We start from the raw sequence: 115098 nt of genomic DNA, 5'->3' as shown, positions 1-115098 counted from the left end.
GTATGGCTGGCACGTCGGCTTCTCCGCCGCCGGCATCGGCATGCTGCTGGGCTTGGTGATCTACATCAGCGGGCGCCGCCACCTGCCGCCGGACCCGCCACGCAGCGAGCGGGCGACGCTGCCTTTCTCGGCGCTCTGGCAACCGGCCTACCGCCCGCTGCTGCAGCTGATGGCGATGATTGCCGGGCTCATCGTGGTGTTCCGGCTGGCCTACGAGCAGATTGGCAACACCATCGCGATCTGGCTCGACACCGGCGTGGACCGCGTGCTCACTGCGGACTTCACGATTCCGATGACCTGGTTCTTCTCGCTCAATCCGCTGCTGGTGTTTTTGATCACCCCGCTGCTGGTGCGCCGCTGGACGCGGCAGGCGCGCGGCGGTCGTGAACCTGCGGCGCTGACCAAGATGGCGATAGGCGCTGCCGTGGTCGGCCTGTCGTTCGTGCTGGTGGCGATCCTCGGCGGCGAACCGTCGGCCAAGGTCGGCTGGCTGTGGGCCGCGCTGTTCTTTGCGATCTTCACCTTCGGCGAGCTGTTCATCCTGCCGGTGGGGTTGGGTCTGTTCGCGCGTCTGGCCCCCGCAGGCTTCGGTGCGACGATCATCGCGTTCTGGTTCCTCGCGTCCTTCGGCGGCAACCTGCTGGCCGGCGCGGTCGGCATGCTGTGGTCAACGTTGTCCAGCACCGTGTTCTTCTCGCTGATGGGTGGGACCTGCATGCTCGTCGCGGTGCTTCTGATTCAACTTGAACGACGCGCTCGGCCCTTGTTGGCGGGCACTGGCGCGGCGGCGAAGGGCCAGTAAAACAGCTCGCGATTGTTGCGGCGCAATAGCTCCGAATGGAATTATGTTTTCTGATTGCGCTTGACATATACCCGATCAGGCGAAATATTCCCTACTCAGGATTTGTAGGGATATCGTAATGCCCGATCAGTTTCCGCAGTCCCCCAGCCGTCGCCGCCTGCTCGGCCACGCGGTCGCCTTGAGTGCTGGCGCCCTCGCCTTCCCCGCGATTGCACGCGGTCGCCACCAGGCGCTGCCGGACGTCCCCACCGCGTATTCGACGCGCGCGATCGACCTGGTCAGGGAGTCGCTGGTGATCGACATGCTGGGCGTGATCAAGATCGACTTCCGCCCCGAGTACTACGCCAGCCGCATAAGCGAACAGGATGCGGCCGACATGCGTGCCAGCGGCATCACCGGCTTCCACCATGCGATCGGCATCGGCGGTCCGGATGCCTACCAGGACACGCTCGCCTACCTCGCTGCCTGGAACGGTTTCGTTGGCCGCAACAGCCACGTTTTCACCTTGGTTGGCGAGGCCGAGGACCTGGATCGGGCCAAAGCGGACGGCAAGGCGGCGATCATCATGGGCGTGCAGAACGCAGAACATTTCCGCACACCGGCCGACGTCCGGATGTTCTATCTGCTGGGCATGCGCTGCGCGCAGTTGACCTACAACGCACAGAACCTCATCGGCGCCGGCGCCACCGATCGCATCGATGGTGGCGTCAGCGACTTCGGCGTGCAGATCATCCAGGCGATGCACGAGACCGGCATGCTCATCGATGTCTCGCATTGCGGCGACCGCACCACGCTGGATGCGATCGACCTCGCGCCCGGCCCGATCGCCATCACCCATTCCAACTGCCGCGCGCTCAACAACCACCCGCGGGTGAAGACCGATGAGGCCATCCGCAAGCTGGCGGCCAAGGGTGGCGTGATGGGCGTGACCGGTGTGCGGATGTTCGTGCGCGACCGCGAGCCGACCACGGTCGAACACATGGTCGACCACATCGATCACGTGGTGAAACTGGTCGGCATCGACCACATCGGGATCGGCTCGGATGCCGATCTGCAGGGCTATGACCACATGCCCGCCGAGCAGAACAAAGCGCTGCGTGCCGGCTACAAATCCAGCTACGCGTTCCGCGACAAGGTCGATACCGATGGCTTCAATCATCCCCGCAAGACGTATGACCTGACCGAAGTGCTGATACGGCGCGGCTACAGCGACGAGCACATCCGCAAGATCCTCGGCGGAAATTTCAGGCGGCTGCTCGGCCAGACCTGGAAGCCGGTCGTCCTTCCCGCCTGACCCCGTTCCTGATTCCGGAGAGTCCGCCGCATGCGCAAGACGATGACACGTTCGATCCTCGCCACCACCGTTTCCCTGTGCTGCATGGGCCTTGCCACCTCGGCCCTTGCCCAGGACGCCGATGCCGACGCCGATGGCAACCGCAGCACCCCCGATGTGGTGGAGCTCGATCGCGTGGTGGCCACCGCACAGAAGCGCAGCGAGAACGTCATGGAGGTGGCGGCCGGCGTCAGTGTGATCAGCGAAGAGCGCCTTGAAGCCTTTGGTGCGACACGGCTCAACGACTTCGCCGCGTATGTGCCCGGGTTCCAGGTGGACAGCGGCGGCGCGCCCGGACAGACCACGATGGCCCTGCGCGGCGTCGCGCCGCTGGGTGGCGGCTCGATCATCGGGACCTACATAGATGACACGCCGATCGGCCCAAGCAGCAACAAACAGCGCGCGACCACCTACGCACTGGACCTGCTGCCGTATGACATCCAGAGCGTTGAAGTGCTGCGCGGCCCGCAGGGCACGCTCTATGGCGCCAGTTCGATGGGCGGCCTGTTCAAGTACATCACCAAGGCGGCCGATCCGGATGCGTTCGAGTTCCGCGCCGGCACGGACGTGAACGCGACCAAGGACGCCGGCGATACCGGCATCGGCGTGCGCACTGCGTTCAACGTACCGCTCATCGAAGGCAAGCTGGCCATGCGCGCCAGCCTGTCGCGCCAGAGCACGCCCGGCTACGTCGACCAGCCTGACCTCACCGGGGAGGATGCCAAGGACAGCAACGGCTACTACCAGCTGGCCTCCCGCCTGGCGCTTACCTGGCGCATCAGCGACACCGCCAACCTGCGCGTGCAGGCGCTCTCGCAGATCGTGGATGCCGACAACTCCAGCGCGGTGGGGCTGACCTATCCCACGCTGGCGCCGATCCGCGGGCCGCTGGAAGGCATCCTGCAGCGCGCGACGCCGTACCGGATGGAAACGGATTACTACTCGGCGATTCTGGACTGGGATCTGGGCAATGTGGATTTCGTTTCCGCCACCAGCTTCTCCGAAACCCGCATGGATGAAGTGCAGGACTCCTCGCTTGTCTATGGCGTGGCATGGCCGTATCTGACCCCCTACCCCGCCGGCCAGGCGCAGTTCGATGTCTTCCTCGGCACGCGCAAATGGACGCAGGAGTTCCGCCTGAGTTCCAAGGAAAGCGAGCGTTTCGAGTGGCTGCTCGGTACCTTCTTCACCGGCGAGAAGAACGCCAACCGCCAGCAGGTCAGCGCCTACGATGCAAACGGCATCCCGCTGCCGTTCAATCCCGGTACCGCCAGCCTGCCGGGCACCTACGACGAGCAGGCGATCTTCGCCGATGTCACCTACAAGTTCAGCCCCCGCTTCGATGTCTCCGCCGGTGTGCGGCATGCGCGCAACCAGCAGGACTTCGAGCAGCACAGTATCGGCCTGCTGTACGGTCCGCGGCCGATCGATCTGGCCGACTCCGCCGATGACAACGTGACGACGTGGAAGCTGGCCTCGCGCTGGCACCTCAACGACACCTCGATGATCTACGCCCGCTACGCCACCGGCTACCGCCCGGGTGGACCCAACGTATCGACCTCCGGCGTGGTGCCGATGACCAAGGCCGACACGCTGGACAACCTCGAATTCGGCTTCAAATCGCACTTCTGGGACCGCCGCGCGATGATCGATCTGGCGCTGTTCCGGATCGACTGGGACGACATCCAGGTGCGCGTGTCCGAGAACGGCCTGAGCTGGATGGGCAACGCCGGCAGCGCGCGCAGCCAGGGGGCGGAGCTGAGCATGATGGTGCGCCCAGCCGAGCGCCTGACCGTTGGCCTCAACGCGGCCTACATCGATTCGAAGATCGGGGATGTGCCGACGTCGAGCGGGCTGGTCGCAGGTGGCCGCATGCCCATGACGCCGCGCCTGAGCTGGTCGAGCACCATCGATTACGACTTCGATGTGAGCGACCAGTGGCAGGGCCGGGTCGGTGCGGGTTACCGCGTCACCGGCGAGCGCGTGGCCGGCGCCTATGAGATCGACAGCTACAACGCGCTGGACCTGCATGCCGAGCTGACCAACATGACGTGGACGGTCCGCCTGTATGCCCGCAATGCCACCGATGAGCTTGCCTACGTTTCGACCGGCTCCGTGCGCGACGCGCTCAACCGCTACGTGGCGGTGACCGGTGTACCGCTGCAGCCGCGCACCATCGGCATGTCGATCGACTACCGGTACTGAGGCCAGCGCCAAGAGAACCGCGATTATCCTGATTGGGTTGCATATTCTCTGATTAGGACTTATACAGGTCCAACGAGGCCAACGACTGCCACCGTCGCTGTCGTGGGTGCTCACCCTCTGCCGCTCGCCTACTGGACTCCGTCATGACGTCGACCCCGACCGCTGAAGTGCTCGCACTTGCCGCCCTCCCCCAGCCCTACCTTCTGTTCCTGGGTGATACCACCGAAGCGGGCTTCGCCAAGACCGCGATCGGCCTGAAGGACTGGGCACCGGAGGTGTGCGTGGCCGAGTGGAGCCTGCCCGGCTGCCCGATCACCACCGGCCTGCCGACGATGACGCCGGCCCAGGCGCGTGCCGCCGGTGCCCGTGCGATGGTGATCGGCGTGGCCAACGGTGGCGGCGTGATTCCGGCGCAGTGGCTGCCGGCACTGGTCGAGGCGCTGGAGGAAGGCCTGGACCTGATCAGCGGCATGCACCACAAACTCGGTGATATCCCGGAACTGGCCGCCGCCGCCGAACGCACTGGTCGCCAGCTGATCAACGTGCGCGTGCCGCCACGCGGCATTCCGGTCGGCAATGGCCGCAAGCGTACCGGCAAGCGTGTGCTGACCGTCGGCACCGACTGCGCACTCGGCAAGAAGTACACCGCGCTGGCCCTGGTCCGCGGTCTTCGCGAACGTGGTGTGGATGCCGACTTCCGCGCCAGCGGCCAGACCGGCATCCTGATCGCCGGCAGCGGCATTCCGATGGACGCGGTGGTCGCCGATTTCTCGGCCGGCGCCGCCGAACTGCTCAGCCCGGATGCGGCCGCCGATCACTGGGATGTCATCGAAGGCCAGGGCTCGTTGTTCCACCCCGCCTATGCCGGCGTCAGCCTCGGCCTGTTGCATGGCAGCCAACCGGACGTGTTCGTGGTCTGCCACCAGCCCGGTCGCCAGCATGTGCTGGGTTACCCCGACTACCCGCTGCCCTCCATCGAAGACGTGATCGCGTTGACCGTGCAGCTCGGCCGCCGTACCAATCCGGATATCCGCTGTGTCGGCGTCAGTCTCAACACCCACGGCATGACCGACGCAGCGGCCTCCGCCGCCTGTGCCGAGGTCAGCGCGCGGCTTGGTCTGCCTGCGGCCGACCCGATGCGGCAAGATGGGGAATTCAACCGTTTGCTCGAGGCCTGCATCGCATGAAGATGACCACCCGTACCCTGAGTCTGTGCGTTGCGGCACTGCTGGGTCTGAGCCCGCTCGCCGCCTTCAGCGCCAGCAAGGCCAGTCCAGTTGAAACGGAAGTCGCACGGCTTTCCACCCTGATCGACGGCAAGGTCGGTGTCTCCGCGTGGCGCCTGGATGGCAAGGGCGCGCAGGTCCATCTGAATCCGGACGAAGGGTTCCCGATGGCCAGCACGTTCAAGGTCGCCGTTGCGGCGGTGATCCTGAGCAAGGTGGATGCCGGCGAGCTGGCACTGACCACGATGGTGCCGGTACCGAAGGCCTTCTACGTCGATTCGGAAGTGATCGCGGACCGATTCATCCACGACGGTGTGAGCCTGTCGGTGCACAACCTGCTGGAAGTGATGCTGACCCAGAGCGACAACACCGCCACCGATGTGCTGGTGGCGCAGGCTGGCGGGCCGGCCGCAGTTACCGCCTGGCTGCGTGCGCAGGGCATTGAAGGCCAGCGCCTGGATCGCAACACGCGCCAGCTGCTGAGCGACATCTTCGGCCTGGGCGATGAACCGCTGACCAAGGAGCGCGTCGCCGAGCTGACCCTCGATCCGGAGGTGGTCAAGCGCACGAAATCCGGCAACGAGGCCTTCGACAAGGATCCACGCGACACCTCCACGCCGCGCGCAATGTCGACCCTGCTGACCAAGCTGTTCACCGGCAAGGCGCTGAGCCCGGCCAGCACCGAGGTACTGGTGCAGATCATGGAACGCTGCCGCACCTGCAGCGCACGCCTGCGCGGCAGCCTGCCGCCGGGCACCAAGGTGGCCGACAAGAGCGGCACCGTGGCCGGCACCGTCAACGATGTGGGCGTGGTCACCCTGCCCGACGGCAGCCAGTTCGCCATCTCGGTGTTCGTCAAAGCCAGCAACGCCCCGCGCAGCGAACGTGAGCGCGTGATCGCCGAGATCGCCCGCACCGTGCGTGACTTCTACCTGCTGCAGCCTGCGGCCGCCCGCAAGTGACCGCCGCCGCCAGCCGGTTCCAGCGGTATCTGTTGCCCGGTCTGGCGTTCAAGTCGGCCGTGATCGGCGGCGGCTACGCGACCGGCCGTGAGCTGGCGGAGTTTTTCCTGCCATCGGGCCCCTGGGGCGGCCTGGCGGCCATGGTGTTGTCGATGCTGATCTGGAGTGTGATCTGCATCCTGACGTTCCTGTTGGCACGGGCGATCCGTGCCAACGACTACCGCACCTTCTTCCGGCATCTGCTCGGCCGCGGCTGGTGGACGTTCGAAGTGGCCTACCTGGCGCTGATCGTGGTGGTGCTGGCCGTGTTCGGCGCGGCCGCCGGTGAACTGGCCGCGACCATGTTCGGCTGGCCGCGGATCGTCGGCACCCTGCTGCTGGTGGCGATCATCACCGGCGTGGTGCAGGCTGGCACCAATGCCGTCGAGCGCATGTTCAAGCTGATGTCGGCCTTCATGTACCTGGTCTACGCGATTGCCGCGTGCCTGATCCTGTACCGCTTCGGCGGCGGCGCCATGGCACAGCTCTCCAACACCCATGAACTCGGCCCGGACTGGGTCCTCAACGGCGTGACCTACGCCGGCTACAACATGTTCGCGGCGGTCTCGATTTTGCTGGTCGTGCGGCACCTGCTGTGCCGTCGCGATGCGGTCATCGCCGGCGCCCTGGCCGGCCCGCTGGCGATCCTGCCGGCGATCGTGTTCTACGTCTGCATGATCGCGTTCCTGCCGGACATCGCCGATGCCCCGCTGCCGTCCGACCTAATGCTCGGCCAGCTCGGCCTGCCGTGGTTCCAGTGGCTGTTCCGGCTGATGATCATGGTGGCGCTGGTGGAAACCGGGGTCACGCTGATGGCCTCGGTGGATGGCCGCATCAGCGTCAACTGGACAGAACGCACCGGTGCCGCACCGAAGCGCGGGGTACGCGTGGCGATCATCGTGGCGATCCTGCTGATGGCCGTGTTCATGGCCGATGGCATCGGCCTGGTGGCGCTGATCGCGAAGGGCTACCGGCTGCTGGCCTATGCCATCCTGGCCACCTACGTGGTGCCGTTGCTGGCCTATTCGGCGTGGCAGTTCTGGTCACGCCGCGGGCAGGCATTCGAGGTCATCGCCACTCAGCCGCCACAGGCGAAGACCAGGAACTGATGCAGTGCGCGTGCCGGCGCGGACAGGTCTTCGTCCGGGCGCCAGACCAGGCCGACTTCCATCGGCGGCACCGCATCGGTGAGGGTGCGTACGTCGATCCGGCGCCCCTCCAGCGACCACGGTCGATAGACCATGTCCGACAGGATGCTGACCCCGAATCCGTAAGCGACCATGCCGCGCAGCGCCTCCAGCGACGAGGTCCGGAACACGACGTTGGGTTCGCGCCCGACCGAGCGCCAGTAACGCATCGCCGACTCCTGCCCTTCGTCAACCATCAGCATGATGTACGGGTACGGCTCCACGTCGGCCGGGCTGATCACCGGCAGCTGCAGCAGCGGATGCGACTCGGCCAGCCACAGCTGGCGGCGCGAGCGGATCAGCACTTGGCGCCGCAGCACATAAGGCTCGGCCATGTTGGAGATGATGCACAGCCCGAAATCGAGCTCACCGCTGCTGACGCCCTGCTCGATCGCGGCGCGGTCCATGTCGACCAGATCCACTTCCACCTGCGGGTAGGAGCGCTTGAAGCGCGCCAGCAGGCTCGGCAGGAAGTAGCCCAGCACGGTGTAGGAGGCGCCGATCCTCACCCGGCCCGGCAGCGTGTTGGCCAGGAACATCGGCTCGCTGAGCGCGTCCTGCAACGTATCCAGGATGTGCCGTACATGCTGGTGGAAGCGGTGCCCCTCGGCGGTGAGCCCGACCCCGTGCGGCATGCGGTCGAACAGCTTCAGCCCCAACGAGGCTTCCAGCTGGGCGACCGCAGTGGTGATGACCGATTGGGAGACGTGCAGCTTGCGCGCGGCCTGCGAGAACTGCCCCAATTCGGCCGCTTCGGCAAAGTAACGCAGCTGGCGCAGGGTCATGTTGGCGGGGATTTGCATGCACGGGCTCCCACGGAACGAAGATATCTGAATAAACAATACCTCATACGCAATTAAACAAATTTACGATAAGCCGCTGTGCCTCTAGACTTCACATCGGGTGCAATGCGCCATGGCCCCAGCCGCCTTGCAAGCGCTGGTCCTTACCCGCTTCGCGACGAGATCCAGCCCGGATATCGGCGCGTCAACATCGCCATTACCGTTGCCCCCCGCCGGCGGTATGCCTGTAGCTTCATGACCCAAGCCCAGCGAGGCCCCTGACATGTCATCACCCCAGATTCCCGCCACGAGTGAACCGTTGCGTTTGCACGTGCCCGAGCCCAGCGCCCGTCCCGGCCAGGCCACCGACTTTTCCTATCTGAAGCTGAGCCCCGCCGGCGCGGTCGACAAGCCGCCCGTGGACGTGAGCGCCAGCCAGACCGCGCCGATGACCGGCCAGCTGATCCGCGTGCTGGATGACAACGGCGACGCCGTGGGCCCCTGGGCTGCCGACATCGACGACGCGGTGCTGCTGCGTGCGATGCACGCCATGCTCAAGACGCGCGCCTACGACGCCCGCCTGCTGATCGCCCAGCGCCAGAAGAAGACCTCGTTCTACATCCAGTGCCTGGGTGAAGAAGCCATCGCCGTCGGCCAGACCTTGGCGCTGCGCGATGACGACATGCAGTTCCCGACCTACCGCCAGCAGGGCATCCTGATCACCAAGCAGGTCTCGCTGGTCGATATGATCTGCCAGGTACTGTCCAACGCGGCCGACCCGCTGAAGGGCCGCCAGCTGCCGATCATGTATTCGTACAAGGACTACGGCTTCTTCTCGATTTCCGGCAACCTGACCACCCAGTACATCCAGGCCGTGGGCTGGGCGATGGCTTCGGCGATCAAGGGCGACACCCGCATCGCCACCGCATGGGTGGGTGATGGCGCGACCGCCGAAGGCGACTTCCACGCCGCGCTGACCTTCGCGCACGTGTACCGCGCACCGGTCGTGCTCAACGTGGTCAACAACCAGTGGGCGATTTCCACCTTCCAGGCCATCGCCGGCGGTGAGAACACCACCTTTGCCGCCCGCGGCGTGGGCTACGGCATTCCGTCGCTGCGTGTGGACGGCAACGATCTTCTGGCCGTGTACGCCGCCTCGCGCTGGGCTGCCGAACGCGCCCGCAGCAACCTGGGCCCGACCCTGATCGAGTGGGTGACCTACCGCGCCGGGCCGCATTCGACCTCGGATGATCCGTCCAAGTACCGCCCCGCCGATGATGCCCAGCAGTTCCCGCTCGGCGATCCGATCGACCGCCTGAAGCAGCACCTGATCAAGCGCGGCCTGTGGAGCGAGCAGCAGCACGACGAACTGCGCACCGAACTGGATGCCGAGATCCTGCGTGCCCTCAAGGAAGCCGAGACCCACGGGTTGCTCGGCAGCGACAACCGTCCCGGCGCGGCCCTCATGTTCGAAGACGTCTACAAGGACATGCCCGAACACCTCCGTCGCCAGCGTCAGCAGTTGGGAGTCTGAACACATGAGCGGGATTGAACAGAACAACACCGGCGGCACGCCGATGACCATGATCCAGGCGCTGCGCTCGGCGATGGACGTGATGCTGGAACGCGACGACAACGTGGTGGTCTTCGGCCAGGACGTGGGCTACTTCGGCGGCGTGTTCCGCTGCACCGACGGCCTGCAGACCAAGTACGGCAAGCAGCGCGTGTTCGATGCGCCGATTTCCGAGAACGGCATCGCCGGTGCGGCGATCGGCATGGCCGCCTACGGCCTGCGCCCGGTCGCTGAAATCCAGTTCGCCGATTACATCTACCCGGCCTACGACCAGATCGTGTCCGAAGCGGCGCGCATGCGCTATCGCTCCGGCGGCAGCTTCACCTCCTCGCTGGTGTTCCGCACCCCGTGCGGCGGTGGCATCTACGGTGGCCAGACCCACAGCCAGAGCCCGGAGGCGATCTTCGCCCACGCCACCGGCCTGCGCACGGTCATGCCGTCCAACCCGTACGACGCCAAGGGCCTGCTGATCGCCTCGATCGAGAACGACGATCCGGTGATCTTCCTGGAGCCCAAGCGCCTGTACAACGGCCCGTTCGACGGTCACCACGACCGCCCGGTCACCGCGTGGTCCAAGTACCCGGACAACCTGGTGCCGGAGGGCTACTACAACGTGCCGCTGGACAAGGCCGCCATCGCCCGCGAAGGCAAGGCACTGACGATCATCACCTACGGCACCACCGTGTGGGTGGCCAAGGCCGCCGCTGAAGATGCCGGGATCGATGCCGAAGTGATCGACCTGCGCAGCCTGTGGCCGCTGGACCTGGAGGCCATCGTCAATTCGGTCAAGAAGACCGGCCGCTGCATCGTGCTGCACGAAGCCACCCGCACCTGCGGCTTCGGCGCCGAACTGGTCGCACTGGTGCAGGAGCACTGCTTCTACCACCTGCAGGCCCCGGTGGAACGCGTTACCGGCTGGGACACCCCGTATCCGCACGCGCAGGAATGGGATTACTTCCCGGGTCCGTCCCGGGTCATCGATGCAATGCAGCGCGTGCTGGAGGACTGAACCATGGGACATCACGTCATCAAGATGCCGGACATCGGTGAAGGTATCGCCGAAGTCGAACTGATCACCTGGAAGGTCGAGGTCGGTGGCCCGGTCGCCGAAGACCAGGTCGTGGCCGAGGTCATGACCGACAAGGCCATGGTCGAGATCCCCTCGCCCGTGTCAGGCACCGTGGTCTCGCTGGGCGGCACGCCCGGCCAGATGATGGCCGTCGGCAGCGAGCTGATCCGCCTGGAAGTGGACGGCGCGGGCAATGCCAGTGCCGCCAGTGCACCTGCGGCTGCGGCGCCGGCCGAACCGGTTGCTGCATCCAAGGCTGCTGCGCCTGCTGCTGTACCTGCGGCCGCCGCCGAGGCTGCACCGGCTGCGACGCCGGCCAAGGCCGCCGCGGCATCCGCACCCGCCCCTGCCGCCAAGCAGGACGCGCGTGGCGCGGTGACCAACGGCGTGCTCAACGCCGGTGAAGCCCCCCTGGCCTCGCCGGCCGTGCGCCGCCGCGCCTGGGATCTGGGTGTCGAGCTGCGCTACGTGCCGGCCACCGGCCCGGGCGGTCGCATCCTGCAGGCCGATCTGGATGCCTACGCCGCCGCCGGTGGCAAGGCGCAGCCGGTCGGTGGCAGTGCCGGCGGCAGCAGCTACGCGCGCCGTACCGGCGAGCAGCAGGTGCCGATCATGGGCCTGCGTCGCAAGATCGCGCAGAAGATGCAGCAGTCCTGGACGACCATTCCGCACATCACCTATGTGGAAGAAATCGACGTCACGGAAGTGGAGGCCCTGCGCGCCAAGCTCAACGAGCGCTGGGCGAAGGAGCGCGGCAAGCTGACCCTGCTGCCGCTGCTGGCACGCGCCGTGGTGCTGGCCGCACGCGACTTCCCGCAGATGAACGCCCGGTTCGATGACCAGGCCAACATCGTGACCCGCTACGAGGGTGTGCAGCTGGGCATCGCGACCCAGAGCGAGGTCGGCCTGTCGGTGCCGGTGGTCGCCCATGCCGAGTCGCTGGACCTGTGGCAGACCGCCACCGAGATCGCGCGCCTGGCCAATGCCGTGCGCGTGGGCAAAGCAACGCGTGAGGAGCTGTCCGGCTCGACCATCACCATCAGCAGCCTCGGTGCGGTGGGCGGTGTGGTGTCGACCCCGATCATCAACCATCCGGAAGTGGCGATCGTCGGTGTGAACCGCATCATCGAACGCCCGATGTTCCGCGAGGGGCAGGTGGTGGCGCGCAAGCTGATGAATCTGTCGTCTTCGTTCGACCATCGCATCGTCGATGGCATGGATGCGGCCGAGTTCGTGCAGGCGATCCGTACGCGCCTGGAAACCCCGGCCCTGCTGTTCGTGGAGTAAGCGATGTCCAATACCCTTCAAACCCAGTTGCTGATCATCGGCGGCGGTCCCGGCGGTTACATCGCCGGCATCCGCGCCGGCCAGCTCGGCGTCAAGACCATCGTGGTCGAGGGCGTCAATCCGGGTGGTACCTGCCTCAACATCGGCTGCATTCCCTCCAAGGCGCTGATCCATGCCGCCGAGGAGTTCGCCAAGGTCACCGCCTATGCCGCAGGCACCTCGCCGCTGGGCATCAGCGTGCAGGCGCCGTCGCTGGACCTGGCCAAGACCGTCGCGTGGAAGGCCGGCATCGTCAAGAAGCTGACCGGTGGCGTCAGCGCGCTGCTGAAGAAGAACGGTGCGCAGCTGATCAAGGGCTGGGCCACGATCGTCGACGGCAAGACCGTCGAGATCGCCGGTGCCGCCGAAGATGGCGGCACGCTGCGCATCACCTGCGAGCACCTGCTGCTGGCCACCGGCTCGGTGCCGGTGGAACTGCCGTTCCTGCCGTTCGGCGGCAAGGTCATCTCCTCCACCGAAGCCCTCTCGCCGACCTCGCTGCCCAAGCAGCTGATCGTCGTCGGTGGCGGCTACATCGGCCTGGAGCTGGGCACGGTGTACCGCAAGCTGGGCTGCGACGTCACCGTGGTCGAGGCCCAGGAGCGCATCCTGCCGGCCTACGACGCCGAGCTGACCAAGCCGGTGGCCACGCACCTGGAGAAATCCGGCGTGAAGCTGCTGACCGGCCACAGCGTGCTCGGCCTGGCCGAGAACGGTCAGCTGCGCGTGCGCGACAAGGACGGTAACGAAATCGCGCTGGACGCCGACCAGATCCTGGTCGCGGTCGGCCGTCGCCCGAAGACCGACGGCTTCAATCTCGAATCGCTGCAGCTGGATCTGACCGGCAAGGCGATCAAGATCGACGACCAGTGCAAAACCTCGATGCGCAACGTGTGGGCGATCGGCGATGTCGCCGGTGAGCCGATGCTCGCGCACCGGGCGATGGCGCAGGGCGAACTGGTGGCCGAGATCGTCAGCGGCAGGAAGCGCCACTTCGTGCCGGCCGCGATTCCAGCGGTGTGTTTCACCGATCCGGAAATCGTGGTGGTCGGGCTGTCACCGGACGAAGCCAAGGCACAGGGCATCGAGACCAAGGTCGCGCTGTTCCCGTTCGCGGCCAACGGCCGTGCGATGTCGCTGGAATCGACCGATGGCTTCGTGCGCGTTGTCGCACGCAGCAGCGATCACCGGATTCTCGGCTGGCAGGCCGTGGGCGTGCAGGTGTCGGAGCTGTCGATTGCTTTCGTGCAGTCGATTGAGATGGGCGCCACGCTGGAGGACATCGCCGGGACGATCCACCCGCATCCGACCCTGGGTGAGGCGGTGCAGGAAGCGGCGCTGCGTGCGTTGGGGCATGCGCTGCATATCTGAGGCAGGTCTGTAGGTCCGAGCCATGCTCGGACGCTTTGCAGGCACCAAAGCAAACGGCCCACTGCGGGCCGTTTGTTTGTTGGCGGCAAGCGCTGCGGCACGCGCGGTACCGGCCTTTGCCACATGGCGTGAGGACCGCCCGCCAGGTCCCTACTTCTGGTCTCTGCTGGAATCCAGCGCCAAGCTCTCTTCGCTCTTCAACCGCTCAATCAATCGCTGCACCACCGCCAGCGCCGAAGCCGGGTTCTGACCGGTAATCAGCTCGCGGTCCACCACCACATGCCCCGTCCACGGCGTAGCGTTGCTGCTGAACTTCGCACCCGCCCGCTGCAACGCAGTCTGCGGGTAGAACTTCATCTCGCCGCCGCCCAACAGCGGCTTGGCCTGCTCTTCTTCCTGGTTGCTGATCACCGTCATCTGGTAGCCGCTGTAGATCCACCTCGGCGTAGCCGGCATCGCACCGGCTTCCAGCTTCGCCACGAAACCACCCGCATCCGGCAGCGTCGACAGCAGCGCGATCGCCCCATGGCAGACCAGCGCGGTGGTCTTGTTGCGCTGGTGGAAGTCGGCCAGCAGCCGGCCCAGCGCGGGGCTCTTCAGCAGGTCCTGCATCGGCGCGTGGCCACCGGGAATGTAGACCGCATCAAACCGCGCGTAGCCCTGCTGCTCGACGCGCGCAAGGCTGACCACCGGCGAGGCCGTCGGCGAGGTCAGCGCAAGCTTCTCCAGCAGCTCCTTGTGCAGTTTCAGCTGCGCGGCATCGTTGCCGAAGTGCGCCGGCGTCACCGAGGACGCATCCACCGTCGGCGCCCGCCCCTGCGGCGTGGCCAAGGTCACCTCGTGGCCCGCGTCCAGCAGCAGCTTGACCGGCTGCATCAGCTCGTTGAGATAGAAGCCGGTGGACAGCACCTTGCCGTCCTTCAGGTCCAGGTGGTTTTCGTCGGACAGCACCACCAGCACGTTGGCGGCATGCGCGCCGGTCGCGGCCAGGGTCGAGGCCAGCGCTGCGGCCAGCCGGGTCATCAGGTTCATGGGGAGCTCCTATCGGGGAATGGCCGCCACTTTATTCATCCCCCCAGCGGCGATAAATTGGCCCCATCGCAAAACATCTGTTCCCCGGAGAGCCAAATGAGCCGCAAGTTCGACTACCTGGGCGACGTGGAGGTGTTCCCGACGGTGGTGGAGCACGGCTCGTTCACGGCCGGCGCGGTGGCGCTGTCCACCACGCCCTCGGTGCTGAGCCGCGCGGTCACCCGATTGGAAGCGCGGCTGGGCCGGCAGCTGCTGCAGCGGACCACCCGCCGCGTGGGCCTGACCGACGCCGGGCGGCTCTATCTGGAACAGGTGCGCACCGCCTTCGGCCTGCTGGACGACGCCGAGCGCGACGTACTGGCCCAGGACGGTGCGCTGGCCGGCCGCGTGCGCCTGAGCGTGCCCACCACCTATGGCCACTACCGGCTGCCGCCCGTGCTGGCGCGCTTTGCGCAGCAGTACCCGCAGGTGCAGGTGGAACTGAATATCACCAACCGCAACGTGGACCTGGTGGCCGAAGGCTTCGACCTGGCCATCCGCCTGGGCCAGCTGCCGGACAGCGGGCTGGTGGCGCGTAAGCTGGAGGACGCGCCGCTGCTGCTGGTCGCTGCGCCGGACTACCTGCAACGCCGCGGCACGCCGCAGACGCTGGACGACCTGCAGCAGCACCTGTGCCTGCCCTTCGTGATGCCGCGCACCGGGCGGCTGGCGCCCTGGATCTTCCGCGGCGACGGGCGCGACGTGGACTGGCTGCCGCGTTCGTCCATCGAGACCTCCGACGATGTGCTGGGTGTGGTGTCGCTGGCCGAACAGGGCATCGGCATCTGCCAGAGCTATGAGTTCATCGTGCGCGAGCGATTGCAGCGCGGACAGCTGGTGGAAGTGCTGCCGCAGCTGCGGGGGAGATCGCGGCCGTTCTCGGTGATCTATGCGCCACATCGGCGGCAGTCGGCGGCAGCGCGGGCGATGATTGAGTTGCTGGTGGGGAATGCTGCTGAGCCTGGCGTCGGTTGAAGCTGCGAGCTTGCTAACGGTGTCGGCTTTGAACCGGTTTTCGGGGTATGCAGCTGATCGCGCGCCGTTGCTTGGCGAGGCGGACTAAGAACTGTTGCAAAGAAGGCCGTCGCGCTATTCGCCTGTGGCATGGGCGATTACGGCATTTTGATTCGCAATCGACAGAGCAGCTGCACGAATGCGTCTGCTGGCGTCGCGTGCTGCACGAATGGTGCGTGCAACAATAGTTCTTCGCTCTCGGATTGGGCGATTCCTTCGCGAATTTCTATTGGCATTCGAAGCGGCTGCGTAAACACCATGGCGCGCCACTGAAAGCGAGTGGCCGGGCGTGCAAACCCGAGACGCAGAGTGATTACGCTTGCCAGTCGGCACCGTCCTGAGGCGGTGCCGACTGGCAATCCGTCGGCCTATATGGCGGACGGTGCGTAGGGGCCTTCGGGCCCGCCGGTCACTTCTCTGCGTCCCGGTTTGCAACCCGCACCGTCCGCCACCCGCTCACGCGGTGGCGCTGTTAAGCACAGCCACGGAAGCCGACGCCATGAACGAATCCGACACCTTCTCTTCGTGCACCGTTGTTGAGCCCATCAACGACGCCCCCCCTGCCCGACCTGAACTACCTCCTCGGCATCCTCAAGCGCATGCGCGGCTGCGAGGGCGCAGATGGACTGCCCTGGCCGGAGAACGACGTCTCTCCCGGGCGCCGCGTGAGCCTGGCGAGGACTGAGCGGGCATTGGTGGGACTACTGACCGTGCTGGAGGTGCTGCATTCGGCGGACCGCTGCCGGGTGGCAGCGGAGCCGGAGCGGCATCTGGATGAGGGGGTCGTGGATGGGTTGTTTTTGGCTTGCAGAGGGTTGGCTGAGTGGGCGTGCCACGAGGTGAGACCGGAGTGATCTGCTTTACGGAGCATACTCACGGCAGATTTTGTCTAGCGTCACATCGAACAACATCCGATTCCGGCCAAGACCGGTCGTTGCCATGCCTACGAAAGACCGGTCGGTCCACCTGAAAACCCCGAGCACTAGTCTGCTCAAGCAGTGTGGTCTCAGATTGGTCAATCCTCCCTGCGCGTCAGGGCGCGAAATGGATTAGTTCTGAACGCGCTCCAACAACTTCTGCGCAGTGCACCGCTTGTCGGGAGCACGGTATCGAGGCAAGGCCCTTGGCCGACCACCACCCCATGTTGACGACGTACCTGCTGCGGCTCAATACCGAACCCTCGCCGGCGGTAACGTGGTTCATTTACCGGGTCGCCGAGCTACGAGAAATGTCCCTGGCCCCGGCCCAAAGACGACCGAAGTAGCAAGTGCCCGGTCTGATTCGGTGGCGCGCGTAATCCCGGGGGGCAAGTCTCCTGCTGTGCCACGATCAGTCCCAATGCCAGACACCCGTTCAAACGCTCTGTCAGGTAGTGTCTTGGGAGTGACGGGATCACCGGTCGGCGGTATTGTTTCTACACCTCTCGCGGAGGTCGGCATGAACAGAGCATCCGCGAAATCAGCCTTCCCCCTGGCATTCCCGAAAGGACCTATCATGGATGAATCGCAAGGACCACCGCAGATCGGATTGCTCCACTTGGATGTGATCGATCCAAGCAACTTTGCCGAGTTCGAGCGGGATCTCGAGACCGCTGGCCTGGATCTCCGGATACAGGCCAAGCCACAGCCTGGTCCCTATGCGGCTCTGGAGTGGATGATCCCTACCGCAGTCATTGTCTACATCGGAAAGGCCTACTTTGATTCCTTCCTCAAGGAAGCCGGCAAAGACCACTACGCGATTTTGAAGGCGGCCATCGGCAAACTTTCGGCGAAGTTCACCGGGAAGGGGGTTCCAACGGGAAGACTCTATTTCACCGAGGGAAAAGCAGAATCGGAAATCCCGAGATACTCGATCCTCTATTCGATCATGGCCGATCTGGAGAACGGCTACCGCGTGAAGCTCCTGATGCGCAATGACTTCGACGCGACGACATGCAATGCGGCGCAGGACACCTTTCTGCAGTTCCTGGCCGATCTGCACGCTGGAACGCTTGAACCGTCGAAAATAGAGGGGCTAACGGAAGCGAAACCGATCGGAAATATGCTGTTGATGGCGTATGACCCGGCCGACCAGCGCCTTCACGTCGTCGATCCATTGGCCGATAAGAGGGGCCGAGGGTGATACGCACACCCACTGCAAGGTACTGCAAGGTTGAGCTGCCGGGCGGCTTAATCCAAGTGTTCAATGTGCTCGCCGGCAATGACGGCCCAGCCGTGTCGTCGTTCTTAAAACAGGGAGATGGACGGCGCAGGGAGGTCGGCATCAGCGAACGCGCCGACCGCCACCGCGACGAAGCCCTGGAATCTCGTACTGGCGTAGAAGACGGTGGAGCCGCAGTTGGGGCAGAAGTGGAAGGTCGTCGTTGCTCCGCTCTCGCCCCTGGACGAGTACTCGCTGAATTGCCCCGCTGGCTGCGCGTGGGTTTGCGCAAAGCGAGCCTGGCCGGCAAACGCGCTGCCACTGCGCTTCTGGCACTCGAAGCAATGACATACCGATACCCGAACCGGATCATCCTGACAGACGATCCTAAGTTGACCACACCGGCAAGTGGCGACGCGCTCGATCATGGGATCTTGCTCGACCATCGACTAAGTCCAGACCAAGCCCGCGAACCGCGCCGCCACAATCGCTGTACTCGCTAGGCCCCTGGCGGCCCAACCCCTTGAGGGTCGAACACGTACGCTGATTCAGCCAATCCCGATTCCCCGTCGACGCCCCACCTCCCAGGTAACGCCGGCTCCCCGGACCGTCGCAGCCAGCACCTGGCCGATCCGCGACTCTATCACCGGACGCCAGGGAACGAGGCGGAATCCCAAGCCGTCCTCAAGCAGCGCGAAGCGTCCGCTGGCCAGTTGCACGCTACGGCGGTAAACCCCCTTCAGGACAGGCCTTCGGGGACCGGTTGATGCACCAAGCCGGTCTCATGGGCGATGCGCTTCCCGGCGTCGGCGAGGTCTCGATCCCGCAAGGTCGCCAGCAGGTTGCGCGCGAGCACCAGCCGCTGCCCCTTCTTCTGGGCCAAGCCCTGCTCGACCAGGAAATCGGCGCGTTGCCGCAGCGCGTCGTGGACCTCGGCGCCGAAGCCTCGATTGCCAAGGACCGCGCGTCCGCCGATCAACTGCTGATCGAGCCACGTGGCACCGAGCACACGGGTCTGCCGCTCGATCGGCAAGTGCGATCTCAGTTCCACGGCCGCGTCCCCCAGGCGCCGGGTATCGTACTGGCGGCCGCACTCGGGCAGGTCGTCCGGCACCTTCCAGAGCCCTTCGGAGACGCGCTCGACGATGCCCGCACGGCGCAGCGCTTCCAGGCGGCGCACGTGAGCGGCAACGACCTCCTGTGGCTCACGGCCAGCCGGGGCGTTGGCGCGGACGACGGAGAGGTGATGCTCGGTGCTGTAGAGGCCGTTGCTCGCCAGGGCGGCGATGGAGCGGTCAGCCGCGCGCGCACCCGCGGTTCCCTTCACCTCGACGACCGCTCCTGGCGGGTAGTTCGCCAGCTCGTCGCTTGCGCCCAGCACCACGTAGTGTGCCTTCCCATCGGTGCCATCGACGACGAGGTAGCCTCGGTCGCGCAGCTCGTCGGTCAGACCCTTGCCGGCCACCCGGCCGATGACAGGCGCGCCGCCCTCCCCCTCCTGCGTCGGCGAAAGAATGGACAGTTCACGCCCTTGCCCTTGAAACCCAATGAAGGAACGCTTTCGCCTACCGGCTGACGCCGATCGGACTGGTCGATTACTCTGCGATTACGACGTTCACTGCTGAGTGTCGCCAGACTCCTGACGGCGATTGACGGCCTCCTCGATCGAAGGGATCTCGCCACCGTAGTACTCGCGCCGTAGCGCCTCCCTGGACATGGGAATGGCGATGAACTTCGCATCCGGCAACGCATCCGGCGGCAGAAACAGCAACTCCGCTGCGCCGTCCGCGCGCTTTTCGAAGACTTCTAAGGTCAGCAGAAACGCCCGCAGGGCAAATCGAGGCAGCCCACGCGCCCCCCAACGGGTCGGGTCCAGTTCGAGCATGCCGAGCAATCGCTCCGCGTGGTACTTGGACAACAGCAGCGGAATGCGGGGCTTCCCCTCGGCATTCAACGGCGCGAAGTGCGAGCCGGTCGCCTTGCCGTTGCGCAGTTCCATGAGCACCCAGAACGGCTCGCCGAGGTAGCTCTCATCCGGCAAGGCGACCGCAGTCAAGCGCTGCGCCAGGATGGTGCCGAAGCTCGGCAGCTCGTCAAAGCGCAGCGTGAGAATGTCGTGGTGCCGAGCGAAGGCATCCGCGCCGCTCTGATAGCCGTGCCGGGAGACCATCACGCCGGTGATGCTGCCGATGTCGCGAAGCTTCGACTCGAATTCCTGGACCTGTCCCTTGGAGACAGCCGACTTCCAATCCTTGCACTCGATGGCGACGCGATGGCGGATGCCGGCCCTGGCGAATTCGTAGTAGACGTCGATCTCGTGTGCTAGTCCGCTCTTTCCGACCATGCGCACCGAGTTGCCGACAATGACGCCTTCGTCCTTCATGTTGAGCAAGTAGCTGTAGACCCACTGCACGTCCTTTTCCAATGACGATCCCGGCTTCACCACTTGCTCTCCGCTGCGCCTTCAAGACGTGCATTCCGTCGACGGACTCCACTATCACATGACGGCGCCTGGACGTGTCCGACCGTTGGTCGGATTTCACGCCGATTTTCTGATGAAGTGGGCGAACTGGCGTGCTGGAAGGATCGTGCCGTGCGAGCGACACGAGCGTGGTCCGACGCGAATTCGACGGGAGGACGGCACGTAAGCACACAATCTGCCGCAGCGCGCCGTGGCGTAGCGCTCCGTCACCCCGCCCGCGCGGCGGTGCGCGAACGGTGTGACCCAGGGGCAGAGACAGCTCCTCCTGATGGAATGGCATCCTGCGCCGGCTATCGAATCGGCTCTTTCTTCATCCCGTGAGATGCCAGGAAGCCGGCTTCAACGTCGTGTTCTCCGACCTGGGACGGGACTTTGACGGACAGTCTCCGCTTCACCAGATAGAGGTCCGTGATCGGCTCCGGCGGCTGCCCGGGTGCCAGCACAAGCGGAATCAAGAGATACGAACCCTCACTTTCAAAGGAACTCAGGAACCGATCCAGATTGACATCGGTCGGGGGCTGCATGATGAGCGACCGCGCCATCATCACGGCAACGGGCGAATCGGTGGGATCCACTGGAACATTCGACGTTATCACCATCCCGTAGTGCGTCGGATACTCGGCGGAGAACCGGCGAAGAATGCCGATGTAGATTTCCTCATTTTCATCCACGGCCCCAAACCGGTCCCGCCACCGCTGGAAGATCGCGATTGCGGCGTCGCGGTCCTCGAAGATCAGCCCCAGGAATGGCGGGTCCGTTGGGTGAAGCCGCTCGTAGGCCGCACCCAACCACTTCGCACGATCCCACAGGCGCACGTCGATGACCGAGCGGACCTTCACTTGACGATGGTCGCTGAGCCGTGGCCCTTTCGTGTCTTCCAAGCCGCGCTCGCTGCCCAGCTCCGCAGCCTCCCTGGACGGAGACACGGGATGCACCGTTGGGCGATCCGGCTTCGCTTCGTATCGCTTTAGAGAGTGTCTGTCCCAGACAGACAGACGCGCCACGCCGCCGAAGATGCGCTGACGGCTGACGCTCAAGGAACCGATCATCGCAACGCGATCCATCGCAGCATCCGAAGCGACGAGCCGAGACACGTCTTGGACGTTCTTCACATGACAGGTCGCCGAGAATATGGTGGCCGCCACGTCCAGGAGCATCCGGATGAACTCATTCGATGCAGAACGCGACCCTGGGAACAGCCAGGCAGGCCATTGAACGGAGAGCATCATTCTGTCCGCATCCGCCGAAACCGTGAACCCATCGACATCCGCCTCAACAACCGTCACATCGAAACGTTCCGCATGGGCAAAGGCGTTGATCTCGAACGCGGTCGCGAGGAAGGCCTCCACCGTTCCCGCGATCGCTTCGGCCACCGTGATGGACACCTCCGTGGGCTCGTGCTTCACATGGATCCGAACGCCAAGCACAGAGCCCACGAGCACCTGCGCCTGAGCGTCATTGAAGATCGCCGGTCGCCAACGCGCATCGCCCGCAGGCTGTCCAGCTAGCTGATTGAAGAAGCTCTCCACCGCCTGCGTCGACTCTTCCGCCGGAATCCAACCTTCTTCTCGCAAGGTCGCCTCGTAACCCAGCCGATACAGAAGAACGGCTCGGCTGGTGTGCAGATCGAGACCAGCCAGGACGTCGGGAATCCTCTCCAGCCGAGGCATCGCCTCCCAGGCAAGGTTGACGATCTGGCAGCCCAGAATCATGTCGAAATCTTTCAACCGGTCAGCGGCTTTCTGCTTGGACTCCTCGTCGAAGGGCAAGCTGCTCAAGCAGCCCCGCACCACCTGGATCGCATCCAGCACTTCAGGAAAGTGCTTCAGTTCGACGGCCACCCATGCGAAGGTCATCATCATCGGCAAGATGCTTGGCGGAAGGTCGCCTCTCTCGTCGGCCTCGATGAAGATCGCCGCTACGGCCGAGGTGCAGGCGGCTCGCGCGGCCCACAGCAACCCAGCACTTCGATAGGCCATGGCGAGAAGCGCGAGCGCCTTGATCCGGTCGTCCGCATACTCCTTCTTCGCCAACATCGGAGCGGCCTTCCCCAGAAGCCGGATCATCTCCATGTTCTCGTCGAAATCCAGCTGCTGCGCACGCTTAAGCAGAATCAGCGCGCCTTGACCCTGCCCTGTGCGCCGGCCGACGAAAGCGGAGAGTTGGTCGACCAGATCTCCGTAGCCGCGATCCTTCCCAGCGACCTGGCCGAACACCTCGATGAGCCGGGTGAGGCGGCCGGCATCGTATTCCCCCAAGCCCTCGGCCTGCGCGACGACGTCGGCAAACTGCGGCCAGAGCGAACTCAACTGATCCGGCTGCTCGGCCAACATGGCCTCATTCACGCGGATGGTCAGGAGTGAAGTCTTTGCCTCCAAGGCATTGTTGGGCCGCTCAAGATCGTTCGCCAACTCGGCAAGCCGGGTCTTTAGACGCGCAATTCGCGTGTCGAGCCCCGCCTGCTCCGCCGTCAGATGTTCATGAGTAACGGCGTTGAACAGCAGCTGCGCCAAGTTGCAAAGCATCTCCAGGTTCTTCGCAAAGGTGTCGGCCAGAACCCGTGCTTCGAAGTCGTCGTACCCCGCCACGACGGTCTTGATGTCGTCGAACCACCAGAACGCGGTCCAGAGCGCCTCGTAGCGCGCAGTGAGCTGTTGGCGATGGGTTCCTCCGTCATCCGCCAGGCGAATGGCCCGGATAAAGCGGCCGTCCACCTCCACGCGCGTCAGTTCCAGTTCCCGAGCCAGCTTGGCCGCGACGAGCGCCTCCGTCGCACGCTGCATTTCCATTCCGTCAAAAACGGAAGGGTCGGCCAGTTCCCTCTCCACGTCCTCCAACTGCCGCTTGCGCGAATAGTCCGAGGGCCCGAGATCGAGATCGCTCGTTTCATCGCCCACGCCGAGATAGTTGTAGGCAAGATCCAGGCGATTCTTTTCGATGACTTCAGTCAGGATCCATGCTCGGTCATGGACGGTGACGCGAACACCGTACTTCTGGGTAAGCTCATCCTCCACGCGAGCCCGATCCTTCGCACGCGCGGCCCTGGACGTCACGAAGATGATCTGCGTGTAACCGCGCCCGGTGGAGACGATTCCCTCCACGTCGGATCGCGCTTTCTCGGCCCACGTCTTCTTGGCGCTGAAAGCGAACGCCCAGCGTTCGCTTCCACCATTCGCCAAGCCAACGTACGTCAGCTTGCCGATCTCCTCCGCGACGGGCGACGTCTCGGTGTCGGCCTTGCTATCGCCGCCGCCCTCGGGCCCCGTTGCCGGTCTCAGATTGGGGCAGATGGCCCGCTCGCAGAGCTTCCGGCAGAACAGCTCAAAGTCGTGGGTCTGGTTTCGCTCGGTGAGGGTGTCCAGATGATGGGAAAGCACTTCTGGCTTCAGCCGATGCGTTGTCCGGGCAGTGGAGTCTGAATACTGCTCGGGCCGAATCTGACGCATGAACTGCGAAGGTGATACTCCTCTCTCGAGAGTCCGCTTCTCCATCTTCTTCTATGTCCTTTGTGTGCCAAAACGTCCAGGGAGGCAACCCGACTGATTGCACGCTTCGCGCTCCCGCAGCGCCAAGGGAACCAGGCCTACGCCCTAGTGCGCGGCGCCGCGTGCGAACGGCCTCGCCGATGACATGATGGGTGCATTCTTTCCACAAGACGAGTCGATTCGGACAAACGGCAGCCCGTCCACTTCTCCCGGTCAGCGGCGACGGTTCTCTAGCCCGCCGCAAGGCACACCGCTAAGACCTGCACACGATGAGGTGTTGGGAACTGCGGGCCAACATCAGCCCGCCCTGTTGCGCTCTCCGGCCGGGCAAGCTTGCCCGCTGGGTTCGACCAAGGCGGCCAAGTGCTCCAACGCCGTCACCGCAGCGGCCGTCCCGACCATGGGTAGAGCTTTCTACAATTAGGCCGATCTACTGAAGGGCGAGGCCATTGCCATCGCGGTCATCGGACTGCTGAAAGACGAGGGCCACCATCTTCGCCCATCGGCAAGGTGCGATCGCCGCCACGGAGCGATGATCAAAAGGGGGCTACTCGCGAGCCCGCAGACGCGCTTCTATGAAGCTAGAATTGTCTTGAATCCAGACGGGAAGGATGAATGGAAATTCGGGGAAAACTGATCGGCGGGCTTGAGGCCATGCGCGTGCGCGACGCGTTCATCGCTTTTTTGGAAATCGAGACCGTCAAATTTGTAAATGGCGAGGTGCGCTACGAGCGCAAGACCATCACGGACGATTTTTTGGCGCAGCAACTGAATTTGGACAGAGAGCAAGGGGCAGGCCTGCTCGCCGTACTGATCGCTGACGGTTACGTCGACCAGGCGAAGAGGACACCAACCCCTCAGGGGATGGCGCTGGCCCACGCACAGGATCGTGAACGTCTGGCCCTAGGCGACGCGCGGAAGATCCTTGGAAATTTCTTGGAAGCCGTCAGAAAAGTCAATGCAAGGCCGGAATTGCGTATGACGATCGATCGCGTTCATGTGTTCGGCAGCTATCTCGCCGGCGCCGAGACAGTGGGCGACATCGACTTGATCCTCGATGTGCCATCCCCTGAGTCCGAGGAAGATTTTGAACAACTGGACGCCGTGATCGCAGAGGTCCATATCTCGGAGTACCTTAGTTTTCATGAAGAACTCGACACCACTGCTGCGGACGCCGAGAAGGAGGTTATCTACCAGCGCGAAGTTCCTGCGCTCCTTCGAAGTCCTGAAATGAAGAGATTGACGCACACTTCTGCTCGTGAGCGCTCATAGAGCGGGTTAGTTCTATTTCCTGATAAGGCGCTCCTTCATGACTCAGCCCATTGTCATCCAGCTTCAAGAATTGGCATCCGATAGCAATCACGACATCAATGATTTGCTCCGCAAGGCGTTGATGGTTGCCACCAAGCTGAACTTGGCCGAATTCCGCGGGTGGATACTCTCGGAACTCAACGGCTATTCCGGGACTGGCTTGGAAAGTCTCCCTGCGTACAGGATCATCCAAGGCGATCTGCGAGTTCACAATCCATATCACGGATTGCAGCCCTTCATTCTTCCGAAGGATCTACACGATTCGGTTGCGAGAATTCATGTGACCGAATCCGTGGCGTCCTTGGGCGAGCTAGTTTCCGGGACCCGGCGCGGTGAGATCACGTATCAGTTTCAGCCAGAAGCCGAGCGACTCCTGATGTCGCTGCAGGGGGAGTTTGCTCAGCTTCGGCCGCTCCGCGTGGTCGGCCCCAACAAGCTGATCGCCATTCTCAATACGGTGCGCACGCGCATCATGGAATGGGCGCTTTCGCTGGAGGCTGAAGGCGTACTGGGTGATGGAATTTCATTTTCGGCGAGCGAGAAGAAGACGGCCATGAGTAGCCACAATATTCGTATCGAGAATTTCCAGGGCATCCTAGGCAATGTGGAGGGCGGCTCTGTATCACAGACCAATACGCAAAACATCGCTGCGTCGGACTTCTCGTCACTGGCACGTTATCTGGCCGAAAAGGGAGTTCGGGAAGCCGACATCAAGGAACTTGAGCATGCCGTGCGAGACGATCCCGAGCCACGCACGGCAGGAGGCTTTGGACCCAAAGTCAGCGCGTGGATTGGCAAGATGGTCACCCTGGCAGCCTCCGGCGGCTGGGAGGTCAGCGTGGCAACCGCCGGCGGCGTGCTAGCCACGGCGTTGAGCAAGTTCTACGGAGTGGGCTGACCAACCTCTTAGGATCGGGGAGTCCTACGCTTTTAGAGCCTCGGTCACAGGAGCACAGCCGTCGCCTCGTGGGGTCGACAGCCTTGCGTTGGCCAGCCAGGTATCCATCGCCGCGCTGAAGGTCTTGATGGCGACCACCCGACGCTTGTCGCGTTGTTTCTCCAGCGCGGGCGAGATGCCATTCCGAACGCTCTTGCGGGCATCGAGCAGCAGTTCGCACGCCATCGCCAGCGAAATACCGTCAGAGCCGTAGCGGCCGAGGGTCAACGTTTCGCGGCGGCCATTGAATCGGTAGTCGTAGCGGAAGGTGATGGTACCGCTGGGCGATATCGTCACGTATATTCCGTCTCGGTCTGAAGCCTTATAAATCTTGGGCTTAGGCTTCAGATTGCGCAGTGCAGTGTCGGTCAACATCGAGGTTTCCTCCGGCTTTGACGGATTTACCGTCAGGATTTACCGTCAGGGACATGGAGACCTGCTGATGCCTGGGAAGCCCCATAATACAAGCTTTCCCGAGAAGACTTTTACCGTCAAAGACGGTAAAAGTCTGAGTAGTGAATGAGAATGTCTTAATCTGGCCGCGATTTCTACCGTCAGCTCTACCGCCAATCTTTTCTGCTGGTCAGCGATAGTCACCGATAAGTGCCGCAACGAATTCACTTCAAATTCAACGCGTTACGACATATTTTCGATAGCTAGCGATAGTCCTCGAAAGACCTAAATTCATTCCCACTCAATGGTAGCCGGCGGCTTCCCCGAGATGTCATAGACAACCCTTGAAACCCCCCGCAACTCATTGATGATCCGGTTGCTCACCGTGCCCAGGAACTCATACGGCAGGTGCGCCCAATGCGCCGTCATGAAATCGATGGTCTCCACGGCCCTTAGCGCAATCACCCACTCATAAGCCCGCGCATCGCCCACCACGCCCACCGACTTCACCGGCAGGAACACCGCAAACGCCTGGCTGGTCTTGTCGTACAGGTCGGCCTTGCGCAGTTCATCAATGAAGATGGCATCGGCCTTGGCCAGCAGTTCGGCGTACTCACGCTTCACTTCGCCCAGGATACGCACGCCCAGGCCCGGGCCCGGGAACGGGTGGCGGTAGACCATGCTGCGCGGCAGGCCGAGTTCGACGCCGAGGCGACGCACTTCGTCCTTGAACAGCTCGCGCAGCGGCTCGACCAGGCCCAGCTTCATGTGCTCGGGCAGGCCGCCGACGTTGTGGTGGCTCTTGATCACGTGGGCCTTGCCGGTCTTGCTGCCGGCCGACTCGATCACGTCGGGGTAGATGGTGCCCTGTGCCAGCCACTTGGCGTTCTTCAGCTTGGTGGATTCTTCATCGAAGATGTCCACGAACAGGTTGCCGATGATCTTGCGCTTGGCTTCCGGATCGCTGACGCCTTCGAGCTTGCTGAAATAGCGGTCCGCGGCATTCACGCGGATCACCTTGACGCCCATGTGTTCGGCGAACATCGCCATCACCTGGTCGCCTTCCTGCCAGCGCAGCAGGCCGGTATCGACGAACACGCAGGTCAGCTTGTCGCCGATCGCCTTGTGCAGCAGCGCGGCCACGACGGACGAATCGACGCCGCCGGACAGGCCCAGGATCACTTCGTCATCGCCCACCAGCTCGCGCACACGGGCGATCTGGTCGTCGATGATGTTGGCGGCGGTCCACAGGGTTTCGCAGCCGCACACGTCCACCACGAAGCGGCGCAGCAGCGCCTGGCCCTGCAGGGTGTGGGTCACTTCCGGGTGGAACTGCACGCCGTACCAGCGCTTCTCTTCGTTGGCCATCGCGGCCACCGGGATGCGATCGGTCACGGCGGTGACGGTGAAGCCCGGGGGCGCGACGGAGACGTGGTCGCCGTGGCTCATCCAGACGTTCAACTTCGGCTCGCCGCCGTGGTCGCTCAGGCCCTTGAACAGCGCATCCGGGTGCACAACATTGACTTCGGCATGGCCGAACTCACGCTGGTCGGCCGCTTCGGTGGCGCCACCGAGCTGGGCGGCCAGGGTCTGCATGCCGTAGCAGATGCCGAAGATCGGCAGGCCGCTGTCGAACACTTCCTGCGGTGCGGCGGGCGCGCCCGGCAGCGTGGTCGATTCCGGGCCGCCGGACAGGATGATGCCCTTGGCGCCGAACGCGGCGATGTCGGCCGGGTTGTGGTCCCATGCCCAGATCTCGCAGTACACGCCGAGCTCGCGGATGCGGCGCGCGATCAGCTGGGTGTACTGGGCGCCGAAATCGAGGATGAGGATCTTGTCGTTATGGATGTTGGTCATGGTGCCCGGGCAATGCAGGAGTAAATACGGGAAACACAGCGTCGTTACCGGCGGCGGATAGAGAAAGAGGAACGGGAATCAGCTTCCTCGTTCCTCTTTGCTCATGCCGCATCAGGCGCGGTAGTTCGGCGGCTCTTTGGTGATCTGCACGTCGTGGACGTGGCTCTCACGTTGGCCGGCGCCGCTGATCTTGACGAACTTCGGCTTGCTGCGCATGTCTTCGACGGTGCCGCAGCCCACGTAGCCCATGGTGGCGCGCAGGCCGCCCATCAGCTGGTGGATGATGCCGCCGACCGGGCCGCGATACGGCACGCGGCCTTCGATGCCTTCGGGCACCAGCTTGTCGGCGCTGGAGGCGTCCTGGAAGTAGCGGTCCTTGGACCCCTTCTCCATCGCGGCCAGCGAGCCCATGCCGCGATAGCTCTTGTAGGAGCGGCCCTGGAACAGCTCGGTCTCGCCGGGCGATTCCTCGGTACCGGCCAGCAGGCCACCGATCATGATGGTGGAGGCACCGGCGGCCAGCGCCTTGCCGATGTCGCCCGAGTAGCGGATGCCACCGTCGGCGATCAGCGGGATGCGGTCCTGCAGCGCCTCGGCGACCAGGTCGATCGCGGTGATCTGCGGCACGCCGACACCGGCGACGACGCGCGTGGTGCAGATCGAGCCCGGGCCGATGCCGACCTTGACCGCGTCCGCGCCGCTGTCCAGCAGCGCCAGGGCGGCTTCACCGGTGCAGATGTTGCCACCGACGACCTGCACCTGCGGGAAGTGCTTCTTGACCCAGCTGACGCGGTCCAGCACGCCCTGCGAGTGGCCGTGCGCGGTGTCCACCACCAGCACGTCCACCCCGGCGGCAACCAGCGCCTCGACCCGGCGGTCGGTGTCACCACCAACGCCGACGGCCGCGCCGACCAGCAGGCGGGTGGCGGTGTCCTTGGCGGCGTTCGGGTAGTCGGTGTTCTTCTGGATGTCCTTGACGGTGATCAGGCCGCGCAGGGCGAACTCATCGTTGACCACCAGGATCTTCTCGATGCGGTTGCGGTGCAGCAGCTGCAGCACTTCATCCGAGGCCGCGCCTTCCTTGACCGTGATCAGGCGATCCTTCTTGGTCATGATGTGGCGGACCGGATCGTCCAGCTCGGTCTCGAAGCGCATGTCACGGTGGGTGACGATGCCGACCAGCTGGCCGCCGCCGTCCACCACCGGCACGCCGGAGATGTTGCGCGCCTGGGTCAGGGCCAGCACGTCGCGGATGGTGGTTTCCGGGCCGACGGTGATCGGGTCGCGGATGACGCCGGCCTCGAACTTCTTGACCTTGGCCACTTCGGCAGCCTGCTGCTCGACGCTCAGATTCTTGTGGATGATGCCCATGCCGCCGAGCTGGGCCATGGCGATGGCCAGGCGGGCTTCGGTGACGGTATCCATGGCAGCCGAGAGGATCGGAAGCTTCAGCCGCAGGTCGCGCGTCAGGCGCGTTTCCAGACTGACATCCTTGGGCAGGATGATGGAATGAGCGGGGACGAGGGAGACGTCGTCGTAGGTGAGAGCTTCAGCCTGGATGCGCAGCATCGGCATACCCGAGATGTGGGGAAGCGCGACATTTTACCCTGATTCGGGCGTCTTTGGCAGGGGTCGGATGCGACGCTGTGTCGCGTGGGCAAAGACCGGTTCAGGACGGTGGCAGGCAGCCGAGAATGCCGCCAAAGCCCACCCGCGGTAGTGCCGGCCGCTGGCCGGCTCCCATGTAGCCCCGCCGTACGCCATGAGGTTGCCGGCCAGCGGCCGGCACTACAGGGCAGCTTTACGGGCTGCCGATCAGCGATCGACACTACCCGGGTCAAAACGCCTCGGCTGCCTCGATCGTGTTCTGCATCAGGGTGGCCACGGTCATCGGCCCTACCCCGCCCGGGACCGGGGTGATCCAGCTGGCGCGCTGGGCGGCGGCCTCGAAGCCGACATCGCCGACCAGGCGGCCGTCATCCAGGCGGTTGATGCCCACGTCGATCACCACGGCGCCCGGCTTGACCCATTCACCGGGGACGATGCCCGGGCGCCCGACGGCGACCACCAGGATGTCGGCGTTGCGCACCGACTGCTCCAGCACGTCCTTGGGGGTGAACTTGTGGCAGCTGGTCACGGTGCAGCCGGCGATCAGCAGCTCCAACCCCATCGGGCGGCCGACGTGGTTGCTGACGCCGACGATGGTGGCGTTGCGACCGCGCACCGGCTGGTCGGTGTGACCCAGCAGGGTCACGATGCCGCGCGGTGTGCACGGGCGCAGACCGAACTCACGCAGGGCCAGATGGCCGACGTTTTCCGGGTGGAAGCCGTCCACGTCCTTGCGCGGGTCGATGCGGTGGATCAGGCGATTGGCATCCGGAATGCCCGGGAGCGGCAACTGGACCAGGATGCCGTGAATCTTCGGATCGGCGTTGAGCTGATCGATCAGGGTCAGCAGCTCGGCCTCGGTGGTGCCGGCCGGGAGATCGTAATCAAAGGCTTCGATACCCACTTTCTCGGCCGCGCGGCGCTTGTTACGCACGTACACGGTCGAGGCCGGGTCGCCACCGACCAGCACCACGGCCAGGCCCGGACGGCTGCCACCGGCAGCCAGGCGGGCATCGACCCGGACCTTGAGGCTGTCCAGCAGGTCTTCGGCGATGCGGCGGCCGTCGAGAATGCGGGCGGAAGAAGCGGTGTCGGAAGTCGGTGAGCTCATCGAGGGCAGCAGGCGTGGGGGCGACGGTTGTCTATTGTCCCCGATTCAGCCGGCGGCGGACACCGGTAGTGCCGGCCGCTGGCCGGCACGTGGGATGGACCCACCTGGGTGCCGGCCAGCGGCCGGCACTACCAGCCTCATTCTTCTTCCGGCACCTCATCCGCGTTGAGCGTGCGCGCTTTGCGCTTGGGCGCAGTGAACGGGGTCGGCGTGGGCACGCCCGGCAGCGCGCTGCCGAACACCATGTGCGCACCGGCGCGCAGGTCTCCGCCTGCCATCTCCAGCTCGAAGCGTTCGGCGTCGCGTTCGCGGATCTGCTCGGCGATCTCCCGCGCATCATCCGGATCGGCACCCAGCTCCATCAGCGCCGCCTGGCCGAACTGCAGTGCGGATTCGAAGGTTTCTCGAATCTGGAAATCGACGCCGGCATGGATCAGGCGCAACGAATGCTCGCGGTCGAACGACCGCACCAGCAGCTTGGCCTGCGGGAACTGGTGGGTGACCAGCTCCACGATGCGATCGGCATCCTGGTCGCTGTTGACGCACACCGCGATCGCACGGGCGGTCGCTGCGCCGGAGGCATGCAGTACATCCAGCCGGGTACCGTCGCCGTAGTAGATCTTGAACCCGAAGCGCTCGGCGTTGTGGATCATGTCCACGTCGTTGTCGATGATGGTCACATCCACATCGCGCGCCAGCAGCGACTGACTCGCCACCTGGCCGAAGCGACCAAAGCCGATCAGCAGCACGCTGCCGGACAAACCGTCGGCTTCTTCGACGCCATCGAGCGAGACTTCGCGGTCCGGCATCAGCTTGTCGTGCAGCAGCACGAACAGCGGCGTCAGCGCCATCGAAAGCACCACGATCGCGGTGAGGTTGGCGTTGACCTGCACATCGATCACGCCGGCCACCGCCGCAGCGGAGAACAGCACGAAGGCGAACTCGCCGCCCTGCGCCATCACCACACCGCGGTCCAGCGCCTGGCGATGATCACTGCCGAGGAGGCGCGCGACCACGTAGATGCAGACCGCCTTGGCCAGCATCAGCGCGAACACGCCGGAGACGATCAGCGGCCAGTTGTTGGCGACGACGGTGAGGTCCAGCGCCATGCCGACGCTGAGGAAGAACAGGCCGAGCAGGATGCCGCGGAACGGCTCGATGTCCGCTTCGATCTGGTGGCGGAAGGTGGATTCGCTGAGCAGCACGCCCGCCAGGAACGCGCCCATCGCCATCGACAATCCGCCCAGCTGCATCAGCAGCGCGGCGCCGAGCACGACCAGCAGCGCGGCGGCCGTCATCACTTCGCGCGCCTTGGCGGCGGCGAGGACGCGGAACAGCGGATTGAGCAGGAAGCGGCCGACCAGCACCAGCCCGACGATCGCACCGGCGGCGATGCCGACGGTGACCCAGCGCGACGTCTCGCCGGCATCGCTGTGCACCGGCGCCATGAACGCCACCACCGCCAGCAGCGGCACGATCAGCAGATCTTCGAACAGCAGGATCGAGACGATCTTCTGGCCGGTCGGCAGCGCGATGTCGCCGCGCTCGGCGAGCAGTTGCATCACCACAGCGGTGGAGGTCAGCACGAACCCGGCGGCGCCGATGAAGGCTACCGGCAGCGGGAAGCCGAGCAGCATGCACACGCCGGTCAGCACCGTGCCGCAGACCACGATCTGCAGCGTGCCCAGACCGAAGATCTCGTTGCGCAGGCTCCACAGATGCGAGGGCCGCATCTCCAGGCCGATCACGAACAGGAACATCACCACGCCAAGCTCGGCGGTATGCAGGATGGCCTGTGGATCGGAGAACCAGCCGAACCCGAACGGGCCGATGGCCAGGCCCGCGGCGAAATAGCCCAGCACCGAGCCCAACCCGAGCCGGCGGAACAGCGGCACCATGACCACTGCCGCACCCAGCAGGGCGACCACTTTCACCAGTTCACTGGCACCTGCTTCCACCGCCATGCGGTTGTTTCCCCGGACTACAAAAGATGCGTCAACGATAGGGCAAAGCGTTGAAAGGCAGTAGCGCGGATGATGCGTTTTATCGTGCTGAATTCAGAACGATATTGAGCCCGGATGCCAGATCGTCCTGAAATAGCAGCCGATCCCGGCGGTAGAGCCACGCCATGCGTGGCTGCCCTCACCCGGCCCCCCTCGCGTACGGCATCCACGCATGGCGTGGATCTACGCCCAACCTCTCAGGCACTGCAGAACGCGGCGTAATCGATGTATCCCGGGAACTCGCGCCCGGGGGCACAGAGCGGGCAGGCCGGATCCGGACGCAGCCGCGTCTCGCGGAAGCGCATGCCCAGCGCATCGAAGGTCAGCAGGCGGCCGACCAGCGGCTCGCCGATGCCGAGCAGGAGCTTGAGCACTTCGGTGGCCTGCAGCAGGCCGACCATGCCGGGCAGCACGCCGAGCACCCCCGCCTCCGAGCAGTTGGGCGCGAACTCGGGCGGCGGCGGCTCGGGGAACAGGCAGCGGTAGCACGGCGCGGTGCCACGCTGGCGACCGGCATCGAACACGCTGACCTGGCCGGTAAAGCGCTCCACCGCGCCATATACCAGCGGAATGCCATGCTGGAGGCAGGCATCGTTGAGCAGGTAACGCAGCGGGAAGTTGTCCGAGCCATCCAGCACCACGTCGACACCCTCGAGCAGCGCATCGATGTTGTCCGAGGTGACCCGTGCCTGCACGGCCTCCACATCCAGCGAGGGATTGAGTGCGAGCAGGCGGGCGCGGGCGGAGAGCACCTTGGGCTCGCCGACGCTGGCGTCGGTGTGGATGATCTGCCGATGCAGATTGCTGCGGTCGACCACATCGTCATCGGCGATACGCAGGTGCCCTACCCCGGCCGCGGCCAGGTAGAAGCTGGCCGGTGCGCCCAGACCACCAGCGCCGAGCACCAGCACGCGTGAGGCGAGCAGCGTCTTCTGGCCTTCGACACCGACCTGCGGCAAAAGCAGGTGGCGCGAGTAACGCTCGTTGAAGTCACGCTCGGCGTCGCTCTGCATCGGCTGCACCAGCGCCAGGCCGTCAGCGCGCCACGCGGTGGTGCCGCCGCTCACGGAAGCAATATTCGTGTAGCCCAGGTCAGACAGGAACACCGCGGCCCCCATCGAACGCCTGCCGCTCTGGCAGATCAGGACGACCTCGCGGTCGGCTACCGGCAGGTGCGTGCCGGGTTCGGCCTGGAGATCGCCCCTGGCAATGCCGAGGGCGCCTTCAGCCATACCGGTGGCACGTTCGTGTGCCTCACGGACGTCGATCAGCAGCGCGCCATGGGCGAGGCGCTCGCGGGCCTGCGCCGGAGTGAGTTCGGAAATGCTCATGCGGAGGATTATCGCGCACGGGGGCGTCGGTCGTCGGTTTGAACGGGGTTGCCGGCCAGCGGCCGGCACTACGGCTGCGTGCGGCCACTGGCCGGCAGCGCCAATGAAAAGAGCCGGCTTGCGCCGGCTCTTCTTTGGATCATTTGCCCTTGACGTGCTTGATCAAGCGGCGCTTGCGCTTGAGCTGACGTTCGGTGAGCACGTTCTTCTTGCCTTCGTACGGGTTCACACCCTCGCGGAAGATGAACTGCACGGGCGTGCCGACCAGCTTGAAGCGCTTGCGGAAGAAGTTCTCCAGGTAGCGCTTGTACGACTCCGGCAGGTCTTTCAGACGGGTGCCGTGGACGATGAAGGTCGGCGGGTTGGAACCGCCCGGATGCACGTAACGCAGCTTGGACACGTGACCACGGATCGCCGGCGGCGGGTTGGTCTCGTAGGCCGTTTCCAGCGCCTTGTTGACTTCGCTGGTGCTGAACTCATGCGTTGCCGAGGCGTGCGCGGCGTGGATGCAGCGGAACAGCTCACGCAGGCCCGAGCCGTGCTTGGCCGAGATGCGCACCACTTCCGCCCACGGCACGAAGCCGAGCTTGCGCGACACCAGCGCTTCAGCCTGCTCGCGCTGGTAATCGGTCAGGCCATCCCACTTGTTGATCGCCACCACCAGTGCACGGCCGGCATCGAGCACCGCACCCAGCACGCTGGCGTCCTGATCGGTGACGCCTTCAGAGGCATCGAGCATCAGCACCGCAACCTGGCACTGCTCGATGGCCTGCAGGGTCTTGATGACGCTGAATTTCTCGACCACTTCCTCGACACGCGCCTTGCGACGCAGGCCGGCGGTGTCGATCAGGCGGTACTCACGCCCGTCGCGCTCCATGTCCACCGCGATCGAATCACGGGTGGTACCGGGCACTTCGGAGGCGATCATGCGCTCTTCGCCGAGCAGACGATTGACCAGCGTCGACTTGCCCACGTTGGGGCGGCCGACGAAGGCGATGCGAATGCGGTTCGGATCGGTGTCCAGGGTCTCGGTGGTGCCCTCTTCCGGCAACCGTTCCACGACCTCGTCCAGCAGATCATCCAGGCCCTGACGGTGCGCGGCCGAGACGGTCAGCATTTCGCTGAAGCCGTAACGGGCAAATTCCGAACGCACGGTGTCTTCGTTCATGCCGTCGATCTTGTTGATCAGCAGCAGGGTCGGACGGGCCAGCCTGCGCAGCCAGGACAGGATCTCGTCGTCCATCGGGCCCTCACGGGCATCGACCACGAACAGGATCAGATCCGCTTCTGCAGCGGCGGCGCGGGCCTGGCGAGCGGTAGCGCCGGCCAGACCTTCTTCTTCACCGGCGATACCACCGGTATCGACCACCAGGAACGGGTGATCTTCATCAAGACGACAAACACCGTAATTACGGTCCCGGGTCACGCCGGGCTGGTCATGGACCAGCGCGTCGCGCGTACGGGTAAACGCATTGAACAGCGTGGACTTGCCGACATTCGGCCGTCCAACCAGGGCGACCAAGGGCAGCATCGCGGTAACTCCTTATTGTGCCAACCGGAATGCGGTCAGCTTTCCATCAACGTTCTGCACCAGCAGAATCCCATCAGCGACCACCGGCTGTGCCAGGAGGGCGTCGCCGCCACTCTTGGCGCGCGCCGCGAACTCACCGTTATCGGTCCGCAACCAGTGCAGATACCCCTTGTAATCACCGACCACAACGTAATCGCCGTGGATGACCGGACCGGTCAGCGAACGACGGGCCAGGCCCGTCTGCGACCACATGGCCGAACCGCTGGTCTTGTCCAGGCCGAACACGCCGCCCTTGTTGTCGGTGACGAACACATTGCTCGAGGTCAGGGCCACGCCACCGGCGCCACCATGATCACGCGCCCACAGCGGACGGCCGGTCGGGCCTTCGATCGCCATGGTCTGGTTCTTGAAACTGCTGACGTACAGCGTATTGCCTTCCAGCACCGGGGCGCCGTCGATGTCGGCCATGCGCTCCAGCTCGGTGCGGCCTTCGCCGGTGCCGACCATCTGGTCCCACAGCGTGCGGCCGTCCTGCATGGCCAGCGCGGCGATCGAGCCGTCATCGTTGCCGATGAACAGCACGCCCGGGCCGGTCACGACCGGGGCATTGCCACGCACGGTCAGCGCCGGCAGCTCACGCGGGTTGAACCAGCGCTGGGTGCCGTTCTCGACATCCAGGCCGGTCACGCGACCGTCGTTGCTGCGCACGAACACCATGCCCTGGCCGACGGCCGGGGCGGAAATCACTTCACCCGGCACCTTGGCGCGCCACTTTTCAGTGCCGTCCGCCGCGTTCAGGGCGATGACCTGACCGTCCAGCGTGCCGATGACGACCAGGCCTTCACCCACGCCCGGGCCACCGGACAAGCGCAGCTTCGGCTTCTTCTTTTCCTTGGCCGGCTCGTAGGTCCAGACCTTCTTGCCGGTCTGCAGGTCGATGGCGTGCACGCCACCGTAGATGGCGGCGGCATAGACGCGGCCATCGGCGACCACCGGGCCCTGACGGACGCCGATACGCTTTTCACCCTTGCCCACATTGGCCGACCAGATCCGGTCCACCTTGGTGGTGGCATCGAACTTGACGAGTTCGGCCGGTTCCAGCGCCTTCTTGGCCGCCGCATCTTTGCCGGCGAACCAGCCCTTCATCGTGCTGCAGCCGGTCAGGGCCATGCCCAACAGGGCAACCGTGGCAACGCGCTTGATCATGACCATCTGATTCATTACACCGACTCCGCAGGATCGGTGACGGTGCCACCGGCATCCGTCAACTTGGTTTCCAGCAGGCGCCGCTGGGGCGCTGCCACGTCCAGCGTCTTGAGCGCCTTCTCATACTGTTCGCGGGCCGCATCACGCTTGCCCTGCGCCATCAGCGCATCGCCATGGATTTCCAGGCTGGTGCTGTCGGTCGCGGTGCCGAGCTGCTTGATCGCATCCTCGGTCTTGCCGGTAGCCACCAGCAGGCGTGCAACACGCTGCTCGATGACCGGCTTGAATTCGGGGTCGGCCTTGATCGCACGCAGGGTCGCCAGCGCGTCGTCATTCTTGCCGGCATCGACCTGGGCCTTGGCCAGCTGCAGCGCAGCCAGATCGGCATAGATATTGGCCTTGCCGCTTTCCAGCTCCTTCACGCCCTTGGCAGCCTGCTCCAGGTCCTTGTCTTCCAGGCTCTTGAGCACGACCTGATACTGGACGTTGGCGCCGGCCAGGCTGTTGCTGTGCCGGGTCTGCCATTCCTTCCAGCCCCAGATGCCGCCGATCGCGATCGCGACACCGGCCAGGATGCTGACACCGTTCTTCCGCAGCCAGCCGCGGACGCGTTCACTTTGTTCGTGCTCGTCGAGCAGGTCGTCGATCGCCATGCGTACTCTCGCCCCGCCCATTAGGAGGAGCTATTTGAATTGGATTGGGGAAACGCGGCTCAGTGCGAAACTGGGGCCACGGAGCCGTCAGAGGATACCGTAAAGCGTGCCACGTTGGCTCGCTGGTACGGCGAAAGGTCGACGATAGTGCCGCCCTGCTGAACCTCGACCGCCGATGCATTGCCCAGCACCATGCGGGCCACCTGCCCCGGTGCGAAGCTGCGGGTCTCGCCCGACTTCAGCAATGCCTTCTCGACCGTCGTGCCATCCGGCGCGGTGATGTCGATCCAGCTGTCGCCATTGAACTGCAGGGTGAGACCACCGCCCACGGCCGCCGGTGCGGCGGCAGGACGCGGGACCGGCGTCAGCGACGCCAGATACGGTGCGGACGGTGCCGAAGGCTTGGCGCTTTCGGCCGTCGCTGGCGCCGGTGCGGGCGGCGTGTCGCCACCGGCCACCGGTACCGCCGCCGGGATGACATCCAGCGACGCGGTATTGGGGGTGTTGGCGGTGCCATCGAAATGGCCGCGGGTGGCAAACCAGACCGGCACGGCCAGCACGGCGGTGATACCGACATACAGCACACGGCGCCCGAGACTCTCGGCGATGCGGCGCGCGCGCGGGGTGTGCGTGTGGCTGATCAGCTGCGGCGGCACGATCGGGCCGATGTGGGACTGCTCGAGGATCTCACCGATGTCCACCTTGAGCAGGCGGGCATAGCTGCGGAGCTGGCCGCGGACGAAGACCGGCGCGCCAAGGCGCTGCCACTGCTCTTCTTCCAGCGATTTGACCACCTGAACGGGCATGTGCAGCTGCTGCCCCACCGCTTCCAGGGTCAGGCCGGCCGCTTCACGGGCCTGGCGAAGACGGGCTCCGCAACCGGCCGCAGTATCAAAAGCGTTCACAGTCTGGTCATCAATCACAGTGCTTCAACCCCGGGGATTAGGTGCCGCATCCTGCGGAAATTCATCATGAATTCGCTGCAGATAGCGACCGGATGCCACGTTGTCGCCAAGCCGCGCCTCGATTTGAGAGGCAAGTTGTAACACGGAACGTGTGGCCGGTGCAGCCGCCAGACGCCGTTGCGCAAAGGCGCGGGCCTCGAAATAGCGCCCTTGGGCGTACTCGCTGCGGGCCATCGACTCCAGTGCGTAGGCATTGACGGGATCTATCTCAAGCGCCCGGCGCAGGTCCGGCGTGGCCCGTTCGGACTGGCCCGCCTCAAGGGCGCAGCCGCCGGCATTGGCCAGCGCGGAGGCCGGCGTGGTGTACCCGGGCGCCTGCAGCGCCCGGTCGAACCAGACCAGCGACTCGGCCGGCCGGCCATGAGCACATAGCCAAGCGCCATAATTATTGAGGACATCACCCCGATCCGGGGCCAGCTCGGCGGCCTTGGCATACAGCGGGCCGGCACCGGCCTCGTTGCCACGCTGCGTGGCAATGGCCGCCAGCATCATGTATGCCTCAGGACGTCGCGCGTCGATCTTCGTGGCCGCGCGGACCCGCTTCTCGGCGGCGTCCAGTGCGCCGGCGCGCATCGACTCGCCGGCCAGGACCATCTGGTCCTGGTAGTTCACACGCTTGCGGATCTCGGGGTTGTCACGGGCCTCGTAGGTCGGCGCGACCTCGAGCGGACCTGACGGTGGTTTGACACCTTGTTTGCCACAGCCGGCCAATGCCAGCGCGAAGAAAACAACGGCTGGCAATCGGCGATCAGGCAGCGGCATTCCGGTCTTTCCCGTCCTGCAGCGTTTTGTTGAACTCGGCCTGGCGGCGTGTGCGATCCATGACCTGGCCCTTGAGCTGACCACAGGCGGCATCGATATCGTCGCCGCGGGTACGCCGCACCATCGTCAGCACCTTCGCATCGAGCAGGATCTTCTGGAAGGCGCGGATCTCCGTTTCGCCGGAGCGCTCATAGCGCGTGCCGGGGAACGGGTTGAACGGAATCAGGTTGACCTTGCCCGAGTTCGAGGCCTGCACGGCGTTGTCGAACTGGCGCATCAGCCGCGCCAGCTGGCGGGCGTGCTCGGGCTGGTCGTTGATCCCCTTCATCAGGGTGTATTCGAAGGTCACCGATTCGCGGCGCTTGTTGGCGCGCAGGTAGCGTGCGCACGAGGCCATCAGCTCGACGATCGGGTACTTCTTGTTGAGCGGGACCAGGGTCTCGCGCAGTGCATCGTTGGGCGCATGCAGCGACACCGCCAACGACACGTCGCTCTCGGTGGAGAGGCGGTCGATCTGCGGCACCAGGCCGGAGGTGGACAGCGTCACGCGCTTGTTGGCCAGGCCGTAGCCCAGATCGTCGCGCATCACGCTCATGGCGCGCACGACGTTGTCGAAATTCATCAACGGCTCGCCCATGCCCATCATCACCACGTTGGTGAGACGACGCTGCTTGTGCGGGATGTTGCCCAGATGGCGCGCCGCGACCCACACCTGGCCGATGATCTCGGCGGTGGACAGGTTGCGGTTGAAGCCCTGGGTGGCGGTCGAACAGAACGTGCAGTTCAGCGCGCAGCCGACCTGCGAGGACACGCACAGCGTGCCGCGGTTCTTGTCCGGGATGTAGACCGCTTCGATGGCGTTCTTGCCATCGGTCCCCATCGCCAGCAGCCACTTGTGGGTGCCGTCGGTGGAGGGTTTGTCGAACACGATGTTCGGGACCAGCACCTCGGCATGCTGCTTGAGCTTGGCGCGCAGCGCCTTGCCGAGGTCGGTCATGTCATCGAAATCGGTGACGTAGTGATGGTGGATCCACTTCATCACCTGATGGGCACGGTAGCGCGCTTCGCCGAGTGTCTCGGCGAAGAAGCGCTCCAGACCCTCGCGATCGAGGTCGAGCAGGTTCTGCTTGGCCACAACCGGGCTCGACACGAGCACGGATGGGATGGCGGTTGGCTGTACGACCTCGTTCACGGCATCACTCTCAGCGCGAGACGACTTCAGTCGCGGCGAAGAAGTAGGCGATTTCGATCGCGGCATTCTCAACCGAGTCCGAGCCGTGGGCGGCATTGGCATCGATGGATTCAGCGAAGTCGGCGCGGATGGTGCCTGCGGCGGCTTCCTTCGGGTTGGTGGCGCCCAGCAGGTCGCGGTGGGCCAGCACGGCGTTCTCGCCTTCCAGGGCCTGGATCATCACCGGGCCGGAGATCATGAACTCGACCAGCGCGTTGAAGAACGGACGCTCGCGGTGCACGGCGTAGAAGCCTTCGGCTTCGCGACGCGACAGCTGCTTGTACTTGGCGGCGACGACCTTCAGGCCGGCCTTTTCAAAGCGGGCGTAGATTTCACCGATGACGTTCTTGGCGACGGCGTCCGGCTTGATGATGGAAAGGGTGCGCTCCAGCGCCATGGGAATACTCCGTTGGGCGGGCCACTTGATCGGCCCGAGGTTAACATGAAAAAAACCCGCGTCAAAACGCGGGCTTAGCCTGATATACGTGCGCCAATTCTAGCGTGTAACCCCGCCGTACGGTAGTGCCGGCCGCTGGCCGGCAACGCCCTGTGGGCCGCGGGTGATCGGCCTGTTCAGGCAATGGCGTGGTGGCCGGCCAGCGGCCGGCACTACCGGGACGGCGGATGAACGAACCCCCATTTCTGCTGCGCCGCACAATGCGGTGGCGCAGCCGCAGGTCTAATATCAAACAATCGTTTGATTGAACTGCCCTGCCCCATGGCCAAACCTGCCCACTTCTCCACCAAGGACCGCATCCTCGGCGCTGCCGAGGAACTGTTCGCCCTGCACGGGTTCGCGGGCACCTCGCTGCGCCAGGTCACCAGCCAGGCCGATGTGAACATCGCCGCGGTCAATTACCACTTCGGCTCCAAGGAGAACCTGGTCAACGAGGTCTTCCGCCGCCGGATGGATGAAATGACCTCGGCCCGCCTCGCCCAGCTGGAGGCCGCCCGCCGCGAGCATCCCGGTGAACTGCGCCCGGTGCTGGCCGCCTTCGTCGAACCGGCCCTGGCGATGGCCCAGGACCGCCAGACCGGCGGCGCGTTCGTGCGGGTCATTGCCCGCGCCTACGCCGAAAAGAACGACAACCTGCGCAAGTTCCTTTCCGACCATTACGGCCACGTCCTGCGCGACTTCGGCAAGGCGATCTCCGCCTGCGTGCCGGGGCTGAGCAAGGAAGAGCTGTACTGGCGCCTGGATTTCCTCGCCGGCTCGCTGACCTACGCGATGGCCGACTTCGGCCTGATCAAGCGACCCGCCGGTGTCACCGAAGCGGCGCATCGTGCCCATGCCGCCCAGGAACTGATTCATTTCGCCGAAGCCGGATTCCGCGCCAGCGCGGCCTCGAGCGCTTCGACGACCTCCCTTTCCACCCCGTAGAGCCGGGCGCTGACCGGCTTCCAGACAACAAAGGCTTATCGACATGTCCAATTCCCTGCTAGTCCGCCGTGCCGCCGTGCTGGGTGCCGGCGTCATGGGTGCCCAGATCGCTGCCCACCTGACCAACGCCGGCGTCGACACGGTGCTGTTCGACCTGCCCGCCAAGGAAGGTCCGGCCGATGGCATCGTGCTCAAAGCCATCGCCAACCTGGGCAAGCTCAGCCCTGCCCCGCTCGCCAGCAAGTCCTACGCCGAGGCGATCACGCCGGCCAACTATGAGACCGGCCTGGAGCAGTTGAAGGACTGCGACCTGATCATCGAAGCCATCGCCGAACGAATGGACTGGAAGCAGGACCTGTACAAGAAGATCGCCCCGTTCGTGGCCGATCACGCCGTGCTGGCCTCCAATACCTCGGGCCTGGGCATCAACAAGCTCGCCGACGTGCTGCCGGAGCAGCTGCGCCACCGCTTCTGCGGCGTGCACTTCTTCAATCCGCCGCGCTACATGCACCTGGCCGAGCTGATCCCGGCCACCACCACCGATGCCGCCGTGCTGGAAGGCCTGGAAGCGTTCCTGGTCACCACGCTTGGCAAGGGCGTGGTGTACGCCAAGGACACCCCGAACTTCATCGGCAACCGCATCGGCGTGTTCTCGATCCTGTCCACCATCCACCACACGCAGGCCTTCGGCCTGGGCTTCGATGAAGTCGACGGCCTGACCGGCCCGCTGGTCGGCCGCCCGAAGTCGGCGACCTACCGCACCTCCGACGTGGTCGGCCTGGACACCATGGCGCACGTGATCAAGACGATGGGCGACACCCTGCCCAACGATCCGTGGCATGAATTCTTCACCTCGCCGACGTGGCTGGACGCGCTGATTTCCAAGGGCGCGCTGGGCCAGAAGACCGGTGCCGGCATCTTCCGCAAGGTCGGCAAGGACATCATGGTGCTGGACCTGGACAAGCAGGATTACCGCCCTGCCGACCGCGCCGCCGCGCCGGAAGTGGTCGAGATCCTCAAGATCAAGAACCCGGCCGAGAAGTTCGCCAAGCTGCGCGAGAGCCAGCACCCGCAGGCGCAGTTCCTGTGGGCCACCTTCCGCGATCTGTTCCATTACAGCGCCTACCACCTGGCCGACATCGCCGAGACCGCGCGCGACGTGGATCTGGCCATCCGCTGGGGGTACGGCTGGTCGCTGGGCCCGTTCGAAACCTGGCAGGCTGCCGGCTGGAAGCAGGTCGCCCAGTGGATCGCCGATGACATCGTCGCCGGCAAGAGCATGAGCAATGCCCCGCTGCCGGACTGGGTGTTTGATGGCCGCGACGGCGTGCACGCCGCCGAAGGCAGCTACAGCCCGTCGCGCAACGCCAAGCTGCCGCGTTCGGCGCTGCCGGTGTACCAGCGCCAGCGCTTCCCGGATCCGCTGCTGGGCGAGACCTTCAGCCCGGGCGAAACGGTGTTCGAGAGCGACGGCGTGCGCATGTGGCACGACGGCGACGGCATCGCGGTGGTCAGCTTCAAGACCAAGATGAACACCGTGTCCGACCACGTGCTCAACGGCCTGCAGGAAGCGATCAAGCGCGCCGAGCAGGACTACAAGGGCCTGGTGATCTGGCAGCAGAAGGAGCCCTTCTCCGCCGGTGCCGATCTGGCCGGCGCGCTCGGCCTGCTGCAGGCCGGCAAGGTCGACCAGTTCGAAGAGATGGTGCACAACTTCCAGCGCACCAGCCAGGCGATCAAGTATTCGCTGGTGCCGGTGGTGACCGCCGTGCGCGGCCTGGCCCTGGGGGGCGGCTGTGAGTTCCAGATGCACAGCGCCAAGAGCGTGGCCGCGCTGGAAAGCTACATCGGTCTGGTCGAAGCCGGCGTCGGTCTGCTGCCGGCCGGCGGTGGCCTGAAGGAACTGGCCGTGCGCGCCTCGCAGGCCGCAGGCCCCGGCGGTGACGTGTTCGCCGAGCTCAAGAAGACCTTCGAAACCGTCGCGATGGCCAAGGTCTCCAACTCCGCGGTCAACGCCAAGGAACTGGGCCTGATGCGCGCGACCGACAAGGTCGTGTTCAACAGCTTCGAGACGCTGCACATCGCCAAGGCCGAAGTGCTGGCGCTGGCCGAAGGCGGCTACCGTCCGCCGATGCCGGCCCGCCGCATCCAGGTCGCCGGTGACGTCGGCATCGCCACGTTCAAGATGATGCTGGTCAACATGCTGGAAGGCCGCTTCATCAGCCCGTACGACTACGAGATCGCCGTGCGCATCGCCACCGTGCTGTGCGGCGGCGAAGTGGATCGCGGCACGCTGGTGGACGAAGAGTGGCTGCTGACGCTGGAGCGCAAGCACTTCGTCGAACTGGCCCAGCAGGAAAAGACCCAGGCCCGCATCGCGCACATGCTCAAGACCGGCAAGCCGCTGCGTAACTGACCCTTTTAGAGAGATCACTGCAATGACCAAGCAAATCCAGGACGCCTACATCGTCGCCGCCACCCGCACCCCGGTGGGCAAGGCGCCCAAGGGCGTGTTCCGCAATACCCGTCCCGACGACATGCTGGCCCATGTGCTCCGCTCCGTGGTCGCACAGGCGCCGGGCATCGACCTCAACCGCATCGATGACGCGATCATCGGCTGCGCGATGCCGGAAGCCGAGCAGGGCATGAACGTGGCGCGCATCGGCGTGCTGCTGGCCGGCCTGCCGGACACCATCGCCGCGCAGACCGTCAATCGCTTCTGCTCCTCCGGCCTGCAGGCCGTGGCCATGGCCGCCGACCAGATCCGTCTGGGCAATTCGGACCTGATGCTGGCCGGTGGTACCGAGTCGATGTCGATGGTGCCGATGATGGGCAACAAGATCGCGATGGCGCCGAGTGTGTTCGACAACGACCACGTCGCCATTGCCTACGGCATGGGCATCACCGCCGAGAAGGTCGCCGAAGAATGGAAGGTCTCGCGTGAGGAGCAGGACGCCTTTGCGCTGGCCTCGCACCAGAAGGCCATCGCCGCGATCCAGAACGGCGAGTTCAAGGACGAGATCAGCCCGTACGACGTGCGTACCCGCCAGCCGGACCTGGCCGACGGCCGACGCATCATCACCCGCGACAAGATCGTGGATACCGACGAAGGCCCGCGCCTGGATTCGTCCGCTGAAGGCCTGGCCAAGCTCCGCCCGGTGTTCCGCAATGGTCAGTTCGGTGGCACGGTTACTGCCGGCAATTCCTCGCAGATGAGCGATGGTGCCGGTGCGGTGCTGCTGGCCTCCGAGCAGGCGATCAAGGATTACGGCCTGACCCCGCTGGCCCGCTTCGTCAGCTTCTCGGTCGCCGGTGTGCGCCCGGAAGTGATGGGCATCGGCCCGATCGCTGCGATCCCGAAGGCACTCAAGCAGGCCGGCCTGACCCAAGACCAGCTGGACTGGATCGAGCTCAACGAGGCCTTTGCCGCGCAGTCGCTGGCCGTCATCCGCGATTGCGGCCTGGACCCGTCCAAGGTCAACCCGCTGGGCGGCGCGATCGCCTTGGGCCATCCGCTGGGCGCGACCGGCGCGATCCGCACCGCCACCCTGCTGCACGGCCTGCGCCGCCGCCAGCAGAAGTACGGCATGGTGACCATGTGCATCGGCACCGGCATGGGCGCGGCGGGTATCTTCGAATCGCTGTAAGCCACTGATCGGTGCCGGCCCTCGGGTCGGCACCGATGCAGCGGGTATCACCGGTGCAACCGGTGGCACCAATGCAACACGTAGGCACGGACCGTTGGTCGGTGCACGGCGGGAAACGAAAAGGGCAGCCTCACGGCTGCCCTTTTCTGTTCTGTCGGGAGCCGGCCAGCGGCCGGCACTCCCCTCGCTGCTTGAGGAGCCGGCCAGCGGCCGGCACTACCACCGCTGCATCGCGCGGCGGCCGCCCGGCCTCAGCCTTCGGCCAGCATCTTCCGCAGCACTTCGCGTGCCGGACCCGCCAGCTTCTCGTTGTCGAGCGCGAAGCGGATCGTGGCTTCGACCAGACCCAGATGGGTACCGCAGTCGAAACGACGTCCTTCGAAGCGGAACGCGTCCACGCGCTCGCTCTTGAGCAGCTCGGCGATCGCATCGGTCAGCTGGATCTCGCCGCCTGCACCGGTGCCGGTCGCTTCGAGCAGCTCGAAGATCTTCGGGCTGAGCACATAGCGACCAACCACCGCCAGATCGCTCGGGGCGTCTTCCGGCTTGGGCTTCTCGACGATGGCGCTGATCTTGCCCTGGCGGCCGTCGAAAGCCTCGGTGGCCACGATGCCGTAGCTGCCGGTCTTGTCATGCGGCACATCTTCGACCGCGATGATGCTGGCGCCGGTGGCTTCGTTGGCGTCGGCCATCTGCTTCAAGGCACCGTTGCCACGGTTCCAGATCAGATCGTCCGGCAGCAGCACGGCGAACGGCTCGTCACCGACAATGGCTTTGGCGCACAGCACCGCATGGCCCAGGCCCAGTGCCTCGGCCTGCGTCACGAACACCGCGCGAACGCCATTGGGCAGGACGTGGCGAACCAGCTCAAGCTGTTCCGTCTTGCCGGCGCGCTCGAGCTTCTGCTCCAGCTCGTAGGCCTTGTCGAAGTAATCGGCAACGGCATGCTTGTAGCGGTTGGTGATGAAGATCAGGGTGTCGCAGCCCGCTTCGATCGCCTCATCAACGGCGTACTGGATCAGCGGCCGATCAATGATCGGCAGCATTTCCTTCGGAACGGTCTTGGTGGCGGGAAGGAATCGCGTTCCCAACCCTGCGACAGGAAATACCGCCTTGCGAATACGCTTGCTCATCAGAACCTGTTGGCCTCACGCGCCGGAAAGGCGAGAACTTTAGCAGAGCTGACGTGATCGTCCTGTTGCAGCGGAGAGAACTCCGGCATGGTCGAGAACAGGATGCTGTTGATCGCATCGGTGTCGTAGGTGGCGATCGCCTCACGCAGTTTCGGCACATTGGCCAGCACCTGCTCGCGGGCGAAGGTACGCACGCCGGCTTCCAGAATCTTGGGATGCGCGGTCGGGCGATAGTCCTCGTCCGAATAGAACAGCGTCTCGTGCAGCTTCTCGCCCGGGCGCAGGCCCGTATAGACGATCGCGATGTCCTTGTACGGCTGCTTGCCGGCCAGGCGGATCATCTGCTCGGCCAACACGCGGATCGGCACCGGCTCGCCCATGTCCAGCGTGTAGATGGCACCGTGCGAGGCCGAGGCGGCCGCCTGCAGGATCAACTGGCAGGCCTCGGGGATCGTCATGAAGTAACGGGTCACTTCCGGGTCGGTCACGGTGACCGGGCCACCCTTGAGGATCTGCTCGCGGAACACCGGCACGACGCTGCCAGCCGAGGCCAGCACGTTGCCGAAGCGCACGGTCACGAAACGGGTGTGGCTGGTCTTCTGGTCCAGGCTCTGGCAGATCATCTCCGCGTAGCGCTTGCTGGCGCCCAGTGCATTGACCGGATCGACCGCCTTGTCGGTGGAGATGAAGACGAAGTGCTCGATCTTCGCCTCGACACAGGCGCGGGCGACAGTCTCGGTGGAGAGGATGTTGTTGCGCACCGCTTCACGCAGCTGGCGCTCCAGCACCGGCACCTGCTTGTAGGCGGCGGCATGGAAGACCGAGTCCACGCGCGACAGCGACAGCGCATGACGGATCACCGCAGGGTCGCCGCAGTCGCCGAGCACAGCTTCCACTTCCAGATCCGGGAAGCTGCGCTGCAGTTCGGCCTCGATGGTCAGCAGCAGCAGTTCGCTCATTTCGACCAGCACGATGCGCCCTGCCCCATGACGGGCACACTGGCGGCACAGTTCCGAACCGATCGAACCGCCGGCGCCAGTGACGAGCACGGTACGCCCGCCCAGCCAACCGCGGATCAGCGCCCAGTCCGGCAGGATCGGCTTGCGACCGAGCAGATCTTCGATCGCCACCTCTTTGAGTTCGCCCGGGAGCGAATGGCCGAGCAGGATGTCGTTGAGCTTGGGCACCATGCGGAACGGCACGCCGGTGCTTTCGCAGATGGCCACCACCCGCTGCATGCCGACGGCATCCAGCGACGGAATGGCAATCACCAGAAGTTTGGCGGCGGTCTCACGGACCACGGCGGGCGCATCTTCCAGCGTGCCGAGAATCGGCAGCCCCTGCAGCTTGGCGCCCTGCAGGTGCGGGGCGTCGTCAAGCAGGCCCACCGGCTCGAAGTCACCGGAGCGGCGCAGATCGCGGACCAGGGCTTCGGCCGCCTGGCCGGCACCGAGGATCAGCACGCGGCGGGCGGTCACGTCCGATTGCAGTGCCTGGTAGTCCTTCCACGCGCGGTACAGCAGGCGCGGCGCGCCCAGCAGCGCCGACAGCGCGAACGGGTAGATGACCAGCACCGACATCGGCACGCCTTCGAAGCGCTTGTACGCCAAGGCCACCACGATGGCGAGCAGGCCGATGAAACTGGCTTTGAAGATGTTGAGCAGATCGGCGACGCTGGCAAAACGCCAGAGGCCGCGATACAGGCCGACCCGCCAGAACACCACGGCCTGGATGACCAGGACCAGCGAGGTATCGATGTTCCAGAGCGGCAACGCCGGCGCATCGGCCAGCATCGAGTAGCGTCCGGCGTGCAGGAGCTGCCAGCACGCCCAGACCATGAACAGGTCGTGGGCGACGATGGCCGCTCGCGGCATCAAGCCGGTGATTCGGTCCTGCCAAGGCGTCATAAACAGCGTAATCCTTCTAGTTGCGCATTCCCTTGCGCAGGAGCAGCCAAAGGCCGGTCGCGAAGATCAACCACGCGACGGCCACGGCAGCCTCCCACCTCGGCTGCAAATTCGTGCATGCATTAAACACTGCCGCACTGAATATTCCAAAAACAAGATACACCGCGGTGACGAAAGTGTGGCTTGCGCCACCTTTCACCGCGCGCTGATAGAGATGCTGCGTGTGGGGTTCCATCCAGCGCTGTCCGGACAGGATGCGCGAAAGCAATGTGAAGCCCGCGTCCACAAGAAAGGCCGAAAGCGGCACCAGAAGCAGCAACCAGTGGACATCGGTGCGCACGCTGACCAGACACACCAGGGCCGCGATGGCATAGCCCAGCGCCCCGCTCCCCACGTCACCCATGAAGATGCGTGCCTGCGGGTAGTTGAACGGCAGGAAGCCCAGACAGGCCAGCCCCATCACCACACCGGCCAGCCCGTAGGGAGGCGGCAGCACCATGGCGAACGCAATGCCGGCCAGGATCGCCTGGGTGGTGGCAATTCCGTTGATCCCATCCATGAAGTTCCAGATGTTGATCAACGAGGTTGCGAACAGCAGTGCCAGCAGCGCCTGCCAGGCATTGCCGGTGGCATGCCAGACCAAGCCCGCCAGCAACGCGGATGCCAGGACATGGACCAGCAGACGGCGAATCGCTGGAAGCGGCCGATGGTCGTCCCACCAACCGATGCCCGCGACCAGCACCAGCCCCAGCGCGAATACCGCCAGGGTGATCCCTGCCTTGGGCCAGATGACCGCGGCCACCACGCACGTCAGCAGCAGGGTCAGCACGATCGCGATGCCGCCGCCGCGGGGCGTCGCCACCCCGTGGCTGCGTCGCTCGCCGGGCTCATCCAGCAGGTTGCGGCGCAGCGCATAGGCGCGTGCGCCCCAGGTGAGCCCTGCCGATACCGCCAGCACTGCCAGCAGCCCCGCCATCCAGGCGACCATCATGGGTCAGAGTACCGCGTAGTTGAGCAGCGGCTTGACGGTGCCCCATTCCTTGCAGCTCGGGCACTGCCAGTGATGCGTGCGCGCGCCGAAGCCACAGCGGGTGCAGCGGTAGGCCGGGTTGCGGACCAGCAACTGGTCGGTGATGTGCTTGAGGTCGTGCAGGGTCGCGGTGGAATCCGCGCCTTCGGCCAGGGTCAGGTCGATCAGCGCCGATTCGCCACGCACCGACGGGCGGTCCTTGAGCTGACGGCCGAGATAAGCGCGTGCCGGCGCGACGCCCTCCTGTTCTTCCATCAACTGGGTCAAGGCCAGTACCGGGGCAATGCCGCGATAGTGCTCGGTCATCTCCGACAGGAACGCGCGCGCGCCACCGAGGTCACCAACCTTGCGGTAGTTCTGCATCAGCGACTGCAGCACTTCGGGCAGGTACTCGGGATCGTTGCGCGCGGCGCGCTCGTAGGCACGCACGGCCGCTTCGGCATTGCCGGCGTCGTTCTCCAGGCGCCCCTCGATGATGCCGGCACGCACCGACATCGCATCTGCCTGGTAGGCACGCGCGATCGCGGCGCGCGCTTCGTCGATCTTGCCGGCACCGCGGTAACGCTCGGCCAGCTCGCATTCGAACTGCCCGATCAGCTTGCCCATCGGCTCGCCGGTGACTTCTTCGAAGCGACTGGCGTTGTCGATCGCCTTTTCCCAATCGCGCTCGGCCTGGTAGATGCCGATCAGGTGCTTGAGCGCCTGCGGGGCGCGCTGATCGATCTGCGCCAGCTCGGTGAACACGGTTTCGGCGCGATCGAGCAGGCCGGACTTCATGTAGTCCTCGCCCAGCGCCAGCAGTGCCTGGACGCGCTGCTGATCGGTGAGATCGGCGCGGTTGACCAGGCCCTGGTGCAGGCGGATCGCGCGATCGACCTCACCGCGGCGACGGAACAGATGGCCCAGCGCGACCTGGGTTTCGAAGGTTTCCTTGTCCAGCTCGGCGATGTGCAGGAACAGCTCGATCGCCTTGTCCGGCTGCTCATTGAGCAGATAGTTCAGGCCACGGAAATACGTGCTGGACAGATGACTGACCTGGTTGTCGCCATGGCGTTGACCGCCGCGACGCCCGATCACCCAACCGGACAGCGCGGCCAGGGGCAGGAACAGGAAGAACCAGAACCACTCGGAGACAAATTCCATCGGCGCTCAGCGTCCGTCGAATGTAGAAGAAGAAGGGGGTGCCACGACCACGGCAGGCGCGGCCTTCTGCGCGCGGCGCAGTTTGGCGTACAGCGGGATCACCATGCTGGCAAGCACGAGGCCGCCGCCGATGAGCGCACCGGACAACAAGGCGATGATGATCGCCACGCCGGTGGTGGAATTGATCTGGGTGAAGCCCAGGCTGATGATGATCGGTTGCGAGTTGAGGGCGCCGATGATCAGACCCACGACCAGAACCGCCAGCAGGATCAGCAGACGTACGATGTTCATGCAGCAGCTCCAGTTCCGTAGGGCTCAAGAGTAGCGGACTAACACTCCGCTCTACCAGCCGACTCCATGGAAATCACGCATCCGCCCCTTGGCGGATGGACACTCAGGCAGGATCGCTTTCCAGCGGCACCACGGCGCTGACGCGCTCACGCAGTTCCTTGCCCGGCTTGAAGTGCGGGACATGCTTGCCCGGCAATGCGACCGATTCCCCGGTCTTGGGATTGCGCCCCAGCCGTGCAGGCCGGTAGTGCAACGAAAAACTGCCGAACCCGCGGATCTCGATGCGATCCCCGCCGGCCAGCGCCCCACCCATCATTTCCAGCAACGACTTCACGGCCAGATCGACATCGTCCGACTTCAAATGCGCCTGTCGGCGCGCCAGGATTTCGATCAGCTCGGATTTGGTCATTACGGGCTCTTGGGGAGGAACTCAGACCCTGAAACGGCCCGGACTGATGTCCGGGCCGCCTAGGAAACTACGACAGCGACAGACCGATTACTCGGACTTGTTGCCGTTCAGCTGTGCACGCAGCAGCGCGCCGAGCTGGGTGGTGCCGCTCGAAGCCGAAGAGGACTGGTATTCCTCCAGCACTTCGCGCATTTCCGCATCGTCCTTGGCCTTGATCGACAGCTGCAGGGTACGACCCTTGCGATCCATGCCCACGAACTTGGCTTCAACCTTGTCGCCGACCTTCAGGAACTGGGTCGCGTCGTCCACGCGCTCGTTCGCAACGTCGCGAGCGGCCACGTAGCCTTCGATGCCGTCAGCCAGTTCGATGGTAGCGCCCTTGGCGTCCACTTCCTTGACCACGCCTTCGACCTTGGAACCCTTCGGGTTGGCAGCCATGTACTGACCGAACGGATCCTGCTCCAGCTGCTTGACGCCCAGGCTGATGCGCTCGCGCTCCGGATCGACGGCCAGGACCACTGCGTCCAGGTTGTCGCCCTTCTTGTAGTTGCGGACCACGTCTTCGCCGGTGGTGTTCCAGCTGATGTCGGACAGGTGCACCAGGCCATCGATACCGCCGTCCAGGCCGATGAAGATGCCGAAGTCGGTGATCGACTTGATCTGGCCCGACACCTTGTCGCCCTTCTTGTGGATGGCAGCGAAGGTTTCCCACGGATTGGCGGCAACCTGCTTCATGCCCAGCGAGATGCGGCGACGCTCCTCGTCGACGTCCAGGACCATGACTTCAACTTCGTCACCGACCTGCACAACCTTGGACGGGTTGACGTTCTTGTTGGTCCAATCCATTTCGGACACGTGCACCAGACCTTCGACGCCCGGCTCGATCTCGACGAATGCGCCGTAATCGGTGACGTTGGAGACCTTGCCGAAGACGCGGCTGTTGGCCGGGTAACGACGGGCGATGTTGTCCCACGGATCTTCACCCAGCTGCTTCAGACCCAGCGAAACGCGGTTGCGCTCGCGGTCGAACTTCAGCACGCGGACGTCCAGCTCGTCGCCGACGTTCACGACTTCGGACGGATGGCGCACGCGCTTCCAGGCCATGTCGGTGATGTGCAGCAGGCCGTCGATACCGCCCAGGTCCACGAATGCGCCGTAATCGGTCAGGTTCTTGACGACACCCTTCAGGATCGCGCCTTCCTGCAGCTTGTCCATCAGCTGCTCGCGCTCTTCCGAATGCTCGCTCTCGACGACTGCACGACGGGACACAACGACGTTGTTACGCTTGCGGTCCAGCTTGATGAGCTTGAATTCCAGCTCCTTGCCTTCCAGGTAGGCCGGGTCGCGCACCGGGCGCACATCCACCAGCGAACCGGGCAGGAACGCGCGGACATCCTTGATGTCCACGGTGAAACCACCCTTGACCTTGCCGCTGATGCGGCCGGTGATGGTTTCGTTCTTTTCCAACGCTTCTTCCAGCTCGTCCCACACCATCGCGCGCTTGGCTTTCTCACGCGACAGAACGGTTTCACCGAAGCCGTTCTCGATGGAATCGAGGGCAACCTTGACGACGTCGCCTTCAGCGACATCGATCTCGCCAGCGTCGTTACGGAACTGTTCGATCGGCACGATGCCTTCGGACTTCAGGCCGGCGTTGATCACCACGACATCGCCGCGGACTTCAACAACGACACCGCTGACGATCGAGCCCGGCTTCAGCTTGGCCAGATTGGCCTGACTGGCTTCGAACAGCTCTGCAAATGATTCGGTCATTAGATTTACTCTGTTGGACACATGGGCATTGGCCCCCGAAGGGAACCGCTTACTGCCCGCCTGTTGGTCGACCCCGGAAACGCAGGTCGTGTGTTAAGTAGGAAAACCGCCACGCATCATTGCGGGACGGAGCTTTTGTTGCCTTGCGATGGTGCGACACCGTCGATGGATTGACGGCCTCCTTTACAACGGATCAGGCACCCGAAACCGGAAGCAGATCCAATACCTTGGCAACGACAGCGTCGATGCCAATACCACTGGTGTCGATGACGACGGCATCGTCTGCCGGCTTCAGGGGCGCCACTGTGCGCTGTGCATCACGGGCGTCGCGGGCCATGATCTCGCGCAGGAGGTCGTCAAAGTTAACCGAAACACCCTTGTCTTTCAACTGCTTATGCCGCCGCTCGGCCCGTTCCTCGGCGCTGGCGGTCAAAAACACCTTGAATGGGGCGTCCGGGAAGATGACCGTGCCCATGTCCCGTCCGTCGGCGACCAGGCCCGGCTCCATCCTGAATGCGCGTTGGCGCTCTTTCAGCGCCGCCCGCACCTCCGGGATGGCGGCAATGGCCGAGGCCAGCGCCCCGGTGGTCTCCAGGCGCAGCTCGTCGGTGGCATCGGTTTCGTTGACCAGCACCCGCAGCCCGCCATCGGCCGATTCCACGAAGCGCACGTGGGTGTCGAAGGTGCAGCGCACCAGCGCCGAGGCGTCGGAAGTATCAATATCAGCCCAACTGGCGGCCACGCCCACCGCCCGGTACAGGGCGCCCGAATCCAGGTAATGCCAGCCCAGGCGGCGTGCGACAATGCGGCTGACAGTGCCTTTGCCGGCCCCGGAAGGACCGTCGATGGTGAGCACGGATGGAAGCTGATTCATGGGTTTCCCGGTAGATGTGACCGCCCATTCTAGCCCCTGCCCGGGGCGGCTTGAGACTTTTTTGGCCCAACCACTTGAAAGGATGGGAAAAAGCCCGGTAGAATGGCGGGCTTGAACGGGCGTCACCTGCCGATTGTCATCTGCATATCGCGGCCGCGCTCCAACCGAATCCAACGTTTACGCCGAGGTATGCAATGAAAGTCCTGTCTTCCCTGAAGTCGGCCAAGACCCGTCACCGCGACTGCAAGGTCGTCCGTCGCCGCGGCAAGATCTTCGTGATCTGCAAGTCGAACCCGCGCTTCAAGGCTCGCCAGCGCTGAGCCGGCTGGCCTCACGGCCGCCACCGGTCCCTCACCGGACCGGGTGATGAACAAAAAGCCGCCTCCGGGCGGCTTTTTGCTGCCATTTTTGGTGTAATCGCCGGGTAGCTCACGACCGTCGGTCGTCAGACCTGCAGTCGTGAGACCTTCCGCATTCTTGACCACTGGGGAGTAGATCGAGATGAAGCGTTACCTGACCACCTTGCCGTTGCTGGCCGTGCTGGCCGTTTCCAGCGCCCACGCCGACACCCTGCTGATCGACCGCAGCCGTGAAAAGCCCGCCGTTGCCCTGCCCGTCCGCGGCCAGAGCATGCAGCAGGTCCAGACCCAGTTCGGCGATCCGGGCGAGCGCCTGGATCCGCGCGGCGGGCAGAAGCGCCAGTGGCCCACGATCAACCGCTGGGTCTACCCGCAGTTCACCGTGTACTTCGAAAAGCAGAAGGTGATCGACGTGGTCGCCAACCGCGCCGACGCCAACGAGATCGGGCCGAAACCACCGATCCGCTGACCCCTTTCCCTTTGCCCGCCAGCCGGCGGGCCATCGCATCGAGATCATGAACGACACGCTCCGCTTTCCGGCCGAATGGGAATCCCAGTCCGCCATCCTGATCGCCTGGCCCCACGCCGACACCGACTGGGCCGACCGCCTGGGTGACGTCGAGGACACCTACATCGCGCTCGTCGCGGCCATCACCCGCTTCCAGCCGGTGGTGATCATCGTCGCCGACGACGACCTGGAGGCGTACGCCGATGCGCGCCTGCGTTCGAACCGGATCGACACGGACCGCGTGCGGTTCGTGACCGCCCAGTACGACGACACCTGGCTGCGCGACTCCGGCCCGATCACGCTCAAGCGTGCCGATGGCGGCTTCCGCCTGCTGGACTTCCGCTTCACCGGCTGGGGCGGCAAGTTCGACGCCAGCCTGGATGATCAGCTGGTGGGCGTGCTGCACGCGGCCGGCACCTTCGCAAACGCCGAACTGCAGAGCATTCCGTTCGCGCTGGAAGGCGGCGGCATCGAGACCGACGGCGCCGGCACCCTGCTGACCACCTGGCAGTGCCTGCACGAGCGTCATCCGGACCGCAGCCGCGAATCGCTCAGCGCCGACCTGGCCACCTGGTTGGCCCAGGACCGTGTGCTGTGGCTGGATCATGGTTATCTGGAAGGCGACGATACCGACGCCCACATCGATACCCTGGCCCGCTTCGCCTCGACCGACAGCATCGTCTACCAGGCCTGCGACGACGCCGGCGATTCGCACTACGCCGAGCTGCAGGCGATGGGTGCCGAGCTGGCGGCGCTGCGTACCACCGACGGCCAGCCGTACCGCCTGTTCCCGCTGCCGTGGGCGCAGCCGGTGATCGACGAAGGCCGCCGCCTGGCGGCTTCCTACGCGAATTACCTGATCCTCAACGGCGCGGTGCTGATGCCGGCCTACGGCGATGCGGCCGACGAGGCTGCGCGTGCGGTGTTGGCCCAGGCCTATCCGGACCGCGAGATCGTGCCGGTGCCGTGCCGTTCGCTGATCTGGCAGAACGGCAGCCTGCACTGCATCACGATGCAGCTGCCGGCGGGGTTGCTGGCCTGACAGCCAAGCACGCGGCCTGAAGGCTGCGGAGGCTGGGCTGGCGGGGGCGGAGGTGCGGGACGCGCCGTAAACCCATCCCTGGGGGCTCGTGGGCGCCATCCATGGCGCCCTGACGGTCCCGCACCTCCGCCCCCGCCATCCCTTCGACAGTGCACTGGCGGCCAACGGAAGAGCGACAGACCACGCCGATGCGCGTGACCTGACCTCTGATGTCCTGATCATCCTGCGGAGCCGGCCAGCGGCCGGCACTACCGGTGCGGGTGTTGCCCATTTAGCAGCCAGCACGCTGCGTGCACCCATCCGCGATAAACTGCGTTTTTCCCCTTGCAGGACCGTCTCCGGATGAGCTCACGCCACACCCTTTCCGTCGCCCTGATCCAGGAGCGCAACCACAGCGATGCCGAGGCCAATCTGGCCGTCATCGAAGCGCGCGTGGCTGAAGCGGCCGCGCAGGGTGCCAAGCTGATCCTGCTGCAGGAACTGCACAACGGTGCGTACTTCTGCCAGCACGAGTCAGTGGATGAATTCGATCTGGCCGAGCCGATCCCCGGCCCGAGCACGGAGCGCCTGGGCGCGCTGGCCAAGAAGCATGGCGTGGTGATCGTCGGGTCGCTGTTCGAGCGTCGCGCTGCCGGGCTGTACCACAACACCGCGGTGGTCTTCGAGAAAGACGGCACCCTGCTCGGCAAGTACCGCAAGATGCACATCCCGGATGATCCGGGCTTCTATGAGAAGTTCTACTTCACCCCGGGCGATCTGGGCTTCACCCCGATCGATACCTCGGTCGGTCGCCTTGGCGTGCTGGTGTGCTGGGACCAGTGGTACCCGGAAGCGGCGCGCCTGATGGCGCTGGCCGGTGCCGAGCTGCTGCTCTATCCCACCGCGATCGGCTGGGATCCGGACGACCAGCGCGACGAACAGGGCCGCCAGCGTGATGCGTGGGTGCTCAGTCACCGCGGCCATGCGGTGGCCAACGGCGTACCGGTGCTGAGCTGCAACCGCGTCGGCCATGAGGCCTCGCCGATGGGTGCCTCGGGCATCCAGTTCTGGGGCAACAGCCACGTGCTGGGCCCGCAGGGCGAGTTCATCGCCGAAGCCGGTGGCGAGCCGACCGTGCTGGTCTGCGATGTCGACCTTCAGCGCAGCGAACACGTCCGCCGCATCTGGCCGTTCCTGCGTGACCGCCGCATCGATGCATACGGCGATCTGCTCAAGCGCTACATCGACTGACCGACCAGGACACCCCACCGTGACCGTGCACCTGCGCGATGCCACCGATGCCGATATCGCGGCCATCACCGCGATCTATGCGGTGGAAGTGACCGACTTCGTCAACACCTACGAGTACGAGATCCCGGAGGCGGCGGAAATGCGCCGCCGCATGCAGGACATCGTCGGCCGCGGCTTTCCGTACATCGTGGCCGAGGTCGATGGCCAGGTGGCCGGCTATGCCTACGCCAATACCTACCGCGGCCGGATCGCCTACCAGTGGACCGTGGAAAATTCGGTCTATGTGGATGCGGCATTCCAGGGCCGCGGTGTCGGCACGGCGCTGATGCAGGGCCTGATCGATGCCTGCGTCGCGCGCGGTTACCGGCAGATGGTGGCCGTCATCGGCGAGCCCACCAACACCGCCTCCATCAAACTGCACGAGCGTTTCGGTTTCCAGACCGTCGGCGTTTTCCGCGGCCTCGGCCGCAAGCATGGCCGCTGGCTGGATACCGTCCAGATGCAGCGCGCGCTCGGCGATGGTGCCGACAGCGCCCCTTCGAATGAATGATGCAATGACCGATACCCTGATTGACGCCGGCGACATCTTGTTCGCCGGCCAGCCCGTCCGCATCGTCGAACGCGATGGCGTGCGCTACACCCTGCTGGGCACCGCGCACGTCTCGCAGGCCAGCGTGGAAGCGGTGGAACGTGCGATCGAAAGTGGCCGCTTCGATGCGGTCGCGGTCGAGCTGGACGCGCAGCGCCTGCAGGCACTGACCGATCCGGATGCGCTGGCCAAGCTGGACCTGGTCGAGGTGATCCGCAAGGGCCGCGTCGCCCTGTTTGCCGCCAACCTGGCCTTGGCCGCCTACCAGCGCCGCCTGGCCGAACAGCTCGAGATCGAGCCGGGTGCCGAGCTCAAGCGCGCGGTCACCCTGGCCAACGAACGCAACCTGCCGGTGCATCTGATCGACCGCGAGGTCGGCCTGACCTTCCGGCGTGCCTCGCAGCGCCTGGGCTTCTTCGGCAAGATCAAGCTGGTGATGGGCCTGGGCGCTGGCCTGTTCGCGTCCGAGGAAGTCGGCGAAGACGAGATCGAGAAGCTCAAGCAGGGCGACATGCTCGAAGCCAGCTTCGGCGAGTTCGCCAGCGAGAGCCCTGCCCTGTACGAAACCATCATCGGCGAGCGCGACCGCTACATGGCTACGCGCCTGCGCGAAGTGCATGATCCGGCCCAGCGCGAAGTGCTGGCCGTGGTCGGTGCCGGTCATCTGGCCGGTCTGGCCAGGTACCTTGAAACCGACACCGACGCGCCGGGCCCGCTGCGCGAGTCGCTGGAAGACGTGCCGAAGAAGCGCAACATTCCCTGGATCACGCTGGCGATCCTCGCCATCGTGCTGACCGGTATCGGTGTGGGCTTCTACCGCGGCGGCCTGGGTGTCGGCAGCGAACTGCTGGCGGTCTGGGCGATGTACACCGGCGGACTGGCCGGCCTGGGCTGCCTGTTGGCCGGCAGCCACCCGCTGAGCATCCTGACCGCGATCGTGGTCGCGCCGTTCAAACCGTTCCGGCTGAGCATCCCGACCGGCGCGTTCTCGGCCCTGGTGGAAGCGCGCCTGCGCAAGCCGGCCTACGAAGACTTCCTGAAGCTGCGCGACGATGCGCAGAGCGTCAAGGGCTGGTACCGCAACCGGGTGACCCGCGTGGTGCTGACCTTCATGCTCACCAACCTGGGCAGCATGCTCGGGTTGTGGCTGACCGGGTTCCAGGTGTGGGGCAAGGTCGCGGGGTGATTCCCGCGCCGGCTGTGAATCGAAAGGCCACGCAATGCGTGGCCTTTTTTGTGCACGAATGTGGGAACCGCAGGTAGTGCCGGCCGCTGGCCGGCTCCTGTGTCCAGTCGAATGCGGTTCGCAAAAAAAGGGAGGCCCGCCCAACGGGCCTCCCCGCACCCTCAAACCGATTCCGCACCCGGCTCGACCACCGGAGCATCCACGCCGCGGCCACGTGCGCGCCGGATGATCCGTGACACCGCCGTGCTCATGTCATCGAGCATGGCGTAGATGGTCGGCAGGAACAGCAGGCTGACCACCGTGGAGAACGCCAGGCCGCCGGCGATGGCGCGGGCCATCGGGTAGTACGGCGGACCATTGCCGAGCAGCTGGGTGTCGGTCAGGGAGATCGGGATCATCGCCAGGATCGCGGTGCCCATCGTCATCATGATCGGGCGCAGGCGCTCGCGTGAGCCCTCCACCAGGGCCTGGGTCCTGCCCATGCCACGGCGGCGCAGGTTGTTGATGTGCTCGATCATCACGATGCCGTTGTTCACCACCACGCCCATCAACACCAGGATGCCGATGAAGGACATGATCCCGAACGAGGTGCCGGTGATCCAGAACAGCCAGAACACGCCGAAGATCGAGAACAGCACGCCGCTCATGATCGCCGCCGGGAACAGCAGCGATTCGAACACGGCCGCCATCACCACGTAGATCATCACCAGCGCGATCACCAGATTGAACATCATCTGCGACATCGCCTGGTCGTCGTCGCCGTAGTCACCGCCGTCGAAGCTGAAGGTGTAGCCGGCCGGGAAACTCATCGGCTTGAGCATCTCCTCCATGGCCTTGCGCCCTTCCGGCACGGTGACCTTCTCGGCCAGGTTGGCCTTGATGGTCAGCGTGGTCTGCCGATTGGTGCGACCGATCTGAGTGGCCGAGGGCTTGATCGCCACGTCCACCAGGCTCAGCAGCGGCACCGAACGACCGTCACCGGTGCGCACGGTGTAACTGGCCAGATCTTCCGGGCTGCTCTGCTCGGCACCGGCGAAACGCACCCACACCGGCACCTCGCTGTCACCGCGGCGGAACTCGCGCAGTGGCGCGCCCCGCAGGGCCAGGCCGACAAAACTGGCGACCTGCTCGGCATTGAAGCCGAAGGCGGCCGCGCGCTCGCGGTCCACATGGATGGACAGCTCGCTGCCCTTCTCGCCGTTGTCGATGCGCACATCGCGCAGTTCCTTGCGCTGGGCCAGCAACGGCACGACTTCCTCGCCGATCTCCTGCAGCATCTTGGTCGAGTCACCGACCAGCTGCACCTGCACCTGGTTGTTGCCACCGCCGCTGCCGCCGCCGTCACCCGAGTTGCCCACCACGTAATCGGCACGCGCCGAGCGCGGCAGCCCCTTGCGCAGGGCTTCCTGCACGGCCGGCATGCTCTTGGCGTGCGCGGTATCGAAGGTCACGATCGTGCTGCTGCCTTCCTGCTCGCTGTACCAGGAATACACCTGGGTGATGTGCAGGGCCTGGCGGTTGTCGTCCAGGTAGCGTTCAACGCGCGCCACTTCATCGGACATCTGCCCGAAGGTGTAAGCCCCCTTCCAGTTGTAGCCGATGAACACTTCGTGGCCGCCCTCGCCACCGAACATGTCGATCTTGGTCAGCTTCATGGGCACCAGGCTGATCAGCACCACCATCACGATGCCGAACACGCTCCAGCCACGGTGCTCCAGGGTCCACTGCAGGACCTTGGCATAGCGGCGCTGCAGGCGCGCGATCACGCCCGTCTCCGAATGCACCAGCTTGGGCGTCTGCATGCGCGCGGACAGCATCGGGATCAGGCTCACCGCGACCAGCCAGGAGGCCAGCAGCGAGACCGAGATCGTGATCGCGATCTGCGACATGAAGATGCTGATGTTGTTGGTCTCGCCGAACAGGTTCGGCACGAACACGATGCAATGGCACAGGGTGCCGGCGCTCAGCGCGATGGCCACGTTGCGGGTGCCGATGATCGAGGCCAGCCGTGGCTGGTCGGGCATGCGTTCGCGTTCCTGGTAGATGCTCTCCACCACCACCACGGCGTTGTCCACCAGCATGCCGACCGCCAGCAGCAGGCCCATCATGGTCAGGATGTTGAGGGTGACACCGGCGAAGTACATGAAGCCCAGCGTGATCACGAAACAGATCGGGATCGCCAGGGTCACCATCAGCGTGGACGGCCAGTGGCGCAGGAAGAAGAACAGCACCGTGACCGACAACAGCAGGCCCACCGCGCCGGCCTCGGCCAGCTCCAGCAGCGAAGACGTGACCATCTTGCCCTGGTTGTCGATCACCTTGATCTGCACATCGCGCATCGAAGGCTGCTTGCGGATCGCCTCCACCTCAGCCAGCGCCGCACGCGAGACTTCCACCAGGTTGGCGCTGCGCTCCTTGAAGATATCCAGGCCCACGGCCGGGTTGCCGTCCAGGCGGCGGCCGTAGTTCATGCGGGTGGGCTTGAGCCGGATCTCGGCGATGTCGCCCAGCCGCAGGCCCTTCGTATCGATCACCAGATCGCGTAGTTCCTGCAGGTCGGTGATCTCGCCCACCGGCTGGATCCGCACGCGCTGGCCGTTGTCGTCGATCTGCCCGGCCGAGATCGAGAAGTTCAGCGTGCGCAGGCGGTCGCTGAGCTCGTTGATGCTCAGGTTGTGCGCGGTCAACCGGTCCGGACTGATCGCGATCTCCACCTCGTTCGGTGGTGCGCCGGAGATGTTGACCCGCGCCACGCCAGGTATGCGCTCGATCCGCCGCTTGAACTCGCGGTCGAGCATGTCGTACGCGCCGGTCAGGTCGGTGGCGCTGGCCAGGCGCACCTTCAGCACCGGGTCGTCGCTGCTGGACCACTTGAACACGTTGTAACGCTGCAGGTCGTCAGGCAGGTCGCTGCGGATCGCATCGATACGCTCACGGGCATCGGAGGCGGCGATGGCGATGTCGCGGTCCCAGTCGGTGAACTCGATGAAGATGCTGGCGCCTTCGGAGGTGGCCGAGGAGCGCATGCGCTTGATCCCGGTCATCGTCGCCAGCGCTTCTTCGGTCGGCCGGATGATGTTGCGCTCGACCTCCTCCGGGGTGGAGCCGGTATATGGCACCTGCACGAACAGGAACGGCGCGGAGATGTCCGGCAGCGCCTCCAGCGGCAGCCGGAACGAGGCGATCAGGCCCACCACCGCCAACGATACAAAGCACATGATCGTGGTGATGGGCCGGCGGATGGAGAACTCGGCAATGCTCATGCCGGCTCCTGTGCAGCGTCAGGGTCCGTCCCGGACACGCGCGTCTTGAGGTGGCGGCCGCGCTCGCGGTAGTAGGCGTCGCCACGACGGTCGAGCAGGTCGTACACCACCGGGATCACCACCAGCGTCAGCAGCGTGGAGACCAGCAGACCACCGATCACGGTGATCGCCATCGGCGCGCGCACTTCGGCGCCCTCGCCCATGGCCACCGCCAGCGGCAGGAAGCCGAACAGCGTGCACAGCGTGGTCATGATGATCGGGCGCAGGCGGGATCGTGCGCCTTCCACCAGTGCCTCGCGCTTGGGCACACCGGCCTCGCGCAGCTGGTTGACCTTGTCGATCAGGATGATCGCGTTCTTGGTCACCAACCCCACCAGCAGGATCAATCCGATGAACACCACCACCGAAATCGGCTTGCCGGTCAGCATCAGCGCCAGGATCGCGCCAACCAGGGCCAGCGGAATGGTGAACAGGATGACGAACGGGTGCAGCAGCGATTCGAACTGCGAGGCCATCACCAGGTAGACCAGGAAGATCGCCAGGCCGAAGGCGAAGATCAGCGAGCGCGCCGAATCGGCCAGCTCCTCACCCTGCCCACCGATGTGCATGCCCACACCCGCACCCAGCGGCTGCGTGGCGACCATGTCCTGCACTTCGCGCACCGCACCGCCCAGGTCGATGTCGCGCAGGTTGGCCGAGACCACCGCCACGCGGGTCTGGTCGGCGCGATGGATCTCGCTCGGGCCGTTGGTGGCCACCACCTCGGCCACCGAATCCAGCGTCACCGGCCGGTTGCTGCCCGGATTGACGATCAGGCGGCGGATGCTGTCCACGCTCGCCCGGTCACCTTCCTGGGCCCGCACCAGCACGTCGATCTTGCGGTCGCGGAAGCTGTAGCGCGTGGCCACGTCGCCGCGCACCTTCTTGACCACCACATCGGCGATCTGCCGCGTGGTCAGGCCCAAGGCACCGGCGCGCTCCTGGTCGAAGCGGATCTGGATCTCCGGGAAGCCCTCTTCCACCGTGGATTTGACGTCGGCGTAGTGCGGGTTGTTGCGCAGCATCGCGGCCAGCGCCTTGCCGGCGGTTTCCAGCGTGGCCATGTCCTGGCCGCGCAGTTCCACTTCCAGCGGGGTGGAGAAGCTGAAGAGCGCCGGGCGGGCGAAATCGACCTGCACGCCGGGGTGCTGCTGCATCGATTCGCGCAGACGCTCGGTGATCGCCGCTTCGGTGCGCGCGTTGCCGCCACCGGCCATGACCACGGTCAGCTTGCCGATGTTTTCACCGCTCTCGGTCGGGCTGGCATCCAGGCGGGTGCCGCTGCCACTGACGCCGTACAGCGAGGCGATGCTGTCGTCCTTGGCATGGGCCAGCTGCATCTCGCGCACCAGCGCATCGGTCTGCTTCAGCGGCGTGCCGGCCGGCAGCTTGGCGGTCATTTCGAAGCGGTCCTGCGCAAGCTGCGGGATCAGATCCGCACCCAGCATCGGCACCAGCGCCATCGTGCCGATGAACGCCAGCGCGGCCAGACCCAGCACTTTGCCCGGGTGATGCAGCGCGCCCGGCAGCAGCTTGAGGTAGCCACGTTCGGCACCGGCGTAGGGCTTCATCGCCACATCGCTGGCCTTGCGCATCACCGGACCCACCACGGCCACCAGGCCGCGCCAGACGCGGATCACCGACCAGGCCATCCCGAAGCAGATCCAGCGCACCAGCGTGCCCACGCCACGACGGCTGCCGGCGACCGGCTTCAGCCAGCGGCTGTCCGGCTGCCACGGCTGATGCGTGGGTTCTTCCGGGAAGGCCAGCGGCGGACGGCCTTTGAGCGAGCTCAGCATCGGGATCAGGGTCATCGAGACCAGCAGCGAGATCGCGATCGCGATCGCCACGGTAAGGGCCTGGTCGCGGAACAGCTGGCCGGCGATGCCGTCCACGAACACCAGCGGCAGGAACACCGCGATGGTGGTCAGGGTCGAGGCGACCACGGCCATGCTGACTTCGCGGGTGCCTTCAATCGCGGCCTGCAGAATGCTCAGGCCACGCTCGCGCGCCTTGGCGATGCTCTCCAGCACCACAATCGAGTCATCCACCACCAGACCGGTAGCCAGCGCCAGGCCGCCGAGCGACATCACGTTCAAGCTGAGGCCGAGCTGGCCCATGAAGAAGAACGTGGTGATGATCGAGACCGGCAGCGACAGGCTGATCACGAACGTGCTCCAGCCATCGCGCAGGAACAGGAAGATGATCAGGATGGCGAGGATGCCCCCGATCACCGCGTCTTTCTTGACGTCGCTGATGGCATGTTCGATGAAGCGCGACTGGTCTTCGATCGTGGTCAGTTCGGCATCGCCGGGCACCTGGCCCTTGATCTGCTCCAGACGCGCACGCAGCGCCTCGGCGGTCGAGACCGTGTTGGCATCGCCCTCCTTGTAGATCGCCAGCTCGACCGCTTCCTTGCCGCCCAGACGGATGATCGCTTCGCGTTCCTTGTACCCCTGGCGCACGGTGGCGACATCTTTCAGCCGTACCGGCACACCATTGGCGATGTTGGTGGAGCTGCTGCTGGACGCGCTCTGTGCCGCCGAGGCGGCCGCGATGGCGGCATCCGAGCCGGTCGACGCGGCGATGGCGAACATCTGCTGCATCGCTGCATCGGCGGCACTGCCGTTGCTGCTCTGGGTGGTCACCAGCAGGTTGCGGATGTCCTCCAGATCAGCGAACTGGTTGACGGTGCGCACCAGGTAACGCTGCGAGCCTTCCTCCAGACGACCGCCGGAGATGTTGATGTTCTCTTCCTTGAGCCGCTTGATGACGTTGTCGATCGGCAGGTTGAGCTGGGCCAGCTTCTGCTGGTCGATGTCGACCTGGATTTCATCCTCCAGACCGCCGCCAACCTTGACCGCCGCCACGCCGGTGACCGGCTCCAGTTTCTTCTTCAGATCTTCATCGGCGTAGCGGCGCAGCTCGGTGAGCTGGCGCACGGCCTCGGCATCGCTGGATGGATCGGTCTTCGCCGAGATCACCAGGCGCATGATCGGCTCGGTAGACGGATTGAAGCGCAGCAGCACCGGGGACTTCGCCTCCAGCGGCAGGTTCAGCGCTTCCATCTTGTCGCGCACCTCCAGGCTGGCCTGGTCCATGTTGGTGCCCCAGGCGAACTCGAGCACCACATCGCTCTGCCCGGTACGCGAAATGGATTTGAGCTTGCGCAGGTTCTTGACCACGCCGACGGCTTCCTCGACCGGCTCGGTGATCAGCGTTTCGATTTCCGCCGGGGCCGCACCGGTGTATTCGGTGCGCACGGTCAGGGTCGGGTAGCTCAGGTCGGGCAGCAGGTTGACCTTGAGGTTGCCCAGCGCGATGAACCCGAACAGCATCAGCGTGACGGTGAACATCGCGATGGTGACGCGCCGGCGGGTGGCGAATTCCACCAGGCCGCCTTGGGTACCCGGGCGATCGCCCTGGTGCGGATCATTGCCGTGGTCGTTGCCGGCCGCTGTCATTGACGGCTCTCCGCCTTGGCCGGTGTCGGCTTGGCGACGGCAGTGGCGGCCGGCTTGGCACCGATCACCTGCACCGCGGTGCCGTCACGCAGCGCCACCTTGCCGGCGGTCACCACCTGGTCACCGGCGGCCAGACCCTCGCGGATTTCCACCCACGGGCCTTCGGCATAGCCGAGCTTGACCGGCACGCGCGCAGCCTTGCCCTCGCGCACGCGGAACACCGCCGGCTCGCCATCGTCGAGCAATGCGATGCGCGGCACGACCAGGGCATCGGCGCGTTGGTCGTAGTCGATCCGGATGCGGCCGAACATGCCCGGCTGCAGGCCTTCAGCATCTTCGCCGAACCCGCTGACCACGCGGAACGTGCCGCTGCCGGCATCGACCACCGGCGAGATGCGATCCACCGTGCCCGGGAAGGTCTTGCCCGGCAGCGCATCGGCGATCAGCGTGACCGGCTGGCCGGGACGCAACGTGGCCAGCTCGCGCTCGGGGACATTGAGCGTGGCTTCCAGGCGCGAGTTGTCGACGATGCGGAAGATCGGTGTGTTGATCTGCACGAAGTTGCCGGTCTTGATCGAACGCGAGGCGATCACCCCCGAGATCGGCGCGATCACCGTGGTGTAGGAGAGCTCCAGCGTGGCCAGCCGGTACAGCGCGCGGGCGTTCTCCAGGTCGTACTTGATCTGGTCGACGTCCGAGGCACTGACCATCTGCTGGCCGATCAGCTTCTGGGCGCGCTGGTAGTTGTTCTCCAGCTTGCGCATCTGCGCTTCGCTCTGGGCAACCGCCAGGCGCGCACGGTCCGGATCCAGCCGCACCAGCGGCTGCCCCGCGCGCACCTGCTGGCCCTCTTCAACCAGCACCGCCAGCGCGACGCCGGAGGTCTTGGCGACCACCTGCGACTCCCCCCTGGGCTCCAGTGCGGCCGTGCCGGTGTAGCTGGCGGCGACGGCGCGATGGCTGGCGGCAACGGCTTCGACCGGTACCGCATCGACCTTCTTCTCGGCCTTGCCGTCCTTTTCAGCGGCGTTGGCTTCGGCGGGGCCGGCGCCACCGCAGCCGCTCAGCAGCAGGGTGGAGGTGATCAGCAATGCAGCGGCACAGCGTCCGGTGCGGCCGAGCAGGAAAGAATGTCGCGACATCGTCGTGTCCCTAAGGATGCGTGGTCAGGTGTGGTAGCAAAGTAATGCACCACGTCACGACTACACCATATCCCAAAGGTCATGGTGACCTGCGGCGATGGCTTCCCGGGCCCGGTTTCAGCTAGATGAAATGGCAGGCTATACTCGGCCCAGTTCCGTACCCCACGCCGGAACGACCAGACCCGTTTATCGGAAAAGGACATCATGCGCCCGCAGCCGCTCGCCGCTTGTCTCGTTCTGGCCGTCCTCCTGCCCCTCGGGGCCGCCGCACAGGCCGCAACACCTGCTCCAGCAGTGCCCGTCCCCACCGCTCCGGCTGCCACCGCGCCGGCGCCCGCCGCCGTCACCGGCCGGTTCGACAATGGCCGGGTCCTGGCCTACACGTGCCAGGGGTGCCACGGCATCACCGGGTACAAGAACGCCTACCCCAGCTACAAAGTGCCCAAGATCGGCGGGCAGACCCGTGAGTACCTCAGCCAGGCGCTGACCGAGTACCGCCACGGCAAGCGCAAGCATCCGACGATGCAGGCGCAGTCGATGAGTTTCAGCGAACAGGAGATCGCCGATCTCGCTGTTTACCTGTCCACCGTCAAATAAGCGCGCTCATGTCGAAAGCCACGCCACTCCAGCGTTACGCCATCGCCCTGTCCGTTGCCCTGCTGATGACTGCATGTTCGCAGTCACAGGTGGAGAACAGCGCAGATTCCGCCGCCGATCCGGGCCACGCCAGTGGTGAACACGGGTCCGGCTCCTCCGCCGGCCTGCCGGCCGGCCGCATCGCCGCCGGTGAGGCGCGTGCCCAGGTCAAGGGCAAAGCCACCGGCCAAAGCTGCATCGACTGCCACGGGGCGGACGGCAACAAGCCGATCGACCCGACCTATCCGAAACTGGGTGGGCAGTACGGGGATTACCTGGCGCACAGCCTGCAGGCCTACCGCGCGGGGGATCGCCAGCACGCGCTGATGACCCCGCAGGCGACCGACCTGAGTGATCAGGACATCGCCGATCTGGCCGCGTATTTCGGCTCACGGCCGACCCAGCTGCGGGATCTGCACGGGTTGAAGTGACGGCGAGAGCCGTCACGTGTAGAGCCGACCGTTGGTCGGCTGCCATCAGCCACGCATGGCGTGGCTCTACCGGTGCGTGACGGTTGTTCAGCCACGCATGGCGTGGCTCTACCGTTTGCTGCGGTGTTCGGGGGGTAGAGCCACGCCATGCGTGGCTACCCCTGCCCGATCGCTGGATCAGGCGTCCAGCTCTTCCCAGCGCGCGTACGCGGCATCCAGCTCGGCCTGCACCTTGGCGAGCTTCGCATTGTGCGCGGCCATGTCGGGCGCACTGCGCTGATAGAACGCCGGGTCGTTCATCGCGGCGGTGAGGCCTTCGACGTCCTTCTCCAGCGTTTCAATCTTCAGCGGCAGCTGTTCCAGCTCGCGCGCGTCCTTGTAGCTCAGCTTGCGCTTGGGCTCGGCCGGCGCGGCAGCGGCAGCGGCCGCAGCAACCGGCTTGGCGGACACCACGGGCGCGGACGCAGCCGCGGCGGCCACGCGTGCGGCGTGGCGCTGCCAATCGGTATAGCCGCCCACGTACTCGCCGACCACGCCATCGCCTTCCATCACCATCGTGGAGGTCACCACGTTGTCCAGGAAGTCACGGTCATGGCTGACCAGCAGCAACGTGCCGGTGTAATCGCTCAGCAGCTCTTCGAGCAGCTCGAGGGTTTCCACATCCAGATCGTTGGTCGGTTCATCCATCACCAGCAGGTTGGACGGCTGCGCGAACAGCTTGGCCAGCAGCAGGCGGTTGCGCTCACCACCGGACAACCGGGTGATCGGCGCGCGGGCGCGCTCGGGCGAGAACAGGAAGTCCTGCAGGTAGGCATGCACGTGCTTGCGCTTGCCGTTGAACTCGATGAAATCGCGGCCCTCGGCCACGTTCTCGATCGCGGTCCAGTCTTCGCGCAGCACCGCACGGTACTGGTCGAAATACGCGATCTGCAGGTTGGTACCGGCACGTACTTCGCCGCTCTGCGGCTGCAGGTCGCCCAGCAGCAGCTTGAGCAGCGTGGTCTTGCCGCTGCCGTTCGGCCCGATCAGGCCGATGCGGTCGCCGCGCAGGATCACGGTGCTGAAGTCCTTGACCATCACGCGCTCGCCGAAGGCGAACGAGATGTCCTTGACGTCGATCACCTTCTTGCCGGAGTTCTCCGCCTGCGCGGCTTCCATGCGCACGTTGCCGCCGAGTTCGCGGCGCTGCGAGCGATCGTTGCGCATTGCCTTGAGGCGGCGCACACGGCCTTCGTCGCGGGTGCGGCGGGCCTTGATGCCTTGGCGGATCCAGATTTCTTCCTGCGCGAGCAGTTTGTCGAAGCGCGCGTTTTCCTGCGCCTGTGCGTTCATGCGCTCTTCGCGGCGGCGTTCGTAGTTGGCCCAGTCGCCCGGCCAGCTGGTGACCTGGCCGCGGTCGATCTCGACGATGCGGGTAGCCAGTGCACGCAGGAAGCGACGGTCATGGGTGACGAACACCACGCTGCCGTTCCAGTTCTTGAGGAACATTTCGAGCCAGTCGATGGCTTCGATGTCCAGGTGGTTGGTCGGTTCGTCGAGCAGCAGCAGATCCGGCGAGGACACCAGCGCGCGGCCCAGCAGCACGCGGCGCTTCATGCCGCCGGACAGGCGCGCGAATTCGGCATCGCCGTCCAGGTCCAGCTTGGTCAGGGTCTCGCTGACGCGCTGATCCAGGCCCCAGCCGTTGGCGGCATCGATCTTGGCCTGCACGGCCGAGAGCGCATCGCCGTCGAAATCGTCGGCCATGCTCAGGTGGTGGAACTCGGCCAGCCACTGGCCCAGTTCGCCCAGGCCATCGGCGACCACGTCGAACACGCTGCCGGCGGCACCGTGCGGCACCTCCTGTTCCAGGCGGGTGATGCGCACCCCCTGCTGCACGCGGACTTCGCCATCATCGGGCTTGTGATCGCCGGACAGCAGTTTGAGCAGGGTCGATTTGCCGGCGCCGTTGCGCCCGATCAGGGCGATACGCTCGCCCGGCTCGATCGACAGTTCGGCTTTTTCCAGCAACAGGGGGCCGCCGACGCTGAAGTCGACGTTTTGCAGAGTAATCAGAGGCATCCGACCATTGTACGGTCTGGCGGCAACCGCGTCGCTTACTCCTGACCGAACGCGTCCGCAGGCAGCCCCAGCAGCGCCCACAGCGCCTTGGGCACCCGCTTGCCGGGATGGCGTACCACCCACAGCTGGCGCGACATCGGCGGCACCGGCGTTTCCACGACGCTCAAGCTGCCCAGCGCCAGCAGATCGGCCACCGCATGCCGCGACAGGCACGCCAGGCCCAGCCCGGCCGCAGCCGCCTGCTTGATCGCCTCGGTGCTGCCCAGCTGCATGGCGCGGGCAAAGTGATGCAGGTGCGGCAGCAGCGCCTGCTCGACCGCCTCGCGGGTGCCCGAACCCGGCTCACGCAGCAGCCAGCGGGCCTGCGCCAGCGCCGCGACATCCATGCGAGCGGGCGTCGTTCCCGGCGCGGCCACGATGACCAGATCATCGCGCTGCCACGGCAGCACCTGCAGGCCGCTTTCATGACACGGGCCTTCAATCAGGCCCAGATCGACCTCCAGGCGCTGTACGGCCGCGACCACGTCCGCGCTGTTGCCGATCCGCAGGTCCACCTGCGCCTGCGGGTTATCGGCCAGCAGCGCGGCGACGCGGGACGGCAGCAGGTAGTTGCCGATCGTGGTGCTGGCCCCGAGCCGCAGCAGCAGAGGCAAGACGCCGGCGTTGGACTGCCCTGCGCCGGCCAGCCGCTCCAGATCGACGGCGGCGACCAGCAGCGCGCGGGCCGGATCCAGCAGCGCCCGCCCCTGCGGATTGAGCACCAGCCGGCGCCCGATCCGGTCGAACAGCGGGCTGGCCAGTTGGCTTTCCAGTTCGTTGAGCGCGGCGCTGGTGGCCGACTGCGACAACGCCAGCTGCGCGCCCGCCGCAGCCGTGGTGCCGGCGTCGGCAATGGCGACGAAAACCTGCCATTGGCGGAGGGTGAGGTGCATGACGACAATTAACGCACTAAACAGGTCGAATTGACACGAACAATGCGTTTTACAGGTTTGTCGGCGACGCGCAGGCTATGGCTGTGCGTTGACTGGAGACCCTTGTGAACATCTTTGCCGCCGCCCTGCCCTCACCCACCACCGCGCAGCGCTGGCGCGGCCGCCTGCCCGGGCTGCTGCTGACCGGCGCCGTTGCGGCTGCGGCCATGGGACTGGCGCCGCTGCCATGGCTGCAGACGCACGGGATCAGCGCGCTGACCCTGGCCATCGTGCTCGGCATCGCCGTGGGCAACACCGTTTACCCGCGGCTGGCGGCCCATGCCAACGCCGGAGTCGGCTTTTCCAAGCACTGGCTGCTGCGGGCGGGCATCGTGCTGTACGGCCTGCGCCTGACCTTCCAGGACATCGGCCAGGTCGGTATCAGCGGGGTGCTGATCGATGCGCTGGTGCTGACCAGCACGTTCGCGCTGGCCTGGTGGGCCGGGACGCGATGGTTCGGCCTCGACAAGGAGAGCGCCCTGCTGATCGGCGCGGGCAGCTCTATCTGCGGGGCGGCGGCGGTGATGGCGGCCGAGCCGGTGGTGCGCGGGCGCGCCGAACAGGTGACCGTGGCCGTGTCCACCGTGGTGGTGTTCGGCACGCTCGCGATGTTCCTGTACCCGTTGCTGTACCAGCTCAATCAGGCGCACGGCTGGATCCCGATGAGCGCGCAGGCCTACGGCGTGTTCACCGGCTCGACCGTGCACGAGGTTGCGCAGGTGGTCGCGGCCGGCCGCGCCGTGAGCGCAGCTGCGGCCGACACCGCCGTGATCGCCAAGATGGTGCGGGTGATGATGCTGGCACCGTTCCTGATCGGGCTGTCGATGCTGCTGGCGCGCGGTGGTGCGCCTGGGGCGCCCGGCCAGCGCGCCAGGATCGTGGTGCCCTGGTTCGCGTTCGGCTTCGTCGCGGTGGCCGGGCTCAATTCGCTGCAGGTGCTGCCGGCGGCCGTCGTCAGCGCGGCGATCGATCTGGACACCGTGCTGCTGGCGATGGCGATGGCCGCGCTCGGTCTGACCACGCATGCCTCGGCGCTGCGCAAGGCCGGGATGACGCCGCTGCTGCTGGCGCTGCTGCTGTTCGGCTGGCTGTTGGCGGGTGGGTTGGGGATCAACCTGGGCGTGCATGCGCTGCTCGGCTGAGGCACGCCGGGCGGACTTCTGCGACACTACCGCATGTCTGAATTCTCCTCCCTGCCGCTGAAACCAGCGCTGCTGCCCGGCATCGATGCCATGGGCTATACCTCGCTCACCCCCGTACAGGCCCAGAGCCTGCCGGCCATCCTTGAGCGCCGCGATGTCATCGCACAGGCCCCGACCGGCAGCGGCAAGACCGCGGCCTTCGGGCTGGGCCTGCTGCAGGCGCTGGACCCATCGGTGACCCGCGCCCAGGCGCTGGTGCTGTGCCCGACCCGCGAGCTGGCCGACCAGGTCGGCAAGCAGATCCGCAAGCTGGCCACCGGCATTCCGAACCTGAAACTGCTGGTGCTGACCGGCGGCATGCCGCTGGGCCCGCAGCTGGCCTCGCTGGAAGCGCACGACCCGCAGGTCGTGGTCGGTACGCCCGGGCGCATCCAGGAACTGGGCCGCAAGCGCGTGCTGCACCTGGGCGGCGTGACCACGCTGGTGCTGGACGAAGCCGACCGCATGCTCGACATGGGCTTTGAAGAGCCGATCCGCGAGATCGCCGGGCGCACCAGCAAGGACCGCCAGACGCTGCTGTTCTCGGCGACCTTCCCGGATGAGATCCGCGAGATCGCCCGCGTGCTGCTGCGCGATCCGGTGGAAGTGACCGTGGAAGGCGCCGATCACGCGCCGGCGATCCGCCACCTGTTCTGCGAGACCGAGCTGGCACTGAAGCAGAAGGCGCTGGCCGGCCTGCTGCTCAAGTACACGCCGGAATCGGCCGTGGTGTTCTGCAACACCCGCCGCGATGTCGACGATGTCGCCATTTCGCTGCAGCAGTTCGGGTTCTCCGCGCTGCCGCTGCACGGCGAGATGGAACAGCGCGACCGCGATGAAGTGCTGGTGCGCTTCGCCAACCGCAGCTGCAACGTGCTGGTCGCCAGCGACGTGGCCGCGCGTGGCCTGGATGTGCAGGATCTGGCTGCGGTGATCAATTACGAACTGCCGACCGATATCGAAACCTATGAGCATCGCGTGGGCCGTACCGGCCGTGCCGGTGCCACGGGCCTGGCGATCAGCCTGGTGACGCACCGCGAGCGCAACCGCGCCGATGCGCTGGAAATGGCACAGGGCAAGCCGCTGGACTGGCAGAAGACGCCGCTGGCCACCGCACGCCCGCCGGTGCTGCCGCAGGCCGCGATGACCACGCTGCGCATCGATGGCGGCAAGACCGACAAGCTGCGCCCGGGCGACATCCTCGGCGCACTGACCGGCGATGCCGGGCTGGCAGCCAAGTACATCGGCAAGATCGACATCTACGCCACGCGCTCGTATGTGGCCATCGCGCGCGAACAGGCCGGCCGGGCGATCGCCCAGCTGGAGGCCGGCAAGATCAAGGGCCGCCGGTTCCGTGTCCGCAAGATGGATGTCTGAGCGGTAGAGCCGACCGTTGGTCGGCTGATCGCGTCACGCATCCGGTAGAGCCGACCGTTGGTCGGCTGCACTTTCGTCGCGGCGTTTGAGGTGCCGGCCAGCGGCCGGCACTACCGGGGGCGGTAGGCCCGCGCGGATTCCCGGATCAATAGACCAGGTTGGCCAGCAGCGGGACGTCATCCGTCCAGCGGTCGCGGCCACCGAGGCCGGCCAGCTCCACCAGCACGGCCGCACCAACCACCTCGACCTGCAGCTGGCGGGCCAGCGACAACGCCGCCAGCAGAGTGCCGCCCGTGGCGAGCACATCATCGATCACCAGCACGCGTGCGCCGGCCGGCAAGGCATCAGCATGCACTTCAATGCTGTCCGTGCGGTATTCCAGGGTGTAATCCTGGCGCAGCACCTTGCCCGGCAGCTTGCCCGGCTTGCGCACCGGCACGAAGCCCACGCCCAGCACCCGCGCCATGGCCGCACCGAGGATGAACCCGCGCGACTCGATCCCCATCACCGCCTGCAGGTTGGCATCGCGCCAGGGCGCGACCATCGCATCGATGGCAGCCGCGAAATCCGGGCCGTCGGCGAGCAGCGGCATGATGTCCTTGAACAGGATGCCCGGCTTGGGGAAATCGGCGATGTCGCGCAGGCGGCCGGCCCAGGCGGGCGTGGCGGAAGACTCGGTCATGATCGGCGCAGCACAAAGGGTGGCATAGGGTAACCGAGCGTCTTACGAGCTGCAGGACAGCATCGAGCAGCCGGCCTTCACACGTGCCCACTCGGGCCGCTTGGCCGCGAAGTGTTCGCGCCCCGGCTGCGTTTCATACGGCCGCCGCAGCACCTCCAGCAGCGTATGCACGCCGCTCAGGTCGCCCTGCTCCGCCTGTTCGATCGCCTCCTGGGCGAGCCAGTTGCGCAGCACGTAGACCGGATTGGCGCGGCCCATCTGCTGCTGGCGCGCCTGTGCACTCAGGCCATCGCCGCGCAGGCGTGACGCGTACTGCTGCAGCCATGCCTGCAACGACGGCAGCACCGCGTCGCGACGCGCCGGGCTGTAGAACGCCTCCTCCAGCACCGCCACGGAAGGCGATGCGGGATCGAGCGCCATCAGCCCACGGAAGGCCAGGGACATGTCCATCTCGCCCTCGTGCAGAATCTCCAGCCACGCCGCCATCAACGCCACGTCGTCATCGCGGCAGGTGTCCAGCCCCAGCTTCGCGGCGATGTCGGCGCGCTCGCAGTCCGCGTGCACCTGCTGGAAACGCGCCAGCCCGTCATGCAGCGGGGTGACATCCTCGAACAGCGGTGCCAAGGCCTGCGCCAGCCGGGTGAGATTCCAGTACGCCACCTGCGGCTGCGTGCCGAAACGATAGCGTCGGCCCTGCGCGTCGGTGGTGTTGGGGGTCCACTCCGGATCGTAGTCCTCGACCCAGCCATACGGGCCGTAATCGATGGTGAGCCCGAGAATGGAGAGGTTGTCGGTGTTCATCACCCCGTGCACGAAGCCGACGCGCATCCAGTGCGCGACCAGCACCGCGGTGCGTTCGCAGATCTCGGCGAACCAGCGTGCATGGCGCGCCTCGCCCGCCTCTGCCAGCGCAGGAAAATCGCGCGCGATGCAGACATCGGCCAACTGCAGCAGCAACGTCGTGTCACCGCGCGAGGCCGGCAGTTCGAAGCTGCCGAAGCGGATGAACGACGGCGCGACGCGACACACGATCGCGCCGGGTTCGGCTTCAGGGTGACCGTCGTAGAACATGTCGCGCACGACGGCATCGCCGGTGCCGACCAGACTCAGCGCGCGCGTGGTCGGCACGCCTAGGTGATGCATCGCTTCACTGCACAGGAACTCGCGGATGGACGAGCGCAGCACCGCACGCCCGTCGGCGCCCCGCGAGTACGGTGTGCGCCCGGCGCCCTTCAACTGCAGCTCCCAATGCGCACCGTCCGGGGTGAGCAGCTCGCCCAGCGAGATCGCACGGCCATCGCCGAGCTGCCCCGCCCAATGGCCGAACTGATGGCCACCGTAGTTGGCCGCCCACGGTGCCATCCCGGCATACAGCGCATTGCCGCCGAACACCCGCGCGAAATCCTCGCTCTCGATCAGGTCCTCGCCCATGCCCAGCAGCGTGGCCACCTCAGGCGAGTACGCCAGCAGCCGTGGCGCGGCAACCGGCGTCGGCATGACCGAGGACCACGCGGCCTCCCGCACCTCGCGCACGCGCGGGCCGGTTTCCGGGTCGCCGGGCAGGTCACGGATGAAACGGTTGTCGAAACGCAGGGGCTGGGTGCTCATAGGCATGAAATGGGGGCAGACCGGCTGCCCCGCAAGTTCAGCGCGAACCGCCGCCGAGGTTCAACGGACCGCCGCGCTCCACCGCACGCTGGTACGCCGGGCGCTGCTCGATCCGCGCCAGGTACGCCTGCAACCGTGGGTAGGCGGTCATGTCGCCACCGCGCGCGGCGGCGGCCTGGATCGGGAAGCTCATCTGGATATCGGCAGCGGTGAAGCGCTCACCGGCAAACCAGGGCGACTGGCCGAGCTCGCGTTCCATCCAGTCCATGTGCAGCTTCACCTGAGGACGCACGAAGCCGTTCAGCGCCTTGTCGGCAATGGAGCGCGCGATCGGCTTGGCGAAGAACGGCATCGGCGCGTTGCGCAGCCGCGAAAACACCAGCGTCATCACCAGCGGCGGCATCGCCGAGCCTTCGGCGTAGTGCATCCAGTAGCGGTAACGCACCCGTTCGGGGGATTGGGCCGGCATCGGCTCGGGCGAGAGCTGGCGGCCGCTGTCGTAGCGGTCGGCGAGGTATTCCAGGATCGCGCCGGATTCGGCCAGGACCAGCGCATCGTCCTGCAGCACCGGCGATTTTCCCAGCGGGTGCACGTCGCGCAGCGCCTGCGGTGCCAGCCAGGTCTTGGGATCGCGCTGGTAGTTGACGACCTGGTACGGCAGGCCCAGTTCTTCGAGCATCCACAACACGCGCAGCGAGCGCGAGTGGTCCAGATGGTGCACCTTGATCATCGAGGGTTCCGCAGGGTCAAAGCGGCATCGTAACCGGGCGGCCGGCACGATGACGTCTTCAACGTGTTCTGCGGTGGCAATGCCCGAATGCCGCCCAATAAAAAACGCCGGAAGCTCTCGCTTCCGGCGTTTTAGGCGACCTTACGGTTGCGGGGGGTCGATTAGACCGCCTGCACCTGGTCAGCCTGCATACCCTTCTGGCCCTGCACGGCGACGAAAGTCACCTTCTGGCCTTCCTGCAGCGACTTGAAGCCGGTGCCCTGGATCGCGCGGAAATGCACGAAGAGGTCCGGGCCGCTTTCCGGGGTGATGAAGCCGAAGCCCTTGGCGTCGTTGAACCACTTCACGGTGCCCTGCTGACGATCAGACATGTACTAACTCCTGAAACAATAGTTGAAATAATCGCGGCCGCCGCGTATCGGAGCCGAGACTGAGTTGCAGGCGTTGGTAAAGCGGATCGATGAGCAGATCGTGAGATCAACTGCACCAGGCCACGATTCACGGTGACCCTAGCAAACACAGTGTGGGTGACGATACTCGTGTTTTACCGAAAAAGCGATAGCTGGTTGATTCAGCCATCCTCCCCCTCCCGCCTGACAGGACAAGGGGTCGGGCGATCCTACACGAAATCGCACCCCCCATTCAGATTTTTCCTACCTTAAGATCAGCAAAATGACAGATGCCCCGACCCCTAAAGTTCACATCTGGGTGGACGCCGACGCCTGTCCGGCGGTCATCAAGGAGATCCTGTTCCGGGCCGCTGAGCGTGCCGGGATCGAGATGACCCTGGTCGCGAACCACTGGTTGCGGACCCCTCCGTCCCGTTTCATCCGCTCGATCCAGGTTCCACCGGGCCTGGATGTGGCCGACAGCGTGATCGTCGAACGGGTCCAGCCAGGCGATCTGGTCGTCACGCAGGACATCCCGCTGGCGGCCCTGGTGCTGGACAAGAAGGCCGTCGCATTGAACCCGCGCGGCGACCTGTACACCCCGAACAACATGGCTGAGCGGCTGTCGATGCGCAATTTCATGGAAGAACTGCGCGGCTCCGGCGTTCAGACGGGCGGACCGGCGCCCCTGCACGCGCGCGACAAGCAGGCCTTCGCTGCGCAGCTGGACCGCTGGCTGGCCAAGCGTTCAGGCTGAAGGATCAATCCACAGTTCCAGGCAGCCGGCCAGCGGCCGGCTCTACAGATGTAGCGACAGCCCGCTGGTGAACGTGCGCCGCTCCCCGGTCAGCGGGTCATCGAACGTCAATTCCTTCGCCAGCAGTTGCAGCGGCGCGTCCGCCGGCGCATCGGCGAGCAGCTCCGGGTACAGGTCGTCCCCTAGGATCGGCGCACCCAGTCCCGCCATGTGCACGCGCAACTGGTGCTTGCGGCCGCTGACCGGGTGCAGCCGGTAGCGCCAGACCGGTCCAGTGCCGTCGATCACCTCGATGCGGGTCCGGGCATTGGGCTCACCGGGCACCTCGGCCATGCGGAAGAACGGCTCGCCGGGGACCAACCGCGTATGGCGCTCCAGCGGGAACGCCCGATCCGGCAGCGGCGGTGCCAGGGACTCGTACACCTTGTCGATGCGCCGCTCGCGGAACAGGCGCTGGTAGGCATCGCGGGTATCGGGCCGGGTCGAGAACAGCACCAGCCCGGCGGTCAGCCGGTCCAGGCGGTGCAGCGGCACCAGGTCGCGGTTACCGGTGCGCGCTACCAGCCGCGCCAGCAACGTCTCGCGCACGTAGCCGCCGGCAGGGGTAACCGGCAGGAAGTGCGGCTTGTCGGCCACCAGCAGGTGCGCGTCCTGATCGACGATGGCCTCCACGAACGGAATCACCGGCTCATCAGCCACTTCACGGAAGTACACGATCTCCAGCCCCACCTGCCAGGCCTGATCCGGCGCGAGCGCCCTGCCCTGCGCGTCCTGCACCCGCCCCCGGGCGAAGCGGTCCGCCCACTGCGCGCGGTCGATGCGCGGAAAGCGCGCGCACAGCCCCTCCAGCAGGCTTGGCCAGTCGCCGGGGGGCAACTGCAGGCGGCTGGGTGCGGGGGCAGCGAGGATCGGATCGGACGGGCTCATGGCGAACCATTATCATGGCGCTCTTTGTTTCAGGTATCCCCATGGCCCTCACCGCCACCATCCGCAAGGCCGAACTGCAGATCAGCGACATGGATCGCGGCTATTACGCCAGCCATACGCTGACGCTGGCCCAGCACCCGTCCGAGACCGACGACCGCCTGATGGTGCGCCTGCTCACCTTCGCCCTGAACGCCGATGACCGGCTGGAGTTCGGCCGCGGCCTGAGCGTGGACGACGAGCCGGACCTGTGGCGCCGCGATTACACCGGCGACATCGAGCTGTGGATCGAACTGGGCCAGCCCGACGAGTCGCGCCTGCGCAAGGCCGCCGGCCGCGCGCGCGCGGTGCAGCTGGTCACCTATGGCGGCCGCGCCGCCGACATCTGGTGGGACCGCAACGCCTCCGCGCTGAAGAAGCTCTCCACGCTGGAGGTCATGGACCTGCCGGGCGAGTTCGTCACCGAATGGGGCGCGCAGATCGAACGCACGATGCAGTGGGACGTGCAGATCCAGGACGGCGAAGTGCAGTTGACGTCCGACAAGGCGCAGCTCAGCGTCATCCCCACCTGGCGCAAGCAGAAGCCGCAGGCGTGAGTGTGATCCGCTGTGATGTGCTGGTCATCGGGGCCGGCGCTGCCGGACTGATGTGTGCGATGACCGCAGGCAAACGCGGGCGCCTGGTGCAGGTGATCGACCATGCCAACAAGGTCGGCAAGAAGATCCTGATGTCCGGCGGCGGGCGCTGCAACTTCACCAATACCGGCACCACGGCGGCCAACTTCCTGTCGGCCAATCCGCACTTCTGCAAATCCGCGCTGGCCCGCTATACGCCGTGGCATTTCATCGAGATGGTGGAGCGGCACGGCATCGCGTATCACGAAAAAGAGCTGGGCCAGCTGTTCTGCGATATCTCCTCCAAGCAGATCGTGAAGATGCTGGTGGACGAATGCCAGGCCGCCGGGGTGCAGATCCGCACCGACTGCGGGGTGCAGAAGGTGGAGCGCGGCGCGGACGGCTTCCACGTGCACACCGCGCAGGGGCACTTCCATGCCGCCTCGCTGGTGGTGGCCACCGGTGGCCTGTCGATTCCGAGCATGGGCGCCACCGGCTTCGGCTATGAGCTGGCCCGCCAGTTCGGCCATGAAGTCCTGCCGACCCGCGCCGGGCTGGTGCCGCTGACCCTGAGTGGCAAGCACCAGGAGCGCTTCAATGACCTCAGCGGGGTGGCGCTGCCGATCACGGCGCGCTGCAACGAGGTCGAGTTCCGTAATTCCATGCTGATCACCCACCGCGGCATCAGCGGCCCGGCGATCCTGCAGATCTCCTCCTTCTGGCAGCCCGGCGATGAGCTTCGGCTGGACCTGCTGCCGGGCCAGGACGCGCTGGCCTGGCTGCGCCGGATGAAGGCCGAGCGCGGTGCCGCCGAGCTGCGCACGGTGCTGTCGGAGGTGGTGCCGCGCCGGTTGGCGCTGCGCCTGTGCGAACACTGGCTGCCGGACCGGCTGGTGCGCCAGATCGACGAGCCCCAGCTGCGCCAGGCCGCGGAAGTGCTGCAGAATTTCCCGCTGGTGGCCAGCGGCACCGAGGGCTACCGTACCGCCGAGGTGACGCTGGGCGGGGTCGACACCCGCAAGGTGTCCTCCAGTACCTTTGAATCGCAGCTGGTTCCCGGCCTTCACTTCATTGGGGAAGTGCTGGACGTGACCGGCTGGCTGGGGGGCTACAACTTCCAGTGGGCGTGGGCCTGTGGCCATGCCGCGGGCAGCGTGGCCTGAGCCGGAACGAACGTTCCGTGATCGGCTACCGTTTGCCGCATGGACGTAGTCACACGCATCGTGTATCAAGTTTGCAGTCCGGGGAGTAGTGAATGCAGAACGCGAATGACATGACGGTCCGCCTGCTGATCGTGGACGACAGCGGCGAGAACGCCGAGACCATCGTCAGCACGCTGCGCAACAGCGGCATCGCGGTGCGCCCGATGCGCCCGCAGCACAGCGAGGAACTGGCCCAGGCACTGGGCACCCAGCCGATCGACCTGGTGCTGGTCGCCGCCGCGCAGAGCATCCCGCTGCTGCAGGTGACCCAACAGATCGCGGCCAGTGGCAAGGACATCCCGATGATCCTGCTGGCCGAATCGATCGATGAGAACGAGTGGGTCGAGGCCGGCGCCAACGGCATCCGCGCCATCGCCCTGCGCCACCGCCCCGAGCACCTGCTGGCGGTGGTCCGCAACGAATGGACCGATCTGCACGCGCGCCGCGGGCTGCGCCGGATCGAGGCGCAGATGCGCGAGACCGAGCGCCGCTGCGATGCGCTGATCTCGTCCTCGCGCGATCCGATCGCCTACATCCACGAAGGCATGCACATCCGGGCCAACGAGGCCTACCTGGAGATGTTCGGCTACGAGACCTTCGACGATGTGGAAGGCATCTCGCTGCTGGACATGGTCGCCCCGCAGCACGTGGACGGCTTCAAACAGCTGCTCAAATCCATGAGCAAAGGCGATGCCCCGCCACCGCAGTACCAGGTGGACGCACGCAACCAGGACGGCGCTGTGTTCGCCGCGACCATGGAGTTCACCCAGGCCAGCTACGAGGGCGAATCCTGCCTGCAGGTGGTGTTCCGCCGGCGCATGGAGTTCGATCCGGAACTGGCGCGCGAGGTCGAGGACCTCCGCCAGCGCGATCAGGTCACCGGCCTGCTCAACCGCCCGACGTTCATGCTCCATGTCGAGAATGCCGTGGCCCAGGCCGGCCGCAGCGAGGGCCAGTTCGGCCTGCTGCTGATCGAACCGGACCATTACGCGCGCCTGCTGCCGGAGATCGGGCTGGACTCGGCCGATGCGCTGATCGGCGCCCTCGCCCGCGTGCTGGCCCAATCGGTTGGCGACACCGCACAGGTGGCCCGCTTCGGCGAACACAGCTTTGCCGTGCTGACCGAGGCCCCCTACGCGCAGACCGTCGCCCTGGCCGACCAGATCCGTGAGGCCTTCGCCTCGCAGGTGTTCAGCATCGGCGAGCGCTCGGCCACCGTCACCGTCAGCGTGGGCGGTGTGCAGGTCGGCGAGAAGATCGCGAGCATCGGCCAGGTGCTGGCGCGCGCGACCGAGTGCACCCAGGCGGCGCTGGAGCTGGGCAACACCACCCGCGTGTTCGATCCGGCCGCGGTGGACCGCGTGGAAGAAGAGCGCATCCAGCACTGGGTGACCCGCATCCGGCAGGCGCTGGACGGCGATGGCTTCCAGCTGCACTACCAGCCGGTCCTCAGCCTGCAGGGCGAGGCACTGGAGCTGTACGAGGCCTACCTGCGCCTGGACCACAACGGCGAGCTGCTCAGCCCGAACGCGTTCCTGGGCATCGCCGAGGACCATGGCCTGCTGGCCGACATCAACCGTTGGGTGGTCACGCACGCCATCGGCATGCTCGCCGCGCGCAAGCGCGAGGGCCATGTCACCCACATGATGGTCAAGATCACCCCGGAGTCGTTCAACGACCCGCTGATGATCGCCACGCTCCGCCGCGAACTCGAGGCGCAGGGTGTGCCGGGCGAACAGCTGTGGCTGCACGCGCCGGAGGCCAAGGTATTCACCCATCTGCGCAATGCCCAGCAGTTCTTGGCCGCGGTCGCCCCGTTGGGCTGCCGGATCGGTCTGGAGCAGTTCGGATCAGGGCTGGATTCGTTCCAGCTGCTGGCGCACTTCCAGCCGCAGTTCCTCAAGCTGGACCGCGACTTCACGTCCGACTTCGCCCGCACCCGCGAGCACAGCGAGAAGATCAGCGAGATCACCGCGCGTGCGCAGGCCGCCAACATCCGGACCATCGCCGAGTTCGTCGCCGATGCCAACTCGATGAGCCTGCTCTTCAGTGCCGGCGTGGATTACGTGCAGGGTGAGTTCGTCGGCCCGGCGGGGCCGGTGATGAACTTCGATTTCAGCTGAGGGGAAGCGTCACGACCCACGGTCGTGACCTACCGCCTCCCCCGCATCAGGGGGCGCGCCGCCCAAGCATCAACGGATGCGCCACACCAGTAGATGCCGACCGTTGGTCGGCATCCCTCCTTCCGATCAGGCCATCTCGACCAGGTTCGGAATCTTCACGTCGGTGGCGACATCGGCGTCGTAATCCACGCCCTCCACGCCAAACCCGAACAGACGCAGGAAATCGGCCTTGTAGCCGGCCAGATCGCTGATCTCGTACAGGTTCTCGTTGGTCACCTGCGGCCACAGCGCGACTACCTCGCCCTGCACCTCCGCCGCCATTTCCTTGTAGTCCGCGCGCAGGCGGCCTGCGTCATCGATCAGCTCGACCTTGCGGCCGCCATCGGTGACCAGATCGTGGCGCAGGCGCTCGGTTGCGGTGCCTGCGTCCTTGCCGCCGTAGAGGATGTCGTACAGCGTATCGAGCTGCTCGATGCAGCCTTCGTGCGTGCCCTTGGCCTTCATCACCTTGAACAACAGCGACAGGTACAGCGGCATGGTCGGGATCGCCGAACTGGCCTGGGTGACCACCGCCTTGAGCACCGACACGCGCGCATCGCCACCGATCGGGGCCAGCTTCTGGCGCAGACCGACGACCTTCTCGTCCAGATCCTTCTTCGCCGCGCCGATGGAGCCGTTCCAGTAGATCGCCTGGGTGATTTCCTCACCCACGTAAGTGAAGGCCGTGGTGGTCGCGCCCTCGGCCAGCACACCGGCCTCGAGCAGCGCATCGATCCACATCTGCCAGTCTTCGCCGCCCATCACGGCGACGGTGCCGGCGATCTCTTCCGGGCTGGCCGGCTCGATCGTGGTCTCGGTGATCACTTCCTTGTCGGTATCCAGGCCGCGCAGCGTGATCGGCGCACCGATCGGCTTGAGCGTGGAGCTGATCACTTCACCGGTCTTGGGATGCTTGCGGCGCGGCGCGGCCAGGCTGTACACCACCTGGTCGACCTGGCCGAGGTCCTGCTTGATCAGCTCGATGACCTTGGCCTTGACCTCATCGGAGAACGCATCGCCATTGACGCTCTTGGCGTACAGGCCGGCCTGCTCGGCGTACTTGTGGAACGCGGCAGTGTTGTACCAGCCGGCGGTGCCGGGCTTGGTCTCGGTGCCCGGGCGCTCGAAGAACACACCCAGCGTGGCGGCATCGCTGCCGAAGGCAGCGGTGATGCGCGCGGCCAGCCCGTAGCCGGTGGAGGCGCCGAGCACCAGCACCTTTTTCGGGCCGTTGGTGATCTTCGGCTTGGACTGGATGTAATCGATCTGCTGCTTGACGGCCGCATCGCAGCCGACGGGATGGGTGGTGACGCAGATGAAGCCGCGCACACGCGGTTTGATGACCATGTAAACCTCGAGGGGGACTGGCGCAGGGCGGACCGGCGCGTTGAAAAGGGAGGTCGCGCGCCACCGGAGCGGCTGCGCGGAACGCAAGGGATCGTAGTGCGCAGCGCTGCTTAGTACAACCGACGGGGGTGTATGTTCCTTGTGGCCTGGGACCGGTGAGGGCAGGACGGGACGCGCCGTGAATCCGTCCCTGGAGGCTCGACACCCGCATCCATGCGGGTGACGGTCCCGCCCTGCCCTCACCGGCCCCTGCCTGACACAGGGTCGCTGCGGATGGGAGAGCAGCCACGCATGGCGTGGCTCTACCTGCCACACCTGACGCTGTGACGAGTGCATTGGATGCTGACTCTTGGAGATTGGCCGGCTGTCGCCGAACCAGGATCGCGCGTGCAGAGAGTCACCAATGCCAAGACCGATTCTTGCCCCACGTAGATCCACGCCAGCGCGGGTGGCGTTGCTCTGCTGTGCCTTGCTGTGCCTTGCTGTGCCTTGCTGTGCCTTGCTGTGCCTTGCGTTGCCTTGCTTCGCTCTGCCCTACCGACCGCCATGCAGCAGCCCGTCTGGAGGGTGACGGATAGCGATGTGCAGGACCGTTGGAGCGCCATGGATGGCGCTCACGAGCCCCCAGGGATGGGTTTACGGCGGGTCCCGCACAGCGCTATCCGTCGCCCTCCAACAGTGAGCACCCAAGGCGCCGCCCTGGCTCTGGCTCTGGCTCCGGCTCTGGCCCCAAACAAAAAGAAAGGCCGCGCAATGCGCGGCCTCTCAGATGTTTCATACCACCAGAAACCTTACGGACGGCGCTCCAACGCTTCCACGTCCTTCGCCTTCGGCAGCAGATCCTGCTTGGTCACCGCCAGCGCACCCATCGTCAGCAGCGGGCAGGCAATGAAGATCGACGACAGCGTACCGATCACCGCACCGATCATCTGGCTCAGCGCCAGCCCTTCCAGCGAACCACCGCCGTACAGATACAGCGCCAGCACCGACAGGAAGAACACCAGCGAGGTGATGATCGTGCGCGACAGCGTCTGGTTGATCGACCGGTTCATCACTTCCAGCGGCTCCACACGCAGGCTGCGGAAGTTCTCACGGACACGGTCGAACACCACGATGGTGTCGTTGATCGAGAAGCCCATCACCGACAGCAGGCCGGCCAGCACGGTCAGATCGAACTCACGGCCACTCAGCGAGAAGTAACCCGCCACCACCAGCACGTCGAACAGCGTGGTGATGATCGCCACCATCGCGAACTTCCACTCGAAGCGGAAACCGATGTAGATCAGGAAGCCGATCAGCACGAACAGCGCCGCGTACAGGCCGTTCAGCGCCAGCTCTTTACCGACCTGCGGGCCGACGAACTCGGCACCCACGATGGCGGCCTGGTTGCCCTCCATCGAGATCGCCTTCTGCACGGCTTCGGCGGTGCGGTTGTTGGCCTCACCGGCGTTCTCGCCTTCGGCCATCTCCTGCGGCTGCAGACGGATCAGCAGGTTGCTGCCGCTGCCGAAGCTCTGCACCTGGGCACCGGCATAACCGGCGCCTTCCAGGTGCTCGCGCACGGCATCGACGTCAGCGGGCTTGTCGAAGCGGACTTCGACCACGGTGCCGCCGGTGAAGTCCAGCGCGTAGTTGAAGCCCTTGAAGGCAATGCAGCCGATGGCGGCAATGAACACCAGCGCCGCCAGACCGATGGCCACCCAGCGGGTGCGCATGAAGTCGAACTTGGTGTCGTTCGGGATCAGATGCAACGGGAAAAGTTTCATGGTTTCTATTCGCTTCCCGTCAGATGGCCAGGGTCTTGAGCTTCTTGCGGCGGCTGTAAAGCAGCACGGCAAGGGCACGCGAGACGGTGATTGCAGTGAACATGGAGGCCAGGATGCCGACGATCATCGTCACGGCGAAGCCCTTCAACGGACCGGTACCGAACGCATACAACGCCACACCCGCCAGGATGCCGGTGAGGTTGGCATCCAGGATGGTCCCGGAAGCCTTATCGTAACCGGCCACGATAGCCGTCTTGGGCGGCATGCCGGCCCGCAGCTCTTCACGGATACGTTCGTTGATCAGCACGTTGGCGTCGACCGACAGGCCGATCGACAGCGCCAGACCGGCGAAGCCGGGCAGCGTCATCGTCGCGCTGAACAGCGACATCACCGCCACCACGATCAGCAGGTTGAACAGCATGGCCACCGAGGTGATCACGCCGAACATGCGGTAGTACACGGTGAAGAAGATCAGCGTGAACAGGAACGCGAAGCCGACCGCGGTCACGCCGCGCTCGACGTTCTCCGCACCCAGGCTCGGGCCGACGATGCGTTCTTCAACGAAGTCCATCGGTGCGGCCAGCGAACCGGATTTCAGCAGCTTGGCCAGATTTTCCGCCTCGGTCTTCTCCAGGCCGGTGGTCTGGAAGTTCTTGCCGAACACGCCGTTGATATTGGCGACCGAGATCACTTCTTCCTTGACGCGGAAGCTGCGCACTTCCTTGCCATCGACCACGTTCACGGTCGGGATGCGTTCGGTATAGACCACCGCCATCGGCTTGTTCACGTTGGCGCTGGTGAAATCGAACATGCGCTGGCCGCCGACATTGTTCAGCGTCACGCTCACGGCCGCAGCGCCGTTCTGGTCGGTGGTGGCCTGTGCAGCGACCATCTGGTCACCGGTCACGATCACGCGCTTGTTGAGCAGGATCGGGCCGCGGTTGTCACGCTGCTGGTAGACCTTGGCCTCCGGCGGAATGCGGCCACTGGTGATCGCGTCCTGGGCATTGCCCTCGACCACGGCGCGGTATTCCAGCGTCGCGGTGGCACCGATCATGCGCTTGGCTTCGGCGGTGTCCTGCACACCCGGCAGCTGCACGACCACACGGTCGGCACCCTGACGCTGGATGATCGGCTCGGAAACACCGAGCTGATTGACACGGTTGCGCAGCGTGTTGACGTTCTGCTCGATGGCGCCGTTGGCGATCGCGGTCAGTTCGGTCTCCGGCATGCTCACGGTGATGCGGTTGCCCGCCACCTCGTAGCCCAGCGTCGGCTGCGCCTTGACCATGACTTCGCGGGCACGCGCGGCAGCATCGGCACCGGCGGACGGGCTGATGCTCGCCACGATGGTGTTGTCACCACGGCGTTCGACCGACTGGTAGGCGATGCGGGCATCGCGCAGGCTGGTCCGGACGTCTTCGGCGTAGGCATCCAGACGCTTGTCCAGTGCGGCTTTCTGGTCGACCTGCAGCACGAAGTGCACGCCGCCCTGCAGATCCAGGCCCAGCACCATCGGCTTGGCGCCGAGGTCGCTCAGCCACTCCGGCACGGTGGAGGCCAGGTTCAGGGCAACCACGTAGTCCTCGCCCATCTCGTCGCGCAGGGCATCGTTGGCGGCGGTCTGCGCCTGCAGCGTCGGCAGGCGCACGATCAGGCTGTCGCCTTCCTTGGCCACCGACAACGGCTCCACGCCGGCCTGCTTGAGGTCACCCAGCACGCGGTCGCGCAGGGCGTCGTCGATCTGCCCGCCACGGTTGGCGGTGATCTGCACGGCAGGGTCCTTCTGGTAGATGTTGGGCAGTGCGTACAGCGCACTGACCGCCAGCACGATCAGGATGAGGAAATACTTCCAGCGTGGAAATTCGAGCATTGCTTGGGTCCCGCGCGGTGCCCGTCCCGGCACCGCGGTTGAACGGAAAGGGAGTGGATCAGTTGGCCGACTTCAGCGTGCCGGTCGGCAGCACATTGCCCACGGCGCCCTTCTGCACGCGGATGCGCACGTTCTCGGCCACTTCGATGGTGATGAAGTTGTCGCCGATGTCGGTGACCACGCCGGCGATGCCGCCGTTGGTCAGCACTTCGTCACCGCGCTTGACCTTCTCCAGCATGGCCTTGTGTTCCTTCTGGCGCTTCATCTGCGGGCGGATCATCAGGAAGTACATGATCGCGATCAGGATGATCGGGAACAGCAGAGTGGTCAGACCCATGCCCTGCGGCTGGCCACCGGCGGCCTGGGCGTTGGCGGTGGGAATGAGGAAGGCGAGCAGGTTCATAGTGTGTCCTTGGGTTGGGAGGCGCCCTGCCCCTTGAAGGGTCAGGGAGTCGCCGCGAAACGGGGGTCAGCCTCGAAGTATGCCATGGCCCCGGGAGTTCGTCCTTGGGCCGTTTGGCAGGGTCGGCGCGCCGGATCGGCCGGCGGGGGTCACTTTACAGCGCAGGCGTGACCGCTCCACGAGCCGCGTAGAAAGACTCGCGGAAGGCGGTAAAGGTTCCCGCCGCGATCGCGGCACGCATGTCGGCCATCAACTTCTCGTAGTAATAGAGGTTGTGGATGGTGCCCAGCATCGGTGCCAGCATCTCGTTGCAGCGGTCCAGGTGGCGCAGGTAGGAGCGCGTGTAGCCGCTGGTGCAGGCATGGCAGCCGCAGCCCGGCTCGATGGTGTCCATGTCGCGCTCGTAGCGGGCGTTGCGGATGCGCACCGTGCCGAACGAGGTGAAATAGTGGCCGTTGCGGGCATTCCGGGTCGGCATCACGCAATCGAACATGTCCACGCCGCGGGCGACGCCTTCGACCAGGTCTTCCGGTCGCCCGACGCCCATCAGATAGCGCGGGCGATCGGCCGGCAGGATCGGGTGCATGTGGTCGAGCATGGCGTTGCGTTCGTGCTCGGGCTCGCCCACGGCCAGGCCGCCGATGGCGTAGCCGTCGAAGCCGATCTGCTGCAGGCCCTCGGCCGAGCGGCTGCGCAGGTCGTGATGGACGCCGCCCTGGACGATGCCGAACAGCGCCGCGTCGTTGCCCAGTTCATCGTGCGCGTTGCGGCTGCGCTGCGCCCAGCGCAGGCTCAGCTCCATCGAGGTGCGCGCGACCGGCTCGGTGGCCGGGTACGGGGTGCACTCGTCGAAGATCATCACCACGTCCGAATCGAGCACCTTCTGGATGCGCATGCTCTCTTCCGGGCCCAGGAACACGCGGGCGCCGTCGGTCGGCGAGGAGAAGGTCACCCCCTGCTCGGTGATCTTGCGGCGGTGGGCCAGCGAGAACACCTGGAAGCCGCCGGAGTCGGTCAGGATCGGGCCGTTCCAGCGGGCGAAGCCATGCAGGCCGCCGTGGTCGGCGATCACGTCCAGGCCCGGGCGCAGGTACAGATGGAAGGTGTTGCCCAGGATGATTTCCGCACCCAGCGCGCGGATCTGCTCCGGCAGGATGCCCTTCACCGAGCCATAGGTGCCCACCGGCATGAAAGCCGGGGTTTCCACGGTCCCGCGCGGGAAGGTCAGGCGGCCGCGGCGGGCGCGACCGTCGGTGGTCTGGAGCTGGAACTGGAGTCGGGACATGGAGCGGTCATTCGGGCAGATAGTCTGCCATTGTCGCCGAAAACGGCCGCGCCTGCCCCGCTGCCGTCATTCCCCCTGCGGGAACAGCAGCATCGCATCGCCATAGCTGAAGAAGCGGTACTTCTCCGCGATCGCGGCCTGGTAGGCCTCGAACACCCGGGCCTGGCCGGCAAACGCCGAGATCATCATCAGCAGCGTGCTTTCCGGCAGATGGAAGTTGGTGACCATCGCGTCCACGCTGCGGATCCGGTAGCCCGGGGTGATGAAGATCTGGGTTTCCCCGGCATACGGCAGCAGTTCGCCCTCGCGCATGGCGCTTTCCAGTGCACGCACCACGGTGGTCCCGACGCCGATCACCCGTCCGCCGGCAGCCCGGGTGCGGCGCACCTGCTGGACCAGCTCGGCGCCGACGTTCAGCCATTCGCGGTGCATCACGTGTTCTTTCAGATCGTCCACGCGGACCGGCTGGAAGGTGCCCGCGCCCACATGCAGTGTCACGTGGCCGAAGTCCACGCCCCTGTCCTTCAACGTGGCCAGCAGGGCCTCATCGAAGTGCAGGCCAGCGGTCGGGGCGGCCACCGCGCCGATCTCGCGCGCAAACACGGTCTGGTAGCGCTCGCGGTCGTCCACGCCCGGCTCGCGCTGGATGTAGGGCGGCAGCGGCAGCCGGCCGGCATGCAGCAGCCATTGCTCCAGGGCCTCGGGCACGTGGAACTGCAACACATAGAACTCGCCGTCGCGGCCCAGCACCTCGGCCTCGCCACCCGCGTCGAGCGCGATGCGGCTGCCCGGCTTGGGCGATTTGCTCGCGCCGACCTGCGCGCGGGCCTGCTGACCACCGAGCAGGCGCTCGATCAGGATCTCGACACGGCCGCCGCTGGCCTTCTGGCCGAACAGACGGGCCGGAATCACCCGGGTGTCGTTGAACACCAGCAGGTCGCCTGCGCGCAGCAGATCAGGCAGGTCGCGCACCTGACGGTGCTCGAAGGCGGCCGGCGCCGGCGGCACCACCATCAGGCGGCTGGCCGAGCGTTCGGCAAGGGGCGCCTGGGCAATCAGTTCAGGCGGGAGTTCGTAGTTGAAATCGGACTTCTTCAAGGCAGCGCACGGCAACGTGTAGGCAATGTCGGCCATTGTACGACTGGCCCTCGGTGGCAACGCAGGATTCGGCAAACGTCGCGCAAAATGCTGCTATGCAACAGTGTTTTGCGGGGTTATCGCGCGAAAAACCGCGTGCTAGCATCGAACCGGAAGTCTGATGCACGAGCAGGAATGCCCGAAGCGCGCGCGAATAGACGCGCGTTTTGCTTTTCCGCCGTGCCGCCAATCGTTTCAGGAGATCTGCAATGAGCTTCATCGAACGCCTCGCCCCCCTTCGCGCCCAGCCCGGCACCCGCCTGACCACCGGCCTGGATGACGCCACCCTTGAACGCCTGGCTGCGGGTCATCCCGCCCTGGTCGCCGCCATTGATGCTGCCGCTGCGGAGTTCGACCGCGTGCGCGCCGATCTGGGCGATCTGCTGGCCCTGGACGAACGCGCCCAGATCGAGGCGATGCAGGACGGTTTCGTCAATTTCTATGCCGATGATGCGGTCACCCCGTACGTCGCCCTCGCCGCCCGTGGCGCGTGGGTGGTCACCTTGAAGGGTGCGGTGCTGTACGACGCCGGCGGCTACGGCATGCTCGGCTTCGGGCATACCCCCGAGGCGGTGATGGCGGCGATGGCCGCGCCACAGGTCATGGCCAATGTGATGACCCCCAGCCTCTCCCAGCAGCGCTTCATCCAGGCGTTGCGCAGGGAAATCGGCCACCGTCGTGGCGGCTGTCCGTACAGCCACTTCATGTGCCTGAATTCTGGTTCGGAAGCCGTGGGCCTGGCCGCCCGCATCGCCGACGTCAACGCCAAGCTGCAGACCGATCCGGGCGCGCGCCATGCCGGGGCGAAGATCAAGCGCGTGGTGGTGAAGGGCAGTTTCCACGGCCGCACCGATCGCCCGGGTCTGTATTCCGATTCCAGCCGCAAGACCTACATGCAGCACCTTGCCAGCTACCGCGGCGAGGACACGGTCATCGCGATCGCCCCGTATGACGAAGACGCGCTCAAGCGGGTGTTCGCCGACGCCGAGCAGAACCACTGGTTCATCGAAGCGGTGTTCCTGGAGCCGGTGATGGGCGAAGGCGACCCGGGCCGCTCGGTGCCGCCCGCGTTCTATGCGCTGGCCCGCGAACTGACCCGCCAGCACGGCAGCCTGCTGCTGCTGGACTCGATCCAGGCCGGCCTGCGCGCGCACGGCGTGCTCTCGATCGTGGATTACCCGGGCTTTGAAGGCCTGGACGTGCCAGACATGGAGACCTATTCCAAGGCGCTCAACGCGGCCCAGTTCCCGCTCTCGGTGCTGGCCGTGACCGAGCACGCCGCGCAGCTGTATCGCAAGGGCATCTACGGCAACACCATGACCTCCAACCCGCGGGCGCTGGACGTGGCCTGCGCCACGCTCTCGCTGTTGACCCCGCAGGTACGCGAGAACATCCGCGTGCGCGGCGAGGAAGCCGTACGCAAGCTGGAGCAGCTCAAGACCGAGCTGGGCGGCCTGATCACCAAGGTCCAGGGCACCGGCCTGCTGTTCTCCTGCGAGCTGGCCCCGCAGTTCAAGTGCTACGGCACCGGCTCCACCGAAGAGTGGCTGCGCAACCACGGCATCAATGTGATCCATGGTGGTGAGAACTCGCTGCGCTTCACCCCGCATTTCGGGATGGACGGCGAGGAGCTGGACCTGCTGGTCGGCCTCGTCGGCCGCGCCCTGAAGGAAGGCCCGCGCCGGGAGCAGTCGCAGGCGGCCTGAGTCCGGCTTCCATGCGGGTGTTAGCCCGCACGGAGGTGGCCGACCACGGGTCGGTTGCCGTCACCGCTGGCCGATTGGCCCCCGCGCCCGAAACGCGCGATAATCCGGCACCGCACCTGCGGAACGACACCCCGTCACGAGACCAGCGCACCGGTCATCGGCGGGGCTTTTTCGTTTCCGGTCGCTACAGATTCGGACAACAGGAAGATCCAATGAAGTCGATTTGCGTTTACTGTGGTTCCAACCCCGGCAGCAAGCCGGTCTACACCGAGCGCGCCATCGCGCTGGGTGACCGCATCGCCCGCGACGGCCTGCGCCTGGTCTACGGCGGCGGCAACGTCGGCCTGATGGGCACCGTGGCCAATGCCGTGCTTGAAGGCGGCGGTGAAGTGACCGGCGTGATCCCGCAGCAGCTGGCGGACTGGGAAGTCGCCCACCGCGGCCTGACCGAGCTGGAAATCGTTGGTTCGATGCACGAGCGCAAGTCGCGCATGTTTGATCTCTCCGATGCATTCGTCGCCCTGCCCGGCGGCTTCGGCACCATGGAAGAGATCTTCGAGATGCTGACCTGGCGCCAGCTGGGCATCGGCAACAAGCCGTGCGCGTTCCTGGATGTGGACGGCTTCTACGCCCCGCTGATCGGCATGATCGACCGCATGGTCGAAGAGCGTTTCCTGCACCCGGCCCAGCGCGCGGACCTGTGGTACGGCTCAGACATCGACGAGATGCTGGCCTGGATGCGCGCCTACGAGCCGGCGCAGGCCTCCAAGTGGATCGACGAAAAGCGCGCCAACGCGCTGCGCTGAGCCACCCGCTGCCGTAGCGGTTCAGGCCGCTGCGGCAGTGTCCATCGGCGCTGGCCGGCCGAGCAGGTAGCCCTGGCCGTAATCGCAGCCGAGCTGCAGCAGCGTGTCGTGCTGGGCCTGGGTCTCGATGCCCTCGCCTATCGTTTCGATGCCCAGGGTGCGCGCCAGCGACAGCACGCCCTGCACCAGCGCGTGCGTGCTCTGCATGTCCTGGCCGTGCAGACCGGCGATGAAGGACTGGTCGATCTTCAACGTCGAAATCGGGAACCGGTGCAGGTAGGACAACGCCGAGAAGCCCGTGCCGAAATCATCCAGCTGCACCAGCACGCCGCGCTCGCGCAGCGTCTGCAGGATACGCAGCGTGCGTGGACCATCGTCCAGCAACGCCACCTCGGTGATCTCCAGCCGCAACCGGTGCGGGTCGGCACCGGCCGCCTCGATCAGCCCGAACAGCCGCGTGCTGAAATCGGCCGAGCGGAAGTGCCGTGGCGACACATTGACCGAGAGGTAGCCGCGGCCGCCACGGGCCAACTGGGTGATGACCTGCTCGTACAGCAGCCAGTCCACCTGCTCGATCAGGCCACTCTCTTCGCCCAGATCGAGAAACGCACTCGGCAGCAGCAGCCCGCGGCGTTCGTGCTGCCAGCGCAGCAGCGCCTCGTGGCCGACCAGCTCACCGTCGCTGAGCCGCATGATCGGCTGGTAGTACGGCACGAAATCCCGGTTGATGATGGCCCGGCGCAGGTCCGCCTCCAGATCCAGGCTGCGCATTGCCTGCTCGCGCATGGCCTCATCGAACACGGCGCAGCGGTCATTGCCCTGCGCCTTGGCGCGGTACATGGCCGCATCCGCATCGCGTACCAGCTCTTCGCCGTTGCGGTAGCGCGGGTTCCACATCGCGATACCCAGGCTGCCGGACGGGAACAGTTCGCGCCCCTTCACCCACATCGATTCTTCCAGTGCGACCAGCATGCGTTGCGAGAACTCCAGCGCCGACGCCAGGCCATCGCCACACTGGAGCAGGATCGCGAACTCATCACCGCCCAGCCGCGCGACCACGTCCTGCGCGGACATCATCGACACGATGCGCTTGGCCACCTCGACCAGCATCTGATCGCCAGCGGCATGCCCGATGCTGTCGTTGACCAGCTTGAAGCGATCCAGATCCAGGAACAGCACCGCGAAACCGTGACCCTCGCTGCCACGCGCGCGCGCGATCGCATCTTCCAGCCGATCCAGCAGGTGCAGCCGGTTGGGCAACCCGGTCAGCGCATCGTGCATGGCCTGGTGGGTCAGGCGCTGCTCCGCCCGCAGGCGCTCGCCGATCTGGCCCAGCAGCTTGTCGTTGACGTCGGCCAGCTCGCGGGTACGTTCGTCCACGCGTTTTTCCAGGTCGGCATGCGCGTTGCGCAGCTGCTCCTGGTCACGCTGGCGCGCCAGGCCGTTGCCGATGTTCTGCGCGACGAAGGTCAGCAGGCGCTGGTCGTGTGCAGTGAACACCACTTCCGGGGAGTAGCTCTGCACCACGATCACGCCCACCACATCGTCATCGCTCAGCAGCGGCACGCCGAGCCAGCACTGCGAACGCGCGCCAAACTCGCGGACAACACCACTGTCGCGCAGCGCATCGATGCGCTCACGATTGGCAAGCAGCGGCTGGCGGTTGCGCACGATGAATTCGGTCAGCCCCTCGCTGAACGGACGTGGCGCGCGCGAGGGGTTGTATTCGTCCACGGAGTAGACGAACTCCAGCCCATCGCCGTTCTCGTTGACCAGCGCGATATAGAAATTGCGGGCGTCCAGCAGCGTGCCGACCACGCCATGCACCTGACCGTAGTACTGCGACAGCGACTCGGCGCTCATCGCCAGCTCGGCGATGTTGAACAGGGCCATCTGCAGCTTTTCGGCACGGCGACGTTCGACCACTTCGTCCTGCAGGTTGCGATTGGCGCGCTGCAGCTCCAGCGTGCGCCTTTCTACCTGACGCTCCAGCTGGACCTGCGCCTGGCGCCGGTCCATCGCAGTGAGGATGTGCTGGGCGACATAGCCCAGCAACGTGCGATCGGCCTCGCCATAGCGCGCGCGGTGCTCATAGCTCTGCACCACGATCGCACCGCAGACGCGGCCGTCGCGGAGCATCGGCACGCCCAGCCAGTCCAGGCTTTCCGGCCCGCGCTGCCCCTGCTCACCCTCCATTTCCGCCAGCAGCTCACTGGATGGACCGCTCAACGGCTCGCCATGCCGCAGCAGCGCGAAGGTCAGGCTGCGCGGCATTTCGTGTTCTTCGTAACTGCGGTCCGGATCGGCGACGAAGTCGTCCTTCTGGTCGGCGAAGTAGAGGAACCGCACCCGATGCCGGATATCGTCGTACTCGACGATGAAACAGTTCTGCGCGTACATCAGGGAATTGAGCACGCGATGGAAATGTCGAAGCATCTCGGCCATTTCCAGATCCGCACCGGCCAGATCGGCGATTTCATACAAGGCCTGCTGCAGGCGTTTGGATTCCTCCAGCGAGGCGATCTCGCGGCGCTGTCGGGCCAGTGACAACTCGCCCTGGAACAGACTGCGCGCGGCCGTCCACCAGCTGTCGGCAGGCGCGTTGCCGCAGGGCAGTGCCACGCTCAGCGTCAACTCGGCGCCGATATGCGTCCAGGATTGCTGCGAGGCCATCCCGGCAGCGGCCTCATGCCGGCGTGCCGGGGGCGGGTCCGCGCCGTGGGAATCCCCGTCCGGATGGCATTGGGTGCCCTCGCCCAGGACCGGATCCGACCAGGCCAGCGCGACCACGGCGCCACCCGGCAGCAGGGCGCACAACGCCCTGGCGACGGCGGCAGGGATCACCGCATCACCATCGCGTTGCACTGCAGAGGTCACCATCTGACTGGACACGTTGCTCATCCCTACGGGTGCCGGCTGCCCGGCACCTCCCCTGCCTGCGAGCATAACGCGCCGACCGGGGGGAAATGGAAGCGCATCAACCCCATCGGCTGCCAATGGACGTTGTTCCTGTTGTCTCCCAGGCCATCCCCATGCCCCCCAGCAACCTCGCCCGGCTGCCCATCGACTATGCGAACACCCCCGCAGCGCTTACTCTGTGCGGCGTGGACGCCCTTGCCCTGCCGACCGATGAAGCACTGATGCTGGCCTGGGCCGGTGGCGACCTGCGTGCGTTCGAGGCGCTGTACGGCCGGCACCGCAGCCGCCTGTACAGCTTCCTGCTGCGCCAGCTGCGCGATGGTGCGCTGGCCGATGAGATGTTCCAGGATGTCTGGCAACGCGTGATTGCCGCCCGTGCCGGCTGGCAGCCCGAAGCTGCTTTCACCACCTGGCTGTTCCGGATCGCCCACAACCGTCTCAATGACCATTGGCGCGCCGCACGGCACCGGCCGTCGGCCCCGATCGACGCCGATGAGCGTGTGGCGGCGATCGCCGATGCGCGGACGCCGGAAACCCAACTGTCCGAGTTCGAGCAACGCCGCCAGCTGCAGTTGGCGATGGAACAGCTGCCGCCAGAGCAGCGCGAGGTCCTGCAGCTGCGCCTGGAACAGGAACTGAGCCTGGAAGAGATCGCCGAGATCACCGGCGTCGGCCGTGAGACGGTCAAATCGCGACTGCGCTATGCCATGGACAAACTACGTGCGGGGTTGAGCGGATGAACCGCCCGGATTCGCTGACCCCGGAAGAACGCGAACTGGCCCGGCTGCTGGGTCGGCCGAGCGCGACCGGTCCCGCACCGGCGATCGACGCGGCCGTGCTCGCGGCCGCGCGAACGGCCGTGGAAGCACCGGCCGCCGACGCGGCGACCTGGAAGCTGCCGCCGGCTGCGCCGGTGCGGGCAACGCGCAAGCGTTCGCGTCTGCCGGCGGTGTTCGGCCTCGCCGCCTCGGTGATCTTCGCGGTCGGCATCGCCTGGCAGCTCAAGCCTGAAGAGCCGCCCGCGCCGCCGCTGGCCGTACCGGTTGCCGCACCCGTACCGGGCGCCGCCGCATCGAGCACCGCAAGGATGGAGGCTGCGCCGGCACTGGCCGCCGCACCGCCACCGGCCCCGGTCGCTGCACCGCCCGTGGTCCAGCAAGAGCGCATTGCGAACGACACAGCGGCCGCCACTGCGCCAACCTCGACGCCTGCGCCCGAGCGTGCGCAAGCGGTCGCCCCGCCCCGCCCGGAAGTGATCGCCGCACCCGCGCCGCATGTTTCCGCACCAGCACCGGCGCCAGCACCGGCGCCGATGATGTCCGCCCCGGCACCGGAGGCGGCATCGGCCGCTGCCCTGCAGACGAACGAACCGGCGCTGGACAGCGTGGTGGTGACCGGCTCCACGATCGACCGCGCAGCACCGCGTGGGGCCCTCAAAAGCGTCGCGCCGGCCAAGCCTGCGCCCAGCGCCCCCGGCGTGATGCGGCGCGCCGCCGCGCCGATGGCGGCCCCCACCTCGGCAGACGACGCCGTGCGCGCGTTGCATCAGGCGGTCGCTGCCGATGCCAGCCTGCCTCGCAAGCAATGGCTCAAGCGCATCCGCGAGCGACGCGATGCCGGCGATGTGGATACCGCACGTGCCAGCCTGGAGCGTTATCTGCAGCAGTACCCGGAAGTGCGCATCCCGCGCGATCTCCGCCAGCTGCTCCAGAACTGACGCGGCGCGTACGGTGATCAGGCATCCCCACTAGAATGATGGGAATGCCCGATACGCTCGCCACCCCCGTCAGCCACAGCCTGGAGATCAAGCACAGCCGCTTCATCGCCCATGCCGCGCCGATCCAGCATGCAGCCGCTGCATTGGAGTTCCTGCAGCAGGTCGCCGTCGCCGATGCCACCCACAACTGCTGGGCCTACCGCTACGGCAACGAGTACCGCTCCAGCGACGACGGCGAGCCGTCCGGCACCGCCGGGCGCCCGATCCTGGCCGCCATTGATGGCCAGGGCTTCGATCGCGTGATGGTCGTGGTGACACGCTGGTACGGCGGCATCAAACTCGGTGCCGGCGGCCTGGTCCGTGCTTATGGCGGCACCGCCGCCGAATGCCTGCGGGTAGCCCCGCGGCTGCCCCTGATCGCCATGGCCGAGCTGGACGTGCAGGCCGGCTTCGAGGATCTGGGCCCGCTGCATGCCGCCTTGGGCGCCCATCTGGCCGAGAAAGTGGACGAAGCATTCACCGCCGACGGCGTGAACCTGCACCTGCGCTTGCCGGCCGATCAGGTCGAACCGTTGAAAAACCGCCTCCGCGACGCCACTCGTGATCGTGTCCGTATTGAATCCCGCATCGAACCAGGCCCATCGAATGACTGACGCACCCGTTCCGAACGACACGCCGATGCGCCGATTGGGCAGCTTGAACACCTTGTGGCCGTTCGTGCGCCGGCACGTCGGGCTGTTCAGCGCCTGGCTGGTGGCCTTGGCGGTGTCCTCGGTGGCCACCCTGAGCCTGCCGGTCGCGGTGCGCCAGATGATCGACCACGGCTTCACCAGTGGCGGCCAGATCAACAAGGCGTTCGCGCTGCTGTTCCTGGTCGCAGTGGTGCTGGCCCTGGCCACCGCCGCGCGCTTCTTCTTTGTCTCGCTGCTGGGCGAAAAGGTGGTCGCCGATCTGCGCAGCCGCCTGTATGCCCACCTGATCACGCTGGGTGCCGGCTTCCACGACCGCAGCCGCAGCGGCGAGCTGGTCTCGCGCCTGACCGCCGACAGCGAACTGCTGCGCAGCGTGATCGGCTCGACCATGTCGGTGGCCCTGCGCAGCAGCGTCACCGTGGTCGGCAGCCTGGTGATGCTGTTCGTGACCAGCCCGCACCTGGCGGCTTGGTCGCTGGTCGGCATTCCGCTGGCGGTGCTGCCGATCATCATCGGCGCCCGCCACCTGCGCAACATCGCGCGCGCCAGCCAGGACCGCATCGCCGATGCCAACAGCCTGGCCTCGGAAACGCTGGGCGCGGTACGCACCGTGCAGGCCCACGCCCGCGAACCGTATGAGCGCGGCCGCTTCAATGCCGCGCTGGGCGATGCGATCGGTGCCGCACGCCGCCGCATCCGCGCCCAGTCGATGGTCACCGCCAGCGCCATCGTGCTGGTATTCGGCGCCATCGTCGGCGTGCTGTGGCTCGGCGCGCACGAGGTGATCGACGGCAACATGAGCGCCGGTACGCTGGGCCAGTTCGTCCTGTACGCGCTGATCGGTGGCGGTTCGGTCGGTGCGCTGGCCGAGGTCTGGAACGAGCTGCAGCGTGCCTCGGGCGGCATGGGCCGCATTGCCGAGCTGCTGCAGGAAGACGTGGAGATCACCGCCCCGGCCCATCCCACCCCGCTGCCGCAGCCACTGCGCGGCGAAATCCGTTTCGAGGATGTGGTGTTCCACTACCCGCAGCGCCCGGATACCGCCGCGCTGGATCATGTGGATCTGCACGTGCGCCCGGGTGAGACGGTCGCGCTGGTCGGCCCCTCCGGCGCCGGCAAGAGCACCATCCTGTCGATGCTGCTGCGTTTCCACGATCCGGCGGCCGGCCGCATCCTGGTCGATGGCGTGGATCTGCGCGAGGTCGATCCGGCACAGCTGCGTGAGCAGCTGGCACTGGTGCCGCAGCAGCCGACCCTGTTTGCCAGCAGTGCGTTCGAGAACATCCGCTACGGCCGCCTGGAAGCAACCGACGAAGAAGTGCAGCGCGCGGCCGAAGCCGCCGAGGCCGATGAATTCCTGCAGGCCCTGCCCGAAGGCTATGCCAGCGAGCTGGGCGAGCGCGGCGCGCGCCTGTCCGGCGGCCAGCAGCAGCGCATCGCGATCGCGCGCGCCCTGCTCAAGAACGCGCCGATCCTGCTGCTCGATGAAGCCACCAGTGCACTGGATGCACAAAGCGAGCGCGCGGTGCAGCAGGCGCTGGAGCGATTGATGGCCGGCCGCACCACGCTGGTGATCGCGCACCGCCTGGCGACCGTGCTGAAGGCTGACCGCATCGTGGTCATGGACCACGGCCGCATCGTCGCCCAGGGCACGCATGCCGAGCTGCTGGCCGAGGGCGGTCTCTACGCCGAGCTGGCGCGTCTGCAATTCATCGATTGATGACGGGCCGGTAACACCGGCCATCGCATCCTGCAGCCCTCACTGGATGCGCTGCAGGAGGTGTTTCATGTCGTTCCGACAGTTCCCCGCCACCGACGCCAACGGCGACGATTACGTGATCATCGAGTTCAAGGATGAGCAGGCTGACGCCACTGCAGGCACCGGCCAGAGCGCGCGTTACGAGCTGGCCGATGGCCGCCATCTGATCCGCGACGGCCGCGAGTTCCGCACGGCGGGCGGCGAGCTCACCCTCGTCACCTGAGGCGTTGAAAAAAAGTTACGCGGATGTTGGTCAATTTTTGACCAAGCATCTTGACAGCCTTTTACTGCAAGGCGCGTACGCACTTATCCACATGTTTGTGCGCAGATCATCCACACCCCCTGTGGATGAATGCTGCGTCGCACCGTGTCAGCGCACCAGCACGCGGCCGATACCGGAGGCATCGATCTCGATGGCCGCCGCCTGCAGCGCGAGGGCATCGCTGCCTGCCACGAAGCCCACCCGGAAGTGCACCTCACCGGCCGGCGTCCGCGAAGAATGGATCGAGGCCAGGCTGACCCGGTGCCGTTCGAACACATGCAGCAACTCGCGCAACGAGCCGGGCCGGTCTTCGGGCAGGTGCACACTGATCGCGTTGCGTTCGGTGAGATCGGCCAGCAGGTAGCCGACCCGCTCGAAGGTGTAATTGCCATCGGCCAGCACCTCCGCTCCCAGGCTGTCGCAGTTGTCCAGCAGCAACTGCTGGCGGAACGCCGCGCGCGCACCGTCATCGCCCTGCTCCAGCTGTGCCCGCAACTGATGCAACTGGGCCAACAGGCGATCCAGCATCGGCGCCACGTGCGGGTTGCCGAACTGGATGTCTTCGTAGATCGCCGGATTGAGCGAGAGGATGCGCGAGATAATCGCGGTATCCAGCTCGAACGAGGCCGAGCGATACGGCATCAACGCCGGCAAGGCACCGAGGATCGGCGCGTATTCGCGCAGCACACCCGCCTGGGCCAGATGCGTGGCATGCACCATCGCCTGCACCAGCGCCATGACCTGGTCATGGTGCTCCGGCGTGGCACGTACGCATTCCGCTTCCAGCGCCTCGCACAGCTGCTGCACGAACGGCTGCCACCGCGACAGGCGCGCCTCGCAGACCACCATCACCCTGCCCTTCAGCGTGGGTGCCTTGGGCGGAGCCGTCATCGGATGCAGACCCACTACCTCGGCCTGCGAAGCAAGCATCGCCTCCACCGGCGCCGATTTCACCGAGGTGACATCCAGCCACAGGCGACCGGCTTCGCGACCGGCCGAGCGGGCCACGTAGTCGGCGATCAACGCGGGCGTGTGCCGGATCGGTGCGGAGAAGATCAACACCTCGGCGCGATCAAGCAGCGTTTCCGGATTGTCCGACGATGCGTCGGCCGGGTCATGGCCGATCACGTCCAGCCCAAGGCGTTGTTCCAGGAACCGGCGCAGCCAGCGCCCGTAGGCACCGTCGCTGCCGACGATGCCGACCACCGGTTTCAGACTCACGCCAGGCGCTCGGCGACGAAACGATCCGGCAACGCCAACGCGGCCGGCGCCGCGGCCAGTACATCGAACTCTTCGTGGCCGTTGGACAGGGTTGTCTCCAGCGCGACGTGCACGCCGGCGATGGCACGCGAGATCGCCTGTTCGAAGGTTTCCCCGCGCAGCAGGAAGGCGACCAGCAACGACATCAGCACATCGCCGGTGCCGGCTACGTCCACCGGCAGATGCGGCGAGGACCAGCGCCAGATCGCGTCGCGGCTCACCGCGAGCGTGACCAGCTGGCCTGGATCGCCGCCGACGCTGTGCGCCAGCACCCACTCCGGCCCACGCGCCAGCAGCGCCTGCGAGGCGGCGATCGCATCGTCCTGCGCCAGGCTCGGCATCCCGGTCAGGCGGCCGAGTTCAAAGGCATTCGGCGTGACCAGCCAGGCGTGCGGCAGCAGACGTTCGGCGAAGACGTTTTCCAGGCCCGGCTCGACATAAGGGCCGGTGTGGGTGTCGCCAATGACCGGGTCCAGGCAGTAGCGCAGCTGCGGCGAGGATGGCAGCACCGCATCGAGCCAGTCGGCGAAGGCCGCGCCGTTGCCGACGCTGCCGAAGTAGCCGGACACCAGCATCCGTGCCCGCTGTGGAAGGCCGCGCTCACCGGCGCCGAGCAGCAGGTCAGCAAACCAGTCCGAAGGCAGCACGCGGCCGCGCGTGGTCTCGTAGAACGGCGCGTTGCTGAGCAGCGTGGTCGGGATTTCGGCCACGCGCACGCCGAGCGCGCGCAGCGGCGGCACGGCCGCGCTGTTGCCGGCATAGCCGTAGACCAGCTGGGACTGCACCGAGATGACGTCGACCGGCGACGGACCGTCCGGGCGCTGGCGGCGGCCGTGGACCAGGTGGCTTTCGAGGGATTCGTTCATGCCGACATTTTACGCCCGGTGCCGCCCGGTAGAGCCACCCCATGGGTGGCTGTCGATCCACCGAGGACCCCGCGCAGCCACCCCATGGGGTGGCTCTACACCGCCGTCCGCGCACAAAAAAGGCCCCCTGTCGCCAGGGAGCCTTCGGTAGTTCACAGGAACCCGTGACGCTTACGACGTCATCCGGTCCCAAAAGCCCTTCACGCCATCGATGAAGGTCGCCGACTTCGGCGAATGCTTGCGCGCTTCCTCACCGGTGAAGGTGGTTTCGAACTGTTCCAGCAGCTTGCGCTGCTCCGGGGTGAGGTTGACCGGGGTCTCCACCACCACGCGGCAGTACAGGTCGCCTTCGCTGCGGCTGCGCACCGAACGCACGCCCTTGCCCCGCATGCGGAACAGCTTGCCGGTCTGGGTCTCGGCCGGGATGCGGATCTCGGCGTAGCCGCCCAGCGTTGCCACACGGACGGTATCGCCCAGGGCGGCCTGCGAGATGCGGATCGGCACTTCGCAGTGCAGGTCGTCGCCGTCGCGCTGGAAGATGGCGTGCTCGCGCACCCGCACTTCCACGTACAGATCGCCTGCCGGGGTGCCGGCCGGACCGGCCTCGCCTTCACCGGACAGACGGATGCGGTCGCCGGTGTCGACGCCCGCAGGCACCTTGACCGACAACACTTTGTCTTCCTCGACACGGCCATTGCCGTGACAGGTCTTGCAGGGGTTCTGGATGATCTGGCCACGGCCGTTGCAGTGGTGGCAAGCCTGCTGCATCGCGAAGATGCCGCGCTGGATGCGCACCTGGCCCTGGCCACGGCACACCGAGCAGGTCTCGACCTTGCCATCTTCCGAGCCGCTGGCATTGCAGTCATCACACTCGACCAGACTCGGAATCTCGATGCGGCGCTCCACGCCCATCACCGCTTCTTCCAGGTCCAGCTCCATCACGTACCCGATATCGGCACCACGACGGGCCTGGCGCGGACCACCACCACCGGCGCCACCGCCGAAGATGTTGCCGAAGATGTCACCGAAGATATCGCCCATGTCCGGGCCACCCGGACCACCGCCACCGCCGCCCATGCCGTGCTCGAACGCCGCGTGGCCGTGTGCATCGTACATCCGGCGCTTGTTGCCATCGGACAGGGTTTCGTAGGCTTCCTTGCATTCCTTGAAGGCGGCCTCGGCCTCGTTGTCACCCGGATTGCGGTCCGGATGGAACTTCATCGCGCAACGGCGATAGGCCTTCTTCAGTTCTTCATCGCTGGCGGTGCGGGACACGCTCAGCACTTCGTAGTAATCGCGCTTGCTCATAACTTGAATCGGGTTCCGGAAGTCGGGATTCGTCAAAGCGGAAGAGCGGCACCAGGTCCGCTCTTTCGCCGGGCGCCCCGACAGGCCGGGATACGGCTGTCAGGACCAGAAGGGGGATATGACAACGGGACGTTGCCTGCGCAACGTCCCGTGTCGTGCCCGGATCAGGACTTCTTGTCGTCCTTGACTTCGGTGAACTCGGCGTCGACCACATCGTCGTGCGCGCCGCTGTTGCCACCGGCATCCGGGCCCGGTGCCGCGCCGCCCTGCTCGGCTGCCGCGGAGGCCGCGAACAGTGCCTGGCCGGCTTCTTCCAGCACCTTCGACTTGGCTTCGATCTGTGCCTTGTCGTCGCTCTTCATCGCGGTTTCCAGATCGGCAAGGGCCGACTCCACCTTGCCGATCACGTCGCCACCGACCTTGCTGCCGTGCTCGGTGATCGCGGTACGGGTACCGTGGATCAGCGCGTCAGCCTGGTTGCGGGCCTGGACCAGCTCATGGAACTTCTTGTCTTCTTCGCGGTTGGCTTCCGCGTCGGCGACCATGCGTGCGATCTCGTCCTCGGACAGACCCGAACCGGCCTTGATCTCGACCTTCTGTTCCTTGTTGGTCTTCTTGTCCTTGGCCGACACGTGCAGGATGCCGTTGGCGTCGATGTCGAAGGACACTTCCACCTGCGGCAGGCCGCGCGGCGACGGCTCGATGCCGGAGAGATCGAACTTGGCCAGCGACTTGTTGAAGCGGGCCTGCTCGCGCTCACCCTGCAGCACGTGCACGGTCACGGCCGACTGGTTGTCCTCGGCGGTGGAGAACACCTGCGAGGCCTTGGTCGGGATGGTGGTGTTCTTCTCGATGATCTTGGTGAACACGCCACCCAGGGTCTCGATGCCCAGCGACAGCGGGGTCACGTCCAGCAGCAGCACGTCCTTGACGTCGCCGCCCAGCACGCCACCCTGGATCGCAGCACCCAGTGCCACGGCTTCGTCCGGGTTGACGTCCTTGCGCGGTTCCTTGCCGAAGAACTCGGTTACGGCCTGCTGCACCTTCGGCATGCGGGTCTGGCCGCCGACCAGGATCACTTCACCGATGTCGCTCGAACGCAGGCCGGCATCGTTCAGCGCGATGCGGCACGGCTCGATCGACTTCTTGATCAGGTCTTCCACCAGCGCTTCCAGCTTGGCGCGGGTCAGCTTGATGTTGAGGTGCTTCGGGCCCGACGCGTCAGCGGTGACGTACGGCAGGTTCACTTCGGTCTGCTGGCTGGTGGACAGCTCGATCTTGGCGCGCTCGGCGGCGTCCTTCAGGCGCTGCAGGGCAAGCGGATCCTTGCGCAGGTCGATGCCCTGGTCCTTGTTGAACTCGTCGACGAGGTATTCGATGACGCGGTTGTCGAAATCTTCGCCGCCCAGGAAGGTGTCACCGTTGGTGGCCAGCACTTCGAACTGCTTCTCACCGTCGACGTTGGCGATCTCGATGATCGAGACGTCGAAGGTGCCGCCGCCCAGATCGTACACAACGATCTTGCGGTCACGGCCGTCACCCTTGTCCAGGCCATAGGCCAGGGCAGCAGCGGTCGGCTCGTTGATGATGCGCTTGACTTCCAGACCGGCGATGCGGCCGGCGTCCTTGGTGGCCTGGCGCTGGCTGTCGTTGAAGTAGGCCGGCACGGTGATCACGGCCTCGGTGACGGTCTCACCCAGGAACGCTTCGGCGGTCTTCTTCATCTTCTCCAGCACGCGGGCGGAGATTTCCTGCGGGGCCATCTTCTTGCCATCGCTGGTCTGGACCCAGGCGTCGCCGTTGTCATGGGCCAGGATGCCGTAGGGCACGTGCGCGATGTCCTTCTGGACTTCAGCGTCGGTGAACTTGCGGCCGATCAGGCGCTTGACAGCGTAGAAGGTGTTCTTCGGGTTGGTCACCGCCTGGCGCTTGGCCGAGGCGCCGACCAGGACTTCGCCGTCCTTAGTGTAGGCGACGATGGACGGCGTGGTGCGATCGCCTTCCGCGTTTTCGATGACGCGGGCCTTGCCGCCGTCCATGATCGCCACACACGAGTTGGTGGTGCCGAGGTCGATACCAATGATCTTGCCCATGAGGGAGACTCCTGAAAGTTCTGGGTACATCCGGCAGCTGCCGGGTTATGAATGGGATGTGTGGGACGCTGCGGACACTTTCAAGCCGTCCATCAAACACAGTGTCCGATGGCGACCCAACGCGTTCAGCGTCCGGCCGAGCCGCCGGACCTGGTCCGGCGGACCGACCTGTGGATCAGTCGCGGGCGACCACGACCAGCGCCGGCCGCAGCAGGCGGTCATTGAGCAGGTAGCCCTTCTGGAACACCTGGACCACGCTGCCGGGCGCCGCACCGGGCGCGTCGACCTGGCTGATGGCCTGGTGGTGGTCAGGGTTGAAGGTCTGGCCGGTCGGGTCCAGCAGGGTCAGGCCATTGTCGGCGGCGACCTTGAGCAGCTGCTTGTAGGTCAGTTCGAGACCTTCGCGCAGCGGGCTCGGCTCGCTGCCGGCGGCATTCAGGCCGGCGTCGAGGCTGTCGAACACCGGCAGCAGTTCGCCGAGCAGCTTCTCGTTGGCGAAGCGGCGCGCCTGTTCCACGTCGCGGGCAACGCGCTTGCGCTGGTTGTCCAGGTCGGCGCGTTCGCGCAGCGACTCCGAACGCAGCAGGGCCACCTCGTTGTGCAGGCTGTCCAGCTGCTGCTGCAGGGACGGCTCAGCGGCCGGCTCGCCGGCGGGATTCTGGGATGCGATATCGGGCTGATCTTGGTTCATTTCCGGATCCTTGGCGGTGACTCTCCGCCTCCACCCACCCCTATGTGGGCGCGGCTACGGGATTCAAGAGTCCAGGGCCGCTTTATGCGCGATCGCGGGACAATCCGCCGCCAGCGGGCGAGCCCAGCGCGGCCCCCAGCACCTGGGCGGTGGCTTCCACCAGCGGGATCATGCGGTCGTAGGCCATCCGCTTCGGGCCGATCACCCCCAGCACGCCCAGCACCTGGCCGTCGGCCGAGTACGGGGCGGTGACCAGCGAGACGCTTTCCAGCGGCATCACCCCGGTCTCCTCGCCGATGAAGATGCGCACGCCCGGGGCCTGGATGGTGCGCTCGAGCAGCTGCAGGATCTCGCGCTTGCTGGCGAACACGTCGAACAGCTCGCGCAGGCGCTCCAGGTCTGAGAGATCCTGCACGCCCATCAGGCGGGTCTGCCCGGCCAGCACCATGTCATCGGCCGGCGGCACCATCGCCTGCTCGGCCAGCTCGATGCTGTGCGCCAGCAGCTGCTCCATTTCCGACTGCGCATCGCGCAGCTCCAGCAGCAGGCGGGCCCGGATCTCGGCCAGCGGCCGACCGGCGCAGTTCGCATTGAGGTAGTTGGCGACCTGCTCCAGCTCCCCGGGATTGAACCCGCGGCGAGGCTCGATCACCCGGTTCTGCACCTCGTTGTCGGCGAACACCAGGATCGCCAGCACCCGGCGCGCGTCCAGTGCCACGAAATCGATATGCCGGAACGCGAACTGCTCCCGGCGCGGGGCGCTGACCACCCCGACGAAATGGCTCATCGCCGAGAGCAGCTCCGAGGCACTGCCGAGCAGGGCCTGGGTGCCGGTGCCGGTGGCCAGCTCGGTGCGCAGGCGGCTGAGCTCGCCCTCGCCCGGCGGCTGCATCTTGACCAGGCTGTCCACGAACACCCGGTAGCCGTGCGCGGTCGGCACCCGACCGGCGGAGGTATGGGGCGAGCTGAGCAGCCCCAGGTCCTCCAGGTCGCCCAGGATGTTGCGGATCGTGGCCGGGCTGACGTCCAGGCCGGCATGCCGGGCAAGCGTCTGCGAGCCGACCGGTTCGCCATCCTGGATGTGACGCGCGATCAGCGTCCGCAGCAGATGGCGGGCGCGTGGGGCGAGATGGGACGCGGAAGGATGCATGGAATCAGCCTGTGAGACGCCCACTTAGATAATGGCTGCACGGGGCGTTGGCAAGTCATTGGAGACGCCCCCCGCCCATGCTAGCGTGCGCGGCTTGGAGACGCCCCTCGTGTACAACGTAGACCATGCTTAGACATCTATCGATCAAGGATTTCGCGGTCGTCCGCGCCACCGAGCTGGAATTCGCCGCCGGCATGACCGTGGTCTCAGGTGAAACCGGCGCGGGCAAGTCGCTGATGGTGGACGCGCTGGGCTTTTTGTCCGGGCTGCGCGCCGACAGCGGCGTGGTCCGCCACGGCGCCGCGCGCGCCGAGCTCTCGGCTGAATTCGCGCCGCTGGCCGATGCCCCGGCCCGCCAATGGCTGCGCGACAACGAGCTCGACGACGAAGAACAGTGCCAGTTGCGACGGGTGATCCGCGCCGACGGTGGCTCGCGCGCCTTCATCAACGGCCGCCCGGTGACACTGACCCAGCTGACCGAGCTGGCCAGCATGCTGGTCGAAATCCACGGCCAGCACGAACAGCAGGCCCTGCTCGCGCGCCCCTCGCAGCTCTCGCTCCTAGACGCCTTTGCCCGCAACGATGCCGAGCGCGCCCAGGTCCGGCAGACCGCGGCACGCTGGCAGACGCTGGTCGATGAAGCCGAGGCGCTGTCGCGCCAGGGCGACGTGAGCGACCGGATCGGCTATCTGGAGCACCAGCTCAGCGAGCTCAAGCGCGAAGACCTGGACCCGGCCTCGATCGCCACCCTGGGCAGCAGCCACCGCCGCCAGGCCCATGCCAGCGCGCTGATCGGCGCCTGCGACGTGGCGGTGAGCCGCCTCAATGGGGATGACGAGGTCTCGGTCCTGCAGCTGCTGCAGCAGACCCGCCATGACCTGGCCCGCGTGGCCGAACACGACAGCCGGCTCGGCGAGGTCGATGCCCTGCTCGACAGCGCCGCCATCCAGCTGGACGAAGCGTTGTCCCTGCTCGACCGCGTCCATGACGACCTGGATGCCGACCCGGAGCAGTTCGAGGATATCGAGCGCCGTCTCGGCCGCCTGCACGACCTCGCGCGCAAGCACCGCGTGCCGATGGAAGCGCTGGGCGAGCACCGCGACGCGATGGAAGCCGAAGTCGAGCAGCTGCGCGGTGCCGACGAGCGCCTGCAGGCCCTGGCCGGCGAGATCGACCGTGCCGCCGGCCAGTGGAAGACCGTGGCCGAGGTGCTCAGCGCCAGCCGCCGGAAGGCCGCCAAGGCCCTGTCGGACACCACCACCACCCTGATCGGCGAGCTGGGCATGGGCGGCGGTCAGTTCCTGATCGATATCGAGCCGCAGACCGTGGTCAAGCCGGACCCGAACGGCGCCGAGCGGGTCGAGTTCCTGGTCGCCGCCAACGCCGGCCAGCCGCCGCGCGCCCTGCGCAAGGTCGCCTCGGGTGGCGAGCTGTCCCGTATCTCGCTGGCGATCGAAGTCGCCGCGCTGGGCCTGGATGCGGTGCCGACCATGGTCTTCGACGAAGTCGATTCGGGCATCGGTGGCGCCGTGGCCGACATCGTCGGGCAGAAGCTGCGCGCCTTGGGCGAGAAGCGTCAGGTGCTGTGCGTGACCCATCTGCCGCAGGTCGCCTCCAAGGGCCACGCCCACTACCGGGTCAGCAAGGCGCCGGTGGACGGCATGACCCAGAGCGCAGTCGAGAAGCTCGATACCAAGGCCCGCGAGGAAGAGCTCGCCCGGATGCTGGGCGGCGTGGAAGTCAGCAAGGAAGCCAGGGCCGCGGCGCGCAAGCTGCTGCAGGTGTGACAGGTACTGCCGGCCGCTGGCCGGCGCCCCGCCCGAACCGGCGCCTCCCCCTGAAAACAAAAACCCCGGGCATGCCCGGGGTTTTTTGATCGCATCCGGGCGCCCTGCAGGCCGTTACCGACGCTTCTTGCGGACGTACAGCACCAGCGAGTGCTCTTCCAGCTCGTAGCCGTGGTCGGCCGCGATCTTGCGCTGCAGCTCCTCGATCTCGTGGCTTTCGAACTCGATGATCTTGCCGCTGTCCACATCGACCATGTGGTCGTGGTGACCGCCGCGGTCCAGCTCGTAGACGGCCTGACCGCCTTCGAAGTTGTGCTTCAGCACCAGGCCGGCGGCCTCGAACTGGGTCAGCACCCGGTACACCGTGGCCAGGCCGATCTCGTCGCCGTGCTCCAGGAGCTGGCGGTAGATGTCTTCGGCGGTCATGTGGTGGCTGGCATTGCGCTGCTCGAGCAGCGCCAGGATCCGCATACGCGGATGGGTCACCTTGAGGCCGACTTTGCGCAGGTCGTGGGTTTCCATACTTCTCCGTTCATTGGCGATTTAGCGCCAGCTGCCTCGGATTGGGTCGCGGCGACACGTCAGGAGTGTATCATCGACTCGATTTCCCCAAACGCCATTCCCCGATGCGCAATCTCCTGCTGGTCGCCGCCGTTGCCCTGTCCACCACGGGCTGCGGCATCATTTACAAGCAACCCATCTATCAGGGCAACCTGATCCGGGAGCAGGCCGTCGGTCAGCTGCAGGTGGGCCAGAGCAAGCAGCAGGTTGGTGCCCTGCTTGGTACGCCCTCCATCGCGGACCCGTTCCACGCCCAGCGCTGGGACTACACCGCCAGCCAGCGCGTCAACCGCGTGGGCAAGACGGAAGTGAAGAACTTCACCGTCTACTTCGAAAACGACGCAGTCACCCGTTGGGACGGCGAGTACTTCGCCAGCGACGACGCCGAGCTGGCCCGCAGCACGCTGCGCCAGTTCGGCCGCAACCTGCCCAAGGACAAGAAGAAGCGCGGCCGCTGAGGCCCGCCTTCTTCACTCAGCTGCCGGCGCGTGCGCGCCGGCGGCGGTTGTCTTTCGGGTCGGCCAGCAGCGGACGCAGCAGCTCGACCCGGTCGCCCTCGCGCAGTATCTGATCCGCCCTGGCCAGCAGGCCATGCACGGCCACGGCCGGGCATTGCGCGCTGCCGTCAATGGCCGCCGCTTCAATGGCATCGGCGACCGTGGCCCCCTCAGGCAAGGTCAAACGCCGGGTATCGGCCCGATCGGGCCAGGCCAGCACCACCTCGACCGTGATCACGACTCAGTCCTGGGCGTCGGCGACGCGGACGAAATCATTCACCATGCGGTCGGCCAGCCCCTGGAAACCCAGCGCCAAAGCCGGACCCAGCAGGCGTGAGGTCGGTTCGAACTCCAGCGTCAGCGTGACCTTGCAGGCGTCCTCGGCCAGCGCGTGGAACTCCCAGCGCCCGTGCAGGCGCTTGAACGGCCCGTCCTTGAGCTGCATATCAATGCTGTGCGGGCGCTGCAGCGTGTTCTCGGTCATGAACCAGGTCGAGAACGACCCAAAGCCCAGGTCCAGGCGCGCGACCAGTCGGTCCGGGCCGGACTCCAGGATCTGCGAGGCCGAACACCAGCGAAAGCGGCGCGGATAGGCGTCAATATCATTGACCAGGTCGAACATACGGGCAGCCGAATGTTCGACCAGGGCACTACGTCGGATAGTTGGCATGCGATACAGATGTCGGATGAATCGACCGGGCGTGCCCGAATCGGAGACAATAGGGAAATGAGCAAGAACAGCGGCAAGGATAAAGCAAAGGGCGCGACGGCCAACAAAACCATCGCGCTCAACAAGCGTGCCCGTCACGAGTACCACATCGAGGATCGCTTCGAAGCCGGCCTGGCCCTGCAGGGCTGGGAGGTCAAGTCGATCCGCGCCGGGCGCGGCAACATCATCGATGCCTACGCCTACGTGCGCGATGGCGAGATCTTCCTGATCGGCGCGCAGATCACCCCGTTGATCCAGGCCTCCTCCCACATGGTGGCCAACGACCGTCGCGAGCGGAAGCTGCTTCTGCATCGCAGTGAGATCGACAAGCTGATCGGCAAGGTGCAGCGCGATGGCTACACGATCGTGCCCACCGCGATGTACTGGAGCAAGAACAACATCAAGCTCGAGATCGCGCTGGCCAAGGGCAAGCAGACCCACGACAAGCGTGATGCCGAGAAGGACCGCGACTGGGCGCGCGAGAAGTCGCGCACCATGCGCCGGCACAACCGCGACGCCTGATGGCGCCGGCGTCGCCCGCCCCGGTTATCCAGCCCGCCAGCGCCGAGGGCACCCGCGCGGTGTTCGCCGGCCTGTTGGCCTTCAACCAGGCCGCCTGTGGTGATGCGCTGGACGATCACCCGGTCAACCGGGTGATCCACGATGACGCCGGCCAGGTCGTGGCCGGGATCGCCGCCGATGTCTGTGGCGGCTGGCTGATGGTGCATGCGCTCTGGGTCGACGATACCCGCCGTGGCGAAGGACTGGGCCGGGCCCTGCTGGCCGAGGCCGAGCAGCAGGCCCGCGCGCTCGGCGCGCACGCCGTGACGCTGGATACCTTCTCCTGGCAGGCCGAGGGCTTCTATCTCAAGCAGGACTATGAAGTGTTCGGCCGGCTGCAGGATTTTCCGCCCGGGCATCAGCGCCTGTACCTGCGCAAGTCGCTCTGACCCACTGGGTCAGACCGCCTCGGCGTGCCCGTCCGGGCAATAGGCGTCATGCAGTGCCGCCAGCACACCCAGTGCCGGGGATTCGGCCAACGCATAGAAAATCGTCTGCGCCTCGCGCCGCGTGGTCACCAACGCCATCCCACGCAGGACCGCCAGGTGCTGGGACAGCGCCGACAGGCCCAGTCCACTGAGCGGCTGCAGCTCCCCTACCGACGCCTCGCCTTCCACCAGGCGACACAGCACACGCAGCCGCGCGGGGTGCGCCAGCGCCTTGAGCAGCGCGGCGGCCTGGTCCGCCTGGGCGGCCATTTCTGCAGCACGGGAGGCCGCTGTGGGATGTGGGGTGGGGTTCGCATCACGCATGGCTTGCACTTTACCTGAGACAACCCTAATTTAGCTTTATCTAAATTACAGGGCACGCCCATGCCATATCAGCACCGTCCTTCCACCGCGGGCTATCAGCCATGACGCCTTACTGGGCGACCTCGTTGGCTGGCGGGGTGTTGATCGGCCTCGCGGCCACCGCACTGCTCTGGCTCAACGGCCGCGTCGCCGGCATCAGTGGCATCACTGCCGGCGCCTTGTTTCCGCAGCATGGCGAGACCGCGTGGCGCTATGCGTTTCTGCTCGGTCTGATCACCGCCGGTGCACTCGCACTGCACTGGCTGCCCGCAGCCGCGCCCTCGCGAATCGGCTTTCCGCCCATCCTGCTGGTGGCGGGCGGGCTGCTGGTGGGCGTCGGCACCCAGATGGGTGGCGGATGCACCAGCGGCCATGGCGTCTGCGGGCTGGGCCGGCTGTCGTTGCGCTCGCTGGTCGCCGTGGGGGTGTTCATGACCACCGCGATACTGACCACCTTCATCGTCCGCCATCTCGCGGGGATCGCATGAGCCGACAGATCCTCGCCGCGCTCGGTGCGGGCGCCCTGTTCGGTCTGGGGCTTGCGGTCTCGGGCATGACCGATCCGCTGCGCATCCTCGGCTTCCTGGATGTCACCGGGGCGTTCGACCCGTCCCTGCTGTTCGTGCTCGGCGGCGCCGTCGCGACCACGGGGCTGCTGTTCCGTTTCGTGCTGCGAACACCGCGGCCGCGCCTGGCAGATCGCTTCCATCTCAGCAACAGCCAACGGATCGACACGCGTCTGCTCGGCGGCGCAGCGTTGTTCGGCATCGGCTGGGGTCTGGCCGGCTACTGCCCCGGGCCCGCGCTGGTCGGTGCCGGCTACGCCGCCAGCGAAGCGCTGTGGTTCGTGCCGGCGATGCTGGTCGGCATGGCAGTGCACCAAGGGTGGGAGCGCCGGGCTGAGCGGACATCGACCAGCTGACAGGGGCGAGACAACGATCTTTCCCCGCCAACCCCGCACAGCTGTCAGAATCCCCGCATTGATACGGAAAGGATCCGCGCGTGACTCTTGAAACTACCCCGGCACCCGCACAGGCGGCGGACGAACTGACCACCCTGCGCGCCGACGTGGCGGCGCTGGAGTTCATCTTTGACGAACTCGCCCGCGCCATGGACCCGGCCGCGCTGCTCAAGGTGCTGACCTACCTGATCCGCAATGCCAAGCGCGTCGCCTCGGAAACCCAGAGCTACGACAGCCTGGAGCACCGCCGCCTGGTGGCCCAGGTGGAATCGCTGATGGCCCGGGTTGAGCCGCAGGCCAAGAAGCAGGCCATGACCGTGCGCAACGAGCACAACCGCCTGAAGAAGGAAAAGGCCCGCCACAAGGCCGACAGCCGCCGCCAGCTGCAGAAGTAAGTCCTTGGCGGGCAAGGTGACTGTTCAGCTGGATTGGAGTAGCATCCAGTCCGTCAAGTAGAGCTCCGGTGCTGTTTTCCGGATGAAGTGCGGTTCTTGAAGAAACCGGGGGTGCATTGGTTTCGACGGGGGTTGTGAAGTTACTTGGTGCATGCCGAGGGGGCAGCTTTCCTCGTTAATCCAGCAGCAAACTTTTAGTTGCCAACGACGACAACTACGGTTCGAACGACTTCGCAATCGCTGCCTAAAAACAGCTTTAGCGTTTAGTTCTACAGCCGCCTTAGGCGAACCCCCGAACCTACTTGTGCCCGTGCTCGTAGATGTAGGGTCATTATCACGGAACCGGTTGTGATGGCTGCCTGTCAGTCACGACTTAACTAAAGCAGGCTGGTCCTGGGGTGCGCTTTGCACACCGTGCTGCCACAGGATGAGATTCAACGGTGAGCTAAGCATGTAGTACCGGGGATGGAGTGCCTTCGGACGGCGGTTCAATTCCGCCCACCTCCACCATTAGACGGTCCCACAAGGACCACAGAAAGCCGGAACCTCCCGTCAAATAAGGGGTTCCGGCTTTTTTGTTGTCCGTGACCCGTCCTGAATTGAGTTGACACCTTTTCCCACAGGAAGAGGAATGTTCAATGGATTCAACACTCAGGCGCAGCCAGCGGGATTACTCGCTGGCCTTCAAATTGTCGG

97 protein-coding genes, 1 other RNA gene and 3 pseudogenes (1 of these 101 only partly in view) are annotated in these 115098 nt (G+C 65.8%); 47 read left to right on the top strand and 54 right to left on the bottom strand.

The window, feature by feature from the left end:
* The 6 genes from K4043_RS00505 to K4043_RS00480 form a co-directional block, all read left to right on the top strand.
* Window positions 1-802 carry the 3' portion of a peptide MFS transporter gene (locus K4043_RS00505; RefSeq protein WP_265307808.1) on the top strand. 497 nt of this gene lie to the left of the window's left edge, so 802 of the gene's 1299 nt are visible here — the last part of the coding sequence; the start codon falls outside the window, past its left edge; it ends in the stop codon at window positions 800-802.
* A 118-nt stretch (window positions 803-920) separates the two neighbouring features.
* Window positions 921-2096, top strand: coding sequence for a dipeptidase (locus K4043_RS00500; protein ID WP_265307807.1), 1176 nt, complete (start codon window positions 921-923; stop codon window positions 2094-2096).
* Window positions 2097-2126: 30 nt separating this feature from the next.
* Entirely contained in the window at window positions 2127-4340 is a 2214-nt protein-coding gene (locus tag K4043_RS00495) for a TonB-dependent receptor (protein ID WP_265307806.1), read from the top strand.
* Window positions 4341-4483: 143 nt separating this feature from the next.
* A complete protein-coding gene (locus tag K4043_RS00490) occupies window positions 4484-5527 on the top strand; it encodes a DUF1611 domain-containing protein (RefSeq protein ID WP_265307805.1) in 1044 nt (347 codons plus the stop codon).
* 2 nt (window positions 5528-5529) lie between these two features.
* Window positions 5530-6528 (top strand): class A beta-lactamase, encoded by a 999-nt coding sequence (gene bla, locus K4043_RS00485; protein WP_265307804.1) that lies wholly within the window; start codon window positions 5530-5532, stop codon window positions 6526-6528.
* Complete coding sequence (locus K4043_RS00480) at window positions 6525-7676, top strand: hypothetical protein (RefSeq protein ID WP_265307803.1); 1152 nt, start codon at window positions 6525-6527, stop codon at window positions 7674-7676. The genes bla and K4043_RS00480 overlap by 4 nt, the downstream gene beginning before the upstream one ends.
* Here K4043_RS00480 and K4043_RS00475 read toward each other — a convergent pair.
* Window positions 7646-8557 (bottom strand): LysR substrate-binding domain-containing protein, encoded by a 912-nt coding sequence (locus K4043_RS00475; RefSeq protein WP_121036607.1) that lies wholly within the window; start codon window positions 8555-8557, stop codon window positions 7646-7648. The two genes, K4043_RS00480 and K4043_RS00475, sit on opposite strands and share 31 nt — an antisense overlap.
* Window positions 8558-8819: 262 nt before the next feature.
* On the opposite strand from K4043_RS00475, the gene K4043_RS00470 reads away from it, so the two are divergent.
* Genes K4043_RS00470 through lpdA form a run of 4 tightly spaced genes read left to right on the top strand, consistent with a single transcriptional unit; the run spans window position 8820 to window position 13875 of the window.
* A complete protein-coding gene (locus tag K4043_RS00470; RefSeq protein ID WP_123729077.1) occupies window positions 8820-10070 on the top strand; it encodes a 3-methyl-2-oxobutanoate dehydrogenase (2-methylpropanoyl-transferring) subunit alpha in 1251 nt (416 codons plus the stop codon).
* 4 nt (window positions 10071-10074) lie between these two features.
* Window positions 10075-11118 carry an alpha-ketoacid dehydrogenase subunit beta gene (locus K4043_RS00465; protein ID WP_123729076.1) on the top strand — a complete coding sequence of 348 codons (1044 nt, stop codon included), beginning with the start codon at window positions 10075-10077 and terminating at the stop codon, window positions 11116-11118.
* 3 nt (window positions 11119-11121) lie between these two features.
* On the top strand, window positions 11122-12465 hold the full coding sequence (locus K4043_RS00460) for a dihydrolipoamide acetyltransferase family protein (RefSeq protein WP_265307802.1): 1344 nt from the start codon (window positions 11122-11124) through the stop codon (window positions 12463-12465).
* Window positions 12466-12468: 3 nt separating this feature from the next.
* Window positions 12469-13875, top strand: coding sequence for a dihydrolipoyl dehydrogenase (lpdA, locus tag K4043_RS00455; protein ID WP_265307801.1), 1407 nt, complete (start codon window positions 12469-12471; stop codon window positions 13873-13875).
* 150 nt (window positions 13876-14025) lie between these two features.
* On the opposite strand, the gene K4043_RS00450 is transcribed toward lpdA, so the two are convergent.
* Entirely contained in the window at window positions 14026-14907 is an 882-nt protein-coding gene (locus K4043_RS00450; protein ID WP_265307800.1) for a type 1 glutamine amidotransferase domain-containing protein, read from the bottom strand.
* Between the two features lie 96 nt (window positions 14908-15003).
* Between K4043_RS00450 and K4043_RS00445 the strand changes: the two genes are divergently transcribed.
* The 3 genes and pseudogenes from K4043_RS00445 (at window position 15004) to K4043_RS00435 (ending at window position 18081) form a co-directional block, all read left to right on the top strand.
* On the top strand, window positions 15004-15921 hold the full coding sequence (locus tag K4043_RS00445; protein ID WP_265307799.1) for a LysR family transcriptional regulator: 918 nt from the start codon (window positions 15004-15006) through the stop codon (window positions 15919-15921).
* A gap of 538 nt (window positions 15922-16459) precedes the next feature.
* Window positions 16460-16814, top strand: a pseudogene (locus tag K4043_RS00440) (hypothetical protein).
* Window positions 16815-17397: 583 nt separating this feature from the next.
* A complete protein-coding gene (locus tag K4043_RS00435) occupies window positions 17398-18081 on the top strand; it encodes a hypothetical protein (RefSeq protein ID WP_265307798.1) in 684 nt (227 codons plus the stop codon).
* Between the two features lie 104 nt (window positions 18082-18185).
* On the opposite strand, the gene K4043_RS00430 is transcribed toward K4043_RS00435, so the two are convergent.
* The 4 genes and pseudogenes from K4043_RS00430 to K4043_RS00415 all read right to left on the bottom strand — a co-directional run bounded on the left by K4043_RS00430 (window position 18186) and on the right by K4043_RS00415 (window position 24027).
* Window positions 18186-18545, bottom strand: coding sequence for a GFA family protein (locus tag K4043_RS00430; protein ID WP_265307797.1), 360 nt, complete (start codon window positions 18543-18545; stop codon window positions 18186-18188).
* 102 nt (window positions 18546-18647) lie between these two features.
* Window positions 18648-19636 (bottom strand): annotated as a pseudogene (locus tag K4043_RS00425) (DUF3363 domain-containing protein); the annotation flags it as partial.
* 78 nt (window positions 19637-19714) lie between these two features.
* Window positions 19715-20512 (bottom strand): restriction endonuclease, encoded by a 798-nt coding sequence (locus K4043_RS00420; RefSeq protein ID WP_265307796.1) that lies wholly within the window; start codon window positions 20510-20512, stop codon window positions 19715-19717.
* Between the two features lie 359 nt (window positions 20513-20871).
* On the bottom strand, window positions 20872-24027 hold the full coding sequence (locus tag K4043_RS00415) for a tetratricopeptide repeat protein (RefSeq protein WP_265307795.1): 3156 nt from the start codon (window positions 24025-24027) through the stop codon (window positions 20872-20874).
* Window positions 24028-24681: 654 nt separating this feature from the next.
* Between K4043_RS00415 and K4043_RS00410 the strand changes: the two genes are divergently transcribed.
* Entirely contained in the window at window positions 24682-25338 is a 657-nt protein-coding gene (locus tag K4043_RS00410) for a hypothetical protein (RefSeq protein ID WP_265307794.1), read from the top strand.
* Window positions 25339-25375: 37 nt separating this feature from the next.
* The gene (locus tag K4043_RS00405; protein ID WP_265307793.1) at window positions 25376-26275 is read left to right on the top strand and encodes a hypothetical protein; all 900 of its coding nucleotides are present in this window, start codon (window positions 25376-25378) and stop codon (window positions 26273-26275) included.
* Between the two features lie 117 nt (window positions 26276-26392).
* Here K4043_RS00405 and K4043_RS00400 read toward each other — a convergent pair.
* The 13 genes and pseudogenes from K4043_RS00400 to ndk all read right to left on the bottom strand — a co-directional run.
* A pseudogene (locus tag K4043_RS00400) lies at window positions 26393-26689 on the bottom strand (Arm DNA-binding domain-containing protein); the annotation flags it as partial.
* Window positions 26690-26998: 309 nt separating this feature from the next.
* Window positions 26999-28564: a glutamine-hydrolyzing GMP synthase gene (gene guaA / locus K4043_RS00395; RefSeq protein ID WP_265307792.1), complete on the bottom strand. Its 1566-nt coding sequence runs from the start codon at window positions 28562-28564 to the stop codon at window positions 26999-27001.
* A gap of 111 nt (window positions 28565-28675) precedes the next feature.
* Window positions 28676-30133, bottom strand: coding sequence for an IMP dehydrogenase (gene guaB / locus K4043_RS00390; protein WP_123729717.1), 1458 nt, complete (start codon window positions 30131-30133; stop codon window positions 28676-28678).
* A 268-nt stretch (window positions 30134-30401) separates the two neighbouring features.
* A complete protein-coding gene (folD, locus tag K4043_RS00385) occupies window positions 30402-31283 on the bottom strand; it encodes a bifunctional methylenetetrahydrofolate dehydrogenase/methenyltetrahydrofolate cyclohydrolase FolD (RefSeq protein ID WP_152150574.1) in 882 nt (293 codons plus the stop codon).
* A 137-nt stretch (window positions 31284-31420) separates the two neighbouring features.
* Window positions 31421-33247: a monovalent cation:proton antiporter-2 (CPA2) family protein gene (locus tag K4043_RS00380; protein WP_265307791.1), complete on the bottom strand. Its 1827-nt coding sequence runs from the start codon at window positions 33245-33247 to the stop codon at window positions 31421-31423.
* Between the two features lie 236 nt (window positions 33248-33483).
* Window positions 33484-34617 carry a molybdopterin-synthase adenylyltransferase MoeB gene (gene moeB / locus K4043_RS00375; protein WP_265307790.1) on the bottom strand — a complete coding sequence of 378 codons (1134 nt, stop codon included), beginning with the start codon at window positions 34615-34617 and terminating at the stop codon, window positions 33484-33486.
* 139 nt (window positions 34618-34756) lie between these two features.
* On the bottom strand, window positions 34757-36148 hold the full coding sequence (gene der / locus K4043_RS00370; protein ID WP_121042160.1) for a ribosome biogenesis GTPase Der: 1392 nt from the start codon (window positions 36146-36148) through the stop codon (window positions 34757-34759).
* 12 nt (window positions 36149-36160) lie between these two features.
* The gene (gene bamB, locus K4043_RS00365; protein ID WP_123729064.1) at window positions 36161-37369 is read right to left on the bottom strand and encodes an outer membrane protein assembly factor BamB; all 1209 of its coding nucleotides are present in this window, start codon (window positions 37367-37369) and stop codon (window positions 36161-36163) included.
* Window positions 37369-38007 carry a tetratricopeptide repeat protein gene (locus K4043_RS00360; protein ID WP_123729063.1) on the bottom strand — a complete coding sequence of 213 codons (639 nt, stop codon included), beginning with the start codon at window positions 38005-38007 and terminating at the stop codon, window positions 37369-37371. Before K4043_RS00360 ends, bamB begins: the two co-directional genes overlap by 1 nt.
* 59 nt (window positions 38008-38066) lie before the next feature.
* Window positions 38067-38930, bottom strand: a complete 864-nt coding sequence (locus tag K4043_RS00355) for a RodZ domain-containing protein (protein ID WP_123729062.1) — start codon at window positions 38928-38930, stop codon at window positions 38067-38069.
* 6 nt (window positions 38931-38936) lie between these two features.
* Window positions 38937-39734 carry a type IV pilus biogenesis/stability protein PilW gene (gene pilW, locus K4043_RS00350; protein ID WP_123729061.1) on the bottom strand — a complete coding sequence of 266 codons (798 nt, stop codon included), beginning with the start codon at window positions 39732-39734 and terminating at the stop codon, window positions 38937-38939.
* On the bottom strand, window positions 39721-40926 hold the full coding sequence (gene rlmN, locus K4043_RS00345) for a 23S rRNA (adenine(2503)-C(2))-methyltransferase RlmN (protein ID WP_123729060.1): 1206 nt from the start codon (window positions 40924-40926) through the stop codon (window positions 39721-39723). The genes pilW and rlmN overlap by 14 nt, the downstream gene beginning before the upstream one ends.
* Window positions 40927-40936: 10 nt before the next feature.
* Window positions 40937-41362, bottom strand: coding sequence for a nucleoside-diphosphate kinase (ndk, locus tag K4043_RS00340; protein ID WP_008265389.1), 426 nt, complete (start codon window positions 41360-41362; stop codon window positions 40937-40939).
* Between the two features lie 321 nt (window positions 41363-41683).
* On the opposite strand from ndk, the gene K4043_RS00335 reads away from it, so the two are divergent.
* Genes K4043_RS00335 through K4043_RS00325 form a run of 3 tightly spaced genes read left to right on the top strand, consistent with a single transcriptional unit; the run spans window position 41684 to window position 45993 of the window.
* Window positions 41684-42346 carry a TetR family transcriptional regulator gene (locus tag K4043_RS00335; protein ID WP_123729059.1) on the top strand — a complete coding sequence of 221 codons (663 nt, stop codon included), beginning with the start codon at window positions 41684-41686 and terminating at the stop codon, window positions 42344-42346.
* A 43-nt stretch (window positions 42347-42389) separates the two neighbouring features.
* A complete protein-coding gene (locus tag K4043_RS00330) occupies window positions 42390-44762 on the top strand; it encodes a 3-hydroxyacyl-CoA dehydrogenase/enoyl-CoA hydratase family protein (RefSeq protein WP_265307789.1) in 2373 nt (790 codons plus the stop codon).
* 22 nt (window positions 44763-44784) lie between these two features.
* Entirely contained in the window at window positions 44785-45993 is a 1209-nt protein-coding gene (locus tag K4043_RS00325; protein ID WP_121042146.1) for an acetyl-CoA C-acyltransferase, read from the top strand.
* Window positions 45994-46244: 251 nt separating this feature from the next.
* On the opposite strand, the gene galU is transcribed toward K4043_RS00325, so the two are convergent.
* From galU to cmk, 8 genes are all read right to left on the bottom strand, one after another.
* Entirely contained in the window at window positions 46245-47126 is an 882-nt protein-coding gene (gene galU / locus K4043_RS00320) for a UTP--glucose-1-phosphate uridylyltransferase GalU (RefSeq protein WP_123729057.1), read from the bottom strand.
* Complete coding sequence (locus tag K4043_RS00315) at window positions 47126-49033, bottom strand: nucleoside-diphosphate sugar epimerase/dehydratase (RefSeq protein WP_184997066.1); 1908 nt, start codon at window positions 49031-49033, stop codon at window positions 47126-47128. The genes galU and K4043_RS00315 overlap by 1 nt, the downstream gene beginning before the upstream one ends.
* 16 nt (window positions 49034-49049) lie before the next feature.
* A complete protein-coding gene (locus K4043_RS00310) occupies window positions 49050-50024 on the bottom strand; it encodes a glycosyltransferase family 4 protein (RefSeq protein WP_265307788.1) in 975 nt (324 codons plus the stop codon).
* 3 nt (window positions 50025-50027) lie between these two features.
* Window positions 50028-51206, bottom strand: coding sequence for a lipopolysaccharide assembly protein LapB (gene lapB / locus K4043_RS00305; RefSeq protein WP_123729055.1), 1179 nt, complete (start codon window positions 51204-51206; stop codon window positions 50028-50030).
* Between the two features lie 6 nt (window positions 51207-51212).
* Window positions 51213-51497, bottom strand: a complete 285-nt coding sequence (locus K4043_RS00300; RefSeq protein WP_123729054.1) for a LapA family protein — start codon at window positions 51495-51497, stop codon at window positions 51213-51215.
* Between the two features lie 103 nt (window positions 51498-51600).
* Complete coding sequence (locus K4043_RS00295; protein WP_019183098.1) at window positions 51601-51906, bottom strand: integration host factor subunit beta; 306 nt, start codon at window positions 51904-51906, stop codon at window positions 51601-51603.
* A gap of 87 nt (window positions 51907-51993) precedes the next feature.
* Window positions 51994-53679: a 30S ribosomal protein S1 gene (gene rpsA / locus K4043_RS00290; protein ID WP_121042136.1), complete on the bottom strand. Its 1686-nt coding sequence runs from the start codon at window positions 53677-53679 to the stop codon at window positions 51994-51996.
* A 193-nt stretch (window positions 53680-53872) separates the two neighbouring features.
* Entirely contained in the window at window positions 53873-54553 is a 681-nt protein-coding gene (gene cmk, locus K4043_RS00285; RefSeq protein ID WP_046273768.1) for a (d)CMP kinase, read from the bottom strand.
* A 194-nt stretch (window positions 54554-54747) separates the two neighbouring features.
* On the opposite strand from cmk, the gene ykgO reads away from it, so the two are divergent.
* The 6 genes from ykgO to K4043_RS00255 all read left to right on the top strand — a co-directional run bounded on the left by ykgO (window position 54748) and on the right by K4043_RS00255 (window position 59467).
* Window positions 54748-54873: a type B 50S ribosomal protein L36 gene (ykgO, locus tag K4043_RS00280; RefSeq protein WP_057628212.1), complete on the top strand. Its 126-nt coding sequence runs from the start codon at window positions 54748-54750 to the stop codon at window positions 54871-54873.
* Between the two features lie 181 nt (window positions 54874-55054).
* Window positions 55055-55381 carry a hypothetical protein gene (locus K4043_RS00275; RefSeq protein WP_265307787.1) on the top strand — a complete coding sequence of 109 codons (327 nt, stop codon included), beginning with the start codon at window positions 55055-55057 and terminating at the stop codon, window positions 55379-55381.
* A gap of 46 nt (window positions 55382-55427) precedes the next feature.
* Window positions 55428-56462, top strand: a complete 1035-nt coding sequence (locus K4043_RS00270; RefSeq protein ID WP_121042132.1) for an agmatine deiminase family protein — start codon at window positions 55428-55430, stop codon at window positions 56460-56462.
* Window positions 56463-56804: 342 nt separating this feature from the next.
* Window positions 56805-57692 (top strand): carbon-nitrogen hydrolase, encoded by an 888-nt coding sequence (locus K4043_RS00265; protein ID WP_265307786.1) that lies wholly within the window; start codon window positions 56805-56807, stop codon window positions 57690-57692.
* Window positions 57693-57711: 19 nt separating this feature from the next.
* Window positions 57712-58242: a GNAT family N-acetyltransferase gene (locus K4043_RS00260; protein ID WP_123729052.1), complete on the top strand. Its 531-nt coding sequence runs from the start codon at window positions 57712-57714 to the stop codon at window positions 58240-58242.
* Between the two features lie 4 nt (window positions 58243-58246).
* Complete coding sequence (locus K4043_RS00255; protein ID WP_265307785.1) at window positions 58247-59467, top strand: TraB/GumN family protein; 1221 nt, start codon at window positions 58247-58249, stop codon at window positions 59465-59467.
* Between the two features lie 161 nt (window positions 59468-59628).
* Here the strand turns inward: K4043_RS00255 and K4043_RS00250 are convergent, their stop codons facing one another.
* The 3 genes from K4043_RS00250 to K4043_RS00240 are packed head-to-tail and all read right to left on the bottom strand — an operon-like array spanning window position 59629 to window position 67375.
* Window positions 59629-62730: an efflux RND transporter permease subunit gene (locus K4043_RS00250; RefSeq protein ID WP_265307784.1), complete on the bottom strand. Its 3102-nt coding sequence runs from the start codon at window positions 62728-62730 to the stop codon at window positions 59629-59631.
* Window positions 62727-66233: an efflux RND transporter permease subunit gene (locus K4043_RS00245; protein WP_265307783.1), complete on the bottom strand. Its 3507-nt coding sequence runs from the start codon at window positions 66231-66233 to the stop codon at window positions 62727-62729. The genes K4043_RS00250 and K4043_RS00245 overlap by 4 nt, the downstream gene beginning before the upstream one ends.
* The gene (locus tag K4043_RS00240) at window positions 66230-67375 is read right to left on the bottom strand and encodes an efflux RND transporter periplasmic adaptor subunit (protein ID WP_265307782.1); all 1146 of its coding nucleotides are present in this window, start codon (window positions 67373-67375) and stop codon (window positions 66230-66232) included. The genes K4043_RS00245 and K4043_RS00240 overlap by 4 nt, the downstream gene beginning before the upstream one ends.
* Before the next feature lie 204 nt (window positions 67376-67579).
* Between K4043_RS00240 and K4043_RS00235 the strand changes: the two genes are divergently transcribed.
* On the top strand, window positions 67580-67972 hold the full coding sequence (locus tag K4043_RS00235) for a c-type cytochrome (RefSeq protein ID WP_259260421.1): 393 nt from the start codon (window positions 67580-67582) through the stop codon (window positions 67970-67972).
* A gap of 8 nt (window positions 67973-67980) precedes the next feature.
* Window positions 67981-68442 carry a cytochrome c gene (locus tag K4043_RS00230; RefSeq protein WP_019183110.1) on the top strand — a complete coding sequence of 154 codons (462 nt, stop codon included), beginning with the start codon at window positions 67981-67983 and terminating at the stop codon, window positions 68440-68442.
* A 177-nt stretch (window positions 68443-68619) separates the two neighbouring features.
* Here K4043_RS00230 and K4043_RS00225 read toward each other — a convergent pair whose 3' ends face one another.
* Entirely contained in the window at window positions 68620-70503 is a 1884-nt protein-coding gene (locus tag K4043_RS00225; RefSeq protein ID WP_123729046.1) for an ATP-binding cassette domain-containing protein, read from the bottom strand.
* 35 nt (window positions 70504-70538) lie between these two features.
* The gene (locus K4043_RS00220; protein WP_265307781.1) at window positions 70539-71435 is read right to left on the bottom strand and encodes a LysR family transcriptional regulator; all 897 of its coding nucleotides are present in this window, start codon (window positions 71433-71435) and stop codon (window positions 70539-70541) included.
* A 104-nt stretch (window positions 71436-71539) separates the two neighbouring features.
* On the opposite strand from K4043_RS00220, the gene K4043_RS00215 reads away from it, so the two are divergent.
* Together K4043_RS00215 and dbpA are read left to right on the top strand one after the other, a co-directional pair.
* Window positions 71540-72616, top strand: a complete 1077-nt coding sequence (locus K4043_RS00215; protein ID WP_265307780.1) for a YeiH family protein — start codon at window positions 71540-71542, stop codon at window positions 72614-72616.
* 33 nt (window positions 72617-72649) lie between these two features.
* Window positions 72650-74032 carry an ATP-dependent RNA helicase DbpA gene (gene dbpA, locus K4043_RS00210; protein ID WP_265307779.1) on the top strand — a complete coding sequence of 461 codons (1383 nt, stop codon included), beginning with the start codon at window positions 72650-72652 and terminating at the stop codon, window positions 74030-74032.
* A 145-nt stretch (window positions 74033-74177) separates the two neighbouring features.
* Here the strand turns inward: dbpA and K4043_RS00205 are convergent, their stop codons facing one another.
* From K4043_RS00205 to K4043_RS00190, 4 genes are all read right to left on the bottom strand, one after another.
* Entirely contained in the window at window positions 74178-74714 is a 537-nt protein-coding gene (locus K4043_RS00205; protein WP_123729042.1) for an adenine phosphoribosyltransferase, read from the bottom strand.
* A gap of 42 nt (window positions 74715-74756) precedes the next feature.
* Window positions 74757-76322, bottom strand: a complete 1566-nt coding sequence (locus K4043_RS00200) for a protein adenylyltransferase SelO (protein WP_265307778.1) — start codon at window positions 76320-76322, stop codon at window positions 74757-74759.
* Window positions 76323-76359: 37 nt separating this feature from the next.
* A complete protein-coding gene (locus K4043_RS00195; protein ID WP_123729028.1) occupies window positions 76360-77052 on the bottom strand; it encodes a glutathione S-transferase in 693 nt (230 codons plus the stop codon).
* Window positions 77053-77213: 161 nt separating this feature from the next.
* Entirely contained in the window at window positions 77214-77423 is a 210-nt protein-coding gene (locus K4043_RS00190; RefSeq protein WP_017356920.1) for a cold-shock protein, read from the bottom strand.
* A 301-nt stretch (window positions 77424-77724) separates the two neighbouring features.
* On the opposite strand from K4043_RS00190, the gene K4043_RS00185 reads away from it, so the two are divergent.
* A complete protein-coding gene (locus tag K4043_RS00185) occupies window positions 77725-78198 on the top strand; it encodes a YaiI/YqxD family protein (protein ID WP_123729027.1) in 474 nt (157 codons plus the stop codon).
* 42 nt (window positions 78199-78240) lie between these two features.
* Here the strand turns inward: K4043_RS00185 and K4043_RS00180 are convergent, their stop codons facing one another.
* On the bottom strand, window positions 78241-79125 hold the full coding sequence (locus K4043_RS00180; protein ID WP_265307777.1) for a pseudouridine synthase: 885 nt from the start codon (window positions 79123-79125) through the stop codon (window positions 78241-78243).
* 41 nt (window positions 79126-79166) lie between these two features.
* On the opposite strand from K4043_RS00180, the gene K4043_RS00175 reads away from it, so the two are divergent.
* From K4043_RS00175 to K4043_RS00165, 3 genes are all read left to right on the top strand, one after another.
* Window positions 79167-79718 (top strand): YaeQ family protein, encoded by a 552-nt coding sequence (locus K4043_RS00175; protein ID WP_088433134.1) that lies wholly within the window; start codon window positions 79167-79169, stop codon window positions 79716-79718.
* Window positions 79715-80899: an NAD(P)/FAD-dependent oxidoreductase gene (locus tag K4043_RS00170; protein ID WP_265307776.1), complete on the top strand. Its 1185-nt coding sequence runs from the start codon at window positions 79715-79717 to the stop codon at window positions 80897-80899. The genes K4043_RS00175 and K4043_RS00170 overlap by 4 nt, the downstream gene beginning before the upstream one ends.
* Before the next feature lie 92 nt (window positions 80900-80991).
* Window positions 80992-83061: an EAL domain-containing protein gene (locus K4043_RS00165; RefSeq protein ID WP_265307775.1), complete on the top strand. Its 2070-nt coding sequence runs from the start codon at window positions 80992-80994 to the stop codon at window positions 83059-83061.
* 126 nt (window positions 83062-83187) lie between these two features.
* On the opposite strand, the gene fabV is transcribed toward K4043_RS00165, so the two are convergent.
* The 6 genes from fabV to queA all read right to left on the bottom strand — a co-directional run bounded on the left by fabV (window position 83188) and on the right by queA (window position 90908).
* On the bottom strand, window positions 83188-84447 hold the full coding sequence (gene fabV / locus K4043_RS00160) for an enoyl-ACP reductase FabV (protein ID WP_265307774.1): 1260 nt from the start codon (window positions 84445-84447) through the stop codon (window positions 83188-83190).
* Between the two features lie 791 nt (window positions 84448-85238).
* Entirely contained in the window at window positions 85239-86213 is a 975-nt protein-coding gene (gene secF / locus K4043_RS00155) for a protein translocase subunit SecF (RefSeq protein ID WP_121042091.1), read from the bottom strand.
* Between the two features lie 19 nt (window positions 86214-86232).
* On the bottom strand, window positions 86233-88086 hold the full coding sequence (gene secD, locus K4043_RS00150; RefSeq protein ID WP_265307773.1) for a protein translocase subunit SecD: 1854 nt from the start codon (window positions 88084-88086) through the stop codon (window positions 86233-86235).
* Window positions 88087-88144: 58 nt separating this feature from the next.
* Window positions 88145-88489: a preprotein translocase subunit YajC gene (gene yajC, locus K4043_RS00145; RefSeq protein WP_019183141.1), complete on the bottom strand. Its 345-nt coding sequence runs from the start codon at window positions 88487-88489 to the stop codon at window positions 88145-88147.
* 154 nt (window positions 88490-88643) lie between these two features.
* On the bottom strand, window positions 88644-89774 hold the full coding sequence (gene tgt, locus K4043_RS00140; RefSeq protein ID WP_123729020.1) for a tRNA guanosine(34) transglycosylase Tgt: 1131 nt from the start codon (window positions 89772-89774) through the stop codon (window positions 88644-88646).
* A gap of 66 nt (window positions 89775-89840) precedes the next feature.
* Window positions 89841-90908, bottom strand: a complete 1068-nt coding sequence (queA, locus tag K4043_RS00135) for a tRNA preQ1(34) S-adenosylmethionine ribosyltransferase-isomerase QueA (RefSeq protein ID WP_321160125.1) — start codon at window positions 90906-90908, stop codon at window positions 89841-89843.
* Window positions 90909-91120: 212 nt separating this feature from the next.
* Here queA and K4043_RS00130 point away from each other — a divergent pair, with 212 nt between their 5' ends.
* Together K4043_RS00130 and K4043_RS00125 are read left to right on the top strand one after the other, a co-directional pair.
* Window positions 91121-92617 (top strand): aminotransferase class III-fold pyridoxal phosphate-dependent enzyme, encoded by a 1497-nt coding sequence (locus tag K4043_RS00130; protein WP_265307772.1) that lies wholly within the window; start codon window positions 91121-91123, stop codon window positions 92615-92617.
* Between the two features lie 212 nt (window positions 92618-92829).
* Window positions 92830-93423 carry a TIGR00730 family Rossman fold protein gene (locus K4043_RS00125; protein ID WP_123729018.1) on the top strand — a complete coding sequence of 198 codons (594 nt, stop codon included), beginning with the start codon at window positions 92830-92832 and terminating at the stop codon, window positions 93421-93423.
* 21 nt (window positions 93424-93444) lie between these two features.
* Here K4043_RS00125 and K4043_RS00120 read toward each other — a convergent pair whose 3' ends face one another.
* Window positions 93445-96324 (bottom strand): EAL domain-containing protein, encoded by a 2880-nt coding sequence (locus tag K4043_RS00120; protein ID WP_265307771.1) that lies wholly within the window; start codon window positions 96322-96324, stop codon window positions 93445-93447.
* A gap of 203 nt (window positions 96325-96527) precedes the next feature.
* On the opposite strand from K4043_RS00120, the gene K4043_RS00115 reads away from it, so the two are divergent.
* From K4043_RS00115 to K4043_RS00095, 5 genes are all read left to right on the top strand, one after another.
* Window positions 96528-97082 (top strand): RNA polymerase sigma factor, encoded by a 555-nt coding sequence (locus tag K4043_RS00115; protein WP_265308509.1) that lies wholly within the window; start codon window positions 96528-96530, stop codon window positions 97080-97082.
* Window positions 97079-98059, top strand: a complete 981-nt coding sequence (locus K4043_RS00110; protein WP_265307770.1) for a hypothetical protein — start codon at window positions 97079-97081, stop codon at window positions 98057-98059. Before K4043_RS00115 ends, K4043_RS00110 begins: the two co-directional genes overlap by 4 nt.
* 44 nt (window positions 98060-98103) lie before the next feature.
* On the top strand, window positions 98104-98712 hold the full coding sequence (locus K4043_RS00105) for a YigZ family protein (protein WP_265307769.1): 609 nt from the start codon (window positions 98104-98106) through the stop codon (window positions 98710-98712).
* On the top strand, window positions 98705-100471 hold the full coding sequence (locus K4043_RS00100) for an ABC transporter transmembrane domain-containing protein (RefSeq protein WP_265307768.1): 1767 nt from the start codon (window positions 98705-98707) through the stop codon (window positions 100469-100471). Before K4043_RS00105 ends, K4043_RS00100 begins: the two co-directional genes overlap by 8 nt.
* Before the next feature lie 67 nt (window positions 100472-100538).
* Window positions 100539-100733, top strand: coding sequence for a hypothetical protein (locus tag K4043_RS00095; protein ID WP_265307767.1), 195 nt, complete (start codon window positions 100539-100541; stop codon window positions 100731-100733).
* A gap of 147 nt (window positions 100734-100880) precedes the next feature.
* Here K4043_RS00095 and K4043_RS00090 read toward each other — a convergent pair whose 3' ends face one another.
* The 6 genes from K4043_RS00090 to hrcA all read right to left on the bottom strand — a co-directional run bounded on the left by K4043_RS00090 (window position 100881) and on the right by hrcA (window position 108140).
* Complete coding sequence (locus tag K4043_RS00090; protein WP_265307766.1) at window positions 100881-101993, bottom strand: prephenate dehydrogenase; 1113 nt, start codon at window positions 101991-101993, stop codon at window positions 100881-100883.
* Complete coding sequence (gene pdxY, locus K4043_RS00085; RefSeq protein WP_265307765.1) at window positions 101990-102898, bottom strand: pyridoxal kinase; 909 nt, start codon at window positions 102896-102898, stop codon at window positions 101990-101992. The genes K4043_RS00090 and pdxY overlap by 4 nt, the downstream gene beginning before the upstream one ends.
* A gap of 171 nt (window positions 102899-103069) precedes the next feature.
* Window positions 103070-104206, bottom strand: a complete 1137-nt coding sequence (gene dnaJ / locus K4043_RS00080; protein ID WP_121042065.1) for a molecular chaperone DnaJ — start codon at window positions 104204-104206, stop codon at window positions 103070-103072.
* Between the two features lie 164 nt (window positions 104207-104370).
* Window positions 104371-106299, bottom strand: a complete 1929-nt coding sequence (gene dnaK, locus K4043_RS00075) for a molecular chaperone DnaK (RefSeq protein WP_123729010.1) — start codon at window positions 106297-106299, stop codon at window positions 104371-104373.
* 175 nt (window positions 106300-106474) lie between these two features.
* Window positions 106475-106990, bottom strand: a complete 516-nt coding sequence (gene grpE / locus K4043_RS00070; protein ID WP_123729009.1) for a nucleotide exchange factor GrpE — start codon at window positions 106988-106990, stop codon at window positions 106475-106477.
* 82 nt (window positions 106991-107072) lie between these two features.
* Window positions 107073-108140, bottom strand: a complete 1068-nt coding sequence (gene hrcA / locus K4043_RS00065) for a heat-inducible transcriptional repressor HrcA (protein ID WP_088433152.1) — start codon at window positions 108138-108140, stop codon at window positions 107073-107075.
* Window positions 108141-108265: 125 nt separating this feature from the next.
* Between hrcA and recN the strand changes: the two genes are divergently transcribed.
* Window positions 108266-109927 carry a DNA repair protein RecN gene (recN, locus tag K4043_RS00060; RefSeq protein WP_265307764.1) on the top strand — a complete coding sequence of 554 codons (1662 nt, stop codon included), beginning with the start codon at window positions 108266-108268 and terminating at the stop codon, window positions 109925-109927.
* 114 nt (window positions 109928-110041) lie between these two features.
* On the opposite strand, the gene fur is transcribed toward recN, so the two are convergent.
* Complete coding sequence (gene fur / locus K4043_RS00055; protein WP_070470227.1) at window positions 110042-110449, bottom strand: ferric iron uptake transcriptional regulator; 408 nt, start codon at window positions 110447-110449, stop codon at window positions 110042-110044.
* Between the two features lie 104 nt (window positions 110450-110553).
* Here fur and bamE point away from each other — a divergent pair, with 104 nt between their 5' ends.
* On the top strand, window positions 110554-110946 hold the full coding sequence (gene bamE / locus K4043_RS00050) for an outer membrane protein assembly factor BamE (RefSeq protein WP_123729007.1): 393 nt from the start codon (window positions 110554-110556) through the stop codon (window positions 110944-110946).
* Window positions 110947-110962: 16 nt separating this feature from the next.
* Here bamE and K4043_RS00045 read toward each other — a convergent pair whose 3' ends face one another.
* Both K4043_RS00045 and K4043_RS00040 read right to left on the bottom strand, forming a co-directional pair.
* Window positions 110963-111223, bottom strand: coding sequence for an RnfH family protein (locus K4043_RS00045; RefSeq protein WP_265307763.1), 261 nt, complete (start codon window positions 111221-111223; stop codon window positions 110963-110965).
* Window positions 111224-111226: 3 nt separating this feature from the next.
* Window positions 111227-111655 (bottom strand): type II toxin-antitoxin system RatA family toxin, encoded by a 429-nt coding sequence (locus tag K4043_RS00040; RefSeq protein WP_026069778.1) that lies wholly within the window; start codon window positions 111653-111655, stop codon window positions 111227-111229.
* Between the two features lie 57 nt (window positions 111656-111712).
* Here K4043_RS00040 and smpB point away from each other — a divergent pair, with 57 nt between their 5' ends.
* Window positions 111713-112216 carry an SsrA-binding protein SmpB gene (gene smpB, locus K4043_RS00035; protein WP_123729005.1) on the top strand — a complete coding sequence of 168 codons (504 nt, stop codon included), beginning with the start codon at window positions 111713-111715 and terminating at the stop codon, window positions 112214-112216.
* A complete protein-coding gene (locus K4043_RS00030) occupies window positions 112216-112644 on the top strand; it encodes a GNAT family N-acetyltransferase (protein ID WP_265307762.1) in 429 nt (142 codons plus the stop codon). The genes smpB and K4043_RS00030 overlap by 1 nt, the downstream gene beginning before the upstream one ends.
* Before the next feature lie 9 nt (window positions 112645-112653).
* Here K4043_RS00030 and K4043_RS00025 read toward each other — a convergent pair whose 3' ends face one another.
* A complete protein-coding gene (locus tag K4043_RS00025) occupies window positions 112654-112953 on the bottom strand; it encodes a metalloregulator ArsR/SmtB family transcription factor (RefSeq protein ID WP_265307761.1) in 300 nt (99 codons plus the stop codon).
* A gap of 155 nt (window positions 112954-113108) precedes the next feature.
* Here K4043_RS00025 and K4043_RS00020 point away from each other — a divergent pair, with 155 nt between their 5' ends.
* The 4 genes from K4043_RS00020 to ssrA all read left to right on the top strand — a co-directional run bounded on the left by K4043_RS00020 (window position 113109) and on the right by ssrA (window position 114912).
* Window positions 113109-113534 carry a YeeE/YedE family protein gene (locus K4043_RS00020; RefSeq protein ID WP_265307760.1) on the top strand — a complete coding sequence of 142 codons (426 nt, stop codon included), beginning with the start codon at window positions 113109-113111 and terminating at the stop codon, window positions 113532-113534.
* Window positions 113531-113968: a YeeE/YedE family protein gene (locus K4043_RS00015; protein WP_265307759.1), complete on the top strand. Its 438-nt coding sequence runs from the start codon at window positions 113531-113533 to the stop codon at window positions 113966-113968. Before K4043_RS00020 ends, K4043_RS00015 begins: the two co-directional genes overlap by 4 nt.
* Before the next feature lie 80 nt (window positions 113969-114048).
* Window positions 114049-114402 carry a hypothetical protein gene (locus tag K4043_RS00010; protein ID WP_123729003.1) on the top strand — a complete coding sequence of 118 codons (354 nt, stop codon included), beginning with the start codon at window positions 114049-114051 and terminating at the stop codon, window positions 114400-114402.
* 107 nt (window positions 114403-114509) lie between these two features.
* Window positions 114510-114912: a transfer-messenger RNA gene (ssrA, locus tag K4043_RS00005) on the top strand.
* The last annotated feature ends 186 nt before the right edge of the window (window positions 114913-115098 follow it).

Origin of the sequence: Stenotrophomonas sp. SRS1 (assembly GCF_026130205.1) — a bacterium.
GTDB classification, from domain to species: domain Bacteria; phylum Pseudomonadota; class Gammaproteobacteria; order Xanthomonadales; family Xanthomonadaceae; genus Stenotrophomonas; species Stenotrophomonas rhizophila_B.
The sequence above is the reverse complement of the archived record's forward strand: the minus strand, read 5'-3'. Positions and strand labels throughout refer to the sequence as shown.

Excerpts from the sequence above, each read along its gene's own strand:
- K4043_RS00015 (WP_265307759.1), top strand. The coding sequence starts at position 113,531 with ATGAGCCGACAGATCCTCGCCGCGCTCGGTGCGGGCGCCCTGTTCGGT.
- K4043_RS00240 (WP_265307782.1), bottom strand. The coding sequence starts at position 67,375 with ATGTCGCGACATTCTTTCCTGCTCGGCCGCACCGGACGCTGTGCCGCT.
- K4043_RS00270 (WP_121042132.1), top strand. The coding sequence starts at position 55,428 with ATGAACGACACGCTCCGCTTTCCGGCCGAATGGGAATCCCAGTCCGCC.
- K4043_RS00110 (WP_265307770.1), top strand. The coding sequence starts at position 97,079 with ATGAACCGCCCGGATTCGCTGACCCCGGAAGAACGCGAACTGGCCCGG.
- guaB (WP_123729717.1), bottom strand. The coding sequence starts at position 30,133 with ATGCTGCGCATCCAGGCTGAAGCTCTCACCTACGACGACGTCTCCCTC.
- K4043_RS00295 (WP_019183098.1), bottom strand. The coding sequence starts at position 51,906 with ATGACCAAATCCGAGCTGATCGAAATCCTGGCGCGCCGACAGGCGCAT.
- K4043_RS00030 (WP_265307762.1), top strand. The coding sequence starts at position 112,216 with ATGGCGCCGGCGTCGCCCGCCCCGGTTATCCAGCCCGCCAGCGCCGAG.
- dnaK (WP_123729010.1), bottom strand. The coding sequence starts at position 106,299 with ATGGGCAAGATCATTGGTATCGACCTCGGCACCACCAACTCGTGTGTG.
- rpsA (WP_121042136.1), bottom strand. The coding sequence starts at position 53,679 with ATGACCGAATCATTTGCAGAGCTGTTCGAAGCCAGTCAGGCCAATCTG.
- lpdA (WP_265307801.1), top strand. The coding sequence starts at position 12,469 with ATGTCCAATACCCTTCAAACCCAGTTGCTGATCATCGGCGGCGGTCCC.
- bamB (WP_123729064.1), bottom strand. The coding sequence starts at position 37,369 with ATGAATCAGATGGTCATGATCAAGCGCGTTGCCACGGTTGCCCTGTTG.
- K4043_RS00325 (WP_121042146.1), top strand. The coding sequence starts at position 44,785 with ATGACCAAGCAAATCCAGGACGCCTACATCGTCGCCGCCACCCGCACC.
- K4043_RS00360 (WP_123729063.1), bottom strand. The coding sequence starts at position 38,007 with ATGGCGATCGACGACCTGCTCGACGAGCACGAACAAAGTGAACGCGTC.
- K4043_RS00250 (WP_265307784.1), bottom strand. The coding sequence starts at position 62,730 with ATGAGCATTGCCGAGTTCTCCATCCGCCGGCCCATCACCACGATCATG.
- K4043_RS00415 (WP_265307795.1), bottom strand. The coding sequence starts at position 24,027 with ATGCGTCAGATTCGGCCCGAGCAGTATTCAGACTCCACTGCCCGGACA.
- moeB (WP_265307790.1), bottom strand. The coding sequence starts at position 34,617 with ATGAGCATTTCCGAACTCACTCCGGCGCAGGCCCGCGAGCGCCTCGCC.
- K4043_RS00330 (WP_265307789.1), top strand. The coding sequence starts at position 42,390 with ATGTCCAATTCCCTGCTAGTCCGCCGTGCCGCCGTGCTGGGTGCCGGC.
- K4043_RS00165 (WP_265307775.1), top strand. The coding sequence starts at position 80,992 with ATGCAGAACGCGAATGACATGACGGTCCGCCTGCTGATCGTGGACGAC.
- recN (WP_265307764.1), top strand. The coding sequence starts at position 108,266 with ATGCTTAGACATCTATCGATCAAGGATTTCGCGGTCGTCCGCGCCACC.
- K4043_RS00300 (WP_123729054.1), bottom strand. The coding sequence starts at position 51,497 with ATGAACATCGTACGTCTGCTGATCCTGCTGGCGGTTCTGGTCGTGGGT.
- grpE (WP_123729009.1), bottom strand. The coding sequence starts at position 106,990 with ATGAACCAAGATCAGCCCGATATCGCATCCCAGAATCCCGCCGGCGAG.
- K4043_RS00235 (WP_259260421.1), top strand. The coding sequence starts at position 67,580 with ATGCGCCCGCAGCCGCTCGCCGCTTGTCTCGTTCTGGCCGTCCTCCTG.
- K4043_RS00125 (WP_123729018.1), top strand. The coding sequence starts at position 92,830 with ATGAAGTCGATTTGCGTTTACTGTGGTTCCAACCCCGGCAGCAAGCCG.
- tgt (WP_123729020.1), bottom strand. The coding sequence starts at position 89,774 with ATGTCCCGACTCCAGTTCCAGCTCCAGACCACCGACGGTCGCGCCCGC.
- K4043_RS00335 (WP_123729059.1), top strand. The coding sequence starts at position 41,684 with ATGGCCAAACCTGCCCACTTCTCCACCAAGGACCGCATCCTCGGCGCT.
- K4043_RS00130 (WP_265307772.1), top strand. The coding sequence starts at position 91,121 with ATGAGCTTCATCGAACGCCTCGCCCCCCTTCGCGCCCAGCCCGGCACC.
- K4043_RS00500 (WP_265307807.1), top strand. The coding sequence starts at position 921 with ATGCCCGATCAGTTTCCGCAGTCCCCCAGCCGTCGCCGCCTGCTCGGC.
- fabV (WP_265307774.1), bottom strand. The coding sequence starts at position 84,447 with ATGGTCATCAAACCGCGTGTGCGCGGCTTCATCTGCGTCACCACCCAT.
- ykgO (WP_057628212.1), top strand. The coding sequence starts at position 54,748 with ATGAAAGTCCTGTCTTCCCTGAAGTCGGCCAAGACCCGTCACCGCGAC.
- K4043_RS00265 (WP_265307786.1), top strand. The coding sequence starts at position 56,805 with ATGAGCTCACGCCACACCCTTTCCGTCGCCCTGATCCAGGAGCGCAAC.
- K4043_RS00195 (WP_123729028.1), bottom strand. The coding sequence starts at position 77,052 with ATGATCAAGGTGCACCATCTGGACCACTCGCGCTCGCTGCGCGTGTTG.
- K4043_RS00200 (WP_265307778.1), bottom strand. The coding sequence starts at position 76,322 with ATGAGCACCCAGCCCCTGCGTTTCGACAACCGTTTCATCCGTGACCTG.
- K4043_RS00025 (WP_265307761.1), bottom strand. The coding sequence starts at position 112,953 with ATGGCCGCCCAGGCGGACCAGGCCGCCGCGCTGCTCAAGGCGCTGGCG.
- K4043_RS00255 (WP_265307785.1), top strand. The coding sequence starts at position 58,247 with ATGACCGATACCCTGATTGACGCCGGCGACATCTTGTTCGCCGGCCAG.
- dnaJ (WP_121042065.1), bottom strand. The coding sequence starts at position 104,206 with ATGAGCAAGCGCGATTACTACGAAGTGCTGAGCGTGTCCCGCACCGCC.
- K4043_RS00460 (WP_265307802.1), top strand. The coding sequence starts at position 11,122 with ATGGGACATCACGTCATCAAGATGCCGGACATCGGTGAAGGTATCGCC.
- K4043_RS00490 (WP_265307805.1), top strand. The coding sequence starts at position 4,484 with ATGACGTCGACCCCGACCGCTGAAGTGCTCGCACTTGCCGCCCTCCCC.
- K4043_RS00405 (WP_265307793.1), top strand. The coding sequence starts at position 25,376 with ATGACTCAGCCCATTGTCATCCAGCTTCAAGAATTGGCATCCGATAGC.
- K4043_RS00220 (WP_265307781.1), bottom strand. The coding sequence starts at position 71,435 with ATGCACCTCACCCTCCGCCAATGGCAGGTTTTCGTCGCCATTGCCGAC.
- bla (WP_265307804.1), top strand. The coding sequence starts at position 5,530 with ATGACCACCCGTACCCTGAGTCTGTGCGTTGCGGCACTGCTGGGTCTG.
- K4043_RS00430 (WP_265307797.1), bottom strand. The coding sequence starts at position 18,545 with ATGGTCGAGCAAGATCCCATGATCGAGCGCGTCGCCACTTGCCGGTGT.
- K4043_RS00185 (WP_123729027.1), top strand. The coding sequence starts at position 77,725 with ATGACAGATGCCCCGACCCCTAAAGTTCACATCTGGGTGGACGCCGAC.
- hrcA (WP_088433152.1), bottom strand. The coding sequence starts at position 108,140 with ATGCATCCTTCCGCGTCCCATCTCGCCCCACGCGCCCGCCATCTGCTG.
- K4043_RS00180 (WP_265307777.1), bottom strand. The coding sequence starts at position 79,125 with ATGAGCCCGTCCGATCCGATCCTCGCTGCCCCCGCACCCAGCCGCCTG.
- K4043_RS00230 (WP_019183110.1), top strand. The coding sequence starts at position 67,981 with ATGTCGAAAGCCACGCCACTCCAGCGTTACGCCATCGCCCTGTCCGTT.
- K4043_RS00315 (WP_184997066.1), bottom strand. The coding sequence starts at position 49,033 with ATGACGCCTTGGCAGGACCGAATCACCGGCTTGATGCCGCGAGCGGCC.
- pdxY (WP_265307765.1), bottom strand. The coding sequence starts at position 102,898 with ATGAACGAATCCCTCGAAAGCCACCTGGTCCACGGCCGCCGCCAGCGC.
- der (WP_121042160.1), bottom strand. The coding sequence starts at position 36,148 with ATGCTGCCCTTGGTCGCCCTGGTTGGACGGCCGAATGTCGGCAAGTCC.
- bamE (WP_123729007.1), top strand. The coding sequence starts at position 110,554 with ATGCGCAATCTCCTGCTGGTCGCCGCCGTTGCCCTGTCCACCACGGGC.
- queA (WP_321160125.1), bottom strand. The coding sequence starts at position 90,908 with ATGGCCGACATTGCCTACACGTTGCCGTGCGCTGCCTTGAAGAAGTCC.
- K4043_RS00095 (WP_265307767.1), top strand. The coding sequence starts at position 100,539 with ATGTCGTTCCGACAGTTCCCCGCCACCGACGCCAACGGCGACGATTAC.
- cmk (WP_046273768.1), bottom strand. The coding sequence starts at position 54,553 with ATGAATCAGCTTCCATCCGTGCTCACCATCGACGGTCCTTCCGGGGCC.
- K4043_RS00410 (WP_265307794.1), top strand. The coding sequence starts at position 24,682 with ATGGAAATTCGGGGAAAACTGATCGGCGGGCTTGAGGCCATGCGCGTG.
- K4043_RS00310 (WP_265307788.1), bottom strand. The coding sequence starts at position 50,024 with ATGATGGTCGCCTGGATGGCGGGGCTGCTGGCAGTGCTGGCGGTATCG.
- K4043_RS00175 (WP_088433134.1), top strand. The coding sequence starts at position 79,167 with ATGGCCCTCACCGCCACCATCCGCAAGGCCGAACTGCAGATCAGCGAC.
- K4043_RS00120 (WP_265307771.1), bottom strand. The coding sequence starts at position 96,324 with ATGAGCAACGTGTCCAGTCAGATGGTGACCTCTGCAGTGCAACGCGAT.
- K4043_RS00100 (WP_265307768.1), top strand. The coding sequence starts at position 98,705 with ATGACTGACGCACCCGTTCCGAACGACACGCCGATGCGCCGATTGGGC.
- folD (WP_152150574.1), bottom strand. The coding sequence starts at position 31,283 with ATGAGCTCACCGACTTCCGACACCGCTTCTTCCGCCCGCATTCTCGAC.
- secD (WP_265307773.1), bottom strand. The coding sequence starts at position 88,086 with ATGCTCGAATTTCCACGCTGGAAGTATTTCCTCATCCTGATCGTGCTG.
- K4043_RS00435 (WP_265307798.1), top strand. The coding sequence starts at position 17,398 with ATGAACAGAGCATCCGCGAAATCAGCCTTCCCCCTGGCATTCCCGAAA.
- K4043_RS00040 (WP_026069778.1), bottom strand. The coding sequence starts at position 111,655 with ATGCCAACTATCCGACGTAGTGCCCTGGTCGAACATTCGGCTGCCCGT.
- lapB (WP_123729055.1), bottom strand. The coding sequence starts at position 51,206 with ATGGAATTTGTCTCCGAGTGGTTCTGGTTCTTCCTGTTCCTGCCCCTG.
- K4043_RS00245 (WP_265307783.1), bottom strand. The coding sequence starts at position 66,233 with ATGACAGCGGCCGGCAACGACCACGGCAATGATCCGCACCAGGGCGAT.
- K4043_RS00495 (WP_265307806.1), top strand. The coding sequence starts at position 2,127 with ATGCGCAAGACGATGACACGTTCGATCCTCGCCACCACCGTTTCCCTG.
- K4043_RS00275 (WP_265307787.1), top strand. The coding sequence starts at position 55,055 with ATGAAGCGTTACCTGACCACCTTGCCGTTGCTGGCCGTGCTGGCCGTT.
- K4043_RS00465 (WP_123729076.1), top strand. The coding sequence starts at position 10,075 with ATGAGCGGGATTGAACAGAACAACACCGGCGGCACGCCGATGACCATG.
- K4043_RS00445 (WP_265307799.1), top strand. The coding sequence starts at position 15,004 with ATGAGCCGCAAGTTCGACTACCTGGGCGACGTGGAGGTGTTCCCGACG.
- fur (WP_070470227.1), bottom strand. The coding sequence starts at position 110,449 with ATGGAAACCCACGACCTGCGCAAAGTCGGCCTCAAGGTGACCCATCCG.
- smpB (WP_123729005.1), top strand. The coding sequence starts at position 111,713 with ATGAGCAAGAACAGCGGCAAGGATAAAGCAAAGGGCGCGACGGCCAAC.
- pilW (WP_123729061.1), bottom strand. The coding sequence starts at position 39,734 with ATGCCGCTGCCTGATCGCCGATTGCCAGCCGTTGTTTTCTTCGCGCTG.
- K4043_RS00205 (WP_123729042.1), bottom strand. The coding sequence starts at position 74,714 with ATGACCGAGTCTTCCGCCACGCCCGCCTGGGCCGGCCGCCTGCGCGAC.
- galU (WP_123729057.1), bottom strand. The coding sequence starts at position 47,126 with ATGAGCAAGCGTATTCGCAAGGCGGTATTTCCTGTCGCAGGGTTGGGA.
- guaA (WP_265307792.1), bottom strand. The coding sequence starts at position 28,564 with ATGACCAACATCCATAACGACAAGATCCTCATCCTCGATTTCGGCGCC.
- K4043_RS00470 (WP_123729077.1), top strand. The coding sequence starts at position 8,820 with ATGTCATCACCCCAGATTCCCGCCACGAGTGAACCGTTGCGTTTGCAC.
- K4043_RS00020 (WP_265307760.1), top strand. The coding sequence starts at position 113,109 with ATGACGCCTTACTGGGCGACCTCGTTGGCTGGCGGGGTGTTGATCGGC.
- yajC (WP_019183141.1), bottom strand. The coding sequence starts at position 88,489 with ATGAACCTGCTCGCCTTCCTCATTCCCACCGCCAACGCCCAGGCCGCC.
- K4043_RS00190 (WP_017356920.1), bottom strand. The coding sequence starts at position 77,423 with ATGTCTGATCGTCAGCAGGGCACCGTGAAGTGGTTCAACGACGCCAAG.
- dbpA (WP_265307779.1), top strand. The coding sequence starts at position 72,650 with ATGTCTGAATTCTCCTCCCTGCCGCTGAAACCAGCGCTGCTGCCCGGC.
- K4043_RS00450 (WP_265307800.1), bottom strand. The coding sequence starts at position 14,907 with ATGAACCTGATGACCCGGCTGGCCGCAGCGCTGGCCTCGACCCTGGCC.
- ndk (WP_008265389.1), bottom strand. The coding sequence starts at position 41,362 with ATGGCGCTGGAGCGCACCCTTTCCATCATCAAGCCGGACGCCGTCGCC.
- K4043_RS00105 (WP_265307769.1), top strand. The coding sequence starts at position 98,104 with ATGCCCGATACGCTCGCCACCCCCGTCAGCCACAGCCTGGAGATCAAG.
- K4043_RS00225 (WP_123729046.1), bottom strand. The coding sequence starts at position 70,503 with ATGCCTCTGATTACTCTGCAAAACGTCGACTTCAGCGTCGGCGGCCCC.
- K4043_RS00380 (WP_265307791.1), bottom strand. The coding sequence starts at position 33,247 with ATGGCGGTGGAAGCAGGTGCCAGTGAACTGGTGAAAGTGGTCGCCCTG.
- K4043_RS00475 (WP_121036607.1), bottom strand. The coding sequence starts at position 8,557 with ATGCAAATCCCCGCCAACATGACCCTGCGCCAGCTGCGTTACTTTGCC.
- secF (WP_121042091.1), bottom strand. The coding sequence starts at position 86,213 with ATGAAACTTTTCCCGTTGCATCTGATCCCGAACGACACCAAGTTCGAC.